Genomic DNA, 115,343 nt, shown 5'->3' with positions numbered 1-115,343 from the left:
TGGTTGCACAGCACCCAGGTGGCGGGGGCGCCGATCGGGGCGTGCTCGGCCAGCGTCTCGTCGATGGAGGCGCGCAGCCGGGCGGCGTCCCACGGGCAGGTCAGGAAGGAGAAGTTGAACGCGGTGTGCAGTTCGTCGGGGCGCAGGTAGCGGGCGAAGCGTTCGGTGTCGGGGAGCCAGACCTCGCCGACGAAGACGGCGCCGTACTCGTCGGCCACGGCCCGCCAGGCGCGGTAGACGTCGTGGAGTTCGTCGCGGTCGACATATGGGTGCGGGTCGCGGCCGGCGGTGAAGTCCGGCAGCTCGGGGTCCTTGACCAGCAGGGCCGCCGAGTCGATGCGGACGCCTGCCACGCCCCGCTCGAACCAGAAGCGCAGGATGTCCTCGTGCTCCTGGCGGACGGCGGGGTGCGCCCAGTTGAGGTCGGGCTGCTCGGGTGCGAACAGGTGCAGGTACCAGTCGCCGTCGGGCAGCCTGGTCCAGGCCGGGCCGCCGAACTCGGACTGCCAGTCGTTGGGCGGGAGTTCGCCGTGGGCGCCACGGCCGGGGCGGAAGTGGAACAGTTCCCGTTCGGGGCCGCCCGCCAGTGCCGCGCGGAACCAGGGGTGCTGGTCGGAGACGTGGTTGGGGACGATGTCGATGATGGTGCGGATGCCCAGTTCCCGTGCCTCGGCGATGAGCTTCTCCGCCTCGGCCAGGGTGCCGAAGGCGGGGTCGATCGCACGGTAGTCGGCGACGTCGTAGCCGCCGTCCTTCATCGGGGACTGGTACCAGGGGTTGAACCACAGCGCGTCGACGCCCAGTTCGGCGAGGTACGGCAGCCGGGCGCGGACGCCGGCCAGGTCGCCGGTGCCGTCGCCGTCACCGTCGGCGAAGCTGCGGACGTACACCTGGTAGATGACGGCGGAGCGCCACCAGGCGTCGGCGGTGGCAGGGGTGGGCTGTCCCACGTGGGTGCCTTTCTCTTCTGTGGACGGGGGTGCGGCGTCAGCCCTTGGTGCTGCCCGCGCTGATCCCGGCGATGATGTGCCGCTGGAAGACGAGGAACAGCGCGACCATGGGGATGCTGGCGATCACCATCGCGGCGATCAGCACGGTCAGCTGGATGTTCTGCGACAGCTGCACCAGGGCCACGCTGATGGGCTGCTTGTCGGTGTCGGAGAACACCATCAGCGGCCACAGGAAGTCCTGCCAGACGGCGACCAGCGCGAAGATCGACACCACGCCGAGCACGGGACGGGACATGGGCAGCACGATCGACCACAGGGTGCGCAGCTTGCCCGCGCCGTCGATCTCGGCGGCCTCCAGGACGTCCCTGGGCAGTTGGTCGAAGAACCGCTTGAGCAGATACAGGTTGAAGGCGTTGGCGACGGCCGGCAGCCAGATGGCGAGCGGGTCGTTGAGCAGGCCGAGGTCCGCGACGGTCAGGTACTTCGGCACCACCAGGGCCTGGGCGGGGACCATCAGCGTGGCGAGGATGCCACCGAGGATCAGGGTGCCGAAGGCCGGACGGAGCTTGGACAGCGCGTAGGCGGCGGCCGTGCAGAACACCAGCTGGAACACCCAGGCGCCGGCCGCCTGCACCACCGTGTTCCACAGGTGGGTGGGCAGCTGCATCAGCTCCCAGGCGTCGGAGTACCCGGCGGTGCTCCAGCTCTCGGGGACGAGGGTGGGAGGGGTGCGGGCCACCTCGTCCGGCGACTTCGTCGCGCCGGTCGCCATCCAGTACACGGGGAACAGGAACGCCAGCGCGAACAGCAGGACGACTCCGGTGAAGACGGTCCAGTAGACGGCCCTGCCGCGCGGGCGGGTCAGGACGGCCGGGGAGACCAGGGTGCGGGTGGCGCCGCTCATGCGGCCTCCTCTCCGGATCGGGTGAGGCGGAGGTAGACGGCGGAGAACGCGCCGAGCAGGACGAGCAGCATCACGCTGAGCGCGCAGGCGCCGCCGAAGTCGTTGTAGAGGAAGGCGTACTTGTAGATGAGGTAGAGGACGGTCACGGTGGCGTTCTCCGGGCCGCCTCCGGTGATCACGAACGGTTCGGTGAACACCTGCATGGTGGCGATGATCTGCAGCAGCATCAGCATGAGGATCACGAACCGGGTCTGCGGCACCGTGACGTGCCGGACACGCTGGAGCAGGTTCGCCCCGTCGAGTTCGGCGGCCTCGTACAGCTCGCCGGGGATGGACTGGAGTGCGGCGAGGTAGATCAGCACGGTGCCGCCCATGTTGGCCCAGGTGGCGACGATCACCAGGGACACCAGGGCCGTGTCGGCACCGTTGGACCAGTTCGAGGTGGGCAGGTGCAGGAAGCGCAGCGCCTCGTTGGCCAGGCCGGCGCCCGGGTCGTAGAACCACTTCCACAGCAGGGCGCTCACCACGGGCGGGATCATCACCGGCAGGTAGACGACGACCCGGAAGAACGCCTTGGCGTGGCGGAGTTCGTTGAGCACGAGGGCGAGCACGAAGGGGATCGCGAAGCCGATCAGCAGGGCGAGCGCGGTGAAGGTGAGCGTGTTGCGCCAGGCGGCGGCGAACTCGGGGTCCTGCCAGACCCGGGTGAAGTTGGCGGTGCCGACCCATTCGGGGTCGGAGCCGGGCGTGTACTTCTGGAAGGCGATCACGACGGCGCGGATCGCGGGGTACCAGGAGAACAGCGCGAAGCAGATCAGTCCGCCGAGGAGGAAGCCGTAGGCGCGCAGGTGGTCGGTGAGGCGGCGCCGTCTCCGGTCCCCTGCCGGGGACGGCGCCTTCACCGGCCGGACCCGCACGGCGGGCGGCCGTTCGACCGTCTTCGTCACCGGTCAGCTCCGTGCCAGGATGCCGTCGATCTTGCCGGAGGCGTCCTTCAGGAGCCGGTCGATGTCCGCGTCCTCCTTGGTGAGGACGGCGGAGACCACGCCGTCGAGGACGGAGTACAGCTGCTGGGCGTGCGGCGGCTCGATCTTCATTTCGAGCTTCTGGTTGCCGTCCAGGAAGGCCTGGTAGTTCTCCACCGGGACGTTGGCGTTGGCCTTCTTGGCCTGCTGGTCCCTGGCGTCGGCCGCGCCGGTGAACAGACGGGGTTCGGGCAGGCCGACGGGGGCGTCGTTCTGCTTGGCGCGGGCGTAGTCGCCGAGGAAGCCGTCACCGGGGGTGAGGAACATGTGGTCGAGCCACTTGAGGCCGGCCCTGATCTGCTCCGGGGTGGCCTTCTTGCTGAACATGTAGCCGTCGCCGCCGACGAGGGTGGCCTTGCCGCCGGGCATGGGGGCGATGGCGATGTCCTTGTACTCGGCGCCCTTCTCCTTGACGAGGATCGGGATGTTGTCAGGGGCGGCGAGGTACATGCCGAGCTTGCCGGAACCCATCATCTGCTGGGCGTCGTTGATGACGAGCAGTTGCTTGCTGCCCATCGACTCGTCCGTCCACCGCATGTCGTGGAGGGTCCGCAGGACGGCGCGGCCCTCGGGGGTGTCGACGGTGGCCTGGGTCCCGTCCTCGTTCACCACGTCACCGCCCTGGGAGTAGAGCTCGGCGGTGAAGTGCCAGCCGCCCTGGTTCTGGGCGCTGTAGTCGGCGTAGCCGACGGTGCCGTCGCCGAGCGCGGCGATCCTCTTCGCGGCGGCGCGGACCTCCTCCCAGGTGGCGGGCGGGTCGTCGGGGTCGAGGCCGGCCTTCTCGAACAGGGCGCGGTTGTAGATCAGGCCCATCGAGTAGCCGGTGCGCGGGATGCCGTAGATCTTGCCGTCGACGGTGTAGATGTCGCGCAGCTGCTGCTGGATGGTGCTGTAGCTCTTCAACTCCTTGACGTACGGCGTCAGATCGGCGGCCTGGTTGATGTCGACGACGTGCCGGGCGTCGGTGAAGTACGTGTAGAAGACGTCCTCCATCTGTCCGCCGGCGAGCTTGGCGTCGAAGGTCTTGGGGTCCTGGCAGGGGAACGCGTCGTGCGGGACGACGTCGATGTCCGGGTTCTTCTTCTCGAAGGCGGCGACGTCCTCCTCGAAGAACTGGCGGTCGACCTTGGCGCTCTTGGGCGGCATGCAGTTGACGGTGATGCGCGTCTTGCCGTCGGCGGCTTCGTCGCCGCCCGAGCCGCAGGCCGTCAGCGCGAGCGCGCCGACGCTCAGCGCGACGAGGGTACGGCGGATCCCGGTGCTTCTCATCGGTGGACCCCTTAAGGGACAGGAGCGAGTGAACCCCTCGGAACAGGAGCGGTGGGCGGGGCACACTCAAGCACCGACGACATCGGACCGCAATATGTCGCGCACAATTTGAAATTATTCGACAGCTGTACGGGGTTCAGCCGCGGGGCGCCTGGGCGGTCGAGCCGCGCACCACCAACTCCGGTTCGAACAGGAGCTCTTCGGGGGCCACCGTGCTGCCGCTGATCTGTGCGTTCAGCAGTTCCACCACCGCCCTGCCCATCGCCTCGATGGGCTGCCGGACCGTGGTCAGCGGGGGTTCGGTGCAGTTCATCAGCGCGGAGTCGTCGTAGCCGACGACGGAGATCTGCCCGGGCACGTCGAGCCCCTTGCGCCGCGCGGCGCGTACGACACCGAGGGCGAGGGGGTCGCTGGCGCAGATGAAGCCGGTGACGCCCCGGTCGATGAGCCGGGTGGCGGCGGCGTGGCCGCCCTCGATGGAGAACATGGCGCGGGCCACGTGCTCCTCGGGCACCTCGCCGGCCACCGCCCGCGCGGCCGCCAGCTTGCGCGCCGAGGGCACGTGGTCGCCGGGGCCGAGCACCAGGCCGATGCGCTCGTGCCCGAGCGAGGCGAGGTGGCGCCAGGCCTGTTCCACCGCGACGGCGTCGTCGCAGGACACGGCGGGGAAGCCGAGGTGCTCGATGGCCGCGTTGACGAGGACGACGGGGATGTTGCGCTCGGCGAGCTGCCGGTAGTGGTCGTGCGGCGCGTCGGCCTGGGCGTAGAGACCGCCGGCGAACACCACGCCGGACACCTGCTGTTGCAGCAACAGGGTCACGTAGTCCGCCTCGGAGACCCCGCCCCGGGTCTGGGTGCACAGCACCGGGGTGAGGCCGAGCTGGGCCAGCGCGCCGCCGATGACCTCGGCGAAGGCGGGGAAGATCGGGTTCTGCAGCTCGGGCAGCACCAGGCCGACCAGCCGGGCGCGCTCGCCGCGCAGCTGGGTCGGGCGCTCGTAGCCGAGCACGTCGAGGGCGGAGAGCACCGCCTGCCGGGTGGCCTCGGAGACTCCCGGCTTGCCGTTGAGCACCCGGCTGACCGTGGCCTCGCTGACCCCGACCTTCTTCGCCACCACAGCAAGTCGTCGCGTCATGGCCGCAAGCGTAGCGCAAGCAGCGCAAGCCGTTTGCATGGTGGTGCAAGAAGTGATGTCAGGGCGCTGCCCACAGTCCTCGGACATGCCCGAGGTGGCGGGTCATCACCTCCCGCACGGCCTCGGTGTCCCGGGTGAGCAGCGCGCCGAGCAGGTCGAGGTGCTCCTCCGCCGACGCCCGCAGCCGTCCCTGTTCCGCCAGCGCGGTCAGTCCGTAGAGCCGGGAGCGGTGGCGCAGGTCCCGGACCACCTCGACGAGGTGGCCGTTGCCGGCGAGAGCCAGCAGGCCGAAGTGGAAGCGCCGGTCGGCGTCGACGTACGCGATCAGGTCACCGGCCGTGGCGGCGGCGACGATCTCCTCGGCGACCGGCCGGAGTGCGCCGAGCGCGACCGGGTCGGCCGTTGCGGCCAGCGCGGCCGTCGTGGGGATCTCGACGAGGGCGCGCACGTGGGTGTACTCGTCCAGTTGCCGTTCGGAGACGGCGGTGACCCGGTATCCCTTGTTGGGCACCACGTCGACCAGCCCTTCCTTGGCGAGGTCGAGCAGCGCCTCGCGCACGGGGGTGGCGGAGACGCCGAAGCGGGCCGCGAGCCCCGGTGTCGAGTACACCTCGCCGGGCCGCAGTTCACCCGTGATCAGCGCGGCGCGCAGGGCGTCCGCGACCCGCTCGCGGTAGCTGGGCCCGCGTCCGCCCAGGGCGGGCAGGGCGGGGCCGCCGGCGGTCACAGGACGAACCCCGCCGGGAACGGGTCCCGCGGGTCCAGCAGGTACTGGGCGGTGCCGGTGATCCAGGCGCGTCCGGTGAAGCTCGGCAGCACGGCGGGGTGTCCGGCCACCTCGGTGGTGCCGAGCAGGCGGCCGGTGAAGCGGGTGCCGATGAAGGACTCGTTGACGAACTCGGTGTGCGGCGGGAGTTCCCCGCGGGCGTGCAGCTGGGCCATGCGGGCGCTGGTCCCGGTGCCGCACGGCGAGCGGTCGAACCAGCCGGGGTGGATCACCATGGCGTGCCGGGAGTGCCGGGCGGTGGAGCCGGGCGCGGTCACCTGGACGTGGTGGCAGCCGTGGATCGACGCGTCCTCCGGGTGGACGGGCTCCCCCTCGGCGTTGATCGCCTCCATGAGGGACAGCCCGGCCGCCAGGATCTCGTCCTTGCGGGACCGCTCGAAGGGCAGCCCGAACCGCTCCAGGGGCAGGATGGCGTAGAAGTTCCCGCCGTACGCCAGGTCGTACGTCACCGTCCGCCCGTCGGGCAGGGTGGCCTCACGGTCCAGGGAGACGGCGAACGACGGCACGTTGCGCAGGGTCACGGCGGTGGCGGAGCCGTCCTCGACCCGCACCTCGGCGACGACGAGCCCGGCGGGGGTGTCCAGGCGGATGGTGGTGACCGGCTCGACGACCTCGACCATGCCGGTCTCGACCAGGACGGTCGCCACGCCGATGGTGCCGTGGCCGCACATCGGGAGGTAGCCGGACACCTCGATGTAGAGGACGCCCCAGTCGCAGTCGGGGCGGGTCGGCGGCTGGAGGATCGCGCCGCTCATCGCCGCGTGCCCGCGCGGCTCGTTCATCAGCAACTTCGCGATGTTGTCGCGATGTTGACGGAACCACAGGCGCCGTTCGTTCATCGTCGCGCCCGGAACGGTGCCGATGCCTCCGGTGATCACCCGGGTCGGCATGCCCTCGGTGTGCGAGTCGACGGCGTGCAGGACGAGTGTGCTGCGCATGCCCGGCCCCTCCCCTACGCCAGACCGGCCGCGACGGCCTTCTCGGTGGCGGCGCGGACGGCCGCCTCCTGTTCCGGGTCCAGGCGGACGCGCGGGGGCCTGCAGGGGCCGCCGTGGCGGCCGGCCAGGTCCATGGACAGCTTGATGGCCTGCACGAACTCCACCCGGGAGTCCCAGCGCAGCAGGGGGTGCAGCTGCCGGTACAGCGGCAGGGCGGTGGCGAGGTCGCCGCTGGTGGCGGCGCGGTACAGCTCCGCGCAGGACCGGGGCAGGGCGTTCGGGTAGCCGGCCACCCAGCCCTTCGCCCCGGCGACCGCGAGCTCCAGCAGCACGTCGTCCGCCCCGGCCAGCAGGTCCAGGCCGGGCGCGAGTTCGGCGATCCGGTAGGCGCGGCGGACGTCCCGGAGAACTCCTTGACGGCCCTGATGTGTCCTTCGCCGTGCAGCCGGGCGAGCAGCTCCGGCACCAGGTCGACCTTGGTGTCGATCGGGTTGTTGTAGGCGACGACGGGCAGTCCGGCGCGGCCGACCTCGGCGTAGTGGGCGAGCACGGAACGCTCGTCGGCGCGGTAGGCGTTGGGCGGCAGCAGCATCACCGCCGGGCACCCGGCGTCGCCGGCCTGCTCGGCCCAGCGGCGCGCCTCGGCGGACCCGTAGGCGGCGACTCCGGGCATGACCCGCTCCCCTCCGACGGCGGCGACGGCGGTCTCGACGACGCGGGCGCGCTCCTCGGGGTGAGCACCTGGTATTCGCCGAGGGAGCCGTTCGGCACGACCCCGTCGCAGCCGTTGGCCACGAGCCAGGCGCAGTGTTCGGCGTACCGGTCGAGGTCGACGGACAGGTCGTCGCGCAACGGCAGCGCGGTGGCGACGAGGACTCCCCGCCAGGGGCGGCGGTGATCGGTCATGAGGATCCTTCCTCGGAGCGGGGACGAGGCCGGTCGTGCTGAGCCGCCAGGACGCCCAGGGGGACCGGGCGGGCGAAGGGGCGGCGGTACGGGGTCGGGGCGCACCCCGTGAGGGCCGCGACGGCAGGCGCGCACAGACGCCCCTGGCACCAGCCCATGCCGGCCCGGGTGAGCAGTCTGACCGTTCGCAGGTCGCCGGCGCCGAGGGGGAGGGCCTCGCGGACGGCGCCCGCCGGTACCTCCTCGCAGCGGCAGACCACCGTGTCGTCGGTGACGCCGTCGGCCCAGTGGGCGGGTGGGGTGTGCAGGGCGTCCAGGGCCCCGGCCGCGGCGCGCCCCTGGGCGCGGGCCCGGGCGGCGGGCGCCCAGGCGCGCGGGTCGGGCGTCCTGCCCCGCAGCCGGGCCGCGATCGAACGGCCGGCGATGTGTCCCTCCGCCAGCGCGAGGGCCGCCCCGCCGATGCCCGTGGCCTCTCCGGCCGCCCAGACGCCCGGCACGTCGGTGCGCTGCTCGGCGTCGACGGCCACGGCGGTCCCGTCGAGCCGGCAGCCGAGGCTCCCGGCGAGATCGGTGTGGGGCAGCATGCCGTGCCCCACCGCGAGGGCGTCGCAGGGCAGCAGGCGTTCGGTGCCGGGCCGCACGCGGCCGTGTGCGTCGAGGGCGGCGACGGTGACACCGGTCAGCCGGTCCTCCCCGTGGGCGCGGACCACAGTGTGCCGGGCCAGCACCGGTACGCGGTGGCGCAGCAGCCGCGCCGCGTACCCGGCGGCCTCGGGCAGCTTTCCCGCGAGGGCTCCGGCGTGCCGGGGCAGGCGTACGGGGTCCGTGGACTCCACCAGGGCGGCCACCCGGACGCCCGCGGCGGCGAGCCCGGTCGCCACGGGCAGCAGCAGCGGGCCGGTCCCGGCGACCACGGCGGTGGGGCCGGGGGTGACGATGCCGCCCTTGAGCATGGCCTGGGCGCCGCCCGCCGTGACGACACCCGGCAGCGTCCAGCCGGGGAAGGGAAGGACCGTCTCGTACCCGCCGGTGGCCAGGAGCACGGCGGTGGCGCGCACCTCGGCCGGCTCCCGCCCTTCCGGGCCGGTCAGCGCGTGCACCGTCAGCCCGTCGGACTCCCGCTCCACGCACCAGACCTGGTGGTCCGTCCGTACGTCCACGGGGCTCGCGGCGAGGGCGTCCCGCAGCCGGGTCCAGGTGCGCCGGCCGTTGCGCGGCACCTGGGCGTGTTCCGTGCGGAGCCCGGGTGCGGGCTGACGGAAGTACTGCCCGCCCGGCCGCGGCGCCGCGTCGATCAGGGTGACCCGGATGCCGCGCCGCGCCGCCGCGAGGGCCGCGGCGAGGCCCGCCGGGCCCGCGCCGATCACTGCGAGGTCAGTCCTCATGGCCCGTCCCCTCCTGGGTGCGGATGTCGTCGCCCGGGCGGGCGGGGAGCAGGCAGGCGCGCTGGTTGGGGCGGCCGTTCACGGTCACCAGGCAGTCGAAGCAGACGCCGATCCCGCAGAACACCCCGCGCGGGCGCCCTTCGTTGCGGGTGGTGCGCCAGGAGGTGACGCCGGCGGCCCACAGCACGGCGGCGATCGTCCGGCCGGGCAGGGCCTCGACCGTCCGCCCGTCGAAGGTCACGTCGAACGCGCGCCGTGCCCCGGCGCTCTTCTGGGGGTTCACCGGACGGCCTCCTTCGTGGGGCGGGGGAAGCGGTCGGGGCGGAAGGGGGCGAGGTCGAGGTCCGGCGTCGCCCCGGTCAGTGCCTGGGCGATCAGCAGTCCGGTGCCGGGCGCCAGCCCGATGCCCGCGCCCTCGTGTCCGCAGGCGTGGAACAGCCCGGGCACCCTCGGGTCGGGGCCGATCGCCGGAAGGTGGTCGGGCAGGTACGGGCGGAATCCCGCGTACGTCCGCAGGGCCTGTACGCCGGCCAGGAAGGGGAACAGCCGGGTCGCCCCCGCCGCCAGGGCCCGCACCGCCCGCAGCGACAGCGAGCGGTCGAACCCGACGCGTTCCCGGCTGGCGCCGATGAGGACCGGTCCGGCGGCCGTCCCCTCCACGACCGGGGAGGTCAGCAGGTCCGCCGTGTCGCCCGCGACGTCGGCGACGTAGTCGGCGGCGTACACCTTGTGCCGGATGCGGGGCGGCAGCGGTTCGGTGACGAGGACGAAGCCTCGTCGGGGCATGACGGGCAGGAACACGCCGGCCCGGTCGGCGAGTTCACCGCCCCAGGTGCCGGCCGCGTTGACGACGGCGGGTGCGTGCAGGTCGCCGCGCGGGGTGCGCACGCCGCGCACCGTGCCGTCGCGGGCGCGCAGCACCCGGGTCACCTCGTGGCCGGTGAGCAGGCGGGCACCGGAGGCGCGCAGCAGGTGGGCCGCCGCGAGGGCGGGCATCACCTGGGCGTCCTGCGGGTAACGCACCCCGCCCGGGAGCCCTGGCGCGAGGCGGGGTTCCAGGTCGTGGAGGCGGTCGGCGGGGACGGCCTCGGCGGTCACCCCGGCCGCTCGCTGTGCGTCCGCGAACGCCAGCAGCGCGTCGAGTGACTTCGCGGTCCCGGCGACGACCAGGCCGCCCTTGGCCTCGTACTCCGTCGCCGGGCCTGACTCCCTGGCCAGCTCGGCCCAGAGGCGGGTGGACAGCAGGGCCAGGTCCAGTTCGGGTCCGGGTGCCTTGTCGGAGACGAGGAGGTTGCCCTCCCCCGCGCCGGTCGTCCCCCCGGCCACCGGGCCCCGGTCGAGGACGGTGACGTCCAGTCCGGCGCGAGCCGCGTACAGGGCGCAGGCGGCGCCCGTCATCCCGGCGCCCACCACCACGACATCGCAGGTCAGCGACTCGCTCACGCCAGTACTATGTCACACATCACACTGCTCGGGAACAGGGCGGAAGCGGGCGGCGGTTGTGGGGGGATCAGTCGGCGGCGGGGACCACGCGCAGGTGGCCGGCGGCCCGGCGGGCCCTGCGGTCCCGGCCGGTGGCGCGCGGCGCCTCACGCAGGACGAACGTCAGTCGGCGGCACTCCATCTCCTCGAGGACGGAGGCGGTCTCCACGACGAGGCGGCAGTCCGTGGCACCCCAGCGCGGGTCGGGGTGCAGCAACGGCCGTACGGAGCCGTCGTGCCGGGCGGCCTTCTCGCCGACGGCGCGCAGCCAGTGCGGCACGCCCTGCCGGTAGGCGGCGTCCATGATCGGGTCCTGGGCGATGTCGCGCCGTACGGCGTGCAGCACGGGGTCATGGGGGTGGCGCTCGGCCGTCGCCGCGTGGTCTGCCAGCATGGGCAGGCACCAGCTCGCCTCGTGGTCACCCAGGATGGCCGCGGCGTCCGGGTGGAAGAGGACGAACCGCTGGAAGTTGACGCCGGGGTGGGCCGTCGGATGCGGCTCCACGCCTTGGAAAAGTGTCCGGAAAGCACCGTTGGTGAGCAGCACGTCCCAGCGGTGGTCCACCACCAGCGAGGGGAAGGGAACGGCGTCCAGCAGAACGGCGTAGTCCTGCAGATAGGCCTGGGCCTCGGACGTTCCGGGGCCGGGCCGCGGTGCCGGCCGCTGCCCTCCTGCCTGATATGCCATCGGGAGGTCACCCCTCTTGCCTGTGCGGCCCTGACGCGGCGCCCCGATCCTGCTGCGCCGGGACACGGCGTGTCAACTATCGTGGCATTCCACGACGGTTGACGGCCGAAATTGGCCACAGTTGTGGCGACACCTGGATGGGAGTTCGAAACACCGGCTAGTCTCCGTGAAGTTCACGGCAATCGCTTGTGAGAAGCCTGTGAGAGACGTAGGAGATCTTTCGGTGACGGGTGGCTTCGAGGGACCGGGCACCGCGCCGACGAACGCGCTGCCGGCCGTCGTCGCCCGCGTCACCGCACTCGCCGACCGGCTCGGCGTGGCGCACACCGAGGTCTTCGACGTGGACCGGCTGTCCGTCGCGTCCGGTGTGCCGGAGCCCGTGGTCAAGGCGCTGCTGAGCGGCAGGCCCGCGGGTGAGCCCGATGTGCAGGCGCGGTTCCTGCAGCGGCTGGACCTGCTGCGCCGCACCCGGCTGAAGCCGAACGGACGCAAGTACACGCAACAGGAGATCGCCGACGGTGCGGGCATGTCCCGGCAACAGGCCGGCGCGCTGATCAACGGCGACCGGCGGCCCACCATGGAGCACTGCGACGCCCTCCAGCGGTTCTTCCGGGTGCACGCCGGTTTTCTCACCGCCGAGGACCCGGAGGCGTTGGCGAACGCCCTCCAGCACACCGAGCAGGAGCTGCTGCAGAAGCTCGCCGAGCGGGAGTCCGCCGCGACGGCCGACGACCCGCTGGAGCGGCTGCTGCAGGACCACGGGGTGCGGGGCATTGCCTGGCGGGCCGCGCAGCTGCCCACCGACCAGCACCGCGACAAGGTCGCGGAATGGCTGGACATGCTCCTGGAGAGCGTCCAGCGGCCCAAGTCGTGACCCGGGGAGAACTGTGGGCATCGGTAGGAAAATGCGCCGCCTGTGCGGCGAGTTGGTCACGGAGCTGACGCTTCCCGTCCCGGCGCGGCCCGCCGATCTGTACGCAGCCCTGTGCGAGGCGATGAGCCGGCGGCGCGGGCGGCCCGTCCTGTTCCGCACCGCCGTCTTCCCGCCGGGGACCGCGAGCGGGCTGTGGCTCGACATGGCGGACCAGGACCTCGTGGTGGTCGAGGAACGCACGGCTCCGGGCCACCAGTTGGTGATCCTGGGTCATGAGCTGTGGCACATGAAGGCGGGCCACTGCGGCCACCATGTCGCGGGTGCCGAGGTCGCCACCCGTTTATGGGGTGAGGCCATGGACGACGAGGCCCTGCGGGCGACCGTGCTGAGGGTCGCCGCCCGCACCCGGTTCGATCAGGCCGACGAGAAGGAGGCCGAGGCGTTCGGTCTGCTGCTCGCCAGCAAGTGCCGTACGTGGCTGGACGGTTCCTCGCTGCGGGGGCCGGTGCAGCGGGATCACCTCGCGGGCGGATCGGGGCTTCGCTCGGTACCTGGGCCGCAGAACTGAGGTTCTCCGGACGGGTCGCGGGCGGGCGGGCGGCGGTGCCTGCGGTGCCTGCGTGCGGGGCAACGGAGCTACGGCTCGGGGTGATTGTCAGTGGTGGGCGGCAAGCTGGTGGTGCGCCCCTGTTTGTGCCGGGGCGTGGGGACCGACGACCACGACACGGGGAGAGCCGAGCGATGCCCACCGCCGTACTGACCGACCGCGAGCGCACCGCCGTCCAGGCCTATCTCAGACTGCTGCACACGGTGCGGGCCGCCTTCGACGAGGGCCGGCCCGCGCCGCCGGGGCCTGCGGTGCTGCCGGTCGTGCCGCCTTCCGTCCTCGCGGAGGCGGAGGTGGCGCTGGAACGGGCGGGGTGGGCGGGGAACGAGGAGTCGTTCTTCCGGATGGTGCGGGAGTGGTGTCCCGAGGGGTAGGCGCCGCCCTGGCGGCACGCTTTTTCGTGGGGCGGTGCGCCCGGGGTGGCCCTGGGGGCCGGGCGGGTGCGGGTGGTGGGGGTTGGGTGCGCAGTTCCCCGCGCACCTTGGGGGGTTCGTCCACACGGCGTGTGAGACGTGACCGGTGCGGGGCGGCCCTCGAAGGGCAGGGGTTGTCCGCGGCTGCGGGGCCGTGGGGGCTGGGCGCGCAGTTCCCCGCGCCCCTTGGGGTGTTCGTCCACACGGCGTGTGGCATGTGACCGGTGTGGGGCGGCCCTCGACGGGCGGAGGTTGTCCGCGGCTGCGGGGCCGTGGGGCTGGGCGCGCAGTTCCCCGCGCCCCTTTCGGGGCGCTGTGGGGCCGGTGGTCATGTGTGGGGGACGGGTACCGCCGTGGCCAGGAGGGAGGGCTGGGTGGTCCAGTGGCCGGTGAAGTGGGTCAGGCGGCGGCCTGAGACCACGGGGCCGGGGACCAGGAGCGCCGCGTGGAAGGTGCCGTCGAGGTGGATCGTGATGTCCGCCTCCGAGAAGTCCAGCCACTTGCCGGTGAGCGGGAACCACGCCTTGTAGACGGACTCCTTGGCGCTGAACAGCAGCCTGTCCCAGTGCACGTCCGGTCGCTGCGCGGTCAGGCGTGCGATTCGCTGCGCCTCCTGGGCAGGGACACCGTCGCCAGCACGCCCTCGGGCAGCGGGCCGTGGGCCTCCGCGTCGATGCCGACGGACGCCAGGTCGCCGGCGCGTACCAGCGCGGCGGCGCAGTAGCCCTCGCAGTGGGTCATGCTGCCGATCAGCCCGTCGGGCCAGACGGGTGCGCCCCGGTCACCGGAGACCACGGCCAGCGCCGGCACGCCGAGCTTCTCCATCGCGCGGCGGGCGCAGGACCGTACGGCGGTGAACTCGCTGCGGCGCTTGGGGACCGCCCGGGTGATCAGCGCCTCCTCCTCGGGGAACAGCGGGGCGTCGATGCCCTCGTCCCCGTAGGCCTCGACGACGGCCGCCGTCGGCGGGAGCAGTTCGTCGATCACCGGGCGCGCCCCCGTGGCAGGATCCGGCGCAGCCGCCCGGCGGCTCCTGCCGTTTGCGCCACTCACGCGGGTAGCCCACCGAGACCTCCTCGAAGCGGACGCCGTCCTGCGAGGTCGTCCGGGGGATGTGCAGATGGCCGTAGACGGCCGTGTGCACGGGGTACCTGCGGTGCCAGTCGTCGGTCAGCACGGTGCCGCACCACATGGCGAACTCCGGGTACCACAGCACCTCGGTCGGATGGCGGTGCAGCGGCCAGTGGGTGACGGGGATCAGGGGCAGACCGTCCGGGAGTTCCGCGAGCCGCCGTTCGGTCTCGGCGACCCGGGCCCGGCACCACTCCTCGCGGCTCGGGTACGGGTCGGGGTGCAGCAGGTGCTCGTCGGTGCAGACCACCCCGGTGCCGTGCGCGTACTCCAGCCCCTCCTCCTTGGTGGTGCACCCGGGCGGCAGGAACGTGTAGTCGTACAGCAGGAAGAGGGGGGCGACGGCCACCGGCCCGCCGGGCCCCTCCCACACCGGGTACGGGTCCTCGGGCGTGACGACCCCGAGCTCACGGCACTGCTGGACCAGATGGTCGTAGCGGGCGGCGCCGCGCAGCGTGACCGCGTCACTCGGGTGGGTCCACAACTCGTGGTTGCCGGGTGTCCAGATCACGCGGGCGAAGCGCCCGGCGAGGGTCTTGAGCGCCCAGCGGACGTCCTCGACGGTCTCCGCCACGTCACCGGCCACCAGCAGCCAGTCCTCGTCGGACCCGGGCCGCATCCCCTCGACCAGGTCGCGGTTCTCGGCATAGCCGATGTGCAGATCGCTGATGGCCCACACCTGTGCGCCGCCACCACCCGTCGCCATCACGTCGCCCTTTCAGCAGCCGCCGGACCTCGACCACGAGATCACATCCGCCCCGCCGGAACAACCGCGCACCGGCCGCCGTACGTGGTATCAGGACGCACCGTCCAGGTCGTATGATCTGCCCGACACCACCGCCATGGACACGTCCCTCGCGAACGGCGGTTCGGTGACCCTCCCTACGTCATGCCCGGGCACGGGCCGCTCCCCCCTGCCCGCACACCCCGAAAGGCGGCCCGCATGGTCTCTCGCGTACGCGTCTGGCTCAACCGCACGTACGCGGAGAACGTGTTCTTCATGGATCAGCTGCGGAGAAATCCCGACGACCGGGCCGTCGAGATCCATGCCACCCACGGTGACCCCGACTCCCCCGTGCTCGCCGCGGCCGACACCGCCGAGCTGGAGCCGGAGGGCCTGTCCCCGGCGGCGTACGTCGAGTACGCGCTCACCCAGTGCGAGCGGCGCGGCATCGACGTGTTCGTGCCCCGGCTGCATCAGGCGGCCGTCGTCGCGCACCGCGCCGAGTTCGAGGCGGCCGGCACGGCGCTGCTGGCACCGCCGCCCCAGGCGGTCGCCGTGTTCGAGGACAAGGTGGTCGCCTACCAGGCGGTCGAGGCGATCGGCGTGCCGGTGCCACCGTGGTGCCGGGTCCGTGACGCCGACGAACTCGTCGTTGCGGTGGAGGAGTTGGAGCGTCTCGGTTACCGGGCCTGCTTCAAGCCCGCGGCAGGCGCGGGCGGGGTCGGTTTCCGGGTGATCACCCGCGAGCCCTTCTCGCTCGCCCAGCTGAACGGCTTCCCCAGCCCCCAGGTGCCGCTCGACCTGGCGCTGGAGGCCCTGCGGCGGGCCGAGGAGCCGGTCGACTGGCTGGTGATGCCGCGCCTGGAGCAGCCCGAGGTGTCGGTGGACTGTCTGACCGGCCCGGACAACCGCGTCCGGCTGGCCGTCGGCCGCACCAAGAACGGGCGGCGCCGGGGCTTCACGCTGCACGAGCGGTGGCTGGAGCCGGCCCGGCGGATCGCGGAGGGCTTCGGGCTGCACCACCTGTCCAACATCCAGTTCCGGATGCTGGGTGACCGTCCGGTGCTGATGGACGTCAACACCCGTCCGGCGGGCGGCGTGCACCAGCTGTCCCTGTGCGGCGTGAACGTGCCCTGGGCGGCGGTGCGGCTGGCGCTCGGTGACGACCCGGGCGAGATCGCCCCGCCGTTCCTGGGCCACGACTACACGGTGGTGTCGGGTCCGCGTCCGCTGCTGTCCGTGACGGTGCCCCGGCAGCGGACCGGATCGTCCGCGGTCCCGGGCACACTGGACGCCCTGCCGGCCCCCGCGGCACCGGCAGAGCCGAGGACGGCGTCCGGCGCGCTGCCGTAGCCGGGCAGCGAGCGCGGGCGCGGGCGCTCCGGGAAGTTCCCCGAAAAATATCTCCGCCAGGGTGTATCAGGCCCCGGTCTGCGTGCTCTTGATGGTGAACGGCGACTGGGGAAGCCGCCGGGGGGAGCACGGGGGACCGGGGGGAGCTCGGGTCGGTCGGCCGCTGTCACGGGGGGCGACCGGCCGGCCCGAAGCCCGTCTCCCCCACGTCAGCCGAGGTAGGCGAGTCCCGGATGGACGGCGGTGTAGCCGTCGACGAGCCGGCGCGCCACGCTCACGGAATCCACCAGCGGATGCAGGGCGAACGCCTTGACCGCCGTGGCGCGGGACCCGGACCGGGCGGCCTCCAGCACCTCCCGTTCCACGGCCTTGACGGCGCACACCAGTCCGGTGGCGTGGTCGGGCAGCGGATCGACGGAGACGGGGTGCGCGCCGCCCGCGTCCACCAGGCAGGGCACCTCGATCACGGCCTCCGCGTCCAGCGGCGACAGCGTGCTTCCGTTGCGGACGTTGAGGATCAGGGTGGTGCGCTCGTCCCGGGCGATCGCCCGCATCAGCGCGAGCGCCACCTTCTCGTAGCCGCCGGACAGGTCGTCCGCCTCACGTTCGCCCGCGCCCGCGGCCTCCCGGTTCTCGCTCATGTAGGTGGCCTCGCGCTCGGCGCGGGTGCGGTCCCACAGGTCCAGGGCGGAGACGTCCGGATCGCCGGTCCCGGCGTAGAAGCTCTCCTGCTGGTCACGCAGGAAGGCGCCGCGGGTCCGACGCGCCTGCCGGTACGCCCGCACGGCCTCGCGGTTGAAGTAGTAGTAGTGCAGGTACTCGTTGGGGACGGCGCCCAGGGAGCGCAGCCAGTCGGCGCCGAAGAGCCGGCCTTCCTCGAACGAGCCGAGCAGGGCGGAGTCGCCGAGCAGGCGCGGCAGTTGGTCCCGGCCCGCCACTCGCAGACCGCGCACCCAGCCGAGGTGGTTGAGGCCGACGTAGTCGATCCACGCCTCCTGCGGACGCGCGCCGAGCACCCGGGCGATGCGGCGGCCGAGGCCGACGGGTGAGTCGCAGATGCCGATGACGCGGTCGCCGAGGTGACGGGACATGGCCTCGGTGACCAGACCCGCCGGGTTGGTGAAGTTGATGACCCAGGCGTCGGGGGCGAGGCGGGCCACCCGGCGGGCGATGTCGACGGCGACGGGGACCGTGCGCAGACCGTAGGCGATGCCGCCCGCGCCGACCGTCTCCTGTCCCAGCACCCCTTCGGCGAGGGCGACCCGTTCGTCGTGCGCCCTGCCCTCCAGGCCGCCCACGCGGATCGCGGAGAAGACGAAGTCCGCGCCGCGCAGGGCCTCGTCGAGGTCGGTGGTCGTGGTCACCTCGGGGGCGTCGGGCACGTCGGCCGCCTGCTCGGCCAGCACGCGGGCGATCGCGCGCAGCCGGCCGGCGTCCACGTCGTGCAGGACGACCCGGGTGACCCGGCCCTCGGCGTGGTCCGCGAGCAGCGCCCCGTACACCAGCGGTACACGGAAGCCACCGCCACCGAGAATCGTCAGCCTCACATCCACACCTTTCCGCAGCCCCGGTCCCTCCCGACCCTACGCGGGTCCCACCGACCCCTCGCGTCACGACAAGCGCGGCCCTCACCGCGGAGGAAACGCAGCACTCGTCGCCCAAAAGGGACGCGGGGAGCCGCGCACCCGGCCCCCACCACCCCACACCCGCGGGAAGACGCCCGCCGCCCCACCGCTCCCCGCCCGGAACTCCCGACCTCCCTCTCACCGGTGAGGGCGAGGGGCCCACCCCCTCGTGCTGCCGGGACGCCCCGCCCCGAGAGGCCGCCCGGGAGTTCGGCTCCCGGACACCACGCGTTGTACGCACCCGCGAGTTCGGCTCCCTGCCACCAGGGGGGCGCGCCGCCCGGCCCAGTTCCCCCATTCGCGCGCATTCGAGAGGTGAACTCCCGCACAGGGCACGCTCTTTTCGGGATACACCTCTTGACGCCGGAGAGGCCCCGGAGCACATTGGCGTGACCGTGAGAGCGCTCTCACAAGCGGTTCGGGGCGCTCGGAGCACGGACCCCCCACAGCACTCCGCACCGAGAGGTTCCCCCCATGACCGTCACCTCCGGCACCGCCCGGCCCCCCACAAACGCCGGCGTCTGCGCCGCACGCTGGTCGCCGTCGCCGGCGCGCTGGTGCTCGGGGCGGGCGCCGTCACCCTCACCGGTCCCTCCGCCGGCGCCTCCGTGCCGCCCCCGCCGTCGGGCTGGACCCAGGTCTTCGCCGACGACTTCGAGGGCCCCGAGGGCAGTGGCGTCGACACGGGCAACTGGCGGTACGCGACCGGCACCGGCTACCCGGGCGGCCCCGCCAACTGGGGCACCGGCGAGATCGAGACGATGACGTCCAGCCCGGACAACGTCTCGCTCGACGGCAGCGGCAACCTCCGCATCACCCCGCGCCGCGACGGCGCCGGCACCTGGACGTCGGGGCGCGTCGAGACCAACCGCGACGACTTCCAGCCCCCGGCCGGCGGCACGCTGCGGGTCGAGGCCCGCATCCAGGTGCCGAACGTCACCGGTGACGCCGCCAAGGGCTACTGGCCCGCGTTCTGGATGCTCGGCGCCCCCTACCGGGGCGACTACTGGAACTGGCCCGCCGTCGGAGAGCTGGACATCATGGAGAACACCCAGGGCATGAACACGGTGTTCGCCACGATGCACTGCGGCACCTCCCCGGGCGGCCCCTGCAACGAGACCAGCGGCATCGGCGGCGAGACCACCTGCCAGGGCACGACCTGTCAGGCCGGCTTCCACACCTACCGGATGGAGTGGGACCGCTCCTCGGACGTGGAGGAGATCCGCTTCTCCCTCGACGACGACACCTTCCACACCGTCCGGGAGGACCAGGTCGACGCCACGACCTGGTCGAACGCCACGGACCACGGCTTCTTCGTCATCCTCAACGTGGCCATGGGCGGCGGCTTCCCGGACGCGTTCGGCGGCGGCCCCGACGCGAACACCGAACCCGGCCACTCGATGCTCGTGGACTACGTGCGGGTGCTGACCTCCTCCTGACCCGCAGGCTCCACCCCCACACCCCGGCTCTCGCGGCCGGCCACGAGGGACCCACGCAACCTCGGGTTCTGACGGTCCTCGCGACACCCGCGATCCCTGGGAGTTGCGAGGACCGTGGGCGTTGAGCGGGACGTACGAGCGGCCGCGGGCCGCCGGTGGTGCGCGTCAGGAGGCGTCCCGGACGGTCGCGCACCGCGCGTCAGGCCGCCTGTTCGCAGATCCGTTCGGCGACCAGGCCCAGTGTCCGGGCCGCCGCGGTGCCCGCCTCTCCCAGCCCGTGACGATCCGCCAGCCACTGCGCCGAGGTGTACGTCATCCGCACGGCGCCCCGTTCGTCCTCCCACACCAGGATCTTGGACGGCAGATCGACGCCCGCCGTTCGCCGGTCCTGCATCAGCTCGGTGCCGACGTCGGGCTTCCCGAAGAGCACCAGGACGGTCGGGGGCAGGTCCATGCCCGCTTCGACGGCGTTCCCGGCATGATCGACCCGAGCGAACACGTGGTACCCCGCCGAGGTCACCCCGGCGCATACGCGCTCCACCGTGTCGTGGAAGGACCGGCTGCCCGGCACCGTGATCATTCCTGATGCGTCCCGCATGCGCTCACGGTAGGAGCCTCGGCCCGTTCGAGCACGTCGGGTCACGGCCCGCGGTCCCGTGGAAGACGCTCGGCCCCGCGGGTACGCGGGGACGGCCCCGCGCATCCCGACGCTCCGCGGCTCCCCCGTCCGCGGCTCCCCCCCGCTCAGCGGTGTTCCGCGCGGAACGCGGCCGGGGCGGTGTCCGTGTGCTGCTGGAAGAACTTGGAGAAGTTCGCCGGGTCCGGGAACCCGACGGCGGCCCCCACCCGCCCTATGGGCAGATCGGTGTGGGCGAGGAGCCGCTTGGCCTCCAGCACCACCCGCTTGTCGATGAACGCCTTGGGCGTCTCCCCCGTGGCGGCGCCCACCGCGCGTGCCAGGGTGCGCCGGGAGTAGCCGAGGGCGTCGGCGTACGCGCTGACGCTGTGGTTGGTGGCGAAGTCCCGCTCCACCGCCTCCCGGAACAGGGTGAAGGTGCTGTCGTCGGCCGGCCGGGCTGAGTCGCCCGTACCGGCGGTGAGATGGGCCAGCCGCAGCAGGAACGCGGTGAGGGAGTGGCGGAGCACGGCCGTGTGCAGACTCAGCGGCAGGGTGGCCGTGTCCTCGTACTCGCGGCGCAGTTGGTCCGACGCGGCCCTGAGCGCGGTGAACTGCGCCGGGCCGGGGCGCGTCAACGGCGGGCGGTCGTAGCGGTAGAGGCCGGTGGCCTCGACGGTGGCGCGGGGCAGGAAGCCGGGCTGCATGGTCAGGACGGTTCCGCGGTACTCGCTCTCCCGGGAGAAGCGGTGGACCTGCCCCGGGCGGATCCACAGCACATCGCCCGCCGTGGCCTCGTACTCGGTGAAGTCGATCATGTGCCGGAGCGGTCCGCCGTCGAGCAGCATCACGATGTGGAACTCGATGCGGTGCACCCGGTCCAGCGGCGCGTCGGCACGCCAGGTGCGGTCGGGGCCCATCGGGGCGATCTGCATGCCGACACCGCACACGCTCCGCTCGACCGGGAAGGGGAAGGTCCTGATTCCGCCGCCGTCGCCGACGTCCGCCTTCCGGGCGCCGCCGTCACTCCCCTGGGGGAATCTGCCCGCCATGTCTCCCATGTCCGTCACGCGTCCGTCGGGCACCCCTCGCGGACGTGCCCGGTGTCCCACTTTCACCACAGGCTGGCACACCGGAACCTTCTTGTGAATAAGTCAGACTTTTACTTTTGAACGCGCTGCAGAGTTCCTTACGCCCGGGACGAGGACCACGTGGAGACGAGCACGCGCACGACCGGCCGGCCCGGCCGGACCGCGGGGAATCACCGGCCGCCGTACGCGGTTGACGCGACCGCGAGAAAGAAGATGATCACTGTGAGCTGTGCGGCACGCGAAGAGGTGTTCGATGCGGGCGGCGGGTCCGCGGCCGGTGGGCCGCGGCCCCCGTGGGCGCCCACCGGGGTGAAGGACCCCGCGGACGAGGACACCCTGTATGGGAAGGACCACGTCGGGCCCGGCGGTCGCGCCCGGGCGCGGGTCGCCCCGTCCCGTTCGGGGCGGCCCGGCAGGGCGTACGACGAGGTGGTGCGGCAACTGGAGAACGAGGGCATCGCGAGGTTCGTGGGCGCCGGGCCCCAGCCGCTCGACGCGGTGACGGCGGCGTCCGACAGCAAGGGAGTTGACGCGGAATGACCGACGAGACCACCGAACCGGCGGTGGACGCCCCGGAGGCGGAGCACGGGGAGCGGGCGGACACCGTGGCCGCCCTCACCGCGCCCCCGCCCGGCTGGGCCAACCCGCTGCGCGACACCCGGGACCGCCGGCTGCCCCGGATCGCGGGCCCTTCCGGTCTGGTCATCTTCGGGGTGACCGGCGACCTGTCCCGCAGGAAGCTGATGCCGGCCGTGTACGACCTCGCCAACCGGGGGCTGCTGCCGCCCGGCTTCTCCCTGGTGGGTTTCGCCCGCCGTGACTGGGAGGACCAGGACTTCGCCGAGGTGGTGCACGACGCGGTCAAGGAGCACGCCCGCACCCCGTTCCGCGAAGAGGTCTGGCAGCAGCTGTCCGAGGGCATGCGCTTCGTCCCCGGCGACTTCGACGACGACCACGCCTTCGACCAGCTGCGCAAGGCGGTCGACGAGCTGGACACCTCCCGGGGCACCAGCGGCAACTACGCCTTCTACCTCTCCGTGCCGCCGAAGTTCTTCCCCAAGGTGGTCCAGCAGCTCAAGAAGCACGGACTCGCCGACGCCCCCGAGGGGTCCTGGCGGCGCGCGGTCATCGAGAAACCGTTCGGACACGACCTGCAGTCCGCCCAGGACCTGAACGCCATCGTCCACGAGGTGTTCGACCCGGAGCAGGTCTTCCGCATCGACCACTACCTGGGCAAGGAGACCGTCCAGAACATCCTGGCGCTGCGCTTCGCCAACCAGATGTTCGAGCCGATCTGGAACCGGTCCTTCGTGGACCACGTGCAGATCACCATGGCCGAGGACATCGGCATCGGCGGCCGGGCCGGCTACTACGACGGCATCGGCGCCGCCCGCGACGTCATCCAGAACCACCTGCTCCAGCTGCTGGCCCTCACCGCGATGGAGGAACCCGCCTCCTTCGACGCGGCGTCGCTGCTGACCGAGAAGCTGAAGGTGTTCCGGGCCGTGCGTCTCCCCGACGACCTGGGCCGGCACACCGTGCGCGGGCAGTACGCGGCCGCCTGGCAGGGCGGCGCCAAGGTCCGCGGCTACCTGGAGGAGGAAGGCATCGACCGCTCCTCCAAGACCGACACGTACGCGGCGATCAAGCTCGGGGTGGACAACCGCCGCTGGGCGGGCGTGCCCTTCTATCTGCGCACCGGCAAGCGCCTGGGCCGCCGGGTCACCGAGATCGCCGTGGTCTTCCAGCGGGCGCCGCACTCCCCCTTCGACACCTCGGCCACCGAGGAGCTCGGCCAGAACGCCATCGTGATCCGCGTCCAGCCGGACGAGGGCGTCACAGTGCGGTTCGGCTCCAAGGTGCCCGGCACGTCGATGGAGCTGCGGGACGTGACCATGGACTTCGCCTACGGCGAGTCGTTCACCGAGTCCAGCCCGGAGGCCTACGAACGGCTCATCCTGGACGTCCTCCTGGGGGACGCCAACCTGTTCCCCCGTCACCAGGAAGTGGAAGAGTCCTGGAAGATCCTCGATCCGATCGAGGAGTACTGGGCGTCGCACGGTCGGCCGGCGCAGTACACCTCGGGCAGCTGGGGACCCGCGGAAGCCGACGAGATGCTCGCACGAGACGGACGGAGCTGGCGCAGGCCATGAAGATCGACCTGACCGACACCACGGCAAGCAAGATCAACAAGGCGTTGGTGCAGGGCCGCCGCGCCATCGGCACACCGGCCGTGGGCATGGTCCTGACGATGGTGATCGTCACGGACGAGGAGAACGCCTACGACTCGATCAAGGCGGCCGAGGAGGCCTCGCACGAGCACCCCTCGCGCACCCTGGTCGTGATCAAGCGGCACGCCCGCAACCCGCGCGAGCGGACCCGGTCGCGGCTGGACGCCGAGGTCCGGGTGGGCTCGGAGGCCGGCACCGGTGAGACCGTGGTGCTGCGGACCTACGGCGAGGTGTCCGAGCACGCCGACTCGGTCGTGCTGCCGCTGCTGCTGCCCGACGCCCCGGTGGTGGTGTGGTGGCCGGCGGAAGCGCCGGACAACCCCTCCCAGGACCCGCTGGGCGCACTCGGCCAGCGCCGGATCACCGACCTGTACGCGGTGGAGAACCCGATGGAGGCGCTGCGCGCCCGGCAGCGCGCCTACGCGCCCGGCGACACCGACCTCGCCTGGACCCGGCTGACCCTGTGGCGCTCCATGCTGGCCGCCGCCCTCGACCAGGCCCGGACCGCCGTCACGTCGGCGACCGTCGAGGCCGAGGCCGACAACCCGGCCGCCGAGCTGCTGGCGCGCTGGCTGGAGGCCCGGCTGCGGGTCTCCGTCGACCGGGTGGTGACCGCTGGCCCGGTGGTCACGGCGGTCCGTCTGGGCACCGAGGGCGGCGAGATCGTCATCGACCGCCCCGAGGGCCCCCTGGCCACGCTCACCCTGCCCGGGCAGCCCGCGCGCCGGCTGGCGCTGAAGGTCCGTCCCACCTCCGAACTCATCGCCGAGGAGCTCAGGCGCCTCGACGCGGACGAGATGTACGCCGTCGCCCTGCGCGGCGAGGCCACCGAGGAGACCCCCGCCCATGTCTGACGTTCCCGAACCGACCCGTCGCCCCGAGTGGGCCGCCCTGGAGCAGCACCGCGCGGACGCGCTCCCGGGCCTGCGTGAACTGTTCGCCGACGACCCGTCCCGCGCGGAGCGGTACGTCGTGCGCGTGGGTGACCTGCGCATCGACTACTCCAAGCATCTGGTGACCGACGAGACGCTGCGGCTGCTGCGTGAACTGGCGGTGGCCACCGATGTGTCCGGGCTGCGGGACGCGATGTTCCGCGGGAGCGGATCAACACCACCGAGGACCGGGCGGTGCTGCACACGGCGCTGCGGGCGCCGCGGGACGCGGTGATCGAGGTCGACGGGGAGAACGTGGTCCCGGCCGTGCACGCGGTGCTGGACCGGATGGCCGGCTTCGCGGACCGGGTCCGTTCGGGCGAGTGGACCGGCCACACCGGCCGGCGTATCCGCAACGTCGTCAACATCGGCATCGGCGGCTCGGACCTCGGTCCCGCGATGGCGTACGAGGCGCTGCGCGCGTTCACCGCGCGGGAGCTGACGTTCCGGTTCGTCTCCAACGTGGACGGCGCGGACCTGCACGAGGCGGTCCGCGACCTGGACCCGGCGGAGACGCTGTTCGTCGTGGCGTCGAAGACGTTCACCACGATCGAGACGGTCACCAACGCCACCTCCGCCCGTGGCTGGCTGCTGGACGGTCTGGGCGGGGACGAGAAGGCGGTGGCGCGGCACTTCGTCGCCCTGTCGACGAACGCGGAGAAGGTCGCCGGGTTCGGGATCGACACGGCGAACATGTTCGAGTTCTGGGACTGGGTCGGCGGGCGGTACTCCTTCGACTCGGCGATCGGCCTGTCGTTGATGATCGCGATCGGTCCTGACCGGTTCCGGGAGATGCTGGACGGGTTCCGGATCGTCGACGAACACTTCCGCACCGCCCCCGCGGAGGCCAACGCACCTTTGATCCTCGGCCTGTTGGGGATCTGGTACAACAACTTCCACGACGCGCAGTCGCACGCGGTGCTGCCGTACTCGCACTACCTGTCGAAGTTCACCGCCTACCTCCAGCAGCTCGACATGGAGTCCAACGGCAAGTCGGTGGACCGCCAGGGCCGCCCGGTGGGCTGGCAGACGGGTCCGGTGGTGTGGGGCACGCCCGGCACCAACGGGCAGCACGCCTACTACCAGTTGATCCACCAGGGCACCAAGCTGATCCCCGCCGACCTGATCGGCTTCGTCCGCCCGGTCGCCGAGCTCAGCGACGGGCTCAAGGCGCAGCACGACCTGCTGATGGCCAACCTGTTCGCCCAGGGACAGGCGCTCGCGTTCGGCAAGACCGCCGAGGAGGTGAGGGCGGAGGGCGTTCCGGAGGAGCAGGTGCCGCACCGTACCTTCCGGGGCAACCACCCCACCACCACGATCCTGGCGACCGAGCTGACCCCCTCGGTGCTGGGCCAGCTGATCGCGCTGTACGAGCACAAGGTGTTCGTGCAGGGCGCCGTGTGGAACATCGACTCCTTCGACCAGTGGGGCGTCGAACTCGGCAAGGTGCTCGCCAAGCGCGTCGAGCCCGCCCTCAGCGAGGGCGCCGACGTCCCCGGCCTCGACCCGTCCACGGCCGCGCTGGTGGCCGCCTACCGCGAACGCAGGAAGTGAACTGACATGCAGATCGGTCTTGTTGGTCTGGGCAAGATGGGCGGCAACATGCGCGAGCGGCTGCGCCGCGCGGGCCACACCGTCGTCGGGTTCGACGCCAACCCCGACGTGTCCGACGTACCGCACCTGTCCGACCTGGTCGACCAGCTCGAAGGGCCGCGCGCGGTCTGGGTGATGGTCCCCGCGGGTGGCCCCACCCAGGATGTCGTCGACCGGCTGGCGAGCCTCCTCAAGCACGACGACATCGTGGTGGACGGCGGCAACTCCCGCTGGACCGACGACGAGAAGCACGCCAAGGAGCTGGCCGCCCGGGGCATCGGCTTCGTCGACGCCGGCGTCTCCGGCGGCGTGTGGGGCCTGGAACACGGCTACGCCCTCATGGTCGGCGGCGAGAAGGAGCACGTGGAGCGGCTCGAGCCGATCTTCGAGGCCCTCAAGCCGGACGGCCCGTACGGCTACGTGCACGCGGGCAAGGTCGGCGCCGGGCACTTCGCGAAGATGGTCCACAACGGCATCGAGTACGCCATGATGCAGGCCTACGCCGAGGGCTGGGAGCTGCTGGAGAAGGTCCAGTCGGTGGACAACGTCCGGGAGGTCTTCCGCTCCTGGCAGGACGGCACCGTCATCCGTTCCTGGCTGCTCGACCTGGCGGTCAACGCCCTCGACGACGACGAGCACCTCCAGCGGCTGCGCGGCTACGCGCAGGACTCCGGCGAGGGCCGCTGGACGGTGGAGGCGGCCATCGACAACGCCGTGCCGCTGCCCGCGATCACCGCGTCGCTGTTCGCGCGGTTCGCCTCCCGCCAGGAGGACTCGCCGCAGATGAAGATGGTCGCGGCGCTGCGCAACCAGTTCGGCGGCCACGCCGTCGAGTCGGCGAAGAAGGCGTAGGCCCCATGGGGGATCTGCTGCTTGCCCGGCACGGTGAGACGGAGTGGAGCAGGTCGGGCCGCCACACCGGCGGCACCGACCTGCCGCTGACTCCGGCCGGTGAGGCACAGGCCAGGTCGCTGGCGCCGCTGCTGGCGGACCGGTCCTTCGCCCTGGTCCTCACCAGCCCGCTGGCCCGCGCCCGCCGCACCGCCGAGCTGGCGGGCCTCACCGGCGCCCTGCCGGAGCCGGACCTGCGCGAATGGGACTACGGCGGGTACGAGGGCGTGACCACCGCGGACATCCACACCACCCGGCCCGGCTGGGACCTGTGGACCGACGGGGTGCCGCCCGGCCGGGAGTTCCCCGGCGAGTCGCCGGAACAGGTCGGTGCCCGCGCCGACCGGGTGCTGGCCCGGGTGGCCGGCGCCCTGGAGGAGGGGGACGTGATGCTGGTCGCCCACGGCCATCTGCTGCGGGTCCTCACGGCCCGCCGCCTGGGCCTGCCCCCCGCCGACGGCCGCCTCTTCCGCCTGGAGACGGGCACCCTGAGCCGGCTGTCCCTGGAGCACGGCTCCCCGGTGGTCGCGGAGTGGAACACCCGGCCGCCGGAGCCGGCACAGGGGTGATCGCGGGAGTTCCGCAGGGGTGACCGGGGCGCTGCCCCCTCGCCCGGGCGCGTCACGGTGGCCGGAGACGGCCGGTGTGACGCGCCCCTCGCGTGTCCGGACGCCTGTTCCCCGGGCCTCGTCGCGACGGCGCGTCGGAGGACGATCAGGAATCGAGAAGCACGGGCGGGGGTCGCCCGCCTAGTCTGTCGGTGGCGCGTGACGCCCGGGGCGGGCATGCCGGCCGGGCGGGCTGTGGACCGCAGCGGTGAGCGCGCCGCCACAGGCCGGCCGGACGCACCCGCAGGACCGGTCGGACGGAGCCGGGGAACGCCGGCGGGACCCGCGACGGCGGCCCCGCCCGACGGATGGAGAACGACGACCATGGTCACGAGCACGGGCCCGCAGCCTGACGGACAGCACGTCGCCGACAGCCACGACCTGATCCGCGTGCACGGAGCGCGCGAGAACAACCTCAAGGACGTCAGCGTAGAGCTGCCCAAGCGCCGCCTGACCGTGTTCACCGGTGTGTCCGGCTCGGGCAAGAGCTCGCTGGTCTTCGACACCATCGCCGCCGAGTCGCAGCGGATGATCAACGAGACGTACAGCGCCTTCCTGCAGGGGTTCATGCCCACGCTCGCGCGTCCCGAGGTCGACGTGCTGGAGGGCCTGACCACCGCGATCACCGTCGACCAGCAGCGGATGGGGTCCGACCCGCGGTCCACGGTCGGCACCGCCACCGACGCCAACGCGATGCTGCGCATCCTCTTCAGCCGCCTCGGCAAGCCGTACTTCGGCCCGCCCGGCGCCTTCTCCTTCAACGTCGCCTCGGTGCAGGCGAGCGGCGGCTTCACCGTCGACCGCGGCGCCGAGAAGACCAAGACCGAGAAGGTGACGTTCTCCCGCACCGGGGGCATGTGCACCCGCTGCGAGGGCCGCGGCACGGTCTCCGACATCGACCTCACCCAGCTCTACGACGACTCCAAGTCGCTCTCGCAGGACCCCTTCACCATCCCCACCTACACCGGCGGCGGCTGGGTGGTGCGGGTCATCACCGAGTCCGGATTCTTCGACCCGGACAAGCCGATCCGCGAGTACACCAAGAAGGAGCGCCAGGACTTCCTGTACCGCGAGCCCACCAAGGTGAAGATCGGCGGGGCCAACCTCACGTACGAGGGGCTGATCCCCAAGCTGCAGAAGTCGATGCTGAGCAAGGACCGCGAGGCGATGCAGCCGCACATCCGGGCCTTCGTGGACCGGGCGGTCACCTTCACCACCTGCCCAGAGTGCGACGGCACCCGGCTCACCGCGGGCGCCCGGTCCTCGAAGATCAAGGGCATCAGCATCGCCGACGCCTGCTCCATCGAGATCAGGGACCTCGCCGAGTGGGTCCGTGGGGTCGACGAGCCGTCCGTGGCGCCGCTGCTGACCGCCCTGCAGCACACCCTCGACTCGTTCGTGGAGATCGGCCTCGGCTATCTCTCCCTCGACCGGGCGTCGGGCACCCTGTCGGGCGGTGAGGCGCAGCGCGTCAAGATGATCCGCCACCTGGGTTCCTCACTGACCGACGTCACCTACGTCTTCGACGAGCCCACGATCGGCCTGCACCCGCACGACATCCAGCGGATGAACGACCTGCTGCTGCGGCTGCGCGACAAGGGCAACACGGTGCTGGTCGTGGAGCACAAGCCGGAGGCGATCGCCATCGCCGACCATGTCGTCGACCTGGGTCCCGGCGCCGGCACCGAGGGCGGCACCGTCTGCTTCGAGGGCACCGTCGAAGGGCTCCGGGCCAGCGGCACCATCACCGGCCGCCACCTCGACGACCGCGCCACGGTCAAGGACACGGTCCGCACCCCCACCGGCATCCTCCCGATCCGCGGCGCCACGGCGAACAACCTCCAGAACGTCGACGTCGACATCCCTCTCGGCGTCCTCACCGTCGTCACCGGCGTGGCCGGCTCCGGCAAGAGCTCCCTGGTGCACGGGTCGGTCCCCTCCGACCAGGGGGTGGTCGCGGTCGACCAGACGCCTATCCGCGGCTCCCGGCGCAGCAACCCCGCGACCTACACGGGGCTGCTCGAACCGATCCGGAAGGCGTTCGCCAAGGCCAACGGCGTGAAGCCGGCGCTGTTCAGCGCCAACTCGGAGGGCGCCTGCCCCACGTGCAACGGCGCCGGGGTCGTCTTCACCGACCTGGGCATGATGGCCGGAGTCTCCACCACCTGCGAGGACTGCGGCGGCAAGCGGTTCGACGGCTCGGTGCTCGAGTACCGCTTCGGCGGCCGCGACATCAGCGAGGTGCTCGGGATGTCGGTGACCGAGGCGGAGGAGTTCTTCCGGGAGGGCGAGGCGCGGCTGCCGGCCGCGCACAAGATCGTGCAGCGGATGGCGGACGTCGGTCTCGGCTACCTCACCCTGGGCCAGCCGCTCACCACCCTGTCCGGCGGTGAACGGCAGCGCCTGAAGCTGGCCACCCACATGGGCGACAAGGGCGGCGTCTACGTGCTGGACGAGCCGACCACCGGTCTGCACCTCGCCGACGTCGAGCAGCTGCTCGGGCTGCTGGACCGCCTCGTCGACTCCGGCAAGTCCGTGATCGTCATCGAGCACCACCAGGCCGTCATGGCGCACGCCGACTGGATCATCGACCTGGGCCCCGGTGCCGGCCACGACGGCGGACGGATCGTCTTCGAGGGCACCCCGGCCGACCTGGTCGCCGCACGCTCCACGCTCACGGGCGAGCATCTGGCGCAGTACGTCGGCGCCTGACGCCAATAGGACGGCCGGCCCGGCGGCGGCCGGGACCGGCGCCGGGGTGTTCGCCACGGCCCGGCGCCGGGTCGCCCCGTCATGCCCGGCACCGGGGTCGCTCCGTCAGGCCCGGCGCGGGGTCGCCCCGTCGGGCCCCGCGCGGGCGGGGGTCGCCCCGTCGGACCCGGCGCCGGAAGTCGCCCCGTCGGGCCGGGCGCCGGGGGCTGGCTAGGCCTCGGCGGCGCGACGCGGGATACCGTACGCACGTTCGACGCGCAGCCGCAGCACCAGCCGGCGGTCGCGGACCATGGCCGCCCGGTACTCCTCCCAGTCCTCGTGCTCGCCGTTGATGTCCCGGTAGAGCCGGATCAGCTCCTCCACCGTCTCGTCGTACGGCTGCCCGGCGACCGGCGTCAGGTCGGCGGTCCCCTCCGCCACGGTGTACGCCCACCGGTCGGCGGTGGTCACGTGGTACGAGGCCCGCGGGTCGCGCCGCAGGTTGCGGGTCTTGGCCCGGTCCTCGGTGAGGGAGACGCGGATGACCCGCTCGTCGGGGTAGTAGGCGTGCATGACGTTGGACAGCTGGGGCCGTCCGTCGCGTTTCAGCGTGACGAGCACTCCGCCGTGGGCCTCGGAGAGCAGGGCGAGCAGTGCGTTCTGTTCTGCGTCCTGGGTCATGCTTCGATCAACGGCCCGCACCGGGCCGGCGTTCCCCGGAGGTGTGCGATGACCGTGTTGCGGCAGGAGGCCGACCCCGGCGAGGCAGGGCTGGACGCGAAGGCGCTGGAGCGCCTGGACGGGGAGCTCACCCGCCGGGTCGACGCGGGCGAGCTCCCCGGGTTCCTGGTGGCCGTCGCCCGCGCGGGGCGTGTCGCGCACCTGACGACGTACGGGGCGCGGGACCTGGCGGCCGGCCTGCCGGTGGGACCCGACACCCTGTGGCGGATCTACTCCATGACCAAGCCGGTGACCACCGTCGGCGCGCTGATGCTGGTGGAGGACGGGCTGCTGTCCCTGGACGACGAGGTGGGCCGCCACCTCCCCGCGTTCGCGGAGCCGCGCGTGTACGTGGACGGCTCGGGGGACCGGGTACGGACGCGGCCGGCGTCCGGCCCGCTGCTGGTGCGGCACCTGATGACGCACACCGCCGGGCTGACGTTCGCCTTCTACCACGCCCATCCGGTCGACGCCCTCTACCGCGCGGCCGGCCTCGAGTCGTCGGTGGCGCCGGGCACGGACCTCGCCGGGACGACGGACGTGTACGCGAGCCTGCCGCTGCGGTTCGACCCGGGCACGCGGTGGAACTACTCGGTCGCCACGAACGTCCTCGGCCGCATCGTCGAGGTCGTCTCCGGCCGCCCCCTCGACGTCTTCCTCGCCGAGCGCGTGTTCCGGCCGCTCGGGATGACGGACGCCGGGTTCGAGGTGACCGACGCTCAGGCGGAACGGCTCGCGGAGCTGTACGGCGAGACGGACGACGGGGGCATCGAGCCGATCCCCGGAACGCCGCTGCGGGGCCGCCCCCGCTTCCTGTCCGGCAGCGGCGGCATGGTGGCCTCCGCGCACGACATGCACCGCTTCATGGAAGTGCTGCGCCGGCACGGCGAACTCGACGGCACGCGGCTGCTCCGTCCCGGGACGGTGCGTCTGATGACCCAAAACCACCTCCCGGGCGGCGCCGATCTGCGCTCCGCCGGTGTCCCCCCGCACGACGACCCCGGCAACGAGGGCGTCGGGTTCGGCCTCGGCGTCTCCGTCGTCGTCGACCCCTCCCGCACCCGGGAGCCGTCCGGCCTGGGCAGTTACGGCTGGAGCGGGGTGGCCACCACCACCTTCTGGGTCGACCCCGGCCGCGACCTGACCGTGCAGTTCTACACGCAGGTGCGGCCCAGGTCCTCCCACACCGTCTACCGCGACCTCAAACGGCTGGTGCACGAGGCACTCACCGACTGACCTCCCGCGGCGACGTCCCGCCCCCCGGCCGGACGTCAGGACAGGTGCGCGACCGCGTCCAGGTGCGGCAGGTGGTGGTCGAGCCGCTCCCGCTTGGTGCGCAGATAGGTGATGTTGCTCTCGCACGGCTGGATCAGCAGCGGCACCTGCTCGTCGACCTCCACGCCGTGCCGGACGAGCGCCTCACGCTTGCGCGGGTTGTTGGACATCAGCCGCACCGACCGCACGCCCAGGTCCTTCAGCATCCCGGCGGCGACGCCGTAGTCGCGGGCGTCGACGGGCAGCCCGAGCGCCAGGTTCGCCTCGACCGTGTCCAGTCCCTCCGCCTGCAGCGCCATCGCGCGCAGCTTGGCGAGCAGACCGATGCCGCGTCCCTCGTGTCCCTTCAAGTAGACGACCACACCCGCCCCTTCGGCCACGACCGCGCGCAGCGCCGCCGCCAGCTGGTCGCCGCACTCGCAGTGCTGGGACCCGAAGGCGTCGCCCGTGAGGCATTCCGAGTGCAGCCGGGTGAGCACCCGGTCCGAGCCGAGGTCGCCGTACACCAGGGCGACTTGTTCGTCACCGCGGTCGTGGTCCAGGTATCCGATCGCCTGGAACTTTCCGTACACGGTGGGCAGCGGCGCATTCACGACGCGTTCCACACCGGTCCGCCGCTGAGGCTGCTTGCCGAGTACGCCTATTTTTTCTGTCATGATTCTCGAGTTCCTAAGCAGAGACGAAAGGCCGTGACGGATATGGGTGGTTCACACGAGCGGTCGGCGGCATACGGCCCGGTGCACGGTCTGTTGCCGGCGGATACTACTGAGGATGTACGGACGCGGGGAGCCGGCGTCTCACGCCGGATCGCGGTACTTCCGGTCGGCAGTTTCGAACAGCACGGTCCCTTCCTGCCGTTGGCGACGGACACGCTGGTCGCCTGCGCGATCGCACGCGCCGTCGCGGACGCCTACCCCGTGCACCTCCTTCCCCCGGTGACGATCTCCTGCTCGCACGAGCACGCGGCCTGGCCGGGCACCGTGTCCATCTCCTCCGTGACGCTGCACGCGGTGGTCCGGGACGTCGCCGACTCGCTGCGCCGCTCCGGCGTCGACACCCTGGTCCTGGTCAACGGGCACGGCGGCAACTACGTGCTGGGCAACGTCGTCCAGGAGTCCTCCGCGCGCGGTGAGCGGATGGCGCTGTTCCCGGCGCCGGAGGACTGGGAAACGGCGCGGCAGCGTGCCGGTGTCGCCACGTCGCTGCTGACCGACATGCACGCGGGCGAAATCGAGACGTCCATTCTTCTCCACACTTCTCCCGAGGTTCTCCGGCCCGGATACGAGACGTCGGACCATGTTTCGGACGACCGACGTCATCTGCTCACCACCGGAATGTCCGCCTATACGGATTCCGGCGTCATCGGCCGGCCTTCGCTCGGAACGGCGGAAAAGGGCAAGGAACTCCTGGCGGCTCTCGCGGATTCCTTCGACGCGTATTTCTCGCTCCTGACCTCCGGCAGCTGACGGGGAATCCGGACGACCGGCCCCGGCCCGTCCGACGCGGGCGGACCGGCCGGGAGTTCCGACGTGCGTGGGCGGGGCCGCGGGGCTTCCGGTGCGGCGGGAGCGGAGCTTCGCGCACGGTCCCGGCTCCCCGCGTACCACCGGGCCACCGGCACCACCGCCCCCGGCAGGCTCGCCACCAGACTGAGCACGCCGTACACCACGGCGACCGTCAGCCCCCGCCCCGCGCCCAGCCCGGCCGCGCCGAACGCCCACGCGGCCACGCCCTCCCGCGGGCCCCAACCGCCCACGTTCAGCGGCAGACTCATCGCCAGCAGCGCCAGCAGGGCGAGCGGCAGCAGCTCCGCCACCGACGCTCCCACCCCGGCGACGTCGGCGGCGAGGACGAACATGGCGACGTACCCGGCGAGGACGACCACCGACGAGAGCAGGACACCCGGCCCGGCGGCCCGGGACAACAGCCCCTGCCGCGCCTCGGCGAGCATCGCCCGCACGGCCGTCGGTTTCCGCCCGGACGGCGCCCCGTTCATCCGCAGGGCCAGCACCACCGCGCAGGCCCCCAGCAGGCCGAGGGCGGCCGGCGGGGCCGCGTGCCGCACCTGGTCGCGGACCGGGGAGGGCATGGTCAGCAGGACCGCTCCCCCGGCGGCGAACAGCGCGAGCTGTCCGGCGGTGCGTTCCAGCACCACCGCCCGTACGCCCCGTCCGAGGTCGCCGGCGTCCTTGCCGTGCCGTACCGCCCGGTGCACGTCGCCCAGAATCCCTCCGGGCAGCGCCGCGTTGAGGAACAGCGCCCGGTAGTAGTCCGCGACGGCGGGGACGAGCGGCAGCCGGATGCCGATCCCGCGCGCCACCAGCGCCCAGCGCCAGGCACTGAACGCGGTGGTGACCAGCCCGATGCCGAGGGCGGCGGCCAGCGTCGGCCCGTCGATGCGCCGCAGCCCGTCCAGGAACGCGCCGGTGCCGAGCCGCCAGAACAGTACGCCGAGGATGATCACCCCGGCGAGGGTGCACAGCCGGGTGCGCACGGCGGGGCCGCCGAGCCGTCGGAGCAGGCGGCGGGCGCCGCCCCCGTCCGCCGGGGAGGACACCTCCGTCGTGTCCGTCGCGGCCGCCTCCGCCGTGTCGGTGTTCATGCGGAGCCGTCCACCGGGCGGCTCAGGGCGAGCAGATCGGTGTGGTGGACGACTACCCGCAACTCCCCCGCCGCGCAGGCGGCGAGCCGCTCGGCCAGGTAGGCGTCGGCGCGCCGGGCCAGGTCCGGCCGCTCCTCCACCGCCGCCCCGACCCAGCCCCGCAGCCACTGCTCGGTCAGCGCGGCCTGCTCCGGGCCCAGCCGCCACGGGCTGGGGTTCAGCCGTACGGTCGCGCCGTGCTCGGAGAAGGCCTCCGCGGCGACGGTCACGGCGTCCGGCCCGAGCAGTCCGCCGCGGCGCTGATGGGCGTTGAACGCCTCCGTGATCTCCTCGTCCATCGGGTGCGGCGCGGTCAGTTCCACGCGTCCCGCCACCGACAGGGTGAGCAGCGCCGGGCAGCCGGCTCCCGCGCAGGCGGCGGCCAGGGCGACGACCTCCTCCCGGGTGAGGACGTCGAGCAGCGCGGACGCCGTCACCAGGGAGGCGCCGGCGAGCGCGTCCGAGGTGAGCCGGGCGACGTCACCGCGCCGGGTCTCGACGGTGACATGGCTGCCGTCGGCGGCGGAGCGCGGTGAGGCGACGGCGGCGAAGTGCAGCAGGTAGGGGTCCCGGTCGTGCAGCACCCAGTGCTGGGTGCCGTCGAGGCGGGGCGCGAGCCAGCGGCCCATGGATCCGGTGCCGCAGCCGATGTCATGGACGACGAGGCCGCCGCCGGCCCGCCCGGGGAGGTTGGCGAGCCGGATGCGCAGCGGGTCGAGCAGCTCGTAGGAGCGGGCGTCGGCGTCGGCCGGTTCACGCAGTTGAAGCCACTCGGGTGCGTACCGGGGCGGTTCGTCCTCGCCGGTGTCCCGCAGCCGTACGGTGTCCCGCTCACCGGGGCGGGGAGCGGCGGGCCCGGCGCCGGGGATGACCGTGGAGCCGTCCGTGCCGCTCTCGGGTGCCATGTCGTCCCTCACTGGTCCGGGCGCCGCGTCGGTGACGTCCCGGGGACCGGGCTGGGCCGGGATCGCCGCGGCGGGCTGGGTGGTGGTCGCCGGCTTCGTCATGCCGCCCTCCCGGACGTGGTGGGGAGCCGGCGCAGGACTCCGGCCAGGCTCTGCGCGGTGCTCGCCCAGCCGCCGAGCGCGGCCCGCCGGCCGCGGGCGGCCGCCCTCAGCCGGCGGCGTACGTCGGCCTCCTCGAACCAGCCGCGCAGTTCGGCGGCGATCGCGGCGGGGTTCTCCGGCGGGACGAGGATGCCGGGCACCCCGCCGTCGGGGGCGCGGCCGACGGCCTCGGGCAGTCCGCCGACGTCGGTCGCCAGCACCGGGATACCCCGGGCCAGGGCCTCGGTGACGGCCATGCCGTAGGTCTCGGCGTAGGAGGTGAGGACCATCAGGTCGGCGGCGGCGTAGCTGGCGTCGAGTGCGGTGCCGGACTGCGGCCCGGTCAACTCCAGCCGGTCCTCGAGGCCGTGTGCGCGGATGAGGACGCGCAGGTGGGCGACGTACTCGGGGTCGTGCCCGAGGCCGCCGACCAGGGAACAGGTCCACGGCAGGTCGGTCACCGTCGCCAGCGCCTCCACCAGCCGGTGCTGGCCCTTGCGCGGGGTCACCGCGGCGACGCACACCAGGTGCGACATGCCGTCGGTGCCGGGCGCGAGGGGCGCGATGTCGGCGCCGGGGGCGGCGACATGGACCCGTTCGGGGGCGAGTCCGTGGTGGGCCACGAGCCGGCGCACCGCCCAGTCGCTGGTGGCGACCACGGCGGGCACGGCCCGCAGCACCGCGCGTTCCCGGGCGTCGAGTTCGGCGGCGACGGCCGGGTCCAGGCCCGTCTCGTCCCCGAGCGGCAGGTGGACGAGCACGGCCATGTGCAGCCGTCCCTCCTCCGCCTCGGGGACGATGATCTCGGGCACCCCGCAGGCGACCAGCCCGTCGAGCAGGACGACCGCGCCGTCGGGCAGTTCCCGCAGGGTGCGGGCGAGTTCCGCACGGGCGGCGGCGTCGGGGCGGGGCCAGTCGCCGGCCACGGGGTGCCGGTGCGCCTGCCAGCCGAAGCCGGGCAGGTCCAGGCACACGCGCCGGTCGTAGGCGTTGCCGCCGCTCGGGGCGGAGGGGTCGTCGACCCCGCCCGGCATCACGAAGTGCACGGAGCGCAGGGACATGGGGATGATCCCGCCGTTCCTCCGGAAGGACGCCTGCACGGGCACGTAGTCCAGGCGGCCCGTGCCGCTGCGGCCTGCCGTCCTGGTGGTCGTGTCGCGCGTCCTGTCGGTCGTCGTCTCGGTCGTGTCGATGCTCGTGTCGGTCACAGCGCACGCTCGTAACTCGCCCAGGCGATGTGCGACTCGTGCAGCGTGACGGCGATCCCCGCGATGCCCTTGGCGCCCTCGCCCAGCGCTCCCTTGTGGATGCGCTCGGCGAGCCGGTCGGCGATGACCTTCGCCAGGTACTCCGTGGACGTGTTGACCCCGGCGAAGTCGGGTTCGTTGTCGAGGTTGCGGTAGTTCAGCTCGCCGACGACGGCCCCGAGTTCCTGTGTGGCCAGGCCGATGTCCACGACGATGTTGTCCTCGTCCAGCTGTTCGCGCCGGAAGGTGGCGTCCACGAGGAACGTGGCCCCGTGCAGGCGCTGGGCCGGTCCGAAGACCTCGCCGTGGAAGCTGTGGGCGATCATGATGTGATCGCGGACGGTGATGCTGAACAACGGACGACCCTCCAGGTGCGGCGCGTCTGTTCCCCGCCGGTCTGAGAGGCGGGGATGTCGAGTAGTACGGCTGGCTTCCTTCCCGTGTTCACCGTCGGTCACGTCTTTTCTCAGGTCAGGCGTGTGCGCCGTGGTCCGGGTCGTCGTAGCGCACCCGGTGGCACAGCGCGGGGATGTCGCCGGAGGCGAGGCGGGGCATGACGTCGGGCAGTTCCTCGAAGGGCGACTCGCCGGTGACGAGCGCGTCGAGGGCGGGGTCGGTGAGCAGGTCGAGGGCGAGGGCGAGCCGGTCCCCGTAACCGCGGTGGGCGCGGGCCGGGGAGACGGTGCCGACCTGGCTGCCCCGGACGGTCAGCCGCCGGGAGTGGAACGCCTCACCGAGCGGGACGCTCACCTTCCGGTCGCCGTACCAGCTGAGTTCGACGACGGTTCCTTCGGGGCGGAGCAGTTCCAGGGCCCGGCCGAGTCCCTGTTCGGTGGCGCTGGCGTGCACCACCAGGTCGCACTCGCCCTCCGCGTCGGCGGGCAGGGCGAAGCCGACGCCGAGGGCCTCGGCGGTCTTCGCCCGCGCGGGGTCGGCGTCGACCAGCTGGACGCGTACGCCGGGGAAACGGGCGAGCAGGGCCGCCACCGAGCTGCCGACCATCCCGCCGCCGACGACGGCGATCCGGTCACCGAGCAGGGGTGCCGCGTCCCAGAGGGCGTTGACGGCGGTCTCCACGGTGCCGGCGAGCACCGCCCGCCCGGCGGGCACCCCCTCGGGCACGGGGGTCACGGCCGCCGCAGGCACGACGTACCGGGTCTGGTGCGGGTAGAGGCAGAACACCGTCCGGCCGGTGAGCGTCCCGGGCCCTTCCTCCACCACACCGACGCTGAGGTAGCCGTACTTCACGGGCCCCGGGAAGTCGCCCTCCTGGAACGGTGCCCGCATCGCTGTGTGCTGGCTCTCCGGCACGCCTCCGCGGAACACGAGTGTCTCGGTGCCCCGGCTCACTCCCGAGTAGAGGGCGCGTACCACCACCTCGTCCGCGCCGGGCTCCGGCAGCTCCACCTCGCGGATCTCCCCCCGGCCAGGCGAGCCGAGCCAGAACGCACGTGCGGTGCGGTTCATCGAAGTCCTCCTGAACGATCGGGATCCTGCGCGCGTACCGAGTGGTGCACAGGCCGCGCACAAGGTAGCGGCGTTGATCGACTCTGTCACACGGCCGGAGGGTGTTCGGTGGCCCTGAACAACACTTACGACGCGAGGCTCGTACAGCAGGAGACCGCCCTGGGGGCGGGCGTGCAGATCCTGTTGCTGGCCCTGATCGGTACCGCGATCGGCATGGGCCCCGCGGGCTGGCTGACGGGCCTCGCGTTCGCGATCGCCACCTGGGCGGTGCTGTCCCGGGCCCTGTACCGGGCCGGGTCGCGCTCCTTCGGGCCGGCGAACCGGGTCACCCTCGGCCGGGCCACCCTCGTCGGCGGGGTGACCGCACTGGTCGCCGACTCGTTCCAGGACTCGCCTCCTGTCTCCCTGTTCGTCGGCCTGACCGCCGTGGCGCTGATCCTCGACGGTGTCGACGGCAAGGTCGCCCGCAGGACCGGTACCTCGACCGCGCTGGGCGCCCGCTTCGACATGGAGGTGGACGCCTTCCTGATCCTGGTGCTGAGTGTGTACGTGTCGATGGCGATGGGTCCGTGGGTGCTGCTGATCGGCGCGATGCGCTACGTGTTCGTCGCCGCCGCCCGGGTGTGGCCCTGGCTGACCGCCCCGCTGCCGCCGAGCACGGCCCGCAAGACGGTGGCCGCGCTGCAGGGTGTGCTGCTGCTGGTCGCGGCCTCCACCCTGCTCCCGCGCGCGGTCAACGTGGGGATCGTGATGCTGGCCCTCGGCCTGCTGGTGTGGTCGTTCGGCCGTGACGTGCTGTGGCTGTACCGGGCCTCCCGCGCGCGGACGGTCCCGTCGGCCGGGCGGGCGCCGCGACCGGAACTCGTGACGAGCTGACGTCTTCGAGGGGGCGTCACCTCGCCGGGGTCACCCAGCCGGCGTCCGTAAAGGGCGTGGTGCCGTTCGTGCCACGGCGCCCCCGGTCCCCTACTCGATCCCCGTGGCGTCGAGCAGCCGCACCAGGTCCTTGCGTCCGTACCCGAGCAGTCTGGACCGGTGCGCCGCCATCAGCACCAGATGCGCCACCACCTCGGCCGCGTAGCCGTTCCTGGTGCCGGCGTCGCACCACTCGCCGGGTTTCTCGACCCCCAGGCTGTTCATCACCACTCCGTGGTCGCGGCGGACCTCCGCGACGGTGCCGGCGACGGCGTCCAGCAGCGTCTTCCCCGGCCGCTCGCACTCCAGCGCGAAGTGCCCGTGGTCGGCGGGCACACACCCCTCGGGCGGCCTCGCCCTCAGCCCCGCGTAGGGCTCCTCCTCCACACCGCAGCCCAGGTCCTCCTCGTGCACCAGACAGAAGCGATGGTGTCCCGGCGTGACCGGGGCCGGCGGGGGCGTGTACTCCCAGCCGGCGTCCTCGTACAGCTGCCGCTTCACCTCCTCCTCTTCGGCATGTGTCACGGTGAAGCCGTTGGCGTCGTTGCGTCCGGTGGTCGTGCCGTCGTCATTGCGGTGGAAGTGCAGTCCCATGAGGTGCTCCTGGCGTCGCTGGTGAGAGGCGCGGGCCGTGGCCCTCGTCCTCCCTCGTGGCGGGAGACGACCGCCGTCCCCGTCACCAGCTCGAACGGCCCGCACGACCGCCGCGTGCCCTGTTCGCCCGTTATCACCTGATCGCGTGAAACAGGCGGTCGTGGGAACTCTTCCGCGGGCTCCCACCTGCGGTTGTTAGGCTCCGCGGGTGAGGATTCCGGGACCAGAAGAGATCCGCGCGCTGCACGAGAGGCACGCGCCGACGGCCGAGGCGTTCGCCTCCGTCCACCGCCACTGCGAGGTCGTCTGGAGCATCGCCGAGCAGCTGCTGGCCTCGCCGCGCCTCGCCCATGTCGACGCCGAACTGGTCCGGGCGGGCTGTCTCCTCCACGACATCGGCGTCTACCGTCTCTACGGCGACGACGGCCGGCTGGACCACAAGAACTACATCCGGCACGGCCTGCTCGGCCAGGAGATCCTGGAGGGCGAGGACTTCCCGGAGACGCTGTGCCGCTTCTGCTCGCACCACACCGGGGTCGGACTCACCCGGCACGACGTCGAGAGCCAGAACCTCCCCGTCCCGCCCGCCGACTACCTGGCCGAGACGGCGGAGGAGCGCCTGGTGATGTACGCCGACAAGTTCCACTCCAAGTCGCGGCCGTCGCAGTTCCTCTCCGCCGACGCCTATGCCGCCCACGTCCGCCGCTTCGGCGAGGACAAGGTGACCGCGTTCCAGGCCCTGCGCGCGGAGTTCGGCGATCCGGACCTCGCCTGCCTGACGCCCTGCGCGGAGGTACCGCCCGCGTGACTGAGGCGCGAGGTCCGGACCCGCTCGCAGGTGACTGAGGCGCGGGCTTCGAACCCGCCCGCCGGTGGCTGAGGCGCGAACGTGCGAACCACCGACGGTGACTGAAGCACGAAGGCGCGAGCCGTCCGACGGTGACTGAAGCACGAAGGCGCGAGCCGTCCGACGGTGACTGAAGCACGAAGGCGCGAACCGCCCGACGGCGACCGAAGCACAGAGGTCCGAACCGTCCGACGGTGACTGAGAGCGCGAGTTCAGGCCCCCCGCCGCTCACTCCTCCGGCAGGTGGGCGTCGGGCGCGTCCGGCCGGTGGTCGGGGAGGTTGGAGCGGGTGGACGCCTCGTGCCGTACCCGCAGGAACTCCAGGTGGCGCTCGTACTGGTCGAGGCTGTCGGCGATGAGCTGCTCCTTGGTGTAACCCATCACGTCGTAGTCCTGGTTGCCCTCGGCGAGCCGGACCTCGAACCGTACATAGGTGTCGGCACCGCCGACCGAACGCATCGCGAACGCGGGGGTGGGCATCTCGACGGGCCAGACCTCGTAGACGAACTCGTCGCCCTCGCCGACCGGGACGCGCAGGCCGACGTGGGTGAGGCCGTTCTCCTCGACGGTCCCTTCCGGCACCTCCGCCTCCGCTCCCTGCTGCCGCAGTTCGTCCGCCACTTCCTGGAACGCGGGGCGGCACACATGGTCGACGAACCGCGCGGCCGCCCGCCGGCCGGGGAACGACATCGCCCGCGCCAGCCGGTGCCGCCAGTTCGGCGCGCCCGGCAGACCGTGCTGCACCGTGCGCCCGGAGAGCGACCCGGGCAGCGTGGTGACACGGGCCTCGACCTTCATCCGTTCGGTTCTCAGGGCCAGGAAGAGCCCCGCCATGATCAAGAACATGACGAAGGAGAACGGCAGTCCCATGATGATGGTGGCGTTGGTGAGGGCCTGCACACCGCCCACGATGAGCATCGCCAGTGTGAGCAGACCGGTCGCCACCGCCCAGAAGATGCGCAGGTAGGTGGGCGCGTCGGTCATCGGGGTGGGCAGGTCCGCGCTGAGGTTGCCCATCACCAGGGCACCGGAGTCGGCGGAGGTGACGTACAGCAGCAGGCCGACGAACGTGGCGAGTCCGGCGCTGAACATGAAGCCGGGGAACTGTTCGAGCAAGGTGTAGAAGCCCTGCTCGGGGATGTTCATCGCGGTTTCGCCGAACTCCTTGTTGCCGTCGCGCACCAGGAACAGGGCGCTGTTCCCGAAGATCGCCAGAAAGAGCCCGGTGAAGAGGAAGGGGATGACCAGCGTCGCCGCGACGAACTCGCGCAGGGTGCGGCCGCGGGAGATGCGTGCCAGGAACAGGCCGACGAACGGCGCCCAGGCGACCCACCAGGCCCAGAAGAACAGCGTCCACGCGTCGAGCCACTCGGTGGGCTGGTCGTAGGCGAAGGTGTTCAGGGTCATCGACGGGAAGCCGCTGACGTAGTCACCGACGTTCTGGACGATGGCGTTGAGCAGCCGGAACGGGTGGCCCACGACGAGGATGTAGAACATCAGCAGCGCGGCGAGCAGGATGTTGAGCTGCGACAGCCGGCGGATGCCCTTGTCGACGCCGGACACCGCGGACACGGTGGCCATGCCGACCGCGACGACGATGAGGGCGATCTGCGCGGTGAGCCCTTCGGGAATGCCGAAGAGCGCCTTCAGGCCGTAGTTGAGCTGCACCACGCCGATGCCGAGCGTCACGCCGATGCCGAACACGGTGCCGATGATGGCGGCGAGGTCGACGGTGTCACCGATCCGCCCGTGGATGCGGCGGCCGATGATCGGGTAGAGGGCGGAGCGAATGGCGAGGGGCAGCCGGTAGCGGAACGAGAAGTAGCCGAGGGCCATGCCCATCAGCGCGTACATGCCCCAGCCGGTGATGCCGTAGTGGAACAGCGTCCACACGACCGCCTGCCGGGCGGCCGCCAGCGTCTCCGGGTCGCCCTCCGGCGGCGCGAGGTAGTGGCTGACGGGACCGGAGACCGAGAAGAACATCAGGTCGATGCCGATGCCCGCGGCGAACAGCATCGAACCCCAGGTGAAGAGGCCGTAGTCGGGCTTGGAGTGCTTGGGGCCGAGCTTGATGGTGCCGTACTTGGACGCGGCGATGAAGATGACGAACAGCAGGTAGAGGGTCGCGGCGAGGAAGTAGTACCAGCCGAACCACTGCGAGATCTTGCCGACCACCACACCGATGGCGTCCTCCGCGCCCGTCGGGGTGATGATCGCCCACAGGGAGATCGCGAGGACGAAGAGGGCCGACCCGAAGAAGACCACGGGCTTGATCCGCACCGGGCCCGCGGGCTCGTCCTCCGTCGGCACCTCGTCCGGCGTTGCGGGGCCCTTCTCACCAACCGTCGACACGTCACTTTCCTCCTCGGCCTCGGCTGCCGTCCGCCGCTCCGGCTGTCCGGTCCACGGCGTGGGCGCCCGGAACGCGTCCGGTCGCCGGGGCGCATATGCCCGGCAGGCCCGGAGTCGTCGCGGTCACCGTGTCGCCGCCCCGTCGCCCGGTCCCGGCGGCCGGTGATGAGGTCGGCGGCGCGTTCGGCGGCGAGCAGCACCGTCACCATGGGGTTGATGGTGGGCATCGTCGGGAACACCGACGCGTCGACGATGCGCACGCCCTCGGCGCCGCGCAGCCGCATCTCCGGATCGCAGACCGCCAGGGGATCGTCCGCCGCGCCCATCCGGCAGGTGCCCGCCGGGTGGTAGACGGTGTGTGCCACGCGTCGCCCGTACTCCGACAGGTCGGCGTCGGAGGTGACGGACGGTCCGGGCGCGACCTCACGGACGAGCCAGTCCTTCAGCGGATCGGTCGCCGCGACCTCCCGCGCCAGCTTGAGCCCTCGACGATGGTGCGCTCGTCGTGGCCCTCGGGTCGGTGAAGTAGCGGAAGTCCAGGGCGGGATGCTCGGTCGGGTTCGAACTGCGCAGGTACATGCGGCCGGTGGACCGGGCCCGGGGCACGTTCGGCGTCATGCACACCCCGTGCTCGGGCACCGGGTAGCCGAGCCGTTCGGTGTTGACGGTGAACGGCACCTGGTAGAAGTGGAACATCAGGTCGGGGCGCGGCTGTCCCTTGTCCATACGCAGGAACAGACCGGCGTCGGAGTCCATCGCGGAGTTGGGCGGCAGCGGGCCGCGGGTCTCCCAGACGATCACCGACTCGGGGTGGTCCAGCAGGTTCTCGCCCACACCCGGCAGGTCGACGGTGGCGTCGATGCCGAGCCGGCGCAGGTCGTCTGCGGGGCCGATGCCGGACAGCATCAGCAGGCGCGGGGTGTCGATCGCCCCGGCGCACAGCAGCAGTTCACGGTTGGCTCGTACGGCGGCGGGCTCTCCGTCGGCGCCGCGCACGGCGACCCGGGTGAGCCGTCCCGCCTCGTCGGTGAGCAGCCGGTGCGCCCAGGTCTCCAGCAGCAGCGTGAGGTTGGGACGGTCCAGAACCGGGTGCAGGTAGGCGACGGAGGCGGAGGAGCGCAGGTTGCCCTCCGGTTCGTAGGCGAGGGAGAAGAAGCCGGTGCCGTCGGCGAACGGCTCGGCGTTGAAGTCGTCGACGACGGGAACGCCGGTGGCGCGGGCGGCGGCGGTGACGAAGTCCTTGGCGATGGGGTTCCGGTCCGCCTCCGCCACCGGGACGATGTGGGTCTGGAGCCGGCCGCGGTACGGCAGGATCGTCCCCGGGTCCCAGCCGGTGCAGCCGGCGGCCACCCAGTCGTCGAGGTCCTGCGGCAGCGGCAGGAAGCTGATCAGGGTGTTGTGGGAGGAGCAGCCGCCGAGGACGCGGGCCCGTGAGTGCAGGATGTGGGAGTTGCCGCGCGGCTGCTCGACGGTGGTGTAGCCGTAGTCGAACTCCGAGCCGAGCAGGTTGATCCAGTTGCGCAGCCGCAGGATGCGGTCGTCGCCCACGTCGCTGGGTCCGCCCTCGATGACGCAGACCCGGCAGTCGGGGTCCTCGCTGAGTCGGGCGGCGAGCACACATCCGGCGGTGCCGCCGCCGACGATGACGTAGTCGTAGTCCGACTCCGCGCCGTGAGGGGTGGTGGAGGCCATGGGCTGCCTTTCTTCGGGACCGTCGGGTGAGGGGGACGGGGTGGCGCGCTGCCGACCGGGGGGTCAGGGAGCCGGTGGCCGGGCTCAGTTGCCGCCGCTCCCGCCCTTGAACCAGCCGGAGGGCCCCGGGTTCAGGTTCTGGTAGATGTGCTTGGCCTCCTGGTACTCGCGCAGGCCCGTGGGCCCGAGCTCGCGCCCGACACCGGAGCGGCCGAAGCCGCCCCACTCGGCCTGCGGGACGTAAGGGTGGAAGTCGTTGATCCACACGGTGCCGTGCCGCAGCCGCTGCGCGACGCGCTGCGCGCGGCTGGCCTCGGAGGTCCAGACACCGCCGGCCAGGCCGTAGCGGGTGTCGTTGGCGAGTTCCACGGCCTCGTCCTCGGTGCGGAACCGCTCGACGGTGACCACGGGTCCGAACACCTCCTCCTGCACGATGCGCATGGAGCGGTCGCAGTCGGCGAAGACCGTCGGCAGCAGGAAGTAGCCGCGGCTCAGGGCGGGGTCGTCGGGGCGGGTGCCGCCGGTGACGAGCCGGGCGCCCTCCTCCTTGCCGAGGGCGATGTAGCCCTCGACCTTCTCGCGGTGTTCGGCGGAGCTGAGCGGCCCGCTCTCGGTGCCCTCTTCCAGGCCGTTGCCGAGCCGGATCTGGCGGGCGCGTGCGGCGAAGGCCTCGACGAAGCGGTCATGCAGCGAGTTCTCCACCAGCAGGCGGGACCCGGCGGAGCAGACTTGCCCGGCGTGCAGGAAGGAGGCGTCGAGGGCGTAGTCGACGGCGGCGTCGAAGTCGGCGTCCGCGAAGACGATGTTGGGGTTCTTGCCGCCGAGTTCCAGGGCGATGTTCTTCGGTCCCTCGGCGGCGGCCGCCATGATGGCGCGCCCGGTCGACAGTCCGCCGGTGAAGGACACCAGGTCGACCTCGGGGTGGGAGGTCATGGCCGCGCCGACGGTCGCGCCGGAGCCGAGCACCAGGTTGGCGACACCGCGCGGGGCGCCGGCCTCCTCGATCAGCCGGAACAGGGCGATGGTGGTGAGCGGGGTGGTCTCGCTGGGCTTGAGGACGATGGTGTTGCCGGCCGCCAGCGCGGGCGCGACCTTCCAGGACGCCTGGAGCAGCGGGTAGTTCCAGGGAGCGATGAGCGCGCACACGCCGACGGGCTGGTAGACGACGCGGCTGAGGACGTCGGGGCCGACGTCCACGACCCTCCCGCCGTCCTTGCCGGCCAGCTCCGCGAAGTAGCGGAAGGCGTTGGCCACGTCCTCCACGTCGAATCGGCCCTCGGTCAGCGTCTTGCCGGTGTCGAGGGTCTCGGTGCGGGCGATCTCGTCGATGTCGCGCAGCAGCAGGTCGTGCACCCGCATCAGCAGGTCGACACGGCGGCGGGTGGGGGCGTTCGCCCACTCTTCCTCGTCGAAGGCGCGCCGGGCGGCCCGCACCGCCCGGTCCACGTCGGAGGCGTCCGCCTCGTCGACGGTGGTGACGACGGAGGCGTCGTACGGATTGATCACATCCCGCCGCCCTCCGCCGGCGGCGTTCGTCCACTGCCCGTCGATGTACAGCTCACCCATGGCGGGCGCCTCCTTCGCATCCGACCGGTACCGGTTCGGGCTGCCGGCCGGCAGCACGGCCCATGGTGCGGCGCGGCGCGGCGGCACGCGCGGTGATCGTCGCGGACGGGTGGCGGGGTGGGCCGGGTGGGTTACGGAGGGGCGTGGCTGTCTACAGCGGTGGTTCCCGCTGCACGACAAGTACCACGCGGGCCACGACCTGGTGCCGGCCTGGGTGAATCCGGCCCTGGCCGCGCTTCCCGCCGTGGCGCTCCTGAGCTCGGGCTACGCAGTACGGCCGGCCGTCGGGGCGGCCCGCGAGCGGGCGCAGCGCCGCGAGGAGAGCCAGAAGCGGCAGAACAACGTGCGCAAGCATCGCAAGTCCCGGCAGCGCAGGAGGAGCGGGGGCTGATCGGCGACGCGGACGGCGGCGAAGAACAGCCCGCTGAGCCACGCCCGTTGTCAGAGGCAAGCGTTATTCTCGCTAGGCGCTTGTGACACGTGTGTCGTACGACAACGGGGGGTGTCCATGCACGGCCGGGATCAGATGTTCCCTCAGGACTGCCCGGGAGGTCACTCGGGCATGTCCACCGGGGCGGGGATCGACGTCCAGCGGCAACTGGAGTCGCTGATCCAGGACTTCAGGGCCGGCGACCCTCCGATGCCGGTGATCGTGCTGCACGCGGAGGACGCCGCCGACGACGACCGCGTGACGGAACTCTTCGACGAACTGCGCGAGGGCCAGCAGCAGCACGGTACGCGTTTGGCCGTCGCTCCTACCGAACCGCAGCCGGACGAGCTGGATCCCACCGCCCAGGCGGTGCGGCTGCTGCGCGACCTCGGCGACAGCCGGAAATGGGGCGACCGTTCCGCCGCCTACCGGCCCTACTCGTTCCCCCGTCTGGGACTCGTGCGCGCCCTTCAGGACGCCACCGACGATCCGGACATGTGTGAGCACTGGCCGACCGCGCCGGCGGGCACCCCGGACGGCAACGCCCAGCGGGAGCAGGCACAGGCGCAACTGCTGCGCATCCTGGCCCGGCAGCGCTGGCGTCCCCGCCGGCCCGCGCGCCCGAACCGGCAGGTGCTGCTCACCGACGTGCAGCAGTTCCTGCCCATGGGTGTGCTGGGCGCGCTCACCTCCCTGCTCACCCGTCCCGAGTGGTACGTCGCCGTGCTGGCCGGCATCGGGCTGATGATCCTGCTCGCCGCTCTGAACCACGTGCCCGGGCGGGCGCCCCTGTTCCTGTGGCTGCGCAGGGAGAGCCGGTGGTTCCTGACCACGACGTTCCTCCAGTCCGCCGCGCGCCGCCAGTCGACCAGCGTGCGGCTGCTGCGGCCCGTCCGTTCCTGGCGGGCCATCGCGGCCCGCGCCCACGACGTGGCCGAGGCCATGCGGGAGGGCGGCCCGTTCCCCCTCCAGCTGTACGTGCTGGCGCTGTTCGAGGACCTGCGGGACAACCACCGGCGTGCGAGCTGGGACTTGCGCGGCCTGAAGCGGACCCGGCCGCCGGTGCTGTTCCTGCGCCGCGTGGGCCAGGAGAACGGGGGCATCGAGCTGATCAGGGCGGTCAGCGACGTGCGCAGCCGGCGCAGTGAACTGGACCCGCTGCTGATCGTGGCGGGAGTGGCGGCGGAGGACGCGGCGCTGCTCGACCGGGGCACGGACACCGGACCGCCGGCCAACCGGCCGGAGCCCCTGTCCCGGCCCGCGCGGCTGCAGCAACGGCTGCGGCACTGGTACGACGAGTGGGCCGGGAACCTCCGGGCCGACCAGTCGCCGAGCAGGACCAACGCGCTGCCATGGGTCCTGAGGATCCCGCTCCCCCGTGACGAGCTCGTCCAGCTCCGTCAGACGGACTGGCGGTGCGTGAAGGCTCGGCACCGGCCGCCCGTGGCCCGGGTCGTGTGGTCGGCGTACAGCCTGGCCCTGGTCCTGGTCCTCGCCGCCACCGTCGGCGTCGTGCACGCCCGCGACCTGCACCGGACGTACTGTTCCGCGGGCCTGCTGACCGCCGACCGGAACACCGAGCTGCGTCCCGCGCCGGGTGGCGGCACGGAGTGCGTCGGCATAGCGACCGGGGACGTACGGTTCGCCGCCCATCTCGTGGGCGGGTCCGACTCGGAGGGCGGGCGGCTGCGCGACCTGGAGAGGCTGGTGCGCGCGGAGAACGCCGAGGTGCTCCGCGACCATCCCGACGCGTACGTCACGGTGGTGTACGCGGGCCCTCTGAGCTCGGCGGCGGTGGATCCGTCCCTGGTCAAGGGCGCCGAGGAGCTGGCCGGTGTCCATCTCGCCCAGCGTGTCGTCAACGAGAACTACCGGGTGAAGATACGGGTGCTGCTCGCCAACGGAGGCGCGGACATGGGGCACCAGAGTGTCACCGCCGACGCGATCGCCCGGTACGCCGAGCACGACCCGACCGTCGTCGGCGTCGTCGGCTTCGGCCGTGACCTGCAGAGCAGCCCGGACGTGGCGCGGCGGCTCCATGCGGCGGGGCTTCCCGTCGTCTCCGGCACCAACTCGGCGACGTATCTGCCGAAGGAGTTCTCCAACTGGTTCAGCCTCGCGGCTCCCGACGAGCACCAGGCGAAGGCGCTGGGCCTCGTGGCGCGGCAGCTGCGTGGCCGGAGCGCGGCCCCGCACGCTCTGGTGCTGGCCCGCGACACGAAGGAGTCGCAGGACCGCTACACCAGCGAACAGGCCCTGTACGGCGGGGAGATGCTGCGGCGTGAGGGCTTCCGGCTGCTGCCTTCGCGGACCTACCGGGTGACGAACGGCAAGCCCGAACTCCGGCTGCACGCGGAGAGCGTCTGCCGCGGGGCGGACGTCCCGTCGGTGATCTACTTCGCCGGACGGGTCGAGGACATCGGCCCGCTGATGACCCAGCTGGGCGTCGAACCCGGCTGCGCGAACCGGGACATGTCCATCCTCACCGGCGACGATCTGAGCAAGGCCAAGTTCTCCGGTGCGGGCGGCCGGGACGGCGTGGCCCCGCGCATCACGCTCTACCACGCGGCCCTGGCCGAGCTGCGGGAGGCGGCGGCGGGCACCGCCTTCTACCAGGACGCGGTCGAGCATCTCCCCTGGCTGCAGGAGGGCGAGGCGACGTACGACGCCCCGGACTTCGCCAGCGGCCAGACGGCCCTCGCTCACGACGCCACCCGCGCGCTGTACTGGGCGGCCAGCCTCGGAGACGTACGCCAGAGCCGCGCGGCGACCTGGGTCAACCTCAGGGGAGTCAAGCTCGACGGGATGGCCACGGGCACGATCGACTTCACCGACGCCCCGCTGTACGGCGAACGCCACGGCCACAGCATCGCCCTCACCCGGGTCCGCAGAACGCCGGAGGGGGTCTCGAAGGCGGAGGTCCTGTGCAGCAGGCCGGCAGGGGCGGTGGAACCGCCGCTCGATGTGAAGCAGTGCTCGATCGGGTGAGGGCGGGGGAGGCACGTCTTGCGTGGGCGTGAGACGGGCCCGGTTGCCCGGCCTCCTGTCCGCCCGCCGGCCCGACCCCACCGAAGTCCCGAACGTCCGACCGCCGTTCCGAACCCACCGAGAAGACCGCACTGTCCGCCCGCCTTCCCTGCTCCGGAAGTCCGCCCATGCCCGCCACACTGCGAAGGAAGCCGTTGCGATGACTGCCTCCCCCACTCCCCCGTCGTCTCCGCCCTCCGTTCCGTCTGTCCCGGTTCCCGGTCGCCGGGGCTCCTCCGGGTGGATGGTGCCGGTGGTGGCGGCCGTCGTCGGCGTCGTCGCCGGCGCGGGCATCGGCTGGCTCCTGTGGTCCGGCCCGGACAGCGCGGCCTCAGGCACCGGCGTCGACGACGCGGCGGCCGATGCGGCGGGCGCCTGCCAGGCGTGGCAGCGCGTACCGGAGTTCGGCGCACTGCACAGCGGCGGCAAGGAGGACACCGCCTGGATCCACTTCAACCGCGCCCTGAGCGCCGCGTATCTGGCCCGTACGGCTGCCGAGCTGGACGACGGTTACCAGGATCTGAGCGAGGTGCTCCAGGAGATCGAGATGCGCCTGAAGACCTTCGACATCAAGGGCACCGAAGCGAAGGCCGCCCACGAGAAGGTGAGCAGCCTCTGCGCGGGCCTGGACGGCTGAGCCCGAACGGCATCCCAGGCGCCCCGCCCCGGCCTCCCGCCCGTGCACTCGCTGTGCCCGTGCTCAGGCGGGGACGACGGCCTTGGCCAGGCTGACCACGCCCTCCTCCTGTGCGTCGGGGAGTGCGACGTAGCCCTGCTGCCGGTAGAGGGCGAGGTTGCGGTGGCTGGCGGCGCCGGTGAAGAGGACGACGCGCCGGCACCCCTCCGCCGCCGACTCGGCCCGGCGCAGCAGCCACCGGCCCACGCCGAGCCCCCGCAGGTCGGGTGCGACGGCGAGTCGCCCGATGTGCAGGTCGCCGCCGGCACGACGGGTACGGACCATCCCCAGCAGCCGTCCGTCCCGCCACAGTCCCGTCGTGTCCCAGTCGGCCAGCCAGGTACGCACGTCCTCGGGGGTCTCGTGCAGCGCGGGGATGGCGAGGGTGTCGTTGGCCAGCGCCTCCTCCGTCCAGCAGCAGCGCTGCAGCACCGTCACCTCGCCGGCGTCGTCCGGATCGAGAGGCCGGGCGTACGAACCGGGGAGCGGGCCCTCCACGGCGTCGGCGCGTTCGCGCTCACGCAGGGGGGTCAGGGCCTGCGCGACCCGCACCAGTTCTGCCAGCAGCCCTTCGGCTGCGTCGGCGTGGCGCGCCTCAGGGAGGAAGCGGTCCTCCCGCATCGCGTCCGCGATCCGTATCGCGACGGTCGAGCCGAGCGGGACCAGGCGCAAGGTGGTCACGACCTGCTTGGCGTGCTGGACGGCGCGGGTGCCGGCCGACGTGTGCCCGTAGCTGACGAAGCCGGCCGGCTTCCAGGCCCACTCCGGGCCGAGGTAGTCGAGCGCGTTCTTCAGGGTGGCCGGCATGCCGTAGTTGTACTCCGGCGTCACGAAGACGAAGCCGTCCGCGTCGTCGACGATCCGGCTCCACCGGCGGGTGTGCTCGTGGTGGTGGACGCCGGTCGACGGGTGCTCCTCCTCGTCCAGGAAGGGCAGGTCCAGGTCGCCGATGGCCACGGGCACGAGGTCCACGTCGAGCCCCTTGGCGACCGGGGTGAGGGTTTCGGTCAGCCATCCGCCGACGGCGGGGCCGAGCGCGCCGGGCCGGGTGCTGCACGTCAGGACGAGGATACGAAGACGCTTCGTTGTCATGGAAACGAAATTAGCCGCTAGATTAATTACATGTCAACGAACAAGAAGGACGCCGAGGTCCACTGGCTCACGGCCGAGGAGGAACGCGCCTGGCGGGCGTACCGCCGCATGGTGATCGCCGTGCAGTCGCGCACCGTGCAGGACCTCGCCACGCACGGCCTGTCCGACCCGGACTACGAGGTGCTCAGCACGTTGTCCGAACGCACCGACGGCACCAGCACGTTGCGCGAGCAGGCCGCGAAGATGTGCTGGTCACGCAGCCGGCTGTCCCGGCACGCCACCCGCATGGAGGCGCGCGACCTCATCCGCCGCGCACCGGACCCCACCGACGGCAGGGGCTGCATCCTGGTCCTCACCGAGACGGGCTGGGACACCCTCCGCGAGGCGGCACCGACCCACCTCGCCTCTGTACGACGACACTTCGTCGACCGACTCACCCCCGAGGAACTGACGGCGCTCGGCCGCATCGCGGAGAAGATCGCCGGCGACGGGCCGTGAGGGCACGTCAGCCTCTCTCCCTGCGAACGGGCCCCCTGTCGTGGACGCATCAACTGAGGCATCCTGGTCGCCGTCCGTGTCCGCTGACATCGCCGCGCGACGCACGTCGCAGTTCGGAGACAGCATTGCGATCGATACGCATGGCCCTGGTCGGCCTCGTCGCGCTCATGGGCAGTCTGCTCGTGACGACACCCGCGCAGGCGGCGCCGGTGTTCAAGGCGCCCTTCGCGTGCGGCCAGAGATGGACGTACAGCCACCACTCGGCCGAGGTCCGGCAGGCGCTCGACTTCGTGCGCAGTGACGGCGGGGCGACCAGCGGCGCCCCGGTGCTCGCGTCCGCGGCGGGCACGGCCACCCGGCACTACGAGGCGAACGGCGCCGGCAACTACATCGTGATCGACCACGGCGGCGGCTGGAAGACGTATTACTTCCACCTGAACGCCTTCTCCGTCGCCGGCGGCGCCTACGTCGGCCAGGGACAGCAGATCGGCACCACCGGCAGCACCGGCAACAGCTCCGGCGCCCACATCCACTACGAACAGCTCCTCAACGGCGTCGGCCAGAGGATCACCATCAACGGGTCGGCCCTCACCTACCCCGGCTCGTACGGCAGTTACCACCTGACGAGCGACAACGGCTGCGGTACCGGCCGGTACTGGGTCGACACGTTCGCCAACGCCACGGGCTACGCCCAGCCGAACACCGCCGACGCGCAGGGCGTGCTGAACGCGGGCACCAACTACGTGTACTGCAAGGTGTGGGGCCAGGAGATCCGCGGCGCGAACGGCACCTACAACCACTGGTGGCTGCGCACGGACCTCGACGTCACCTACGCGGGCAAGAACGGCCGCGGGGCGTACGTCTCGGCGTACTACTTGTCCCGCTGGGGGAACGACGAGGCGCGCGACAACGGCGGGGCGGTCATCCCGAACTGCTGACTTGCCGCCCTGCGGCTTCGGGCAGGCCCCTGTCCCTCACGCGAGGACCACGGGCACGTGTGACTCTCGTCACCTTAGCTGCGGGCCGATGCCCCGTTCCTCCCTCCCTGTCCCCAACTCCGTGCCCCCTCATGACGACGCCACAGCTGCGCAAGGACGCCGCCCGCAACTGGGAGCGGATCGTCGCCGTCGCCCGCGATCTGTTCGACCAGGGCACCGCACTGCAGCTCAAAGACGGCGCACGCCGGGCCCGGCCTCGGGGTGCCACGGCGTATCGGCACTTCGCCACCCCCGAGGCCTTGCTGGAGACCGTCGCCACTCCCCTGCCTGGAAGGCCTGGCCGCACACGGCGAGCAGGCACTGGCGGACACCGGCCCCTGGCGGGCGCTGACGGGCTTCCCGTCTCGCATGGTCGAAGCTCAACTCACCTGCCCGGTCGCCGCCGCGTCCGCGGTCGAGGACGCCCTACCGCGCACCACGCCGCTCAAGAAGCCACTCGGGACCGCCGGCACCACGCTCCTGGACCGGGATCGTGACGCCGGAGCCGTCCGTCCCGACCTGGCTGCTGCCGACCTGGTCCCGCTCATGTGCGGCATCGGCCCCGCCGCGCACGTCCACGGCGAACGGATCGACACCGGCCACCGCTACCTCACCACCCTGCCAGAAGGCATGTGCCCCGTACCGCCACGCGCCTGAGACCGGGCGGAGAAGTACGTGAACGCGGGTCGTTCGGGTCAGTTCGTGCCAGGGACGTCGACAACCTTGCCGTCCTCGTCGAGGGTGTGGGCGTCCCCGTACAGGTCCCACTCGTCGTCGAACTGCCGCGGCACCTTGCCCTGCGGGTACTTCACGAACCCCGCCGGGGGCCCTCCTTGCTCGAGACACAGATGGAACCGGTCCCGCGCACGGAAAGGGCCGGGTACTCGTCGGCGCCACAGACGTCCTCCTGGCACTCGAAACCGCCGCATCCGGTCACTGCTACGACGGCGACCTGGAGGGGCGTTGGGAATGGCCGAACGGGCTCTGCCCACGGCTCCCGGGCATCAACGAGACCTGGGATCCGACGATCGGAAGGCCGGAACCCCTCGGGATGAAACGCCGCCTTCCCCAGATACAGGCACACCGTGCCGTGATCGACGGCCACAGGGCCGGCCGGCTCCGTCGCCCCACCCGGAAGGACCGCTACGCGCAACCGACCACGAGGCATACCGGCGGCTGCGGGTCCCGTCCCTATCGTCGGCGTTCTCTGCTGCCTGGATGTCGACTGATCAAGGCCGGCCGGCTCAGGACCCCGGACAACACCGTGCTTTGCGCGGGCCTCGATCGTGCCGTTCTCGCCTCGGACCTGAAGGTTGATCACGGCCAGATCCGATGGTCCCGCGATCCGCCGGACACGACCTGACCGAAGGGGGCAGAGTGCCGGGCGGTTCAACCGTTGCGCGGACGGGGCCCCTTCCGGCATCCCTTCTGTCCGGGACCCCACCGCTTCGGCGGACCGCCGGTTCCCTGGGTCGTCACACCCCGGGGCCGACGGCCCCGTACAGGTCGATTCCGGCCTGCACGGTGCGCAGCGTCCAATACGCGGCCGTCATGACACCCGCCACGATGACGCAGCCCGCGCGGAACGTACGCCACCCCTTCTTCTCGCTCATATGCGGCTTCTCCTCTCGACGTTCCTGGCAGAGGGCCAGGGGCCTCGTCCCTCATCTCAGGACCCGGGTACTCGAGATGGGGGGAACGCCGAAGGGCCGTGCCATAGTGATATCTATGAGAGCACACGGGGAGTAATGCCCGAAATGGCGTAACGGTGTCGGGTAGATAATCATAAAAGCTGGTGCATTCGTGACGTACGGTCAGGCCTGAATCACCGCAAGCCGGAGGCGCACAGACGCCCGCGGATATCTCTGCCCTTCGTCCTTTTTCCGCAGCTCATGGCGCACCCCCACTGGAATTCCCGGAGCGGAACGCAAAGAGCCTCCCTCGATAACCGGTCGCAGCCGATTGTGATCGCCGGGCTGTGCTGTGTCCCTGTCGCCGCCAAGCCCATGTAGCCATAAGGCCTTGGCAGGAACGACCTTGCGACGGAAAGATCCGGTCAAGGGTCTTCACCTGTCCGCCGGAACCACATACGACGCTGTTCTCGATGTCTGCCGGTCCGCCACCGAGCACCAGACCCGGCCGCCGCAGGACCACCGTGCAGTGATCGGCACCCGCCGGGGGCGACGCGCGCTGGGCTGCTTCCGTCAGGCCGTGCCAGGGGGACGGCTCCGCCTGGAGGGCTCGGCGGCCGGCGACGAGACTGGCGTCGACAAATGCGTGGCCCCCGCGACCGGCCCGTTCACGGCTGAAGACTGGAAGCAGTGACGTCGGTGATGCCGAGCTCCTCTGCCGGTCACGGGCGGGACGAGCCCGCACAGCTCATCCGACACCGGGCGCCTGGCTCTCCGGCGGCAGTACAGGCGGTACACATCTCAGCCACAGCGGAAGGCCGCACGCGTCCTCAGTCGGCCTCCCGCACTCGTGCCGCGGCCCGCTCGGCCAGCTCGCGCACGCGCTTGGCCGCGTTGTCCGAGAGCTCGCCCAGTACGGCATCGACGGCGGTGAGGAGGGCACGGGCCTCCTCAAGGCGGCCCGCGTCGGCCAGGGCGAGGGTGAGCCGGTAGTGCTCCTCGGCGATGAAGCGGCCGAGGTTGACCCGGTGCCAGTGGCGCAGTGAGTCGTCGCCCGGGGTGGTCAGTGCCTCGCACACGGCGGCCACGCTGTCCACCGCCTGCGGCAGTCGGCCCGCCTCCCGCTCCAGGCGGGCGAGGGTGCGCCAGGCCGAGGCCCGGTCCTATGCCCTTTCCTGGGGAGCGGCGTACAGGCGCTGGGCGCGCAGCGCCTGGGGGAGGTCGCCAAGTTCCTCGAAGTCCTGGGCGAGCCTTCTCAGCGGAACCGTGGCCAGGGCGCGGGGCGCCACGGGGCGGCGGAGTCTGCTCTGGTCCATGATGATGCCGTCGAGTTCACGGATCAGCGTCACCCGCGCGAGCTCCGTCATCCCCTGGTCCCGCGCCAGGTCGGTCCATGTGGAGACCGGCTCGTCCGACGGGTCCGTCCCGAACATCGACTCGTCGAGCTCCCGCACCCACCGTCGCAACTCGACCGCGCTCGCCCCCGGTTCCGGCATACCGCCTAGGCCGCACGCCGTGCCGAAGTCCGTGTCCCGGACCTCGCTCAGCAGCGGCAGATCCCCGGTGTCCCCGTGGAGCCCCACCAGCACGACCGCGAGCCGCAGTTCCTCCGTCATCGAGGACCGTGTCTCATGCCGTAGCAGGTGCCGCAGCAGCTCCAGGTCCCCCTCGGCCCGGTCGAACTGCGCGGCCCGCAGGGTGAGCCGGCGCCGGACCGGATCCTCGGCGACTCCACGCCACGCCGTGTGGTCACCCTCCCGCAGGCGGGTAAGATCGGCGCGGCCCGCCGCGAGCACTGGCTCCCACAGCGGGGGACCGGCCGGACCCAGCCGGTCGTAGGCGCACCCCTCGTCCGCGTTGAGCAGGACGAAGTCCGGCTCCGTACGCAGCAGCGCGGCACGCAGTCTGCCCACCAGCTCGACCGGGGAGCGTTCCGGGAATCCCAGCGCCGCACGGAGCTCGGCCCGCTCCTCGTCGATCCCGTAGTACTCGCGGATCTCGTCCTCGGTCTCCGTGACTCGCGCCAGGATCTTCTCCTCGCCGTCGTCCGGCGACAGGTGGATGTAGTCGCGCCAGCCGGGCAGGCCGATCACCAGTTCCAGGGCCTCGTCGGCGCTGGAGCCGATGATCCCCGTCGTGCCCTCCGACTCGGCGTAGAGCACCGAACCGTCCGCGCACACGAAGTACGTGCCGCCGGTGTCGTCGCCGGCCACCGCATCCAGCGGCCCGCCCGAGGCGAGGCGGACCTCCTCGACACGGCAGTGGGCGGCGCGGTCGAGGTCGAAGTCGAAGGGGTGGGCGACCAGTTCGGCCAGGCGGTGGTCCTGCTGCAGCAGCCGTAGCGCGCGATCGGACATGCGACGGAACGTAACACCGCCCGCTGACCGCCGACTGGCGGCCCCAGCTGCGAAGGCCATGCGCCACGAAGGCGCTCGGGTACATGCGGTTGATCACCTACACGCCTGAAGGCGAGTCGGGTGCGCGCAACGCCGTCACCCTGCGAAGGCGTCCACGCCGGTCAGCTCCGCCGACAGGGCCCACAGCCGGGCCGCCTGCTCAGGGTCGGTCGCCCAGTCCTTCACCCCGACGCGCTGGCCGTCGGCCGGGGCCGGCTCGGCGACGTCGCAGTCCTCCAGGTACAGGCCGCCCAGGCCCGACAGCTGGGGGGAGGTCGCCGCCCACACCTGCGTCGCGGCGCCCTGCTCGGGCGTCTTGAAGCCAGGCTGGGGGATCTCGTTGCCCTCCTCGTCGATCCAGCCGTTGGCGATCATCTCCTCGCGGGGCAGATGGCGTTGAAGAGGCGTGAGGATGCCACCAGGGTGCAGCGAGAAGGCCCGGACACCGCGGTCGGCCGCGAGCCGGTCGAGCTGAACGGCGAACAGGGCGTTCGCGGTCTTGGCCTGCCCGTAGGCATGCCACTTGTCGTAGCCCTGGCGCCACTGGACGTCGTCCCAGCGGATGCCGGAGTAGTGGTGGGCGCGCGAGGACACCGACACCACCCGGGCGCCACCGGGCTCGATCGCCGGCCAGAGCCTGTTGACCATGGCGAAGTGCCCCAGGTGGTTGGTGGCGAACTGGGCCTCCCAGCCGGGTCCGACCCGGGTCTCCGGGCAGGCCATGATGCCGGCGCTGTCGATCACGATGTCGATGGTCCGGCCGCCGGCCAGGAACCGTTCGGCGAAGCCGCGGACGCTGTCCTGGTCCGCCAGGTCGAGCTCGTCCACCTCGACGCCGCTCAGACCGGCCAGCGCCTCGTCGGCGGTGGACCGGCGGCGGGCGGGGACGACGACGTGGGCGCCGGCCCGTGTGAGGGCCCGGGTGGTCTCCAGGCCGATCCCGGAGTAGCCGCCCGTGACGATCGCGAGCTTCCCGGTGAGATCGATGCCCGCCAGGACCTCGTCCGCGGTGCTGGTCGCTCCGAAACCGGAGCCGATCTTGTGCTGTCCTGTACTCATGTCCAAAACGCTACGAATTGGAGTGCTCTCGAAGTCAAGCGGACGGGGGCGGTGCGTCCGGACAGGGAAGAGCCCAGGCCGGATGGGGGATGCCGGTCGGGGCGTCAAGGGTGGGTGCGCATGGCGGTCGAGGGCAGCTGCGACGAACCCAACCGGAAGTGCAATCTGGACGGTGCTCAGGTGACCTCGCCCGGAGGGATACGGCTGATGTGCCGGATGGCCCTCGACGGACGGTTGCGTCGGCTTCCTTGACGCCACACGACGGCACCCAGACATGTACAGCCCCCTCCCGTACAGGCGCACCTGCTGGTAACACGCCGATCACCGGCCCCACTCTGACGGCATGCACAGCACTTCCTCCGCTGAGACAGGCGTGCCGGTGGCTTCCGGCGCTGACTCTTCCGCCGAGCTCGCCATGGCGTTGACCTCCACCCCGCGCGGCGCCTGCTTGGCCCGGCTCTTCGTGGCTCAGTGCCTTCACTCCTGGGGCCACCCCTACGACAGCCCCGTCAACGAGACGCTCACCCTGATCACCGCGGAACTGTGCGCCAATGCCGTGCTGCACGGACGCGTCCCGGGTGGGTCTTCCATGTGAGGCTGGCCGCCGAGGCCGGGGGCGGACGGCTACGCGTGGAAGTCTCCGACACCCGCGCCGAACGGTGGCTGTCCGTCCCCGCCCTCTCCACCATGGACACCGAGTCCGAGTCCGGCCGCGGTCTCCTCCTCGTCGCCTCCCTGGCCGACGACTGGGGCGTCACCGACCGCCTGGGCGGTCCCGGCAAGACCGTGTGGGCGTCCGTCGACGTGCCCGGTTCCGCCGAGCCGGACCCGCGCCTCCCACAGCGGCAGGGCGCCAACGGTGGAACAGCAGCCCGACGCGGCTCCGATCGCCCCCCGAGACGCTAAAGTTGCGCCTTATGGGGAGGACGTCGCGCGGCTGATGAGCCGCGCTCGACGAAGCTTCACGCGGAGACGGCAGCCGGGGCACGCGTCCCGTCGGCCCGGCCGACCGCGGAAATGTCTGGGGGGAACGCGCCATGAAAGATGCGCCGACGCACGCTGCCGACATCGACGCCGACATTGACGTGGACGGTGTCGACGAGACCGCCGACCGGAAGGTCGTGGAAGAGGAACAGGCCCAGATCAAGGACTTCGTCAAGGGCCTGAGCGGGGACGACATCAAGTCGGGCAACTGGTTCACCAAGCTCGCCGCCCACGCGATGAACGCGTACACCGAGAAGGTCGACTGGCAGTACTTCCAGGACCGGTACGCGGGCGTGCCCGCGGACGTCGTCGTGGACCAGCGGATCAAGATGGCGGCCCGCTACGCCGCGCTCGAAGGCGGGCTCTCCGCCGGCGCGTACACTGCAACTGTCGCCGCGACCATCGGCACTGCCGGGGGTGCCTCCCCCGCAACCGTCCCCGCGGCCTTGACGACTGTGATGGCCGACGTCGCGTTCATCTCCCAGCTTCAGCTCCGCCTAACCTACGACATCTCCGTCCTCTACCGGGTGCCGATCAATGTGCATGACCCCGAGGACCTATGGAAGCTCATCCGCGTGGCCTTCACCATCAAGAGCGGGGAAGCGGCCAACAAAACCGTGACCAAAGCGATCCCGGTCATGGTGCGACCGTTGGTCAAGCGCTTCTACTCAGGATCGGTGCTCACCGCCGGGAGGGCGCTCCCCGTCGTCGGGAAGCACCTCCTCCAACGCAACGTCATCAAGATCGGCATCCCCCTGGTCGGCGTCCCCCTTGCCGTCCTGCTCAACCGCTACACCACGCTCGTGGCCGGCCGGCACGCACGGGCCGTGTTCAGGAACGAGGCGCGGATCATCGAACTGGCCGAGGGGCTGAGCGAGCGCAGCCTGCACCCGGAGCTGATGCTCTGGGTCGCCTGGCTCGTCCTCCGGGCGAACGCCAAGGCCAAGATCGCCGACGACGAGGCACTGCTGATGCGGCATCTCGTGAGGGCCGTCCGTGAGCGGCACGGCGTGGCCGACGAACGACTCGCCCAGGTCGTCGACATCGACCCGGCGGACGTGTGGAAGCGGGTGGCCGACGAGACGGGAGACCTCGGCGACGTGCTCGACGCCGCCGAGCGCGTGGCCGGCGTGGACGGTGACCTCGACTCCCGCGAGGAGGCGATTCTGGCGGAGCTCCGGGAGCGGTGTCGCCGAAGCTGACCTCTTCGCCCGGCGGGGGCACCGCGCCACTCCTCCGCCGTGCCCCGGCAGCGCGCAAGCGCGGCCGTGCAAGCGTCGTCGCTGGTGACACGCCCGCCCCATGCTCACAGCGGGCTTCAGGCTCCCGGCCCTACGGGGCCCCCGCTCGTCAGTAGCACGGTGAACCTGGTCAATGACCGGGCGGACAACCCCCCTCTAAGGACCGGCGTGCACCTGGCAGGACTTCTGGGTCTGGACCGCGGCAGCTGTCTCGAAAGGCATGGTCGGCCCCGTCTTCCACAGCAGCAGCGCGCCGACCGGATAGCCGCGGTAGAGGGAGTCGAACAGATCACGCACGTCAGGTCGCATCCACACGAAGTCTCGGTGGACGGACGGGATGACGATGTGACCGTGCAACAGGTTCTCGACCTTGGAGATGATCTTTTCGTTCGCCAGTCCCGTGCCACCCCCAACACGCTAGTGGTGATCTGCACCACTCACGATATCCATCGTCAGCAGCCACACACGCAAATCGGCCAACGGCCGCAAAGCAGATGCGGATCCGCAGCGCAGCACGACGGACGGAGCCGTGCAGCACTTCGAAGACCTGACAACACTCAAGTCCCCTTGCACCTGGTTGTGTTCAAACTATTGACACGTGAATTACATGGGCTTTACGTTCCGGCCATCTGAGAGCGCTCTCAGAGCCTCCCCCTGTCACGACTTGAGGTGACGCATGCCATCCCCACGCACCAGACCGGCCACCGTTCTGCTGCTGGCCTCGGCCCTCGCCGCCGTCGGCCTGGCCGGCCCGGCCGCCGCCCCCGCAGCCGCCGCCACCATCCCCGTAGGCTCCGGCAGTTACTCCGACACCCGGCCGGCCGGCACGTCCGGCCCCACCACCAACACGGGAACGCCGGTCACGCCCAAGGTGACCGCCACCGCCAGGAACCGGCCCGTGCCGACCAACGACTGGTGGTCCTCCCTCGCCTTCCAGCGCTACGGCGACAACCCGTACTCGACCCCCATGTACGGGCACCCCCTCACCTACCAGGCCACCGCCGGCGGACTGGACGTCGGTTACCCGACGTCGCCCACGATCACCGGCGACGGCCGCCAGTACGAGTACGCCCACAAGCGCGACCTCACCATCGGGCTGACCGGCCTCAACTCCCCCGACACCAAGGCCGACGCCTGGTCCGACTGGACGGTCACCCCCTACTGGTCCGACGGCGCCCGCACCCTGCGCACCACCATCGGACACGGCTCCCCGTTCGTGTACGCCAAGGGAACCGGCGGCAACGCGCAGATCACCACCGCCGGCGCGCCCAGCGTCTTCGCCGACCAGGGCAACGTCCTCGGCATCACCGTCGCCGGCCACCACTACGCCCTCTTCGCACCCACCGGCAGCGACTGGAACGTGTCCGGCTCCACCGTCAGCGCCGGTCTGGGCGGCAAGGACTACTTCTCCGTCGCCGTGCTGCCGTCCACCGGCGCGCTGGCGACGTTCAAGAAGTACGCGTACAGCTTCGTCACCGACTCCAAGGTGACCTGGAACTACTCCGGGGGCACCGTCAGGGCGACGTACACGCTCACCACCGAGGCGCAGGAGGGCACCGAGCGCGGCACGCTCCAGGCCCTCTACCGCCACCAGTGGCTGCACACCACGGACCCCCTCACCTCGTACACGTACGTCTCGCCGCGCGGCACCATGAAGGTGCGCGAGGCGGCTTCCTTCACCACCACCCAGAAGGCGGCGGCGGTGCTGCCCGCGCTGCCGAAGTCGAACGGCGTGGACGCCGCCCGGCTGCGCGGCTACCTGAACGACGTGGTGAACGCCTCCGACCCCTTCTCCGGGGCCGTCGACACCTACTGGACCGGCAAGGCGCTGGGCCGTCTCGCCCAACTGGTACCCGTGGCCGAGCAGATCGGTGAGACCGGCATCCGCGACCGGATGCTGAACCTGATGAAGGGCCGGCTCCAGGACTGGTTCACGGCCGGCGGCGCGAACGAGTTCAGCTACGACAAGGACTGGAAGACGCTCACCGGTTACCCGGCCTCCTACGGCAGTGACGCCGAGCTGAACGACCACCACTTCCACTACGGTTACTACGTCTACGCGGCGGCTATCGTGGCCCAGTACGACCCGTCCTGGGCCGCAGACTCCGCCTGGGGCGGTATGGTCAAGACCCTCGTCCGGGACACCGCCAACCCCAACCGCACGGACTCCGCGTTCCCCTTCCTGCGCGGCTTCGACGTGTACGCGGGTCACGGCTGGGCCTCCGGCCACCAGGGTTTCGCGGCGGGCAACAACCAGGAGTCCTCGTCGGAGTCCACCAACCTGAGCGCGGCCCTCGTCCTCTGGGGCTCCGCGACCGGTGACACGTCGCTGCGCGACCTAGGCACGTTCCTGCTGACCACGGAGTCGGAGTCGATCGCCCAGTACTGGTTCGACGCCGACGAGCAGGTCTTCCCGTCCTCGTTCGGGCACGACACGGCCGGCATGGTGTGGGGCAGCGGCGCCGCCTACTCCACCTGGTGGACCGCCAACCCCGAGGAGATCCACGGCATCAACGTCCTGCCCGTGACCGGCGGTTCGCTGCACCTCGGCGGTGAGAAGGCCGCGATCCGGCGCAACCTCGCCGAGATGGAACGGGAGAACGGCGGCCCCGCCGTCGAATGGCGCGACCTGCTCTGGGAGTTCGAGTCGTTCGCCGACCCTGCCTCGGCGAAGGCCAAGTGGGACGCGGGCAACGGCGGCTACACACCGGAAGAGGGTGAGTCGAAGGCACACACCTACCACTGGATCAACAGCCTCGCCGCTCTCGGTGCCCCGGACGCGACGGTGACGGGTGACATCCCGACCTCCGCCGTGTTCACCAAGGGCACGACCCGGACCTACGCGGCCCACAACCACGGTTCGACCGCCCGCACGGTGACCTTCTCCGACGGCAAGACGCTGTCCGTGCCGGCCCGTTCGACGGCGACCGGCACGGGGACCGGCTCCACGGACCCCGACCCGGATCCGGACCCGGAGCCGCCGACCGGCAACACCTTCCAGCTGCGCGCCGGCGGTGTCCTGACCACGGCGACCGGCGGGACGGCGGGCAGCGACACGATCGCCTCCGCCAACGGCGCCAACCACGACGGCACGCCGTACCAGCCTCTGGTCTACGAGGTGCGGGGCGTCAACGGCACGCTCTCCTCCGGCGGGCAGACCGCCTTCCGCCTCCAGATCGACGCGGGCACGACGGTCGGTCTCGGTCAACAGGCCCGGGTGAGCTACGACTTCACCGGTGACGGCAGCTTCGACCGGACGGAGACGTACCACTACTTCGCGACCGACCCGGTGACGGGCTGGGAGGAGTACACCCAGGCTCGCGGCCTCAAGTCCGCCACAGGCACCCTGAGCAACCTCAGGGGCGGCACGGTGCGCCTCGAGGTGTGGAGCGCCATCGGCAACGGCACCTCGAAGCTGCAGACGGGCACGGACAAGTCGGTACTGGTCATTCCGTACAGCTGAGCCGCTGAGAGCGGTGGGTGGGGGCCGGCCCCGCGGGACCGGTCCCCACCCACCGGACCATCCCGGTGCGGCCGTGCGCGGTTGTGCGGCGGCCGGTTGTGCCTTCGACGCTGTGGTTGCCAAGGCCCCGAGGTAGTGCCGTGAGGGCTCCGGCCGCGGAGCACCCGGGGAGCTTTCCTCGCACTGCTGTGCTGTGTAAGTTCACGTGCGTATACGGGTGTTGACGATGTGCGCGTGACGGGGGTTGCGGGATGGTGGGTCACCGGCCGAGTGATTGGCATGTCCTTGATCTGGACAGGGATCCGACGCCCGGTGACCCGGAGCGGGTGCGCAAGCTCGCGAGGTTCCTGCACGACTTCGCCGACGACGTCTCCGAGGCGTTGCGTCTGGTGAAGGGGATGGCCGGTGAGGGGACGCTGGCGGAGTGGGCGGGGAAGTCGGCGGAGGTGTTCAAGGAGGAGTTCTCCGGCGTTCCGAAGAACTTGAAGAAGCTGGAGAAGTCGTACGCGCTGTGCGGGGACGCGCTGGCGGACTACTGGCCGAAGCTGGAGCGGGCGCAGGCGCTGGCGGACAAGGCGCTGGCGAAGGCGCGTGAGGCGCAGGCGGATCTGACGTCGGCGAAGTCGAAGCTGGCGTCGGCGGATTCGTGGGTGGGGCGGGCGACGAAGGAGGCCGACAAGTACAAGGACGACCCGACGGGGTCGAAGTCGGACACGGACAAGCCCGACGAGGCGAAGGTGCGGGCCGCGACCCGGGACGTGCAGAGCGCCAAGAGCGCGCACACGAAGGCGCAGTCGGACGTCACGTCCGCGCAGAACGCTTTGGACGCGGCGAAGAAGATGGCCGCGGACGCGCGGAAGATGCGTGAGGAGGCGGCGCGGACGCGAAGTCGAAGATCGACGAGGCCTCCGACGCGGGATCCAGAACCGGTCGTGGTGGGAGGAGATCGGCGACTGGTTCACCGACAACTGGGACAACATCGTCGCCGCCTGCAAGATCGTGGTGGCGGTCGTCGGCATCGTCGCGATGATCATCGGCGGCCGATCCTCGGCGCGATCGTCCTGATCGCCGCCCTCGTCGTCCTCGCCGACACGCTCTACAAATACTCAAAGGGCAAGCGTCCCTCTGGGACGTCGGACTGGCCGCGCTGGACTGCATACCCGGCATGAAGGGCCTCACCACCCTCGGCGGACTCGCCAAAGGGCTGAAGACCCTCGGCAAAACCGGCCTCAAAGGCATGACGAGGGCGTTGGGGCGGGGTCTGCGCAAGGGCGGCGACGACGCGATCGCCAACAGCAAGCCGGCCAAGGGACGGTGCAAGAACGGCGACCCGATCGACATGGTCTCCGGCGAGATGCTCATCGAGCAGACCGACGTGGGCCTGCCAGGCGTCCTGCCCGCGATCCTTCGCCGGACACATCTCTCCACGTACCACTGGGGCAACTGGTTCGGCGAAACGTGGGCCTCCACCTTCGACGAGCGCCTGGAGCTCGACGACGACGGCGTCCTCTTCGCCACCGAGGACGGCATGATCCTCTGCTACCCGGTGCCCGGGGCGGACCGTCCCGTCTTCCCGGTGGCCGGACCTCGTTGGCCTCTCGTCTGGGACGACACCCGGGAGGGGGCGCTGCGGGTCACCGATCCTCGCACGGGTGTGTCACGGCATTTCGCCCCGGTGCTGAAGGGCAGCCGCCGAACGGCCGCCTTCACCATGCCGCTGGCGGCGATATCCGATCGCAACGGCAACCGCGTCGACTTCGACCGAGCTCCCGACGGGACCCCCCTCGCGGTACGTCACTCCGGGGGGTACCACGTCGACGTCGACACCGCGGGGAACCGCGTCGTCGGTCTGCGGCTGCGCGACCCGCAGGCGGGCCCCGAGGGCGCGGTCATCCTGCGTTACGTCTACGACGAGGCCGGAGACCTCACCGAACTGCACGACTCGACCGGATCGCCCTACAGGTTCCGGTACGACCTGGCCGGCCGGATCGAGTCATGGACCGATCGCATCGGCTCCTGGTTTCGCTTCACCTACGACGACCGTGACCGGGTCGTCCGGGGCGACGGGGTGGACGGAATCCTCTCCTGTGCCATCGACTACGACGAAGAGAACCACTGCACGCGCTACACCGACTCCCTCGGCCGCACCACGACGTACCGGCACAACACCCGGATGCAACTCGTCTCCACGACCGACGCGCTGGGCCAGACGACCCGCAATCGGTGGGACGACCAGGATCGGCTCGTGGAGCGTACGGACGCGCTGGGAAACACCTACCGCTACAGCTACGACGAGGCCGGCAATCTGACGCGGGTCGTACGCCCGGACGGTTCGGTCCTGTCCGCCGCCTACAACGATCTGCACCTGCCGGTCACCGTCACGGAGTCGGACGGTGTCGCGTGGCACCACTCCTACGACGAGCGCGGCAATCGGATCGCCACCCGCGACCCTCTGGGCTCGGTGACCAGCTACACCTACGACAGCGTCGGGTTCCTCACCGGTGTGACGGACGCCCTGGGCCATCGCCGGACCGCCGTGGGGAGCGCCGTCGGGCTGCCGGTCGAACTGACCGACGCGCTCGGCGGTGTCACCACCGTCGAACACGATGCCTTCGGCCGTACCGTCTCGGTGACCGACCCGCTCGGCCGTACCACAAAGATCGGATGGACCCCGGAGGGCCGGGTGTCGTGGCGCCGGGCCGGGGACGGGCCCGCCGAGCGGTTCGAGTGGGACGCCGCGGGCAACCTGGTGCGGTACACCGACCAGGCGGGCCATGTCAGCGAGTACACTCCCACGCACTTCCACCTGGCAGCCGCCAGGGTCCGGGCCGACGGCGCGCGGTACACCTTCGACTACGACACCGAGCTCAACCTCGTCAGCGTGACGCATCCCGAGGGCGCCTGCTGGACCTACACGTACGACGAGGCCAACCGGGTGGTCGCCGAGACCGACTTCAACGGCCGCACCGTCACCTATGACGTCGACGCGGCCGGTGGTCTGCGGGCGCTGACCAACGGAGCCGGCCAGGTCATCGGGTTCGGACGGGACGCCCTGGGACGGACCACGTCGGTGGTCCACGACGGATACACGACCGAACTCCGGTACGACACGATGGGCAACCTGGTCGAGCAGGTGAGCCCGGACGTGCGGGTGGACAGCAGCTACGACGCCATGGGGCGGCTGCTGGCCGAAGCCGTCAACGGGCACGTCACGACCTACCGCTACGACGCGCTCGGCCGACGCGTCGAGAGGCGGACTCCCAGCGGCGTGGTCTCCACATGGTCCTACGACGCGGCCGGGCGGCCCGAACGACTGGAGGCCACAGGCCACCGGATGGACTTCCGGTTCGACGCCGGCGGACGGGAGACGGCTCGTACTCTGCCGCACGGCGTCACCCTCGGACAGGCCTGGGACGACGCCGACCGGCTCACGGCACAAACACTGTCCAGAGACCCGCAGGACGCCGAGGCGGCACTGCTCCAGCACCGCACCTACTCCTACCGGCCTGACGGCCACCTCCTCGAACTGGCAGAACTGACCACCGGCACACGACGTTTCGATCTGGACCCGGCAGGCCGGGTCACCACCGTCCACGCACGGGACTGGACCGAGACGTACGCCTACGACGGGCTCGGCAACGTGAGTGCGGCCACCACGCCGACGACCCCTCCGGAGGACGCACGACGGGAGTTCACAGGGACCCTGCTGCACCGGTGCGGCAGGACCCGCTACCAGCGCGACGGGGAGGGACGGATCGTCCGCACCGTACGCCGCCTGCTCAGCGGCCAGAAGCGTGTGCGCACCTTCCACTGGGACAGCCAGAACAGACTGGTGGAGACCGTCACCCCGAACGGCAGCCGGTGGCGCTACTCCTACGATCCGTCCGGCCGCCGGCTGGCCAAGCGACGTCACACGGACGACGGAGCGGTCGCGGAGGAGGTCCTCTTCGTCTGGGACGGCGCACGCATCGCCGAGCAGATCACGTCGGACGGGAAGAGCACCACGTGGGACTACGCACCCGGTTCCCATCTGCCGTTGACACAGGTCGACGGGCGGGCAGGTGACCCGGGAGCAGGAACCCGCTTCCACGCGGTGGTCACGGACCTGTCAGGCGCACCGGCCGAGCTCATAGCCGAGGACGGCGAACTGGCGTGGCAGCGACGCACCACCCTGTGGGGCTCGATGCTGCCCGCCGGGACGACACCGACCGCGGAATCGAGAACCGAGTGTCCTCTGCGCTTCCCCGGGCAGTACGCCGACGCGGAGACCGGCTGGCACTACAACCACCACCGCTACTACGACCCCGAGACCGGCCACTACGCGACCCCTGACCCGTTCGGCCTCTTCCCCGCACCCAACGACACCGCCTATGTGCCGAACCCGTACCGCTGGATCGACCCACTGGGGCTTTACCGCGATACGGGCAACGGCAGGTACGCAAGGGATCCCGACGCTCCTGAGACGAAGCACAACCGGAAGAGCGAGTACCCATCGAGCTACAGGGAGTCGACTCACGACGAGATGACGAAGAACTGGACCCTGGAGGGAGCACACCAGGGCCAGCGGCCTCTCGACAAGCACGGCAACAAGATCCCGAGGGACCAACTGACGTGGTTCGACTCCAACGGTGACATCATCTGGGACCCGACCAATCCCGGCTCCAAGCCGTTCCACGAGACGGTGACGTACGAGCACAAGGAGGCGGTCGTGGACCACTGGAACCGTGAGGGGCGAAACACCGACCGGGCCGCCCGCAACGATTTCTACAACGACCCGGCCAACATGGAAGCCATGGACAAGGCCAAGAACTCGAGCGGGGGCGCGATGATGGAGGCGCGGTACAGCCAGGAGACCGGGCCGAACTACTCCTGCTCCTGAGCTACGCCCGGGTCGCGCCCGGACTCGTCGATCACGTCACCTCGGAAGGAACCATGGACCTCCAGACCACCCTCGCCGGCTTCCCCAACGCCGCCCCGCTCGACGGTCTCGACCAAGCCTGGAAGTGGAGCCTCGGCCCGGTGCTCCACTTCGCGGGCGTTCCGAGCAAGGACGGCACGCGTCTGATGCAGACCAACCAGCGCGGCAGGCACGACGAGGAACTGGCACGGGGCGTGCTGGCCTTCGCCCGGGAGCACGAGCAGGCTCTCATCGGGACCGACCGGCCCATCGCAGCCGTCCCAGGCTTCTCAGCGGAGAGTTACGCCTTCGACGCGGTGGCCGCAACGGCTCCCGAGGTACACGGCCACCACAGGGCGCAGAACCCTGACCTCACCGCTGTCACGTACATCGTGTTCCCCGCCTTCGCGACGGAGGTGTCCGGGCGGGAGTCCCTGGAGGAAGCGCAGGCCCGGTACCAGAAGATGCTGAGCCCTGCCGAGATCGGCCGGGAAGCGGTGCCCTTCCTGAAGATGAGCTTCGACAACCCGCGCACGAGCGGCGGCAGCACCAACCCCGGACGAGCGCTGACCTACCCCCGGATGCTGCGCCAGGAGATCCCGCAGTTGGAGGGAGCTCCCGGCGGCTTCGTCGAGTGGGAGAACCGGACCGGTGACGTGTGGCGGGTCGCGTGGGACGGCGAATGGGTGCTGTCCGGAGCGGAAGGCGAGCGGCGGGGCATGAACCTCGACGAGGTCCTGGAGTTCAGCGACGAGACCCTACGGGCCTGAGCCGCGGAGGGAACTCGACGGGGCGGTGGCGGGAAGGCGCTCCTTCAGCGCACCGCCGCCCTCCGGGCCCGGAGCTCCGTCCGGTAGTGCATGCCGAGGAAGAGCAGTGCCGCGGTCAGGGCCAGTACGGCCCACGTCCAGTTCATCCACAGCAGGTCGGGATCGCCGACGTAGACGCTTCCGTCCTCCCGTACGCAGTCGAAGCGGAGGGGAAGGTAGGAGGCGCGGTGGTGGGTCAGGCCTTTGATGATCTCCGGGGCGAAGCCCATGCGGCAGGCAGGGGCGGGGGTCGAGTCGGCGCCGTCACCGACCTCCGCCTCCGACCACGCGACACCGGCCAGGCCCAGGGCGTACACAGCGCCTGCGGCCCAGCCGAGCGTTGCCGCCGCCCGACGCACCAGGTGTTCGCACCAGGGCTGGGGCCGCCCCGGAAGCGCCATCGCGGCGGCCCGTGCGGCGGAGATGAGTACCGCGACCGCACAGACCAGAGACAGAGCGAACGCCAGTAGTGCGAGCAACGGTTTCTTCGCCTCCCCTCCGAACGGGGCGAGACCGTCGTACGCGCCGTCACCCCGACTCTAGTCCTGCGGGACGTCCCTCACGTACACGACCCTGTCGATGCGGGGCAGGGGCTGCTCTGCAACTTCTTGCGGTACTACGGCCCGGCCGCCGCCACCGGAGCCGGGCACCGAGCGCGCGCCATTCGCGGCGCGCTGCGCCGGGACCACGCTCCATCGGACAACAGGTCGAGAAGGAACGAGCGGGAGAACGGCCAGGTTCGGGAGCGGTCTGGACGGCGTAGGACGACAGACTTCTTCCGTCCCGTCGACCGGGAGATGAAAGGTGGCACGATGACCGAAACGCCGGAGACGAGCCCGGCGGTGTACCGGCTGCTGCCGAAGCTGACCGAGTACCAGCAGCTGACCCCGGACGGAGGGGACCTTCGCCGGCGCTCAAACGCTGGCAGCGGCTGGGCGCGGAGGAGGACCGGCCCGTCCGGTTCCGGACCGAATGGGCCGGAGAGCGGAAGTGGTCCAGGGGAGATTCTCCTTCGGGTTGTCCCGGTGCTCCGATCCTGAGCCGGCGCCTCGTCAACCGGTTCGGACCTGATGCGCTGCGGACGGCGGGCAGCCTGATGCCGGTCGAGATCGGCGACGCGACGAAGGACGAGTACTGCCTGCTCCTGGTCGACCAGGTGATCGACTGCCTGGATCTACGGAGGTCCTCGAAACCGAAAAAGCTGAACGGGGAGGTCACCAAGGCGGTGTACCGCGCGGACGCCCTCCCCTCGCACCTCCCGGCATTCCGCCTGCCGCAGTTCCCCGGGGCTGTGCAGTGGAACGGCTGGGCAGCCGAACGGCTGGTCGAACTCACAGGCGACCAGATCGAAGCGCGCCTGTGCTGGTCCGGCGATCCGACGGCGGTCCCGCACCCCGACCCGTGGGGCTTCTAGCCGTGGTACGCATCACCCTGATGCCGGAGGTCTCAGGGCACCGCCGGCATCCGGGCGCACGGCTCCGTCCGGTGGCGCACGCCGGTCGCCAGCGGTGCAGCGGTCAGGGCAAGGGCGGCTGACCCGCATGGTCAACTCCCCTGCAGCGGGCGGACGATGCCACGCGGGCTGCCGCGCTGGACGCCTGTCTGCGTGAGCGCGAGTAGGGCCGCGGGGTGTCCAGTCAGCCCTTCACACCCAGCGCGCCCAGCAACATCGGCAGCGAGGCGTGAAGTTCACGCTCCCAGTACCGCCAGGTGTGGGTGCCGGGACCGTAGAAGTTCGTAGTCAGATGCTTGGCGCCGACGCGCTGCAACTCGGCGGCCAGGGCATGGTTCTGGCGGTTGAAGTCCGCCTCGAGGGCGCTGGAGGCACCCGGTGCGTCCAGGGGGCCCGCCGTGCCGTCTCCGCAGGAGAGGTACACGGGCAGGGACTTGAGGCGCTTCGCCAGGTGGACGGGGTCGTGAGCCTGCCAGATGCGGCGCTGGGCCACGGGGTCGCCCCACACGCGGAGGGGGTCGTTGCCCTGACCGGCGAAGAGACCCAGGATGCGGTCGACCGACTCGTCGTTGAGCAGCGGGTGCGCGGAACCCGAGTACGCGGCCGTCGCCTTGAACATACCGGGGTGGCGTGCCGCGTACAGGAGAGCGCCCTGGCCGCCCATCGACAGGCCGGCGACGACACGGTCGCGGCCCGCGCCCCAGTCGCGTTCGAGGAGGTGGCGCAGCTCCACCGTGTGGAAGGTCTCCCAGGCGGGGTCGCCGCCCTCGCCGTAGTTCCACCAGTCGCTGTACCAGCCGTTCCAGCCGGCCTCCGGCATGACCACGAGCACATTACGGAGGCTGGCGGTCTGCGCGACGTCCGTCAGCGAGGTCCAGGACGTGTAGTCGCCGCAGCAGCCGTGCAGCAGCCAGAAGGTGGGCCAGTGTTGCCGCCGGTCGGACGGATCCCAGCCGTCCGGGGTCAGCAGGCGGACCTTGACGGTGCGGCCGCCCAGTGCCGTCGAGCGGACCGACAGGTCGACCTGCCGGTCCGCGACCTGCGTCACCGCCACGACTTCGGCACCACGCCGTCCCGCCTCACCCCGCACCGGGGCGCGCTCCTCGGAAGCGTCCGCGGGAGTCGGGGCGACGAGCGTCGGTGTGGCCGGCACCAGGGCGAGGATCAGGACGGCCAGGACGAGACGGACACGTGCTCGAAAGGTGACGTCGGCGGTCACGGCGGCTCCCTGCGGTGCTGTTCGTCGCTGCATCAACGGTCGGCGGTACGTATTCCACTCGCTCTCGGGCCACGGCTGCTGCGGTCCGACGACCGGGCAGCCACGCCTCACCCGGATCCCCGGGGCGTCCGACGGGCACCGTCCTGCCCGCATGTCACCGCCTTCGCGGCAGGATCAGCAGGGCGTCCCCCACCGGGCGTTCACCCGCCGCGTCGGACGGAACGTTGACGACCTGGCCCTTGGCCACCATCGTCGTGGAACCGCCGCCGTCGAGGTTAACAGCGTCCCGCAGGCCCAGGGAGCGGGCCACCGTCGCGCTCTCGGTGATGCTCAGGCCGAGGGAGTCCGTGCTGCGGCCGTCTGCGGTGACCAGGACCGTGCGGCCGGACGCGTCGGTGCCGGCGAGGGTGCGCGGATTGCGCTTGTGGACCCAGCCGTAGTACCAGCTGGGGTCGCCCGGGTGCACCATGCCGTCGGTGGCCGGGGTGACGTGGAGGCGTCCGCCGCGGACCAGTTCGGGCCCCGCGTTGACGATGTCCGTGCCGGGTCCCGGCGTCACGCGCCGGCCTCGGTCGTCGCGGAGGCCCGTGTCGATGCGCAGGCGCTCACCGGGGCGGGCCAGGGCTGTCAGCGCGGCCACGTGTCGGCCGGTCGCCTGGATCGAGCTGCCGCCGGGCGGGAGCGAGCCGCCGCGGACGGAGCGCAGCTCCCGCACACGGCCCCCGCTGTCCAGCACGGCTTCCACGCCCTCACCCTGCGGTGTGCTCGCGCCGTACTCCGGTGTGAACGCGACCAGTTGGTCGGGGTTGGTGCATGTCACGTCGTGCAGGGGCAGCGCGGTGGGGCTGTCGCCCTCGCTGCCGCCGCAGTTCCTGATCAGGCCGGGGACCCGGTTGACGCCGTCGAGGGTCAGGGAGGTGCCGCGCGCCGAGACCTTCCCCTCCCAGGTGAGCCGGGTGATCTGCGTACGCCGGCCGTTGTCCTGGACGACGAACCCGGGCCGTCCGCTGACCGGTTCGCTCAGCAGGCGCCCGTCGTACAGGCCGACGCCCGCCAGGTCGCCCGGTGCGCCTGAACGAGGGTCGAGGACGAAGAAGCCCGCGTTGACCGCCGCCACGGCGTCGGCGTCGTCCGCGAGGGCGCTGACGGTCTCGCGGTCCTCGATGTCGGGGCCGTGGGTGGCGTCGAGGGTGCCCCGGAAGGTACGCGGGTCGATGGTGAGGACGTCGAGGCGCCACGGCCCGCGGTCCGTCGTCGCGCCGTCCCAGCCCGTGTAGGTGACCGAGCCGGTGTAACCGGCCCTGGTCATCCGGGTGCGTTCCGCTGCCGCTGCGGACTGGGAGGGGAAGCCGCCGACGCGCACGCGCCAGCCGAGCGTGCCACCCGCGTAGTCGGCCGTGCTCGGCGTCGTGACCTGCTCGGACCGCGCGTCGAAGCCGTCACCGCGCAGGTCGGCGGCGAGCTCGTCGGCGCTGGCACGGTCCTTGAGGGTGGTCGGCGGGGCGTCCGGGTCGGGCGAGGTGTCACCGCCGGGGATGGTCGCCTCGACGGTCCAGTGGTGCGCTGGGTCCACGGCGCCGCGCACGATGCGGGTCAGGGTCAGGCCTGGCTGCAAGGTCCGCGTGGTACGGGTCTCCGCGAGGTCGGACGAGCCCAGGGGAAGGGTGGCGCGGGTGCCGCCGGGGCGGGTGTCGGCGGACGCCTGGCCGGGCAGTCCGGTCGCGGCCAGGGCGACGCCGAGGGCGGCGGCCGCCCCGCACAGTCTTCTCTTCATCCTTGACCGACCTCTCGCGCGTCGAGCCTGCCCGCGTCGCTCGTCGAGCGACGACCCGGTGGGAACATGCGTCACTTTCTCGCCCTGTGCTGACGGCGTCACGAACAGTCACTTAACGCACGCTGGACAAGTATCGACCTGTGGGAACGCACGTCAAGAAGGCGAGTCGGACGAACAGTTGGTCGGACGCTCGGCCGATCGGCCTACGCCGGGAGGGGCGGCCCCGGGCGGTCTCCCCCGCTTGTCCACAGCCCCGGGCCGTTGTCAGTGGCCGTCGATAGATTTCCTCACGTCCCGCCGATCCGGCGAGGACATCCCCTTTCGCATGCATGGGAGATGGTGCGTTGTCGGTCTGGGAGAGGTCGAGCACAGTGCGGGTGGTGCCGTCCGCACGGCCGCGGAAGCTGGCCAAGGTGCCGTTCGTCGAGCTGGCGGACGGGCGGTTGCAGGGGGTGGTGTCCAGCGGCTCCGACATCGGACGGGTGTACGTGTCGTCGGTGGAGGCGGGGACGTACGCCTTCTCGTGCAGCACCAACAACAACCGGCCCTGTGGCGGGGCGCGCGGAGCGTTCTGCAACCACATACGGGCGCTGATCGGCGAGGCCGTGCTGCAGTACGGCCCGGAGCGCGTCGCCCGGTACCTGAAGGTGGAGGTCCCCGGTGAGGAGGCCGACGCGCACGCCCTCACCGTCGCCATGACGTCCACGCGCCCCGCCCAGGGCGACAAGTCGGCCGCGGCTCAGGTGTTCAGCCGCTTCCTGCGCCATCTGGCCTATCTGGAGTTCACGCCGACGACCGCTCCCGTGCCCGAGATGCACTGGTTCCCGGCGACCGGGGCGGTGGCGTGATGCGTGTGGACCTGCTGACCGACGTGGTCGACGGGCTGGACGAGTCCCTGGCCGCCGTGGACGGATTCGACCAGGTGCTCGTCGGCGGGCTGCTCCGTCCGCAGCCGGCCCGGGCCGCCGGTCTGGCCGGGCTCGCGGACGCCGTCGCCGGGTCCCCCCTGGCCGGGCGGGTCGCCGAGGCGGCCGAGAAGTCCGCGGCGGGCGCCGCGGACGAGGACCACTTCATGGCACTCGCCGCCGCGCGCACCGCGCTGCTGGGCTCCGTGCACGACGCGCTCGTCGAGCGGGTCGAGGAGGCGGTCGGGCGTGCGCGCGACGAAGCGGCGTCCGCCCCGGCCGCGGGCGCGGAGCGCCCGGTGAACCTGCTGACGGCGGCGCGCGGCTGGCTGTGCGACCTGGCGCGGGCAGGCTGGCAGGGCATCGACCACGAACTGGTCGGCGGTGCCGCTCCCGTCGTGAGCGCGATGCTGCCCGAGCCGTCGCTGCGGCGGCCGGCCACGCTGCTCGACGGCTTCGCCGCGGAACTCGCCGCCTCGTGCCCCGGCGCCACTCTGGAGCGGGTGCCGGTGCGCCGGTGGGCCGACCTGTGGTCGCGGGCGATGCTGCTGACGCTGCCGGGTGCGGACCAGGCGACAGCCGTCACGGAGGTCACCGGCCGTCTGCTGCCACTCGGTGTCGACCTGCACGAACACGCCACCGCCGTGCAGGCGCAGGTGCACGCGGTGTTCGAGCCGGCGGACGGCACGACGCCGCGGCTGGTGCGGGCCGGCGTGTCCGCACCCAAGCCGGACACCGTCGTCGGAGCCGGACTGTGGCAGCTGCTGCGGCCGCACATGTCCCTGCTGGCCGCCGTGAGCGAGGGACGTGCCATGGAACTCGACGCCATGCCCGTCACCGCGGAGGGCGACCTGATCTGGGACGACGCCCGCGCCACCCAGGGCGAGCCCGCCGACGTCTTCGCCACCGCCCGGGTGGCGCTGCCCACCGCGACCGCCGCCCCCGTGGCGCCGGTGGACCGGCACCCGGCGCGGATCGCCGTACCCGTGCTGATGGAGGGGTACGCCGTCGAGGAGGAGGACGACGGGGTCACCTTCCGGTTCGCCGGGGGACGTCTCACCGTCGACACCGCTCGGGTGCCCGCCGCCGGGCCGCTGACCGCGGAGGCCGTGGCCACGTCCGGCGCGTGCCTCGGGCTGCTGCGCTGGGACGCCGGGGAGTTCCTGCTCCAGCCGCTGGCCGTGGAACGGACGGTGCGGAAGAAGCCCGTCGCCGTGCACGCGGGGGCGTGGGCCGGAGGCACCGCCGACAAGGCGGGCGTACGGGCCGAGAAGGCGGCCACCGACGCCGTCAACGTGCTGCGCGAGCGCGCGGGAAGGCTGCTGCGGAAATGAGCGAGGTGACCCTCGGCGGCGAAGGGACTGAGGGAGCCCCGGGTGGCCCCGGCTCCGTCCCCACTGACGCCCCCGGCCCCGGCTCCGCCCCCATTCACACCCCCGGCGCCGGCTCCGCCCCAGCTCCCGCCCCCGACCCGGACGAGAACCGACGGCAAATCCTGTACTGGCGGCTGCTGGCCCGCCTCTTCGACCCGGAGGAGCAGGCGTCCCTGGAGTCGGCGAGTGTCGCCGTGGTCGAGGACATCGGTCTCCCGGCGGCGCTGCTCGACCCGGAGGCTTCCGTCGACTCGATGGTGCAGCGGCACCCGGATCTGGCGGCCGAGTTCGACGGACTGATGACGCCCGAGCCGGACGCGGACGGTGCCCGTGACCGGGCCGCCGAGGTGCGGCGGGCGGCGCTGGCGTCGAAGGTGCTGCTCAACGTCTTCGCGACCGGCAACGGCACGGTCACCGCCGAACAGCTGGCCCGTTGGCAGTCCGACGCCGGCTGGCTGGAGCGGGCGCTGGGCTGCCGGCCCGGTGACCTGCGCGGTGGCGGCCGGGGCGGGCGCAACCGTGCGGGCGCCGGCGGGGGCGTCAGCCCGACGGGCACCGGTGCCGGCATGCCCGCGCCCGACCTGAGCAGGCTGATCCCGGAGATCGGTCCGGAGCTGGGCTCGATCGAGGCCGGACTCGTGCGGCGCATGCATCTGCGGGAGGTGCTGGCCGACCCCGCGCTCGCCTCACGGCTGACGCCGAGCATGTCGCTCATCGAGCAGCTGCTGCGGGACAAGAACAACCTCGCCGGGGTCGCCCTCGCCAACGCCAAGGCGCTGATCAGGCGCTACGTCGACGAGGTCACCGAGGTGCTGCGCACACAGGTGGAGAAGGCCACGGTCGGTGAGCTCGACCGGTCCGTGCCGCCCAAGCGGGTCTTCCGCAACCTCGACATGGACCGCACGATCTGGAAGAACCTCACCAACTGGGACCCGGAGGAGCAGCGGCTCTACGTCGACCGCCTCTACTACCGGCACACCAGCCGCAAGACGACCCCACAGCGGCTCATCGTCGTGGTGGACCAGTCGGGGTCCATGGTGGACTCGATGGTCAACTGCACCATCCTGGCCTCGATCTTCGCCGGCCTGCCGAAGGTGGACGTCCACCTGATCGCGTACGACACACAGGCGCTGGACCTGACGCCCTGGGCGCACGACCCGTTCGAGACGCTGCTGCGCACCCAGCTCGGCGGCGGCACCGACGGCACCGTCGCCATGACGCTCGCCCAGCCGAAGATCGCCGAGCCGCGCAACACCGTCGTGGTGTGGATCTCCGACTTCTACGAATGGCGCACGGACGAGCTGTTCGAGAGCATGGCCGCCATCCACCGCTCCGGGGCGAAGTTCATCCCGGTGGGGTCCGTGACCAGCTCCGGCCGCGGCAGCGTCAACCCCTGGTTCCGGGAGAAATTCAAGGACCTCGGTACGCCGGTGATATCCGGGCACATCAAGAAGCTCGTGCACGAGCTGAAGACGTTCCTCACCTGACCGTCGGCTTCTCGACGTCCCGGCGCTTCGATTTCTCACCCTGTCGACTTCTCGACTTTCCCATACCTCGAAAGGCTCATTCCTCATGTCCGAACTGCTGCGCGCTCCCGCCGAGATCAAGTACGCCGAGGAGCTCGACTGGCTGGAGTCGGTCGACGACAGCCCCAAGCCGTTCTCGTGGCGTCTGTCGCCCAAGATGGTGCGGCTGTTCATCCTCGGCTCCGAGCGGGCCGACGGACTGGACCGTGAGATCTCGCAGAAGTGGTTCGGTGACCGCAGCTTCGTGGAGCGGTCGATCGTCACCCTCGCCTCCGACCGCGGGCTGCTGCTCATCGGCGACCCGGGCACCGGCAAGAGCTGGCTGGCCGAGCTGCTGTCGGCGGCGATCTGCCGCAACTCGACCCTGGTCGTCCAGGGCACGGCCGGCACCACCGAGGACCACATCAAGTACTCGTGGAACGTGTCGATGGTGATCGCCAAGGGCCAGTCGCGTGAGTCGATGATCCCGTCGCCGATCATGACCGCGATGGAGGCCGGCGCCATCGGCCGCTTCGAGGAGCTGACGCGTTCCACCAGTGACGTGCAGGACGCGCTGATCTCGATCCTCTCCGAGAAGTACATCTCCGTTCCCGAACTGGAGAGCGGTGGCGGCGATGACAACATCGTGTTCGCCAAGCCCGGTTTCTCGATCATCGCCACCGCCAACAGCCGCGACCGGGGTGTCAACGACCTGTCGTCCGCGCTGAAGCGCCGTTTCAACTTCGTCCGCATCCCGGTGGTGACGAACAAGAAGAGCGAGGCGGAGATCGTCCGCTTCCGCACCGAGGAACTGCTGCGCCGCCACTCGATCGACCTGGACGTGCCGCCGACGCTGCTGGACGTGCTGCTGCAGAGCTTCGCCGATCTGCGGGCCTCCGCCGCGTCGGCCGGCAGCGACGACGAGAAGCTGGAGTCCGCGCTGTCGACGGCCGAGCAGATCGGTGTGCTGGAGGACGCGGTCCTGCACAGCAACTTCTTCGGCGAGCGCGCCCTCACCGCCCGCACCCTGGCATCCTCGCTGGTCGGGTCGCTGACCCGGCGCGAGCCGGAGGACCTGGCCATACTCAACAAGTACCTGCATGGGGTCGTCGAGCCCCGCAGCAAGGACGAGGGCGGGGCCTGGCCGGAGTTCCTCGAGGGCGGCCGCGACGCGATCGCCACCCTGTCGTGAGCGGGCCCCAGGGAAGCGGTGTGTTCACCGCGCTGCGTACACAACTGCAGGAGGCGGCGGCCGAGTTCGCCGGCGGACCCGACGCCCTGGAGGGCATCCTCCTGGGCCTGGTGGACGACGTCGACCGGGCGGTGCGTGAGCCGCTGGAGATCTTCCCCGTCTGCCACCACTCCCCCGCCTCCGCCCTGGCCATGGCCCGCCGGCTGCGGGAGAAGCAGCCCAAGGTCGTGTACCTGGAGCTGTGCGAGGACATGGCGCCGCTGCTGTCCGAGCTGCGCAACTGCCGGCTGCCGGTGGCGGTCCAGGCGTTCGCGGGCGAGATCGACGGCTTCCCCCAGGAGTGGGCCCCGCTGTCGGTCGTCGCACCGATCACCGAGGCGTCCGCCGAGTACCAGGCCATCGCCTACGCCCTGGACACCCCGGGCGTGGAACTGGTCCTGGTCGACCGCTCCTCCGACCACGTCTTCCAGTGGGACCGCGCCGACACCGCGGACACCGGGGGCACTTCAGAGGAGGAGGACACTCCCCAGGCCGAGGAGGCCGCGCTGCACGGCGAGGCGGTCGGCGTCGAGATCGGCGACCTGCGCCCCCGGTTCGCGGAGCTGGAGGAGCATCTGCTCCGCCACGGCAAGGTGCGGCACTGGTCGGAGTGGTGGCACCAGTACGTCGAGGTGCCGCTCGGGGACAGCGACCACGACACCTACCGCCAGGTGATGTTCCTCATCGGCAGCCTGTTCCGGCGGCTGGCGCCGGGCGACGGCGACCGCGTCCGGGTGGACGAGGACCGCGAGCGGTACATGTGGACGCGGATGCGCGAGCACCTGACGACGACGGGCGCGGACCCGGAGGACTGCCTGTACGTGTGCGGGGCGTTCCACGCGGCCAGCAGGGTGGAGGAGTTCGGCGTGCACGGCCGCTCGGGCGCGTTCACGATCTCCCCGCGCACGGCGACCACCTGGCAGTACGGCCTGATCCCGTCGAGTCACGCGGCGATCGAGGCGCAGTTCGGCCTGGCGGCCGGCTCGGTGTCGATAGCGGCGGCCCAGTGGCAGAAGAGTCTCAAGCGGACGAAGGTGCGGCCGTACCGGCTGGAGGGCCAGGCGGGGGCGCGGGCGTCCCGCGCGAAGAAGGCGCTGCCCGCCGCCACGTCCACTGCCGAAGCGCCGGCCACGGACCGGCTGTCCGGGTTCCTCCACCAGCCCCCCGTCCTGGACGGTCTGGACGAGGCGGAGTTGCTCGGCTGGTCCGTGGACATCGTGCGGGCGGCCCGGCGCAACGGGTACCTCGCCTCCACCGCCGACGCCATCGCCGTCTTCGAGACGTCGATCCTCCTCGCGGGCATGCGGGACCGGGCGAGGCCGACGCCGTACGACTTCCAGGACGCGGCGGTCACCTGCATCGAGAAGGACAGGGTGCCCGGGCGGCGGGACGTGCGCCGGCTCGTCGAGATCATGATGGGCGGCGACCGGATCGGGCAGGTGGGCTACGAGGCGCTGCCGCCGCTCGCCCGGGACGTGTACGACCGGCTGAAGCCGCTCGGGCTGAAGCTGCAACAGCGCGGTGTGCAGCGGGCGTTGCTGGACATCGCGGGCCGTCCGGAGCTCGAGGCGTGTTCCGACGTGCTGTGGATGCTGCGGCGGCTGATGCCGCAGGGCGCGGCCCGGCCGATCATGGGTGAGCGGCGACTGGGTGAGCGGTCGATCCAGGAGTCCTGGGACCTGGCCCTCGGTACCCATCAGCGGGCGCTCATCGAACTCGGCTACGAGGGCGTCAGCCTGGAACAGGTGCTGGAGCAGCGGCTGCGGCGCGAGGCGTACGGGCCGCGGGCGACGACGGCGGGGGTGCTGGCGGCCGTCGAGGACACCCTGCTGTACCTGCGCAGCGGGCGACTGGCGGACGAGCTGGGCACGCACGCGTTGAAGGTGCTGGCGGCGGAGCGCAGTGTCGACGGGGCGCCGGAGGTGCTGCGCCGGGCCCGGGCGCTGCTGGCGTACTACCGGACGAGCCGGCCGACGCTGCCCGCGTGGATCGAGTCGTTCGTCAAGACGGGGTACGCCCACTACTGCACGCTGCTGCCGACCGCGTTCCGGGACGAGGACGCGACGGTGGGGCAGGTCGCGGCGATGCTGGGCTTCCTGTTCAGCATGGAGAGCCTCGCGCTGTCGCTGGGCTGCGACCGTACGCAACTGGAGCTGGCGGTCGCCCAGTCCCACCCGGACGACCCGTCGAAGACGGCACTGCTATGGGCGGCACAGGTGCAGCTCGGCACCCTGTCGCGTACCGAACTGCGGTCCCGGTGCGACGCGTTGCTGGACAATCCGCTGGTGGTGCCCGCCTACCCGCGCTACCTCAACGGCTTCGTGCACGCGCTGGAGCCGGTGCCGGGGCTGGCGGACGTGGTGGTGGAGGCGGTGTCGAACGCCTTCGGGCGCCTGCCGGACACGGTGCTGCTCCCGTGGCTGCCGCTGCTGATCACCACCCTGCGCAAGGGCGCGGCGGACCTCGCCCCGCTGCTGATCCGCGAGGCGGGCCGGATCTTCCCGGGCCGGCTGCCGGCACTGGACGCGTGGGTGCCGCCGTGGCGGACGCCGCAGGAGGACCCGTTCGCGGCCTCCCGGGCCCGGCACGCGGCCACGGCACCCCGGGGAGCCACGCTGCTCGCCGCGCATCCGTCGGCGTGCGACGCGGTGGCGGGGCTGCTGGGGTGCGAGGAGGGCTGGGCGCCGACCGGCGACGCCGGTGCACCGGGCGCGGTGTTGACGGTCACGTATCCCGTCACGGCCGAGGCCATCGAGGCACTACTGGCCAGTGGCTGACATCGGAGGCTGGGCACCTGCACAACGGTGTCCAGCCTCGGGTGCACAAAGGTCCCCAGGTTCCTCCCGCGGGAACGCCGGATCGCTGCTCGGTATCCGTCCGAGGATTGCGCATGCGCCGCGCGGTTCGGCCAGGGAGACGGCACGCCAGGGACGCTGGAACTTCCCCCCAGGCAGCACGAAGTGACTCGTGCGGGTGGGGGCATGTCCTTTGTGACTCCACCGACTGGAGCGGAAGCCCGTCGGGCCGCGTTGACGATGTGGACGAGGTTACCCGGCAACAGGGAGAAGGGTGAGGTGGGCCGGCACAGGTCACGACGCCCGGACGTGCCGGAGCACCCCCGGTCGACCGGCCCCCTCACGCCCCGGACTCGACCACGTCCTGTGTGCCGAGGACCGCGAGCAGATCGAGGAGGTCCGCGCTGTCGGTGCCCAGGGCGGGGGTGAACCACAGCAGGCGCTGTCGGCCGTCCTCGCTGAACAGGTTCAGGCAGTTGACCTCCACGACCCCGAGGGCGGGGTGCCGGATCCGCTTGCGGTCGTCGCGGCGGAACGCCACGTCGTGGTCGGCCCAGAGGACGGCGAACTCCGGCGAGGCGTGCAGCAGGGTGCGGATCATCGAGGCGGCCTCGGTGTCCTTGGCGTCCCTGCGGGCGGCGGCCGCGCGGAGGTCGGCGACGAACGCCCGCGACTGGGTCGCGTGGTCGGCCTCCGGGTAGAGCAGGCGTGCGTCGGGCTCGGTGAACCAACGGTGGACGAAGCTCGCGCGCGGTCCGCGGAAGCCCGACTGGTCGCCGAGCAGTGCCACCGCGAGCCGGTTCTGCACGAGGGTGACGTGGAGGTCGGTGATGACCTGCGCGGGAGTGGACGGCATCCGCTGGAGCAGGTCGAGCATGCCGGGGTGGACGTGCGCGGTCACGCCGCCCGAGGCGGGCACGGGACGGTCCGCCAGCCGGTAGAGGTAGTCACGCTCGTCGGCGGTCAGCCGCAGCGCCCGGGCCAGGGCGGCGATCATCTGTTCCGACGGCTGGGAGCCGGCTCCGCGCTCGAGTTCGTTGTAGTAGTCCACCGATGCCCCGGCGAGCTGGGCGATCTCCTCCCGGCGCAGACCGGGCACCCGGCGCCGCGGGCCGGCGGGGAGACCCACGTCGGCCGGGCGGATGCGGTCCCGGCGCGACCGCAGGAACGCCCCGAGCTCGGTGTACTTCGCAGAACCCATGTGCACCATTCTGTGCCCGGCCGGGGCGCCGACCCAGGGGATGGCATCCCCTGGTTGCGCGGGCCGGGACCGCGCACCGTGGAGGCATGACTACGAATGACAGCCTTCGCACACCGGACCCCGGGCGGGTCGCCGTCGTCACCGGCGGTTCGCGCGGCATCGGCCACGCGGTGTCGCTCCAACTGGCCCGCGACGGTCTGGCGGTGGTGGTGAACTACGCCAGGGACGCGGCCTCGGCCGAGGAGACCGTGATGGCGATCACCGCCGACGGCGGGAGGGCGATCGCCGTGCGGGCGGACGTGGCGGACGAGCACGCGGTCGCCGCGCTGTTCGACCGGGCGGAGCAGGAGTTCGGCGGCGTGGACGTCGTGGTGAACGCCGCCGGCCGCCTCGTCCTGTCGCCCGTCGCCGACCTCGATCTGGCCGCCCTCGACGCGATGCACCGCACCAACATCCGCGGCGCCTTCGTGGTGGCCCAGCAGGCCGCGCGGCGGCTGCGGCCCGGCGGCTCCTTCCTGGGCGTGTCGACCTCCGTGGTCGGAGCACAGTTCCCCGCTTACGGCGCGTACGTGGCGAGCAAGGCCGCCGTCGAGTCGATCACCCTGATCCTCGCCCGCGAGCTGCGCGGCCGGGACATCACGGTGAACACCGTAGCCCCCGGCCCCACGGCCACCGACCTGTTCCTCGACGGCAAGACGCCGGAGGAGATCGACCGGCTCGCGAAGACCCCGCCGCTGGAGCGGCTGGGCACGCCCGAGGACATCGCCCGGGTCGCCGCCTTCCTCACCGGCCCGGCAGGGCACTGGGTGAACGGGCAGGTCGTGCGGGCCAACGGCGGAATGGTGTGAGCACCCGGCCGGCCGCCGGGCCGGCCATCCAAGACCCGCAGGCCGCCGGGGACCGACCGGCCACCCCAGCCCCGTCGGCCATCCAGGACCCTCCGGCGCCCCCTGAGAGCGTCCGTGCGGCGCCCGTACCGCGTTCGCAGCCTCCCCCAGAGCTACCAAGGAGTACCACTCATGCCTTTCGCCCACTTCAAGGTCCCCGCCGACACCCTCGGCCCCGACGACAAGAGGAAGATCGTCGAGCGCACCACCGACCTGTACGCCGAGATCTACGGTGAACGCGCCCGCGCCACCACCGTAGTGCTCGTCGACGAGGTCGCCGACGGAGGCTGGGGCGTAGGCGGTCACGTCCTCACGGCCGCCCTGCTCAACGGCGACGCCTGACCCGCGGCCGCCGGCGGGCACGGACCCTGCCCGCGCCCACCGGCGCCACAGCCTCACGCCGCCTTCCGCACCCGCTCCCCGTGCCCCCGGACGATGTCCGCGTACCGGTGTCCGGAGCCCTTGATCGTGCGGGCCTGGGTGGCGTAGTCGACGTGGACCAGGCCGAAGCGCTTGTCGTAGCCGTACGCCCACTCGAAGTTGTCCAGCAGGGACCAGGCGAAGTAGCCGGCCAGCGGGGCGCCCTTGCGGGCGGCGGAGGCACAGGCGGCCACATGCCGGGTGAGGTAGTCCTGGCGCTCGGGGTCGTCGACGGTGCCGTCGGGGCGGACGACGTCCGGGAAGGCGGAGCCGTTCTCGGTGACGTAGAGCTTGCGGGCGCCGTACTCCTCGGTGAGCCGCAGGAGCAGGGCCTCGATGCCGTTCGCGTCGATCTCCCAGTCCATGCCGGTGCGGGGCACGCCGTCGCGGCGCACGAAGGCGGCGCGGGGGGCCGGGCCGTCAGGGTCGTCGGCGACCACCTGTGGGAAGTAGTAGTTGAGGCCGAGCCAGTCGAGCGGGGCCGCGATGGTCTCCAGGTCGCCGGGGCGTTCGGGGAGGTCGACGCCGTAGACCTCGCGCATGTCCTCGGGGAAGCCGCGGCCGTGGACCGGGTCGAGCCACCAGCGGTTGGTGTGGCCGTCCATGCGGACGGCGGCGGCGCGGTCCTCGGGGCTGTCGCTCGCCGCGTGGATGGTGGAGAGGTTGTTGACGATGCCGACCTGGGCGCCGGGGGCCGCGGCGCGGATGGCGCGGGCGGCCAGGCCGTGGCCGAGCAGCAGGTGGTAGGAGGCGCGGACGGCGGCCGTCAGGTCGGTCCAGCCGGGGGCCATCTTGCCCTCGAGGTGGCCGATCCAGGCGGAGCACAGGGGTTCGTTGAGGGTGGCCCAGTGGTGGACGCGGTCGCCGAGGCGTTCGGCGACGGCGGAGGCGTACGCGGCGAAGTGCTCGGCGGTGTCGCGTTCGGGCCAGCCGCCGCGGTCCTGGAGGACCTGGGGCAGGTCCCAGTGGTAGAGGGTGACCGACGGGGTGATGCCGGCGTCGAGCAGGCCGTCGACCAGCCGGTCGTAGAAGGCGAGGCCCTTGGCGTTGACCGGGCCGTCGCCGCCGGGCACCACGCGCGGCCAGGCGACGGACAGCCGGTAGGCGTTGGTGCCGAGGCGGCGCATCAGGCCGATGTCCTCGCGCCAGCGGTGGTAGTGGTCGCAGGCGGTGTCGCCGTGGTCGTCGTTGTCGATGCGGCCGGGGGTGTGCGAGAAGGTGTCCCAGATCGACGGAGAACGGCCGTCCTCCGCCACGGCGCCCTCGATCTGGTAGGCCGAGGTGGCCGTGCCCCACAGGAAGTCGTCGGGGAGGGCGGCGTAGTCGATGGTCACGACAGTCCTTTCGGGGTGGGTCACTTGACGGCTCCCGCCGTGAGGCCGGCGACGAGGTAGCGCTGCAGGAGGAGGAATCCGGCGACCACGGGGACGCTCACCACGAGGGAGGCGGCCATGATCTGGTTCCAGTACACGTCGTTGAGGGTGGAGTAGCCCTGGAGGCCGACCGCCAGGGTGCGGGTGGTGTCGTTGGTCATCACGGACGCGAAGAGGACCTCGCCCCAGGCGGTCATGAAGGCGTAGACGGCGACCGCGACGATGCCGGGCACGGCCGCCGGGACGACGACGCGGAACAGCGCGCCGAGCGGGCCGCAGCCGTCCACGAGCGCCGCCTCGTCCAGGTCGCGCGGCACCGAGTCGAAGTAGCCGATCAGCATCCAGATGGAGAACGGCAGGGAGAAGGTCAGGTACGTCAGGATCAGGCCGCCGCGGGAGCCGAACAGGGCGATGCCGGTGGCGTTGCCGATGTTGACGTAGATGAGGAACAGCGGGAGCAGGAACAGGATCCCGGGGAACATCTGCGTCGACAGCACGGTCACCGTGAAGACCCGCTTGCCGCGGAAGGAGTAGCGGCTGACGGCGTACGCGGAGAACACCGCGATCACCACCGAGCACACGGTCGCCGCGCCCGCCACGATCAGCGAGTTCACGAAGTAGCGGCCGAGCGGGACGGTGGACCAGATGTCGATGTACGGGCGGACGGTCAGCTCGGTCGGCAGCCAGCGGAATGCGCCGGTGACGTCGGCGAGCGGCTTCAGCGAGCTGGACACCATGACGTACACCGGGACCAGCACGAAGCCGGTGAGCAGGGTGAGGAAGATCCGCCGTGACCAGAGGAACGAGCGGGGCGGGGCCATCGGGGACCGGGGCAGGCTCATGAGGCGGTCCTCCGTCCGCGTGAGGTGAGGGCGAGGTAGACGCCCGTGACGACGAGCAGGAACAGCAGGAGCAGCACGGACATCGCGGATCCGGCGCCGAAGTTCCAGGTGACGAAGGACGCCTGGTAGATGTGCACGGAGATGAGGTCGGCGGCCTCGGGCGCGCTCCTGCCGAAGAGGACGTACGGGGTGTTGAAGTCGTTGAACGTCCACAGGAACAGGACGAGCACCAGGACCTGGTTGACCGGGCGGAGCGACGGCAGGGTGATGCGGCGGATCTGCTGGATCATGCCGGCGCCGTCGAGGGCGGCTGCCTCGTACAGCTCGCGCGGGATGTTCTGCAGTCCGGCCATCACGATGAGGAAGGCGAACGGCCAGCCCTTCCACACCGACACGGTCAGCAGCGCGACGAAGCTGTTGTCGCCGATCAGCCAGAAGGAGGGCTTGTCGGTGATGCCGAGCTGGTCGTGCAGGACGTGGTTCACCAGGCCGTTGTCGTGCTGGAACATGAACACCCAGGTGATGACGGCCGCGTAGACCGGCAGGGCGTACGGCACCAGGAACAGGGCGCGCAGCAGGCCGCGGCCGCGGAAGGTGTCCTGCATGTAGACGGCGGCGGCCGTGCCGATCAGCCAGCACAGGCCGACGGACAGCAGGGTGAAGGCGATCGTGACGAGGAACGAGTGGAGCAGGGCCTTGCCGACGGGGGCGTCGAAGTCGACCGACACCGCGTAGTTGTCGAGGCCCGCCCAGGGGGCGGTGCTCCAGTCGCGGATGTAGAACTGGGTGAGTTCCTTGAAGCTCATCACGATGCCGATGACCATCGGCACCAGGTGAACGAGGAGTTCGAGGAGCAGGGCGGGCAGGAGCAGCAGGTAGGGCAGTCCGATGCGGCGGAGCCGCCCGGTGCGGCGGCGGGGGCCGCGCGCCGCACCGGGGGGACTCTTGCGCACGGCGGCCTGAGCTGCGGGGGCAGTGGCAGTCATGGCGGTGTCGGGGCTCACTTCGTGGGCATCTGCTGCTGCGCCTTGGTGAGCGCGGCCTTCACCGAGTCGGTGGTCACGGGCCGGCCGGCGGCGGCGTCGGCGAACAGTTCCTTGACGGCGGTGCCGACGGCGGTTTCGAACTGGGACTCGTCGGGCACCTGCGGCAGGGCGACGGCGCTCTTGGCGAGGGTGTCCTTGAGGACGGAGTTGGACGGGGAGTTGAAGGCGGGGTCCTCCTGGGCGGCCTTGACCGGCGGGATGGAGCTGTAGGCGGTGTTGAGGATCTTCTGCTCGGCGTCGCTGGTCATGAACTTCACGAACTCACTGGCGCCGTCGAGGTTGTCGGTGTTCTTGAAGACGGCGAGGTTGATGCCGGCGACCATGGAGTTGACCTGCTTGCCGGCGCCGGGGGTGCCGGACTGCACGGGCACCGGGGCGATGCCGTAGGCGTCCTCGCTCATGCCCTGGGACTTCAGGTTGGCGGAGGCGGACTGCCACAGCAGCATGCCCGTCTTGCCCTTGGCGAAGTCACTGACCGACTGGTTCTGCGCGTACTCGGCGTTGCCCGGGGCGATGATCTTGTCCTTCGCCATGAGGTCGACGTACTGCTTGACCGCTGCGACCGCGCCGTCGCTCGTGAAGTCGGGCTTGCCGTCGGCGGTGAAGAAGCCGGCGCCGTGCTGCTTGGCGAAGACGAAGGCGTGGTGGATGTTCTCGGAGGGGTTGGAGCCCTCCATGCCTATGCCCCACTTGCCGTCCTTGGACAGCTTCTTGCCGGCGGCGACCAGTTCGTCCCAGGTGGCGGGCGGGGCGTCGATGCCCGCGTCGGCGAACATCTGCTTGTTGTAGTAGAGGGCGTAGGCCATGGAGTAGAGCGGGACGGCGGCCGGATCCTGCCCCTCGGCGCCGGTGGAGCCGAGCGCGGAGTCGACGAAACGGTCCTTGCCGCCGATCTTGTCGAACTGCGCCTTGTCCCAGGGCAGGAGGGCGCCGGTCGCCTGGAGCGAGGCGGACCAGGTGTTGCCGATGTTCAGCACGTCCGGGCCCTGGCCGGAGGTGGTGGCGGTGAGGATGCGGTTCAGCAGGTCGGACCAGGGCACGACCTCCAGCTTGACCTTGATGCCGGTCTGCTTCTCGAACTTGTCGAGTTCGGGCTGAAGGACCTTCTTGTCGACCTCGATGCTGGCGCCCTGGTTGGAGGCCCAGTAGGTGAGTTCCTTCGGCGAGTCGTTGGACCCGCCGCCCGTGCTCGAACCGCCTCCGCAGGCCGAGGCGGCGAGTGCGAGAGACAGCATGACGGCGCCTGTGGCCGCGGCTCGGATACTGCGCATGGCTCCAGTTGTCCCTTTCCGGGGGCGTGAGGCGGCGCGTTTCTCTACGCGCACGGCACCGCCTCACGGCTTAATTTAGGACGTGAGTTAAACCTTCCGCGGGCGCCGCGTCAAGGGTTTGGACAGCGCGCGGTACGGGCAGGCGCCCTCGCTTCCGTCGTCCGCCGCCGGCGGCCCCTCCCCGCCGGGACGACGGGGAGGGGCCGCCGCGCACGCGCGCTACCGAGAGCTACCGCGCGGTGGCGGGCGCCGGCGCCGGCGCGTAGCCGGTGGGCCGGCTGGTGAAGGTGCCGCGGCCCTGGGTGCGGCTGCGCAACCGCGTCGCGTAGCCGAAGAGTTCGGCCAGCGGCACGGTCGCGGTGACGACCGCCGCGCCCGCGCGGGTGACCGAGCCGCCGACCCGGCCGCGGCGCGCGGCCAGGTCACCGAGCACGGAGCCCACCGCGTCCTGCGGAACGGTGACCGTGACCTCGGCGACCGGCTCCAGCAGCACCATCGCGCACGCCCGCAGGGCGTCCCGCAGTCCGAGCCGGCCCGCGGTGCGGAAGGCGGTGTCCGAGGAGTCCTTGACGTGCGTCGACCCGTCGGTGAGCGTGACCCGCAGACCCGTCACCGGGTGACCGCCCAACGGCCCCTCGGTCAGCGCGTCCCGGCAGCCGGCCTCGACGGCGCGGACGTACTCCTGCGGCACCCGGCCGCCGATGACCGTCGAACGGAACTCGAAGCCACGCTCCGCGTCGTCCAGCGGCTCGACGTCGAGCACGACGTGCGCGAACTGGCCCGCGCCGCCGTCCTGTTTGACGTGCCGGTACACGAACCCCGACACACCGCGGCCCACGGTCTCCCGGTGGCTGACGCGGGGCCGGCCGACGGCGACACCCAGTCCGTGGTCGCTCCGCAGGCGCTCGACCGCGACCTCCAGGTGCAGTTCGCCCATGCCGGACAGCACCGTCTGTCCCGTCTCGGCGTCGGTACGCACGACCAGCGAGGGGTCCTCCTCGGCGAGCCGGGCCAGCGCCTGCGTCAGACGGCCGGTGTCGGTGCTCCGCAGCGCCTCGACCGCGACCGAGACGACGGGTTCGGCGACACCGGGCGGCTCCAGCACCAGCGGGGCGTCCGGCGAGCACAGCGTGGCACCGGCGCGGGCGCACTTCAGTCCGACCACGGCGACGATGTCACCGGCGACGGCACGGTCCAGCCGCGCGTGCCGGTCGGCCCGGACGCGCAGGATGCGGCCGACGCGCTCGGTGCGGCCGGTGGTGGCGTCCCGCACGGTGTCCCCCTTTTCGACGGTGCCGGAATAGACGCGCAGGTAGGTGAGCCGTCCGGTGGCGGTCGCGTTCACCTTGAACGCGAGCGCGGCCAGCGGCGCCTCCGGGTCGGCGGCCCGCTCCTGCTCGGTGCCGTCGTGCGTGCCGCGTACCGCCGGCACGTCCAGCGGTGACGGCAGATAGGCGAGGACGGCGTCCAGCAGCGGTTCGACCCCGCGGTTGCGGTAGGCCGAGCCGCACAGCACGACCACGGCCTCACCGCGGGCCGTCAGGTCCCGCAGGGCCGCCGTGAGCGTCCCGGTGCCGAGCGCGCCCGTGTCGCAGAACTCCTCCAGCGCGGCCGGGTGCAGCTCCGCCACGGCCTCCTCCAGCAGTCGGCGCCTGCGCTGCGCCTCCTCGCGCAGTGCGTCCGGCACCGGCTCCGGGTCGCGGGCCTCGCCGTCGTCGGTCCAGGTCAGGGTGCGCATGCCGAGCAGGTCGACGACCCCGGTGAAGGCGTCCTCGGCCCCGACCGGCAGCTGTACGGCCAGCGGCACCGGGTGCAGCCGGTCCCGGATGGAGGCGACGGCTGCGTCGAGATCGGCGCCGGCCCGGTCCATCTTGTTGACGAACGCGATGCGCGGGACGCCGTGCCGGTCCGCCTGCCGCCACACCGACTCGCTCTGCGGCTCCACGCCGGCGACCGCGTCGAACACGGCGACGGCGCCGTCGAGGACGCGCAGGGAGCGCTCCACCTCGTCGGCGAAGTCGACGTGGCCCGGGGTGTCGATGAGGTTGATCCGGTGACCGTTCCAGGAGCAGCTCACGGCGGCGGAGAAGATGGTGATGCCGCGGTCGCGCTCCTGCGGGTCGAAGTCGGTGACGGTGGTGCCGTCGTGCACCTCGCCGCGCTTGTGGGTGGTGCCGGTGGCGTAGAGGATCCGCTCGGTGACGGTGGTCTTGCCGGCGTCGACGTGGGCGAGGATGCCGAGGTTGCGGACGACGGCGAGTGGGTCGGTGGTGCGCATGGCCCGTGGCCTTTCGGAGGGAACCGGAGAAGGGCAGCGCGATCTCCCCCGGCGCACGGCGCGGGGCACCCCTCGTCGGAGGGGTCGGGGCGGACGTGCGTCAGGGCATCCGGTACCGGCCGCGCAGCGGGCACCGGGCGGCCGGAGACACCAGGATCACCACGGTCCGGCGGGACCGGGAACGGGGAGCGGCGGCAGCGGTGTGGTCACGCATGGCCCTGACTCCCCTCCCTGGTCGGTGCGCGCGGCCCGGAAGCGGGCGGCGCCTGCCCGCCGAGTGTAGGGAGACGGGATCCCGCGGCGCCACGTATTTTCCGCGCCCAGGTCAGACCGTATTCGTCTCACATCCTGGTACGTCGTTCCTGAGGCATGAGACTTCTGTCAGGGTGGAGTGATCGTTCCCCGTGGAAAGACCGTGAAATGCCCGCACCAACCACCAGTCCGGCCCCGGCTCCCGTCAACTCGCGTTCGCGCGTACTCATCGCCAGCCTCATCGGCACGACGATCGAGTTCTACGACTTCTACATCTACGCGACCGCCGCCGTTCTGGTCTTCCCCACGCTCTTCTTCCCCAGCAGCGACCCCACCACCGCGCTGCTGTCGTCGTTCGCCGTGTTCGGTGCCGCGATGGTCGCCCGCCCGATCGGCGCGGTGGTCTTCGGACACCTCGGTGACCGGCTCGGGCGCAAGGGAACGCTCGTGGCGTCCCTCCTCACCATGGGCATCGCCACGTTCCTCATCGGTGTCCTGCCCACCTACGCGCAGGCCGGCTGGGTCGCGACCGCGCTGCTGGTGCTGATGCGGCTGGCGCAGGGCTTCGCGCTCGGCGGCGAGTGGAGCGGCGCGGCCCTGGTCGCCACCGAGAACGCCCCGAAGGGCAAGCGCGCCCTGTACGGCACGTTCCCGCAACTGGGCGCCCCGCTGGGGTTCATCATCGGCAACGGCCTGTTCCTCGCCATCGGCGCACTGCTGCCGTCCGCGGCCGGCGCCGACCCCTCCAAGCCGTCCGAGGCCTTCCTGAACTGGGGCTGGCGCATCCCGTTCCTGTTCTCCGCGGTGATGGTCGCGATCGGCCTGTGGGTGCGGATGCGCCTGGTCGAAGCGCCGGTGTTCGCCAAGACGCGCGAGGCGGGGCTGGTGCGCAAGCTGCCGCTGGCGACGGTCTTCCGCAACCACTGGAAGCAGCTGGTCCTCGGCACGTTCTTCATGCTGGCGACGTACGTGCTCTTCTACCTGATGACGACGTTCTCGCTGAGCTACGGCCGTACGGCGGAGGACGCCGACGTGCCGGGGCTGGGCTACGACTACACGACGTTCGTGCTGATGATGATCTTCGGTGTGCTGTTCTTCGCCGTGTTCACCCTGATCTCCGGCCCGCTCGCCGACCGGTACGGCCGGCGCGCCACGCTGATCGCGGTCACCGCCGGGATCCTGGTGTTCGGGCTGGTCTGGGTGCCGCTGATCGGCCTGGGCACGGTGGGCGTGGTGCTGTGGCTGGTGTTCGGCTTCACGCTGATGGGCATGACCTTCGGCCCGATGGGCGCGCTGCTGCCGGAACTGTTCCCGACGAGCGTGCGCTACACGGGCTCCGGCATCTCCTACAACGTCAGCTCGATCCTCGGCGCGGCCGTCGCCCCCTTCATAGCGGTGGCCCTGTGGGAGACCGGCGACGGCTCGCCCTGGCTGGTCGGCGTCTACCTGTCCTCGATGGCGCTGCTGACGCTGGTGGCGCTGGTGCTCGGACGGGAGACGAAGGACGTGGGTCTGGACGAGGGCGAGGCGGCCGAGACAACGGCCCGTGAGGAGGCCGCTGTTACCGCGGCTCCCTGAGGTTGCCTGAACCGCAGCGCTGAGGCCCTCCGCGTCCGACGACCGGACGCGGAGGGCTTCTGCGTACCGTTCACCTGCGGCGCGTCGGCATCAGGAACGTCAGCAGTGACCCGACAGGCCGGAGTCCCCTGGCCGCCACTCCGACACCGTGATGATCGGCCACCTCTGAGCGCACCTCACCCGCCCACCCGGCCGGCCCGTTCCTCACACCGGTATGGCGTGCAGTGCGGTGCCGTGGAGGGCGAAGACGCGCTCGCCGTCGGTGGCCGCCAGCCATGCGTGGTGGTCACCGCTGCCGTCGTTGAACGTCCAGCGCACGTCACCGGTCTTCGCGTCCATGGCGATGATGCCGCCCTTCGTGTCCAGGTCCGTGGCACCGAAGAGGGTGTCCCCCACCTTGACGTACTGGCGCGGCACCTGGAGTCCCGCGTCGGCGAGGGACGTCGACCGCCAGAGGATCTTGCCCGTTCGCGGGTCGACGGCCCGCAACGTCCGTGCGCCGTCGGCGACGTAGAGAACGTCCTCCAGCACGGCCGGCTCCTTGAAGGGGTCGAACTCCGAGGATTTCAGGCTCCACTTCTCCGTGCCGTCGGAGAGGCCGAAGGCCTGAAGGACGTTCCCTTGCGGGACGACGACCAGGTCCTCGTGCACGGCGAAGAAGCCGTAGTTCGTCTTCGCCGTCTTCCGTGTCCACACCTGGCCGCCGGTGGCGGTGTCGCGGACGGTGAGGTTCTTCCTGAAGTCGGTGTAGACGAGGTGGCGGCCGCGGACGGCGGCGTGGATGCCGTTCTGCACGGTGCCCAGGTCGCGCTGTTCCTTCCAGGCGATCCTGCCGGTGGTGCTGTCGAGGGCCGCGATGACGTTCGTCTTCGACGAGCCGTCGTCCTCGAGGATCTCGGCGATGACGTACACCTGCGTCCCGTCCACCGCGATGGGCCGCGGCTGCCGGTAGCCCTGCCCCAGACGGCTGCGCCAGGTCTCCTTGCCCGAGGCGGGGTCGTATCCGGTGACGGTGCCGTCGTACCGACTGCCGGCCAGGTACAGCGTGTCGTTGCCGAGCAGCAGGGGTGCGCCGGGGACCACGCCGCCCGGCAGGGACCACTTCTGCCTGCCGGTCGCGGTGTCGAGGGCCACCAGCGGGCTGCCGCTGGCGAGCACCACCCCGCCGGCGACCACGAGTTCGTCGTTGTCGCCGTACGTCTCCGCGGACGTCGTCCTCGTCCACAGCGGCTTCGGTGCCGTGCCGTCCCCGCTCGTGGCCCCGTCGCGGGGCTTCTTCTCGTCGCCCTTCGGCTGCTCGCCGCCGGCGCTTCCGGGGTCCTCGGCCTCCACCGCGCCGTCGTCGCAACCGACCGTACCGGCGGTCAGGGCGGCCAGTGTGAGACCTCCGGCGGCCAACCGCAGCAGACGCCGGCGTGAGGAGAACCCCGGCTCCCCCGACGTGTCGTCGCCCGTTGTGCTGTTTCGCTCGGCCATTCGCCGTACCCCCGTGAAGCGTCAGGAACATGAACGGGCCGGGCACGCCGTACCGAACACATGGACGTGCGCCCCGGTGACCTGGAACGTTAGCCCGGCTCCAGCGACGCCCCCACCGCAAGATCCCGACCGGGACAGCACCGTGAAGCAATCGAGACGTGCCAGGCACACCCCCCGAGCCGCGGAAACCGCAGCTCGGCCCGGTTGTCAGTGCCCCTCCCTAAGGTGAAGCCATCATCTGGACGGACCAGGATCCATCCGGGGGCTCACGCCTCGGACGGGCACGTCCGCCTGCGGAAAAGGGCGTTGGGGAGCTCCCCGGCGGCTGAGGGGGAAAGGGATGGACGCGATGAGCGCCACGGTGAAGGACCGGCTCAAGAAGCACTTCGTGAACCACGTCGCTCTCGTCATCGACAAGTCCGGTTCGATGCGAGGCCACTCCGAACAACTCGTGCGTGTGGTCGACGAGTTCGTGAAGGGGCTGGCGGAGGAGTCCGACCGGCTCGGCCACGAGACCCGGATCAGCCTCTACGCCTTCGACCACCTGGTGGAGAACCTGGTGTGGGACATGGATGTCAAGCACCTGCCGTCCATGCGGGGCCTGTACACCGTCGAGAACGGCGCGACGGCACTGATCCAGGCGTCGGTGAAGGCGCTCGACGACCTCGGTCACATCTGGGAGGAGTACGGCGAGCACAGCTTCCTCCAGGTCGTCGTCACCGACGGCGAGGAGAACGCCTCCGGCGCCGACACGACCGGCGCGCGCCACGACCTCCTGCCCGACGGCCGCGCCGTCCTGGACGAGTGGCGCGGCCGCATCGCGGACAAGATGAACACCCTGCCGGACCACTGGACCTCGGCCATCATGGTGCCGAACTCGCTGGCCAAGCGCACCGCCCAGCAGTACGGCTTCCCGACGGGCAACATCTCGATCTGGGACGCCGACTCCGACCAGGGTGTCGAGGAGGCCATCGGTGCCGTCAAGTCGGCCGCCACGAGGTTCCTGCGGGACCGCGAGCAGGGCGTGCGCGGCACCAGGAACCTGTTCGCGATGGGCCAGGACCTCAGCGCGGCGGACGTGAAGTCCAGCCTCCAGGCCCTGGGCGCCGGCAAGTACGTGCTGATCCCGGTGGACCGGCCGACGTCGATCCGCGACTTCGTCACCAGCGCCGGGCATCCGTACAGGACCGGCTGCGCCTTCTACGAGCTGTCCAAGCGGGAGAAGATCCAGGCCCGCAAGCAGATAGCGGTGGCGGAGAAGGACCCGGCCACCGGCCGCACGACCGGGAAGGTGTTCACCGGTCCCGCCGCCCGTCAGCTCCTCGGCCTGCCGTCGACGGAGGTCACGGTGACACCGGGGAGCAACGAGGCCTACACGGTGTTCGTCCAGTCGACCTCGGTCAACCGCAAGCTGGTCTCGGGGACCAAGCTGCTCGTCCTGCTGTAGCCGTCACCATCCCTCATACTTCGGAGACCTCCCTTGTCCTCGCTCCATGACCTCACCACCTGGCAGCCCCTGCTGCGCCTACTGCACGCCGCGCACGCGGACACGCTCGCCGCGCCCGGCGGGCACGTGTCGGGGCAGATCAGCCCCGGTGCCTGGAGTGTTCCCCTCCCATACCGGCCCCCGCAGCCGGGGCATGCCTCACTGGTCTCGGACAACCAGGACGAGTTCGACGCCGTGGGCCTGATCACCGAGGCGCTCATGAAGGACGGGAGCGACGGGGTCTCCTTCGTCGTGGAGGCCTCCTCCACACCCGGAGGTCTCCGGCTGCACCTGATCGAACCGAGCACCTCCGCCGAGCCGGGCATCGCGACCGCCCACCCGGGCACGCTCCTGCTCGTGGACGGGGCACTGCCCGAGCCGGTGCGCCGCCTGCCCGATCCGGTACCGGACGCGGTGCCGGCCGCGTCCGCGGACGTGGAACTGCTGCAGCGCACTCTCCGTGAACGGCTCCCGCACGCGGTGGGCGCCACCGAGGAGGAGATCGCGGCGGCCGAGCTGCGTCTGGGCGTGCCGCTGCCGCCCGAACTGAGGGCTCTCTACCAGGTCGTCCGGGGCCGGCACGAGGACTGGGACGACCTCCGGGACCCGTACGACATCATCGGCTGCGAGCTGTTCCCCCTCGGCGAGCTGTACGTCGCCGACGCGGCGTCCCGGGAGGTGATGTGGCAGTTCGGCGCCATGGAGGCGGTCGAGACGGGCCCTGAGGATTCCGTGCAGCAGCTCGTCGGTTCGCCGGGCTGGATCGTCTTCGGTGACAACGGGGGCGGGGACCGTATCGCCGTCGACCTCACACCGGGGCCGGACGGGCATGTGGGACAGGTGATCATCATCGGCCACGAGGGCAACGTCGGTGCCGGGCTGGTCGCGGACTCCCTCACCGACATGGTCGTCCACCGTCACTTCGGCGGCAGGCCGGTGCCGAGGGTCGAACGGCCCCCGCTCGTCGCCCACGTCAATCATGTCTCCGTTCCCGGCGTCGAGGCCGCCGCCCACCCCGGTCTGGAGGTCCTCAGCATCGGGGTGTGGAAGAAGGAGCCCCTCAGCCTCGCCCCCGTGTTGGGCCTGCCGCGTCTGCGGACCCTCTGTGCGTACGAGGGGACTCTCGCCGATCCGTGCGAGATATCCCGTCTCACCCACCTCGAGTATCTGCGCCTCCCGCCCGCGGAGTGGCGCGTCCTCCTCGATGCGGGAGCGGTGCCCGCCGGGCTCCTCGCCGCGGGCATCGAGGCCCGTCGGCAGGACAACCCGCTGCGGATCATCGCCCTCGCCGACGAGATCCTCGCCCTCCACGGCCGGCCCCCGCTCACCGGGTCACGGTGCTGGAGGTCGCGGCCTCTTGAGGGCCCGACCGGTGGGGGACGGCCTGGGGCCTACAGGATCTCGACGGCGCCCGGCGGGACCGGGCCCTCACCCGCGTAGGTGTCACCTCGTGGTGCGGTCGGGGCGTCGTCCTCCGCGACGGTCAGGGTGGGCCAGGGCCCGGCCAGGGTCGCGTCGTCCAGGGTGAGGCCGAGGTGGTCGAGGACGAGGGACACCACGGGGGCCATTCCGGAGCCCTCACGCTCGGCCAGGGCTTCCCGAACCCTGTCCCACCAAGGGCCGGGAGGTGCGGACGGGGGCTGGTCCAGGCCGGGTTCGAAGTTCTCCAGGCACCGGCCGTCGCGCCAGTGCTGGAAGACGGCCAGGCCCTCGACGGACAGAACGCTGTAGGTCTCGGTGCCCGGGACAGCGCGGCGAGGAGTTCGGGCCAAGAGCCGATGACACCGTCCTCCTCGACGCAGAACGTCCAGTCGCCGAGCCTCCCGGACCGCAGGAGCGACACCGCCCCGGCAGCGAACTGGCCGGTGGGGAGGTCTGACGCGGCGTCCGCGTCGAGCATGCGGGAACGGGCCGGGTCGGCGCCGTAGCGGGTGAACACCTCGGCGGGGTCCAGGTCCCGGGTGAAGGTGACGCACATCTGGTCACCCGCCCAGTCGAACGCGTCCGTCGTCATGTTCTGCCTCCGTTCTGTGTACCGGCGCCGTATGCCGGATCGTGACTGCCGGGCCCCCGCGCGGCACAACGCGGGGGCCCGGTTCATCGTGCCCTGTTCAGGCGGTGAACTCGATGCGGAACGGGTCGTCCGTCACCAGGCGCTGGTACTTGCGCAGGGAGCCGAGGACACCGCCGGCGGAGCTGTTGGCGCGCTGGGTTATGTGCAGCCGCAGACAGGTCTCCGTGCCGGTGGCCGGTCGGTTGGCCCAGGTCGCGGGTGCGGACCACACGTTGTTGACGACCTGCGGGGTCAGTTCGGCACAGAGGGTGCCGTCCTGACCGCCCTCCTTGGTGCTGGCCGGCGGGAACTCGTCGCAGCTGTCCGCTCCTCGGGTGCTGGGGTACAGGTTGGTGAACGGGGTGCAGGTGGCGTTGCGGTTGACTGTCGCCTGGGCCAGGTCGACGGCGTGCAGGATGTCGGTACCGCGGCGCCGCATGATCTCCTCGTAGATCGGGACGACGATCCCGTACTTCTCGTGCGCGCGCGAATAGCTGAGGACGGGCAGGTCGTTCGTGGGGATGACGCACCCGCGCAGCCGGGGCTGCTCGGCGTCACAGCGGATCTCCCCGCCCGCGGGGCTGGACCAGGTGGCACTGGAGTCGACCGGAGTGGCGCCCGGCATCGTCACGTACATCGCGTAGTTGGTCCGGAAGGAGACGCGGGTCTTGCCCGTGGCGAAGGGGTCGCCGCGGTACTTGGTCTTTCCGGTGACCTCCTGGTCGTACCCCAGCGTGGTGGCGTACCAGGGCTGCTTGGTCACCGGCGTGCAGCCGGTGCCGCAGCCGACCTGCATGCGCAGGGTGAGACTCTGCACGTCGCCGGTGACGCGGATCACCTTGGCGGTGATCGTCTCGGTGACGTCCAGGGATTTGTAGGACGTGCTGAGGGTCGAGTTGACGGCTATCAGGCCGCTCCCGATCTCCGCGCCCCTCGAGTCGAGGAGCTTGTACGTGACCTCGGCGCCGTTCAGGCACATGCCGCCGGTGCGGCTCCACGTCCAGGTGCCGGGGTTGGTGACCTGGCAGGTGGCGGCCGGAGGTTCGGGGTCGTCGGCGTCGGGTTCGAACTCGGTGCCGAGGCCGTCGCCGGCCGGGTCGTCGGCGTCGTCCGCCGCGGCGGCCAGGCTCCGGGCGCCCGCGGTGCCCTCGTCGGCGTGCGTGGTCGGGGAACCCGCGGGGGCGACGGCGTCCCGCCCGGCCGGGGCGGACGTCGCCCGGGTGCGGGGCACGGTGCCCGCTTCGGTGGTGCCGCTCTTCACGCTCACGCATGCCGTGGCGGCCTCGGGCGCCGCCGGGTGCGTACCGCCCAGAACCGAGGCGCAGGACTCCCCCGCGGTGAAGGGTGCGGTCTGCAAGGTCGCCGCGGGGGCCGCCGGATCGACCGGAGCAGGGACGACGGCGGGACTCGCGGAGCCGGACGCGTCGCGGTCCGGGGCTTCGCTGGCGTTCGCCGTGCCGACGGCCGTGAGGCTCAGCGTGAGGGAGAGCGCGAGGACGGGCAGTACACGTCTGGTACGTCGTGAGGACATGTCTTCTCTCTGGTGTCGGTGGATTCCGGGCAGGGGCAACGGCCACCGCCGGCTCGTGGAGGGACCCGTACCGTTCGCCGCTCCGCCGCCGGGGCGAACGCGGGTTCGCGCTAAGGGAGTTCCTGGCGGACGACTACCGCAGGTCCCGGTGCGGCCCCGACCGCATGGCGTCGGCAGCCGATGCGGGCCTGCTCGAAGCGGGCACGCCGAAGACGCTTACGGGACCATTTCGATGTGGGGGTGGGACGGGTCGGCCGGGCAGACATGGAGCTGCAGGTTGTAGCCGCCGACGATGTCGATCAGGGTGTAGCGACCGTCCCGGGCTCCCAGGGGAGGCGGGGACGTGTCCGCCGGGTCCTCCTCGGCGATCCAGGTACCGCTGCCGCCGTCCCACTCCGAGGAGGCGAGGGTGAGAAGCGGGACCTGCTCGGTTCCGCATGCGGGGCAGGGGCGGGGCTTGGGATCGGTGAGGCTCCAGCGGGTCCAGCCGCCGGTCTTCCAGCCGGGGGCGGTGGAGAGGTTGTTCAGGTACAGCTCGCCCGGGTCGTCCGCGTACGTGGTGTACAGCTCGGGGTCGATCGACTCCCAACGGCTCTCGTCCTCCAGTTGGTCCTGCAGTTCCTCGTCCAGCTCCGAGGGGTTGGGGTACTCGGTGACCTGCTCCGGTGAGAACAGGCACGGCTCCGGGAGGTAGCAGTCCCGTTGGACGACGGGCGGCTCGGGCGGTGCGTCGAGAACGTGGGTGACGGTGGCGGAGGAGCGCCAGAAGAGGGCCGTCCGGGGGTGGGCCGTCTCGTGGTCGAAGGGGCACCAGAGCACCTGAAGGAGGTCCGCCTCAGGCGGGCGCGGGAAGGGGACGTCGCGGGCGTAGAGCTGGGCGACGGGGAGGAGAGGGATCGGGCCGTCGAACCACGGGCGGTTCGCGAGCCGCTCCCAGGTGGCCCGTTCCTCGGGAGTCCACTGGGGTGCCTCGGGGTCGAGGCGCCGCCGCTCGGCAGCCGCGGCGCGGTCGCGACGGAGGAGCCGGACGTCGTCCGGTGTGTGGACCACCGGCTCCGCGCGGCTGTCGTGCGGTTCGTCGCAGTACGGCCACGGCTCGTCGGCGGGCCACAGCAGCGGCCCGCCGACGGAACTGTCGTGCACGGTCGGCGACCCCGGCCGCGGGTGCAGCCGGGTCGCCATGCGCGCCAACGGGGCCAGCTGGGGGAAGAGCGCGGTGATGTCGAACGGCCGCGGTGGGGTGGTGAAGCTCATGCCGGCTCCCGTTGGCGAGAACTGAGTGGGGGTCAGTTACCGAGGTTGTACAACCCGGTGTTCGCGTAGGTGTTGGTGACGTAGACGCTGGGGAACAGTTCCTCGCTCGACCCGTTCGCCCGCTGGATGGTAGCGCTCATCGTGACGCCCACCGGGATGGTGCTGTTCGCGTCCTTGTAGACGGGAGTCACCTGGTAGAAGATCGCGTCGCTCGTTCCGAGAACCCGACGGGGATCGTTGCCCTTGACCAGGTCCTCCGCCATCTTTTCGTAGGTTCGCATGCTGGGCGAGCCCGTGTTCATCCCGACCTGCCAGCAAGGGACGAGGTTGAACCGGGTGCGCTTGCTCGTGCCCTTCCCGCCGAGGACCTTCGGGACGAGATGACACCGGGCCTGGTCGTAGGGGAGATTGTTCGCCTTCGCATACTCCACCGCGTCCTTCATGCCGGTGACGGGGTTGCTGGTGTCGGTACCCTCCTTGATGTTGAGCCCGATGCATGCCAGCGCCCGGGTCGTCCTGAATCCGCTGCCGCCCGCCGGGTCACTCTTGTTGACAAGGGGAACCGGCTCTTTGGCCATGGAGAACCAGCCGTCGCCGTTGGGCAGCGAGTCGCCCGGCGTCGGGTCGTTCAGGCAGTCGGCATGCGGGCCGGTGTCCGGCAACGAGAACGTCAGCTCGAACTGGTCGGCGTCGATCACCCGCTGGTCCCTGAAACCGTCCGCGAGCTGGGCGTCGGCGAACTGCTTCTCAGCGGGCGTGACATGGGCCTGCACGCACGGTGAGGCCGGGTCCAGGACGTGGGCGTCGTTCAGGACGTAGGTGTCCCATTCGCCGTTGCCGAGGTTGGGGATCACCTGGACGCACTTGTCGCCCGGGGCACCGCCCTCCTTCGCCTCCCCGAAGGGGAAGTCGGCGCAGGAGTCGGCGTCGACGAGTTCCGGCTCGGCCGTGAAGCCGCCGCAGGTGGCGGCGGTCCGGTTGGCCACGCCGCTCGTCGACCGGGTCAGCGGGCTGCCCTTCTTCCCCCAGGCTCCGCTGAGGTTCTTCTGGGCCCACGCGTAGGAGGCGACGGCGCCACCCGCGTCCGAGGCCGTCGCCTTCATCGACAGCTCGGGCAGGACCGACGGAACCGCGCAGCCCGCCAACGAGCTGCCCCCGACCGCGTCGTCGCAGCGGATGGTGCGCGGGTTGTCCCACGAGGCGTTCGGGTCCACGGCGGTGGCGCCGGGGGACGTCACGTACATCTTGTATCCCGTGGTGAACGACACGGCGGTACCCGCCGCCGGGGACGAGCTGTACTTGACGGCTCCGCTCAGGTTCCCGCCGACGACGATGTCGCTCTTGTACCACGGGGCTGTCGTGGTGGCCCTGCAGCCGGCTGTGCATGAGGCACGGAACTTGGCGTCGAGGGCCGGCACCGCGGGGCTGCCACTGATCATGGTGACGTCGACCTGCTCGCTCCAGGTCGTGGCCTGGGCGGACAGCGTGGCGCTGGTGGAGACCTGCAGGACGCCGCGGCCCAGTTCCGCGCCGTTGGTGTCGCGGAGGATGTAGGTGACGTGGATGCCGGTCACGCAGTACGAGAAGCGCCCGTAGCTGTAGGTGCCGGGGCTGGTGATGTCGCAGCTGCCCACCGGGGCGGCCGCGAGGGAGGAGGCGGGACCGGTGCGGGTCCTCGCCGTCGCGGGGGCGGTGACGGGGGCGGGGGTGACCGTCACGCAGGACTCGACGGCACCCGCGCGGCGTTCCTTGGAGCCGGGCGCGGTGGCGGCGCACTCCTCACCGGAGCCGGCCGCGAACCCACTGGTTTGGGTGGTCTTCGCGCCGGGCGCGGGGGACTTGGTGGTGGTCGGGGCCTTCACCGTCGCCGGCGGCTCGGCCGCCCGGCTCGTCGCGGCCGTGGGAAGGACGAGGGCCAGGGCGGTGAGGAAGGTCAGGGCCGTCGAGCGGGCGCGTCTTCGGGGGACGCGCCCTCGGCGTATTCCGTGCATAGGGCAGGAACTCTCCGTGAAAGGGGGGAAGGGGGGCGCCGCCTGATCGCGGCGCCCCCGGGGAAGCGGAAGGGGATCAGGCCGCCAGGTCGTAGAGCTTGCTGAGGCCCTTGGTGATGGGCGAGACCAGGTCCTCGCCGACCTCCGTGATCTTGCCCACGACGGGCTTGACGAGAGCGCCACCGAGCGCCTTGTCGGCCGCGCCCACCCACTTGTAGGCGCCGAACGTGACCAGGCTCAGGCCGGTGCCGACGGCGGACTCCCAGAAGGCGCCGCTGGTGAAGCCGTGCTCGATGCCGGTGAAGAGGGTGCCGAGGGCGCCCGCGCCCGCGGAGACCGCGGCGAAGAAGCCGGCCGCGGCGAGGGCCGGCGGGAAGACGAAGGCGGCGAGGCCGCAGCCTGCCGCGAGCAGACCGGCGCCGATGCTGATCACGTCGGCGGCGTCCGCGTAGAACTGCGCGTCGTTCCACCACTCGTCGGCGTCGCCGTCCCCGGTGCCGTGCGGATTGACCTGGTCGTTCTTGCCGTTGTCGGCCGGGTTCTGCTTGTTCGCGCGCTGTTCCTCGGCTATGCGGGCGCGCTCCTTGGCTTCGGCGATCTCCTCGGCGCGCTTCTTGTCGGCGGCGATCCTCTTGGCCTGGGCGTACGCCTGGGCGGCGGCCTTCGCGTCGGCGGAGGCGGCGAGTTCGGCGGCGCGGGCCGCAGCGGCGGAGCGCTGGGCGGCGGCGGAGGACGCGACGGCCGCGCGCGCGGAGTCGACGGCCTTGTTGGCGGAGTAGTTGGCCGAACGGGCAGCGGTGCGGGCCTTGGCGGCGGCGTTCTTGGCGGTGTTGGCGGAGGCCTGGGCGGCGGCGGCCGACTGGTCGGCCGCCGCGGCGTGGTCCCGGGCCTGCTGGGCGTAGTCCTCGGCCTTGGCCGCGGAGTCGAGTGCCTTCTGCGCCCACTGCTGGGCCTCGGCGGCGGCCTTCCGTGCGTCGGCGGCGGCCTTCGAGGCGAGGGCCGCGTTCTCCTGCGCCTTCTCCGCGATCTTCGCGGCGGCGGAAATGGCTCCGCGGATCGCCGCCACGTGGGTGGCGGTGTCGTGGTCGAGCTGGGCCGTGCGGTACTGGATGACGGTGATGAAGTTGCGCAGCATCCACGCCGGTCCCTCGAGCGCGACCTCCGCGTACGCCTTGGTGTAGGGGCCCGCGGTGGTGATGAGCTGGTTGGCCCGGACCTTGTCGTCCTGCTTCTGCGCGCGCGGGTAGGCCTCGTCGAAGAAGTAGTTGAGCGACTCGGTGGTGTTCTCGTCGAGCGCGATGTTGGCGGCCTCGGTGACGGCCCTGCCCGCGCCCTCGGCGAGGATCTTGTTGATGGCGACGCGCAGATCCTCGTTGGATGCCCGCTTCATGCCGATGGTGAGGAAGTCGCCGACGGCCTTGGACTCGTTGCTCTCCAGCGCGGCAGCGGCGGCGGCGGCGACCTTCGGGCCGGCGATCGCCGCCACGTGGAGGGTGGTCTCGCGGTCGTCCTGTTCCTGGGCGAGGGCCCGGTCGAGGTCGATCCAGGCGTAGACGTCGTCGTCGGAACCGGCGAGGGCGTGCTGGGCGGCCTGCCGGGTGTGGGCCCCGCGGGAGTCGATCAGGACGACCGCGGCCTTGCGGCCCAGGGTGGCCGCCAATGCCATGTCCCCGGAGTACAGGGCTTGTTCGGCCTTCGCGATCGTGTCCAGGGTGTCCTGGGCGGTGCGCTCCGACATGAGCCGCTTGTCGCGGACGTCGGACAGCTCGTTCGCCTCGATGACGGCGAGCTGCTGGGCCTCCTCGATGGCCTGCTGCTTGTCCTGCTCCAGAGTCTGCGCCTCGGCGGCGCGCGCGTTCTTCTCCACCTCGAGGGCGTCGGCGACGGCCTGGGAGGCGATGTTGGCGGCCTTCACGGCCGCGTCGGCGTGGGCGGTCGACTTGTTGGCGTAGTCGATGGCCTTGCCCGCGTTGAGGACGGCTTCCTCGGCCGCGGCGGCGGCCTTGTCCGCGTGCTCCGCGGCGGAGTTCGCGGCGTCCCGCGCGGTGCGTGCCGCCTTGGCCGCGGCGCTCGCCAGCGCCTGGGCGGAGGAGGCGGCATTGGTGGCACGGTTGGCGGCGCTGTTGGCGATGGCGGCCTGACGCTTGGCCTCGTCGGCCTCGGCCTTGGCGACACCGGCCGACACCGCGGCCTGGGCCGCGGCCGCGGCGGCCGCGGCCGAGTTGCGGGCGGCGGAAGCGGCGGAAGCACCCGCCGAGCTGGCCGCCTCGCCGGCGATGGCGGCCTTGTCGGCCGCGGCGGCGGCGCTGCGGGCCTTGGCGGCGGCGTTCTTGGCGGCGACCGCCGCGTTCTTGGCGGCCTCCGCCTTCGTCGCGTCCTTGGACGCGGCTATCGCGGCGTTGTAGGCGGCGGTCGCGGCGCTGCCCGCCTTGGAGGCGGCCTGCGCGGCACCGGCGGCCGCCCAGGAGGCACGACGGGACGCCTGCACCGCCGCGTTGGAGGCGTTGATGGCGTTGCGGGCGGCGTCCGCCGCGCCCTTCGCCGCGCTCGCCGCCTTGCGGGCGGCGGCCCCTGCCTTCTGCACGTCGTTCTGGGCGGCGGAGGCCTCGGCGGCGGCCTTCTCCGCGGCCTCCTTGGCCTTGGCGGCGGCGGTCTCGGCGCGGGCCCCGGCCTCCACCGCCAGGTTGGTCTCCTTCTCGGCGCGCTTGCCCTCACGCTCGACGACGGCCACCAGTTCCTCGATGGTCGCCGCTTCCTGGTCACGGGCTCGGGCGATGTGCTGACCGGTTTCGATGAACCACTCGATGTCGGCCGCGGTACCGCTCAGCGCGCGGTCCGCGTACTTCTGCACCTCCGGACCACCGGTCATCAGCATGGTGCTGACCTGTACCCGGGTGTCCTCCAGCCGCGCGTCGTACTGCTTGTCGGTGAGGAAGGTGACGAGCGCCGCTTCGGTGCCGGCGTCCAGGGCGGCACTGGCCTCCCGGTTCACGCCCCTGCCGCCGGTGGACGCGACGATGTTGGTGGCGACCTTGAAGTCCTCCCGCATGGCGGGCCGGAAACCGTTGGTCAGGAACGCGGCGATCGCTTCGTCGCCGGACTCCAGGGCGGCGACGGCCTCACGGCGCAGGCCCTTGCCCGCGCGGTCCAAGCTGCTGATGATCGCGACCCGGTTGTCCTGCACGGTCTGCTTCGGCAGCGTCTCGGCGAGGAAGGTCGAGATCTCGGTGTCCGAGCCGTAGAGGGCCGTGGCGGCGGCGGCCTTGACCCCCCTGCCACCGGTCAGCCACGCGCGGACGACCTTGGCCCGGTCGGTGTCCGGCAGCGGCACCGGCTCGGGCGCGGTGCCCTCGGCGGCCGCGGCGGTGGCCGGCCGCAGGACCGAAGGGGTGGCGGCGACGGCGGTCGCGGCCGCGAGCGCGCCGAGTACGCGGCGTCTGCTCCAGAACATTGTCTGCATGGGGAATTCCTCGCGAAAGCTGGATGAGGCCCACAGCGATCCTGCGGGCCGGGCTGACCACGGAATGCGGCGGATAGTCGTCACTGGATTGCGCCGACCTTAGCAACTCACTGAATCGTCGGCCGAGTTATTAACCGCCCGTTGGACCCGACTGCAATGCAAACCTTTATTCATCAGTGTCCGGACAATTCACCCCAGTCACCGTGCGTCGCTCACGGAATCTTCACAAATGAGGTGCTGGATCATCCCCCCGGTTCGTGTTGACTTGACGAGGTCCACGGGGTTGATCACCCGTCACACCCATGGCTCACGGCGGTAGATGAGCCATTTCAAGCCACCGGAACACCCCCTCGGATGCGGGGCCTGTTTCGCATGCCCGTGATGCCGTTTCGGACTGAGGAAGCGATGAGGAGAAACAGCACAATGACCCTGCGGAAGCGCAGAAATCGGCTTGCGGCGAGGATTCTCGGCGCTGCGGCGGCCGGCACCCTCGCGATCCTCGCGGTAACCACCGGTCTCCCTGAATCGTCCACCCAGGGGGCGTCCCCGGAACTTGTCGTGGACGAAGCCCCCGGCTATGCCGTTGAGGATTTCAACTACCCGTTTGCAGACGAGATTCTGGCTGAAAAGAACATTGTCCTGAAGCGCGGCGACGGCCACATCACCCTGGCCGACTGCGCGGTCGGCACCGGTCAGATCGAGATCTCGACCCGGATCAGCGAAGACAACCTCTGCTTCGACACCGTCGGCGACGAGGGCTGGCTGACCTTGGAGATCCCCGCCGTCTACTCCATCAAGGGCAACGACTACTCCACCACCGTCGACATGACCGTCGGCACCGAGGAGAAGACCGTCGAGGTCCGCAAGAACGCCTGGACCCCGGTGGGCGAGTCCGCGGACCCGCAGGGGCGCGACCACATGCTCGTTGAGATCCGGACGGTCAAGTAGCCGAGTCCAGGACGCCGTCCCGGTCCGGACCCGCTCCCCCGACCACCCTGCTCAGCCTTGTGATTGAGGTAACCACTCCCATGCATCCCAGCAGACTCTCCCGCGTCGCCGCGCTCGGTGCCGTCCTGGCCGCCGGGTCGCTGGCGCTGTCCGCGGTGCCCGCGGCCGCCGTCACCGGCGGAACCCCGGTCGCCGACGCGGACACCACCTACGCCTACACCGCCCAGATCATCGTCGGCGGGCACGACCGCGGCTGTTCCGCGGTCCTCGTGGACACCGAATGGCTGCTCACGGCCGCCAGCTGCTTCGCCGCAGACCCGGCCGTCTCGCTCGCGGTCACTCCCGGCGCCCCGTCGAAGGCGGTCACCGCCGTCATCGGACGCAGCGACCTCTCCAACTCCCAGGGCGCCGAGCGCCGTGTCGTCGAGCTCGTGCCGCGCACGGACCGTGACGTGGTCCTGGCCAGGCTGAACCGGCCGGTCACCGACGTGGCGCCCGCCGCCCTCGCGACCACCGCGCCCGCGGCCGGCCAGCAAGTGAAGTTCGCCGGGTACGGCCGTACCGCCGACGAGTGGGCCCCGCTCCGTCTGCACACCGGGGCGTACACCGTCGACTCGGTCGCCGCCACCTCCGCGAACGTGACCGGCGTGAACGGCGCGGCCGCCTGCATGGGCGACGCCGGAGGCCCGGTCGTCGTCGCGGGCACGCTCGTCGGCCTCAGCAGCCAGTCGCACCAGGGCGGTTGCTACGGCACGGACGCCGCGCAGACCGGGACCGGCGGTGTGATCTCCCGGGTGGACGACCTGGCCTCCTGGGTGAGCTCCAAGGTCCGCGCCCCCCGCATCACCGACTTCAACGGTGACGGGATCGAGGACATCGCCATCGCCGACCCGGCGGCCACGGTCGGCGGTGACACCAACGCGGGTCTCGTGCGGATCGTGTACGGCGGCGGCAAGGGGACCGCCGAGATCAACCAGGACCTCGACTGGGTGGCCGGCGCGGCCGAGCAGGGCGACTGGTTCGGTGACGCGATCGACACCGTCGACTACAACGAGGACGGCTACACCGACCTCGTCGTCGGCAGCACCCTGGAGGACGTCGGCAGTGCCGCCGACGCGGGTTTCGTCGACGTGCTCTACGGTGCCTCCGGCGGCCTCGGCGCCGGGCCGCTGAAGAACACCCACCTCGAACAGGGCGCGGGCACCGGCGCGATCAAGGCGTCGGCCCCCGGGGCCGGTGAACGGATGGGCGACTCCGTCGCCGCGGGCACCACCGCCGAGGGCGAGCCCTACCTCCTGATCGGTGTGCCTGGTGAGACCGTGAACGGGAAGGCCAAGGCAGGTATGGCCTTCTACCTGCGCGGCGGCACCAATGTGGCCATCCACCAGGACACGACCGACGTGCCCGGTGCCGTCGAGGCCGATGACGGGTTCGGCGCGGCCGTGGCCGGCGACGCCAACCACATCGCCGTCGGCGCGCCCAACGAGAACATCGGCGGTGACGACGCGGCCGGCAACCTGGCCGTCTTCTCCCACACCCTCCACGCCGAAGGTCACCCCAAGCCGCTGTTCGGCCTCGACCAGGACCTCGACAACGTCTCCGGGGGTGCCGAAGCCGGCGACGAATTCGGCTACGCGCTGACCCTTACCGATTACCGGCCTTCCGGGGCCGCGACGGCCAACGAGTCGATGCTCGCGATCGGTTCACCCGGTGAGGCCATGACCGTCGGCACCGCCTCCAAGGCGGCTGCCGGCCGTGTGGTCGTCGGCCGTGTCACCGCCGCCGGCACCTGGCAGGAGTCCCGCGAGTTGTGGCAGGGCACCGCCGACGACGACGTCTCCGGCACCGCCGAGGCCGGCGACCGTATGGGCGAGAGCCTGACCGCGGTGAACACCGACCCGCGCGCCGTCTCCACGACGGCCACCATGCGCCTCGCCGTCGGTGTCCCCGGTGAGGCCCTCGGCACCACCGCCAACGCGGGTGCCGTTCACACCTTCTCCCTGGTCGCCGCAGCCGGCGCCAACGACAGGTGGATCGAAGCCGGTGACGGCGACGGTATCCCCGGTCCCCCCGGCGCCAACCAGTACCTGGGCCGCAACATCCACTACACCGGCACCCACCTGTACGTGGGCATGCCGTACGGCCCCGGCCTCGGCGCTCTGTACGCCCTGCCCATGTCGAACACCGTCGTCGGCGGCGCCGTCGCCCCGGTGACCGCCTACAAGCCCGGCACGGGCGGTCTGCCCAACGTCGGCACGCGATTCGGCGCGCAGGCACGGTAGGCGTCGCACGCGACACCCATCGGCCGGAACAAGGGCGGAGCCCCGAGAACCGAAAGGGTTCTCGGGGCTCCGCCCTTGTTCCGTGGCGTGTCCGGATCCACCGGCACCCCCGGGAACGGCTCGAGGGCCCCGACCGTGTGGTCGGAGCCCTCGAGGGAGCACGTGTCCGAGGGGGGACTTGAACCCCCACGCCCGATAAAGGGCACTAGCACCTCAAGCTAGCGCGTCTGCCATTCCGCCACCCGGACAAGGTGTCTGTCGCATGCGGGGTGGCCCCCCGCGGCGACAAGGACAACCATACCAAGGTTTCGCAGTGCCTTTCACCTGCGTTTCCTTCGCCCGGGAGGCGGTGCGGACAGCAGCGTGCGCGGCCGGGCCGCGACGGGCTCAGGGCGTCAGCCGGTGGTCCGGGAAGTTGCCCGGCAGCCTCTCCCCCGCCGGGCCCCGGGTCACCGCCCGGACGAGGAGCTCGCCGCCGACGAAGGCGCCGCGCCAGGACGCCCCGAAGCCGCCGAACAGCTCGTCCCGGTCACCGCGGGAGCGGGGCACCCCGTGGCCGATCTTGAAGGCGCGGATGTGCGGGGCCAGCCGGTCGAAGGTGGACCGCTCGTCCGTGGAGAGGGTGGCCACCAGGGCGCCGTTGGACGCGTTCATGGCGGCCAGCAGTTCTGCCTCCGTGTCGACCAGGACGATCGTGTCGACCGGGCCGAACGGCTCCGCGTGGTGCAGCGGGGAGGAGCGCGGCGGGTTGAGCAGCGTGACGGGCCGGACGTACGCCGACGTGTCCTGCCCGGGCAGGAAGCGGGCGCCGGCCGGCGTGCCCCGGTGCAGCGGGACGGCGCCCCGGTCGATGGCCTCGGCGACCTGGTCGTGGAGCTCCTTCGCCTTCGCCGCGTTGATCACCGGACCGAGGTCGAGCGCCGGGTACGGGTCGCCGGGGTGCTCGACGGCGAGGGGGTGGCCGATCCGCAGGGTGCGCACGGCCGGGAGGTAGGCGGCGAGGAACTCGTCGAAGAGGCTGCGCTGGACGACGAAGCGCGGGTAGGCCGTGCAGCGCTGCTTGCCGTAGTCGAACAGCTTGGGGATCACCGCGCCCAGGGTGTCCCAGTCGGAGTAGTTCCAGATGCCCCAGGTGTTCAGTCCCTCCTGTTCGAGGATGTGGCGTTTGCCCAGGTCGGCGACTGCCGTGGCGACCGCCGCACCGGTGTCGCGTCCGCCGACGAAGGAGACGCAGCCGATCTCCGGCGCCCGCACCAGTGCCTCGGACAGCTCGCCCCCGCTGCCGCTGACGAGGGTGACCGGGATGCCCTCGCGGGCGGCGAGCGCCGTGGCCAGGGTGAGGCAGGCGACGCCGCCGTCGGTCGGGGTCTTGGCGACGACCGCGTTGCCGGCCAGCGCCTGCACCAGCAGGGCGTGGACCAGCACGCTCATCGGGTAGTTCCAGCTCGCGATGTTGGAGACGGGGCCGTCGAGCGGGGTGCGGCCGTCGAGCATGGCGTCGATGCCGTCGACGTACCAGCGGACGCCGTCGATGGCCCGGTCTACGTCGGCGCGGGCCAGTCGCCAGGGCTTGCCGATCTCCCAGACGAGCAGCAGGGCGAGCAGGTCGCGGTGCTCGGCGAGCGCGTCCAGGGTGGCGGCGACGCGGGCCCGGCGTTCCGGCAGCGGGACGTGCCGCCAGGCGCGGTGCTGGTCCAGGGCCGCCCGCACGGCCTGCCGGGCGGTGGCCCGGTCCAGGCGGGGCGGGCCCGCGACGGGGCCGCCGTCCACGGGGCTGACGGCGGGCAGGGACCGTCCGTCCGCCTGCCACGTGGCGTTCCAGAGGTTCAGGACGCGGTCGTCCCGGAAGGCTTCCGGGGCGACGGTCAGGCAGCGCTGCCAGGCGTCGGCCCAGGCGGTGCCGGACTTGAGGGTGAGGGTGGGTGTCATACGGTTCGCTCCGCTCTCGGTGCACGGTCGAGAGATCAGGGGTGGCCCCGGGGGTCCGGGCGAGGAACAGGTACGGCTGCCCGGCCCCGCGAGGGTTCAGCTGCCGGCGTCCAGGACGGCCAGGACCTGCCGGGCCGTCTCCGTGGGCGTGCGGCCGACCCGCACGCCGGCCGCCTCCAGTGCCTGCTGCTTCGCCCGCGCCGTACCGGAGGATCCGGAGACGATCGCGCCTGCGTGGCCCATGGTGCGGCCCTCGGGGGCGGTGAAGCCGGCGATGTAGCCGACGACGGGCTTGGTGACGTGGTCGCGGATGTAGGCCGCCGCGCGTTCCTCCGCGTCGCCGCCGATCTCGCCGATGAGCACGATCAGGTCGGTGTCGGGGTCGTCCTGGAAGGCGGCCAGGCAGTCGATGTGGGTGGTTCCGACGACGGGGTCGCCGCCGATGCCGACGCAGGTGGAGAAGCCGATGTCCCGCAGTTCGTACATGAGCTGGTAGGTGAGGGTGCCGGACTTGGAGACCAGGCCGATGCGGCCGGGCTTGGTGATGTCGGCGGGGATGATGCCCGCGTTGGACTGGCCGGGGCTGATCAGGCCGGGGCAGTTGGGGCCGATGACGCGGGTACCCCGCCGGCGGGCGTGGGCGAGGAAGGCGACTGAGTCGTGGACGGGGACACCCTCGGTGATGACCACCGCGAGCCCGATGCCGGCGTCGGCGGCCTCGGTCACCGCCGCCCTGGTGAAGGCGGGCGGCACGAAGACCACGGTGACATCGGCTCCCGTCGCGTCCATGCCCTCGGCGACGGAGCCGAAGACGGGGACGGAACTGGGGGCACCTCCCAGGCCGTCCGGGCCCGGGGGGACCTCGAAGTCGACGGTGCGGCCGGCCTTGCGCGGGTTGACGCCGCCGACGACGTTCGTGCCGGCGGCGAGCATCCGCCGGGTGTGCTTCATGCCCTCGCCGCCGGTCATGCCCTGGACGAGGATCTTGCTCTCCTTGGTGAGGTGGATCGCCATGTCGTCCGGTCTCCTCAGGGTGTGGTGGCGAGGTGGGCGGCCCGGCTCGCGGCGCCGTCCATGGTGGTGACCTGTTCGACGAGCGGATGCGCGCGCTCCCCGAGAAGGGCCCGTCCGCGTTCCGCGTTGTTGCCGTCCAGACGCACGACGAGCGGCTTGGTGAGCCGTACGGTGTCCAGCGCGCGGACGATGCCGTCGGCGACCGCGTCGCAGGCGGTGATGCCGCCGAAGACGTTGACGAAGACGGACTTCACCGACGGGTCGGAGAGGACGACGGACAGTCCGTCGGCCATGACCTGGGCGGAGGCACCGCCGCCGATGTCGAGGAAGTTGGCGGGGCGGGCGCCGCAGCCGGCGACCACGTCGAGGGTGGACATGACGAGTCCGGCGCCGTTGCCGATGACGCCGACCTCGCCGTCGAGCTTGACGTAGTTGAGGCCCTTGGCGGCCGCCGCCGCTTCCAGCGGGTCGTGGCCCGTGTCCGCCTCGTCACCCCAACGCGCTTGCCGGAAACGGGCGTTGTCGTCGAGGGTGACCTTGCCGTCGAGCGCCATGATCTGTCCGTCGCGGGTGCGGACCAGCGGGTTGACCTCCACGAGGAGGGCGTCCTCACCGACCAGGACGTCCCACAGGCGCACCAGGACGTCGACGGTGCGCGCGGGCAGCCCCGCGGCGTCGGCGATGCGGGCCGCGACCGCCGGAGTGACGCCCTCGGCCGGGTCGACGGGTACGCGCGCCACGGCGTCGGGGCGGGTGGCGGCGACCTCCTCGATGTCCATGCCCCCTTCGGCGGAGGCGATGGCGAGGAAGCGGCCGGCGGCGCGGTCCAGGACGTAGGAGACGTAGAACTCGCTCTCGATGTCGACGGGTTGGGCCAGCATCACGGTGCCGACCGTGTGGCCCTTGATGTCCATGCCGAGGATCTGGCGTGCGGTGAGTTCGGCGGCGGCGGGGTCGGCGGCGAGTTTGACGCCGCCCGCCTTGCCGCGTCCGCCGGTCTTCACCTGGGCCTTGACGACCACGCGGCCGCCGAGCCTGCGGGCGATCTCGCGGGCCCGCTTGGGCGAGCCGGTGACCTCGGCCCGCGGCACCACGATGCCGTGGTCTGCGAAGAGTTCCCTTGCCTGGTGTTCGTACAGGTCCATCTCGGCTCCTGTCTGCGAAGTCGCCGGAGGGTCCGGTGGGGGCCGGGGACCGGCGACCGAAAAGTGCCGCGCACCCCCTGGACACCACCCATCGGATGCGGGATAACAAGCTTCATACAGTATTCGTCGACTGTATGCAATGTACCGCGACAGCGTTCCCCGCCCCCTAGGAAAGGGACAGGACCTCGCCATGCCCGACGACACCCAGGACGTCATCTCCGGCGGTCATCTCGTTGCCAAGGCCCTCAAGGCCGAGGGCGTCGACCGCATCTACACACTGTGCGGCGGCCACATCATCGACATCTACGACGGCTGCGTCGACGAGGGCATCGAGGTCGTCGACGTACGGCACGAGCAGGTCGCCGCGCACGCCGCCGACGGCTACGCGCGCATCACAGGGAAACCCGGCTGCGCGGTGGTCACGGCGGGACCGGGCACCACCGACGCGGTCACCGGGGTCGCCAACGCCTTCCGCGCGGAGTCGCCGATGCTGCTGATCGGCGGCCAAGGGGCTCTGACCCAGCACAAGATGGGGTCGCTGCAGGACCTGCCGCACGTCGACATGATGAACCCCGTCACCAAGTTCGCGGCGACCGTGCCGGACACGGCGCGCGCCGCGGACATGGTGTCGATGGCCTTCCGCGAGTGCTACCACGGCGCGCCCGGGCCCTCCTTCCTGGAGATCCCGCGCGACGTGCTGGACGCGAAGGTGCCCGCCGACAAGGCGCGGGTGCCCCGGGAGGGCGCCTACCGGGCCTCCACCCGCTCGCCCGGCGACCCGGAGGCGGTCGAGAAGCTGGCCGACCTGCTGGTGCACGCCGAGAAGCCGGCGATCCTGCTGGGCAGCCAGGTGTGGACGACCCGGGGCACCGAGGCCGCCGTCGAGCTGGTCCGCACCCTCAACGTCCCCGCGTACATGAACGGGGCGGGGCGCGGCACCCTGCCGCCCGGGGACCCGCACCACTTCCAGCTGTCGCGCCGGTACGCGTTCTCCAACGCCGACGTCATCGTCATCGTCGGCACGCCCTTCGACTTCCGCATGGGCTACGGCAAGCGGCTCTCCCCCGCCGCGACGGTCGTGCAGATCGACCTCGACTACCGCACGGTGGGCAAGAACCGCGACATCGACCTCGGCATCGTCGGGGACGCGGGGCTGGTGCTGAAGGCGGTGACCGAGGCGGCCTCGGGGCGGGTCAACGGCGGTGCGTCCAGGCGCAAGGAGTGGCTGGACGAGCTGCGGGCCGCCGAGCAGACCGCGCTCGACAAGCGGCTGCCGCAGCTGCGCTCGGACGCCTCCCCCATCCACCCGTACCGGCTGGTGAGCGAGATCAACGACTTCCTCACCGAGGACTCGATCTACATCGGCGACGGCGGCGACATCGTCACCTTCTCCGGGCAGGTCGTGCAGCCCAAGTCGCCCGGTCACTGGATGGACCCGGGGCCACTCGGGACGCTCGGTGTCGGCGTGCCGTTCGTGCTGGCCGCCAAGCAGGCCCGGCCGGACAAGGAGGTCGTCGCGCTGTTCGGCGACGGCGCGTTCT

At 71.6% G+C, this 115,343-nt stretch carries 88 protein-coding genes, 1 tRNA gene and 8 pseudogenes (2 of these 97 only partly in view); 43 read left to right on the top strand and 54 right to left on the bottom strand.

All coding sequences use genetic code 11. The annotated features are described in order from the left end of the window. The 12 genes and pseudogenes from F3L20_RS14690 to F3L20_RS14635 form a co-directional block, all read right to left on the bottom strand. Window positions 1-950: the 5' portion of a glycoside hydrolase family 13 protein gene (locus F3L20_RS14690; protein WP_150154766.1), read on the bottom strand. Its footprint begins 628 nt before the window's first position; 950 of the gene's 1,578 nt are visible here — the first part of the coding sequence; the start codon lies at window positions 948-950; the stop codon falls past the left edge of the window. Window positions 951-987: 37 nt separating this feature from the next. Then, window positions 988-1,854 carry a carbohydrate ABC transporter permease gene (locus tag F3L20_RS14685; RefSeq protein WP_150154765.1) on the bottom strand — a complete coding sequence of 289 codons (867 nt, stop codon included), beginning with the start codon at window positions 1,852-1,854 and terminating at the stop codon, window positions 988-990. Further along, window positions 1,851-2,801 (bottom strand): carbohydrate ABC transporter permease, encoded by a 951-nt coding sequence (locus F3L20_RS14680; RefSeq protein ID WP_150154764.1) that lies wholly within the window; start codon window positions 2,799-2,801, stop codon window positions 1,851-1,853. The genes F3L20_RS14685 and F3L20_RS14680 overlap by 4 nt, the downstream gene beginning before the upstream one ends. 3 nt (window positions 2,802-2,804) lie before the next feature. Next, the gene (locus F3L20_RS14675) at window positions 2,805-4,148 is read right to left on the bottom strand and encodes an ABC transporter substrate-binding protein (RefSeq protein ID WP_150154763.1); all 1,344 of its coding nucleotides are present in this window, start codon (window positions 4,146-4,148) and stop codon (window positions 2,805-2,807) included. A 136-nt stretch (window positions 4,149-4,284) separates the two neighbouring features. Beyond that, window positions 4,285-5,283: a LacI family DNA-binding transcriptional regulator gene (locus F3L20_RS14670; protein ID WP_206338897.1), complete on the bottom strand. Its 999-nt coding sequence runs from the start codon at window positions 5,281-5,283 to the stop codon at window positions 4,285-4,287. Between the two features lie 58 nt (window positions 5,284-5,341). Next, the gene (locus F3L20_RS14665; RefSeq protein WP_150154762.1) at window positions 5,342-6,010 is read right to left on the bottom strand and encodes a GntR family transcriptional regulator; all 669 of its coding nucleotides are present in this window, start codon (window positions 6,008-6,010) and stop codon (window positions 5,342-5,344) included. Then, entirely contained in the window at window positions 6,007-7,008 is a 1,002-nt protein-coding gene (locus F3L20_RS14660; protein WP_150154761.1) for a proline racemase family protein, read from the bottom strand. Before F3L20_RS14660 ends, F3L20_RS14665 begins: the two co-directional genes overlap by 4 nt. Window positions 7,009-7,022: 14 nt before the next feature. Further along, window positions 7,023-7,914: pseudogene (locus tag F3L20_RS14655) on the bottom strand (dihydrodipicolinate synthase family protein). Further along, the gene (locus F3L20_RS14650; protein ID WP_150154760.1) at window positions 7,911-9,299 is read right to left on the bottom strand and encodes an NAD(P)/FAD-dependent oxidoreductase; all 1,389 of its coding nucleotides are present in this window, start codon (window positions 9,297-9,299) and stop codon (window positions 7,911-7,913) included. Before F3L20_RS14650 ends, F3L20_RS14655 begins: the two are co-directional and overlap by 4 nt. Further along, window positions 9,289-9,582 carry a (2Fe-2S)-binding protein gene (locus tag F3L20_RS14645; RefSeq protein WP_150154759.1) on the bottom strand — a complete coding sequence of 98 codons (294 nt, stop codon included), beginning with the start codon at window positions 9,580-9,582 and terminating at the stop codon, window positions 9,289-9,291. Before F3L20_RS14645 ends, F3L20_RS14650 begins: the two co-directional genes overlap by 11 nt. Continuing rightward, the gene (locus F3L20_RS14640) at window positions 9,579-10,742 is read right to left on the bottom strand and encodes an NAD(P)/FAD-dependent oxidoreductase (RefSeq protein WP_150154758.1); all 1,164 of its coding nucleotides are present in this window, start codon (window positions 10,740-10,742) and stop codon (window positions 9,579-9,581) included. Before F3L20_RS14640 ends, F3L20_RS14645 begins: the two co-directional genes overlap by 4 nt. Window positions 10,743-10,809: 67 nt before the next feature. Then, the gene (locus tag F3L20_RS14635) at window positions 10,810-11,469 is read right to left on the bottom strand and encodes a hypothetical protein (protein WP_150154757.1); all 660 of its coding nucleotides are present in this window, start codon (window positions 11,467-11,469) and stop codon (window positions 10,810-10,812) included. A gap of 223 nt (window positions 11,470-11,692) precedes the next feature. Between F3L20_RS14635 and F3L20_RS14630 the strand changes: the two genes are divergently transcribed. The 3 genes from F3L20_RS14630 to F3L20_RS14620 all read left to right on the top strand — a co-directional run bounded on the left by F3L20_RS14630 (window position 11,693) and on the right by F3L20_RS14620 (window position 13,324). After that, on the top strand, window positions 11,693-12,343 hold the full coding sequence (locus F3L20_RS14630; RefSeq protein WP_150154756.1) for a helix-turn-helix domain-containing protein: 651 nt from the start codon (window positions 11,693-11,695) through the stop codon (window positions 12,341-12,343). A gap of 31 nt (window positions 12,344-12,374) precedes the next feature. Then, window positions 12,375-12,911 (top strand): toxin-antitoxin system, toxin component, encoded by a 537-nt coding sequence (locus tag F3L20_RS14625; RefSeq protein ID WP_150154755.1) that lies wholly within the window; start codon window positions 12,375-12,377, stop codon window positions 12,909-12,911. Window positions 12,912-13,084: 173 nt separating this feature from the next. After that, window positions 13,085-13,324, top strand: a complete 240-nt coding sequence (locus F3L20_RS14620) for a hypothetical protein (RefSeq protein WP_145826254.1) — start codon at window positions 13,085-13,087, stop codon at window positions 13,322-13,324. A 367-nt stretch (window positions 13,325-13,691) separates the two neighbouring features. On the opposite strand, the pseudogene F3L20_RS35605 reads toward F3L20_RS14620, so the two are convergent. Next, window positions 13,692-14,350 (bottom strand): annotated as a pseudogene (locus F3L20_RS35605) (4'-phosphopantetheinyl transferase family protein). A gap of 11 nt (window positions 14,351-14,361) precedes the next feature. Beyond that, window positions 14,362-15,200, bottom strand: a pseudogene (locus F3L20_RS14610) (metallophosphoesterase family protein); the annotation flags it as partial. A gap of 237 nt (window positions 15,201-15,437) precedes the next feature. On the opposite strand from F3L20_RS14610, the gene F3L20_RS14605 reads away from it, so the two are divergent. Then, window positions 15,438-16,571, top strand: coding sequence for an ATP-grasp domain-containing protein (locus F3L20_RS14605; protein ID WP_150154754.1), 1,134 nt, complete (start codon window positions 15,438-15,440; stop codon window positions 16,569-16,571). 209 nt (window positions 16,572-16,780) lie between these two features. Here F3L20_RS14605 and F3L20_RS14600 read toward each other — a convergent pair whose 3' ends face one another. Continuing rightward, entirely contained in the window at window positions 16,781-18,118 is a 1,338-nt protein-coding gene (locus F3L20_RS14600) for a 6-phospho-beta-glucosidase (RefSeq protein WP_150154753.1), read from the bottom strand. A 552-nt stretch (window positions 18,119-18,670) separates the two neighbouring features. Between F3L20_RS14600 and F3L20_RS14595 the strand changes: the two are divergent. Further along, a pseudogene (locus F3L20_RS14595) lies at window positions 18,671-19,632 on the top strand (glycoside hydrolase family 16 protein); the annotation flags it as partial. Window positions 19,633-19,834: 202 nt separating this feature from the next. Here F3L20_RS14595 and F3L20_RS14590 read toward each other — a convergent pair. Together F3L20_RS14590 and F3L20_RS14585 are read right to left on the bottom strand one after the other, a co-directional pair. After that, a complete protein-coding gene (locus F3L20_RS14590) occupies window positions 19,835-20,233 on the bottom strand; it encodes a DUF302 domain-containing protein (protein WP_150154752.1) in 399 nt (132 codons plus the stop codon). Between the two features lie 146 nt (window positions 20,234-20,379). Beyond that, window positions 20,380-21,303 (bottom strand): helix-turn-helix domain-containing protein, encoded by a 924-nt coding sequence (locus tag F3L20_RS14585; RefSeq protein WP_150154751.1) that lies wholly within the window; start codon window positions 21,301-21,303, stop codon window positions 20,380-20,382. A gap of 252 nt (window positions 21,304-21,555) precedes the next feature. On the opposite strand from F3L20_RS14585, the gene F3L20_RS14580 reads away from it, so the two are divergent. The 7 genes and pseudogenes from F3L20_RS14580 to F3L20_RS14550 all read left to right on the top strand — a co-directional run bounded on the left by F3L20_RS14580 (window position 21,556) and on the right by F3L20_RS14550 (window position 30,309). Then, a complete protein-coding gene (locus F3L20_RS14580) occupies window positions 21,556-21,882 on the top strand; it encodes a hypothetical protein (protein WP_150154750.1) in 327 nt (108 codons plus the stop codon). Further along, window positions 21,879-23,495: a glucose-6-phosphate dehydrogenase gene (gene zwf / locus F3L20_RS14575; protein ID WP_150154749.1), complete on the top strand. Its 1,617-nt coding sequence runs from the start codon at window positions 21,879-21,881 to the stop codon at window positions 23,493-23,495. Before F3L20_RS14580 ends, zwf begins: the two co-directional genes overlap by 4 nt. Beyond that, window positions 23,492-24,427, top strand: coding sequence for a glucose-6-phosphate dehydrogenase assembly protein OpcA (opcA, locus tag F3L20_RS14570; protein WP_150154748.1), 936 nt, complete (start codon window positions 23,492-23,494; stop codon window positions 24,425-24,427). The genes zwf and opcA overlap by 4 nt, the downstream gene beginning before the upstream one ends. Then, a pseudogene (gene pgi / locus F3L20_RS14565) lies at window positions 24,420-26,059 on the top strand (glucose-6-phosphate isomerase). The gene opcA and the pseudogene pgi overlap by 8 nt, the downstream one beginning before the upstream one ends. Before the next feature lie 6 nt (window positions 26,060-26,065). Continuing rightward, complete coding sequence (gene gnd / locus F3L20_RS14560; RefSeq protein ID WP_145826264.1) at window positions 26,066-26,950, top strand: phosphogluconate dehydrogenase (NAD(+)-dependent, decarboxylating); 885 nt, start codon at window positions 26,066-26,068, stop codon at window positions 26,948-26,950. A 5-nt stretch (window positions 26,951-26,955) separates the two neighbouring features. Further along, window positions 26,956-27,558 carry a histidine phosphatase family protein gene (locus F3L20_RS14555; protein WP_145826265.1) on the top strand — a complete coding sequence of 201 codons (603 nt, stop codon included), beginning with the start codon at window positions 26,956-26,958 and terminating at the stop codon, window positions 27,556-27,558. A 363-nt stretch (window positions 27,559-27,921) separates the two neighbouring features. After that, a complete protein-coding gene (locus F3L20_RS14550; RefSeq protein ID WP_150154747.1) occupies window positions 27,922-30,309 on the top strand; it encodes an ATP-binding cassette domain-containing protein in 2,388 nt (795 codons plus the stop codon). Window positions 30,310-30,519: 210 nt separating this feature from the next. On the opposite strand, the gene F3L20_RS14545 is transcribed toward F3L20_RS14550, so the two are convergent. Beyond that, a complete protein-coding gene (locus tag F3L20_RS14545) occupies window positions 30,520-30,969 on the bottom strand; it encodes a PPOX class F420-dependent oxidoreductase (protein WP_150154746.1) in 450 nt (149 codons plus the stop codon). Between the two features lie 48 nt (window positions 30,970-31,017). Between F3L20_RS14545 and F3L20_RS14540 the strand changes: the two genes are divergently transcribed. Then, window positions 31,018-32,244 carry a serine hydrolase domain-containing protein gene (locus F3L20_RS14540; protein WP_150154745.1) on the top strand — a complete coding sequence of 409 codons (1,227 nt, stop codon included), beginning with the start codon at window positions 31,018-31,020 and terminating at the stop codon, window positions 32,242-32,244. A gap of 35 nt (window positions 32,245-32,279) precedes the next feature. On the opposite strand, the gene ribA is transcribed toward F3L20_RS14540, so the two are convergent. Further along, a complete protein-coding gene (ribA, locus tag F3L20_RS14535) occupies window positions 32,280-32,939 on the bottom strand; it encodes a GTP cyclohydrolase II (RefSeq protein WP_145826269.1) in 660 nt (219 codons plus the stop codon). 42 nt (window positions 32,940-32,981) lie between these two features. Here ribA and F3L20_RS14530 point away from each other — a divergent pair. Further along, window positions 32,982-33,653: pseudogene (locus F3L20_RS14530) on the top strand (creatininase family protein); the annotation flags it as partial. Here the strand turns inward: F3L20_RS14530 and F3L20_RS34585 are convergent. The 5 genes from F3L20_RS34585 to F3L20_RS14505 all read right to left on the bottom strand — a co-directional run bounded on the left by F3L20_RS34585 (window position 33,626) and on the right by F3L20_RS14505 (window position 38,684). After that, complete coding sequence (locus F3L20_RS34585; protein ID WP_150154744.1) at window positions 33,626-34,885, bottom strand: lysylphosphatidylglycerol synthase transmembrane domain-containing protein; 1,260 nt, start codon at window positions 34,883-34,885, stop codon at window positions 33,626-33,628. The pseudogene F3L20_RS14530 and the gene F3L20_RS34585 overlap by 28 nt on opposite strands. Then, complete coding sequence (locus F3L20_RS14520; protein ID WP_382683790.1) at window positions 34,882-35,829, bottom strand: class I SAM-dependent methyltransferase; 948 nt, start codon at window positions 35,827-35,829, stop codon at window positions 34,882-34,884. The genes F3L20_RS34585 and F3L20_RS14520 overlap by 4 nt, the downstream gene beginning before the upstream one ends. Window positions 35,830-35,927: 98 nt before the next feature. Next, complete coding sequence (locus F3L20_RS14515; RefSeq protein ID WP_150154742.1) at window positions 35,928-37,178, bottom strand: glycosyltransferase family 4 protein; 1,251 nt, start codon at window positions 37,176-37,178, stop codon at window positions 35,928-35,930. Next, entirely contained in the window at window positions 37,175-37,573 is a 399-nt protein-coding gene (locus F3L20_RS14510; protein ID WP_024888232.1) for a 6-pyruvoyl trahydropterin synthase family protein, read from the bottom strand. Before F3L20_RS14510 ends, F3L20_RS14515 begins: the two co-directional genes overlap by 4 nt. Before the next feature lie 115 nt (window positions 37,574-37,688). Then, window positions 37,689-38,684 (bottom strand): zinc-dependent alcohol dehydrogenase, encoded by a 996-nt coding sequence (locus F3L20_RS14505; protein WP_150154741.1) that lies wholly within the window; start codon window positions 38,682-38,684, stop codon window positions 37,689-37,691. 108 nt (window positions 38,685-38,792) lie between these two features. On the opposite strand from F3L20_RS14505, the gene F3L20_RS14500 reads away from it, so the two are divergent. Further along, window positions 38,793-39,560 carry a CDP-alcohol phosphatidyltransferase family protein gene (locus F3L20_RS14500; protein ID WP_150154740.1) on the top strand — a complete coding sequence of 256 codons (768 nt, stop codon included), beginning with the start codon at window positions 38,793-38,795 and terminating at the stop codon, window positions 39,558-39,560. A gap of 90 nt (window positions 39,561-39,650) precedes the next feature. Here F3L20_RS14500 and F3L20_RS14495 read toward each other — a convergent pair whose 3' ends face one another. Beyond that, window positions 39,651-40,193, bottom strand: coding sequence for a hypothetical protein (locus tag F3L20_RS14495; RefSeq protein ID WP_150154739.1), 543 nt, complete (start codon window positions 40,191-40,193; stop codon window positions 39,651-39,653). A 208-nt stretch (window positions 40,194-40,401) separates the two neighbouring features. Here F3L20_RS14495 and F3L20_RS14490 point away from each other — a divergent pair, with 208 nt between their 5' ends. Beyond that, window positions 40,402-41,001, top strand: a complete 600-nt coding sequence (locus F3L20_RS14490; RefSeq protein WP_150154738.1) for an HD domain-containing protein — start codon at window positions 40,402-40,404, stop codon at window positions 40,999-41,001. A 267-nt stretch (window positions 41,002-41,268) separates the two neighbouring features. Here F3L20_RS14490 and betT read toward each other — a convergent pair whose 3' ends face one another. From betT to F3L20_RS14475, 3 genes and pseudogenes are all read right to left on the bottom strand, one after another. Next, window positions 41,269-43,392 (bottom strand): choline BCCT transporter BetT, encoded by a 2,124-nt coding sequence (betT, locus tag F3L20_RS14485; protein WP_276615864.1) that lies wholly within the window; start codon window positions 43,390-43,392, stop codon window positions 41,269-41,271. 155 nt (window positions 43,393-43,547) lie between these two features. Next, window positions 43,548-45,084 (bottom strand): annotated as a pseudogene (locus tag F3L20_RS14480) (GMC family oxidoreductase); the annotation flags it as partial. An 84-nt stretch (window positions 45,085-45,168) separates the two neighbouring features. Further along, window positions 45,169-46,650, bottom strand: coding sequence for an aldehyde dehydrogenase family protein (locus tag F3L20_RS14475; protein WP_150154737.1), 1,482 nt, complete (start codon window positions 46,648-46,650; stop codon window positions 45,169-45,171). On the opposite strand from F3L20_RS14475, the gene F3L20_RS14470 reads away from it, so the two are divergent. The 3 genes from F3L20_RS14470 (at window position 46,634) to F3L20_RS14460 (ending at window position 50,744) form a co-directional block, all read left to right on the top strand. Continuing rightward, window positions 46,634-47,041, top strand: a complete 408-nt coding sequence (locus tag F3L20_RS14470; protein WP_150154736.1) for a hypothetical protein — start codon at window positions 46,634-46,636, stop codon at window positions 47,039-47,041. The genes F3L20_RS14475 and F3L20_RS14470 overlap by 17 nt on opposite strands. 171 nt (window positions 47,042-47,212) lie before the next feature. Beyond that, window positions 47,213-50,068 carry an ABC transporter substrate-binding protein gene (locus F3L20_RS14465; RefSeq protein ID WP_150154735.1) on the top strand — a complete coding sequence of 952 codons (2,856 nt, stop codon included), beginning with the start codon at window positions 47,213-47,215 and terminating at the stop codon, window positions 50,066-50,068. Between the two features lie 295 nt (window positions 50,069-50,363). Beyond that, entirely contained in the window at window positions 50,364-50,744 is a 381-nt protein-coding gene (locus tag F3L20_RS14460) for a hypothetical protein (RefSeq protein WP_150154734.1), read from the top strand. 63 nt (window positions 50,745-50,807) lie between these two features. Here the strand turns inward: F3L20_RS14460 and F3L20_RS14455 are convergent, their stop codons facing one another. Then, window positions 50,808-51,875: a bifunctional NAD(P)H-dependent oxidoreductase/GNAT family N-acetyltransferase gene (locus tag F3L20_RS14455; RefSeq protein WP_150154733.1), complete on the bottom strand. Its 1,068-nt coding sequence runs from the start codon at window positions 51,873-51,875 to the stop codon at window positions 50,808-50,810. A 30-nt stretch (window positions 51,876-51,905) separates the two neighbouring features. Here F3L20_RS14455 and F3L20_RS14450 point away from each other — a divergent pair, with 30 nt between their 5' ends. The 3 genes from F3L20_RS14450 to F3L20_RS34580 all read left to right on the top strand — a co-directional run bounded on the left by F3L20_RS14450 (window position 51,906) and on the right by F3L20_RS34580 (window position 54,007). Next, a complete protein-coding gene (locus tag F3L20_RS14450; protein WP_150154732.1) occupies window positions 51,906-52,373 on the top strand; it encodes a MarR family winged helix-turn-helix transcriptional regulator in 468 nt (155 codons plus the stop codon). Between the two features lie 140 nt (window positions 52,374-52,513). Further along, window positions 52,514-53,311 carry a M23 family metallopeptidase gene (locus tag F3L20_RS14445; RefSeq protein WP_382683786.1) on the top strand — a complete coding sequence of 266 codons (798 nt, stop codon included), beginning with the start codon at window positions 52,514-52,516 and terminating at the stop codon, window positions 53,309-53,311. A 408-nt stretch (window positions 53,312-53,719) separates the two neighbouring features. Continuing rightward, window positions 53,720-54,007 carry a hypothetical protein gene (locus F3L20_RS34580; RefSeq protein ID WP_240810908.1) on the top strand — a complete coding sequence of 96 codons (288 nt, stop codon included), beginning with the start codon at window positions 53,720-53,722 and terminating at the stop codon, window positions 54,005-54,007. Window positions 54,008-54,825: 818 nt separating this feature from the next. Here F3L20_RS34580 and F3L20_RS33980 read toward each other — a convergent pair. From F3L20_RS33980 to F3L20_RS14425, 4 genes are all read right to left on the bottom strand, one after another. After that, window positions 54,826-54,963, bottom strand: a complete 138-nt coding sequence (locus F3L20_RS33980) for a hypothetical protein (RefSeq protein ID WP_167534527.1) — start codon at window positions 54,961-54,963, stop codon at window positions 54,826-54,828. Between the two features lie 848 nt (window positions 54,964-55,811). Beyond that, window positions 55,812-56,060 (bottom strand): hypothetical protein, encoded by a 249-nt coding sequence (locus F3L20_RS34575; protein ID WP_240810907.1) that lies wholly within the window; start codon window positions 56,058-56,060, stop codon window positions 55,812-55,814. Window positions 56,061-56,144: 84 nt separating this feature from the next. Then, the gene (locus F3L20_RS14430; protein WP_240810906.1) at window positions 56,145-57,338 is read right to left on the bottom strand and encodes a hypothetical protein; all 1,194 of its coding nucleotides are present in this window, start codon (window positions 57,336-57,338) and stop codon (window positions 56,145-56,147) included. A 135-nt stretch (window positions 57,339-57,473) separates the two neighbouring features. After that, window positions 57,474-58,436 carry an SDR family NAD(P)-dependent oxidoreductase gene (locus F3L20_RS14425; protein WP_150154730.1) on the bottom strand — a complete coding sequence of 321 codons (963 nt, stop codon included), beginning with the start codon at window positions 58,434-58,436 and terminating at the stop codon, window positions 57,474-57,476. Window positions 58,437-58,779: 343 nt separating this feature from the next. Between F3L20_RS14425 and F3L20_RS35400 the strand changes: the two genes are divergently transcribed. The 3 genes from F3L20_RS35400 (at window position 58,780) to F3L20_RS34570 (ending at window position 60,622) form a co-directional block, all read left to right on the top strand. Beyond that, window positions 58,780-59,031: a hypothetical protein gene (locus F3L20_RS35400; RefSeq protein WP_346768103.1), complete on the top strand. Its 252-nt coding sequence runs from the start codon at window positions 58,780-58,782 to the stop codon at window positions 59,029-59,031. Between the two features lie 35 nt (window positions 59,032-59,066). Then, window positions 59,067-59,342 carry an ATP-binding protein gene (locus F3L20_RS35395; RefSeq protein ID WP_346768102.1) on the top strand — a complete coding sequence of 92 codons (276 nt, stop codon included), beginning with the start codon at window positions 59,067-59,069 and terminating at the stop codon, window positions 59,340-59,342. A gap of 131 nt (window positions 59,343-59,473) precedes the next feature. Further along, complete coding sequence (locus F3L20_RS34570) at window positions 59,474-60,622, top strand: EcsC family protein (RefSeq protein WP_240810905.1); 1,149 nt, start codon at window positions 59,474-59,476, stop codon at window positions 60,620-60,622. Window positions 60,623-60,817: 195 nt separating this feature from the next. On the opposite strand, the gene F3L20_RS34565 is transcribed toward F3L20_RS34570, so the two are convergent. Beyond that, window positions 60,818-61,018: a DUF262 domain-containing protein gene (locus F3L20_RS34565; protein ID WP_276615863.1), complete on the bottom strand. Its 201-nt coding sequence runs from the start codon at window positions 61,016-61,018 to the stop codon at window positions 60,818-60,820. 319 nt (window positions 61,019-61,337) lie between these two features. Here F3L20_RS34565 and F3L20_RS14405 point away from each other — a divergent pair, with 319 nt between their 5' ends. The 4 genes from F3L20_RS14405 to F3L20_RS14395 all read left to right on the top strand — a co-directional run bounded on the left by F3L20_RS14405 (window position 61,338) and on the right by F3L20_RS14395 (window position 69,791). Then, window positions 61,338-64,124, top strand: a complete 2,787-nt coding sequence (locus tag F3L20_RS14405) for a glycosyl hydrolase (RefSeq protein WP_150154729.1) — start codon at window positions 61,338-61,340, stop codon at window positions 64,122-64,124. Between the two features lie 326 nt (window positions 64,125-64,450). After that, a complete protein-coding gene (locus tag F3L20_RS34560; protein WP_240810903.1) occupies window positions 64,451-65,293 on the top strand; it encodes a hypothetical protein in 843 nt (280 codons plus the stop codon). After that, entirely contained in the window at window positions 65,290-69,003 is a 3,714-nt protein-coding gene (locus F3L20_RS14400; protein ID WP_240810902.1) for an RHS repeat-associated core domain-containing protein, read from the top strand. The genes F3L20_RS34560 and F3L20_RS14400 overlap by 4 nt, the downstream gene beginning before the upstream one ends. A gap of 53 nt (window positions 69,004-69,056) precedes the next feature. After that, complete coding sequence (locus F3L20_RS14395; protein ID WP_150154728.1) at window positions 69,057-69,791, top strand: hypothetical protein; 735 nt, start codon at window positions 69,057-69,059, stop codon at window positions 69,789-69,791. A 44-nt stretch (window positions 69,792-69,835) separates the two neighbouring features. Here the strand turns inward: F3L20_RS14395 and F3L20_RS14390 are convergent, their stop codons facing one another. After that, on the bottom strand, window positions 69,836-70,309 hold the full coding sequence (locus tag F3L20_RS14390) for a hypothetical protein (RefSeq protein WP_150154727.1): 474 nt from the start codon (window positions 70,307-70,309) through the stop codon (window positions 69,836-69,838). A gap of 617 nt (window positions 70,310-70,926) precedes the next feature. Between F3L20_RS14390 and F3L20_RS34555 the strand changes: the two genes are divergently transcribed. Further along, window positions 70,927-71,244 (top strand): hypothetical protein, encoded by a 318-nt coding sequence (locus F3L20_RS34555; RefSeq protein WP_240810901.1) that lies wholly within the window; start codon window positions 70,927-70,929, stop codon window positions 71,242-71,244. A gap of 223 nt (window positions 71,245-71,467) precedes the next feature. On the opposite strand, the gene F3L20_RS14380 is transcribed toward F3L20_RS34555, so the two are convergent. Further along, the gene (locus F3L20_RS14380; RefSeq protein ID WP_150154726.1) at window positions 71,468-72,535 is read right to left on the bottom strand and encodes an alpha/beta hydrolase; all 1,068 of its coding nucleotides are present in this window, start codon (window positions 72,533-72,535) and stop codon (window positions 71,468-71,470) included. A 121-nt stretch (window positions 72,536-72,656) separates the two neighbouring features. Continuing rightward, complete coding sequence (locus tag F3L20_RS14375) at window positions 72,657-74,276, bottom strand: phosphodiester glycosidase family protein (protein ID WP_150154725.1); 1,620 nt, start codon at window positions 74,274-74,276, stop codon at window positions 72,657-72,659. A 329-nt stretch (window positions 74,277-74,605) separates the two neighbouring features. On the opposite strand from F3L20_RS14375, the gene F3L20_RS14370 reads away from it, so the two are divergent. The 5 genes from F3L20_RS14370 to F3L20_RS14350 all read left to right on the top strand — a co-directional run bounded on the left by F3L20_RS14370 (window position 74,606) and on the right by F3L20_RS14350 (window position 82,067). Next, the gene (locus tag F3L20_RS14370; RefSeq protein ID WP_206338896.1) at window positions 74,606-75,124 is read left to right on the top strand and encodes a hypothetical protein; all 519 of its coding nucleotides are present in this window, start codon (window positions 74,606-74,608) and stop codon (window positions 75,122-75,124) included. Further along, on the top strand, window positions 75,124-76,515 hold the full coding sequence (locus tag F3L20_RS14365) for a hypothetical protein (RefSeq protein ID WP_150157335.1): 1,392 nt from the start codon (window positions 75,124-75,126) through the stop codon (window positions 76,513-76,515). The genes F3L20_RS14370 and F3L20_RS14365 overlap by 1 nt, the downstream gene beginning before the upstream one ends. Next, the gene (locus F3L20_RS14360; RefSeq protein ID WP_240810899.1) at window positions 76,512-78,041 is read left to right on the top strand and encodes a vWA domain-containing protein; all 1,530 of its coding nucleotides are present in this window, start codon (window positions 76,512-76,514) and stop codon (window positions 78,039-78,041) included. Before F3L20_RS14365 ends, F3L20_RS14360 begins: the two co-directional genes overlap by 4 nt. Window positions 78,042-78,126: 85 nt before the next feature. After that, window positions 78,127-79,251 carry an ATP-binding protein gene (locus F3L20_RS14355; protein ID WP_150154724.1) on the top strand — a complete coding sequence of 375 codons (1,125 nt, stop codon included), beginning with the start codon at window positions 78,127-78,129 and terminating at the stop codon, window positions 79,249-79,251. Further along, window positions 79,248-82,067: a DUF5682 family protein gene (locus F3L20_RS14350; RefSeq protein ID WP_150154723.1), complete on the top strand. Its 2,820-nt coding sequence runs from the start codon at window positions 79,248-79,250 to the stop codon at window positions 82,065-82,067. The genes F3L20_RS14355 and F3L20_RS14350 overlap by 4 nt, the downstream gene beginning before the upstream one ends. 358 nt (window positions 82,068-82,425) lie before the next feature. Here F3L20_RS14350 and F3L20_RS14345 read toward each other — a convergent pair whose 3' ends face one another. Further along, entirely contained in the window at window positions 82,426-83,286 is an 861-nt protein-coding gene (locus F3L20_RS14345; protein WP_150154722.1) for a helix-turn-helix transcriptional regulator, read from the bottom strand. Between the two features lie 86 nt (window positions 83,287-83,372). On the opposite strand from F3L20_RS14345, the gene F3L20_RS14340 reads away from it, so the two are divergent. Continuing rightward, the gene (locus F3L20_RS14340) at window positions 83,373-84,134 is read left to right on the top strand and encodes an SDR family oxidoreductase (protein WP_150154721.1); all 762 of its coding nucleotides are present in this window, start codon (window positions 83,373-83,375) and stop codon (window positions 84,132-84,134) included. A gap of 171 nt (window positions 84,135-84,305) precedes the next feature. Continuing rightward, on the top strand, window positions 84,306-84,515 hold the full coding sequence (locus tag F3L20_RS14335) for a tautomerase family protein (protein WP_150154720.1): 210 nt from the start codon (window positions 84,306-84,308) through the stop codon (window positions 84,513-84,515). Between the two features lie 53 nt (window positions 84,516-84,568). Here F3L20_RS14335 and F3L20_RS14330 read toward each other — a convergent pair whose 3' ends face one another. From F3L20_RS14330 to fusA, 5 genes are all read right to left on the bottom strand, one after another. After that, complete coding sequence (locus tag F3L20_RS14330; protein WP_206338895.1) at window positions 84,569-85,927, bottom strand: GH1 family beta-glucosidase; 1,359 nt, start codon at window positions 85,925-85,927, stop codon at window positions 84,569-84,571. A gap of 20 nt (window positions 85,928-85,947) precedes the next feature. Beyond that, entirely contained in the window at window positions 85,948-86,787 is an 840-nt protein-coding gene (locus F3L20_RS14325) for a carbohydrate ABC transporter permease (protein ID WP_150157333.1), read from the bottom strand. A 17-nt stretch (window positions 86,788-86,804) separates the two neighbouring features. Further along, window positions 86,805-87,794 carry a carbohydrate ABC transporter permease gene (locus F3L20_RS14320; RefSeq protein ID WP_145826300.1) on the bottom strand — a complete coding sequence of 330 codons (990 nt, stop codon included), beginning with the start codon at window positions 87,792-87,794 and terminating at the stop codon, window positions 86,805-86,807. A 14-nt stretch (window positions 87,795-87,808) separates the two neighbouring features. Then, complete coding sequence (locus F3L20_RS14315; RefSeq protein WP_150154718.1) at window positions 87,809-89,125, bottom strand: ABC transporter substrate-binding protein; 1,317 nt, start codon at window positions 89,123-89,125, stop codon at window positions 87,809-87,811. A 229-nt stretch (window positions 89,126-89,354) separates the two neighbouring features. Then, window positions 89,355-91,403, bottom strand: a complete 2,049-nt coding sequence (gene fusA, locus F3L20_RS14310; protein ID WP_150154717.1) for an elongation factor G — start codon at window positions 91,401-91,403, stop codon at window positions 89,355-89,357. A gap of 420 nt (window positions 91,404-91,823) precedes the next feature. Here fusA and F3L20_RS14305 point away from each other — a divergent pair, with 420 nt between their 5' ends. Further along, window positions 91,824-93,233, top strand: a complete 1,410-nt coding sequence (locus tag F3L20_RS14305) for an MFS transporter (protein ID WP_150154716.1) — start codon at window positions 91,824-91,826, stop codon at window positions 93,231-93,233. A 204-nt stretch (window positions 93,234-93,437) separates the two neighbouring features. Here F3L20_RS14305 and F3L20_RS14300 read toward each other — a convergent pair whose 3' ends face one another. After that, window positions 93,438-94,709 (bottom strand): PQQ-binding-like beta-propeller repeat protein, encoded by a 1,272-nt coding sequence (locus tag F3L20_RS14300; protein WP_150154715.1) that lies wholly within the window; start codon window positions 94,707-94,709, stop codon window positions 93,438-93,440. A 340-nt stretch (window positions 94,710-95,049) separates the two neighbouring features. Here F3L20_RS14300 and F3L20_RS14295 point away from each other — a divergent pair, with 340 nt between their 5' ends. Together F3L20_RS14295 and F3L20_RS14290 are read left to right on the top strand one after the other, a co-directional pair. Further along, window positions 95,050-96,156 carry a vWA domain-containing protein gene (locus F3L20_RS14295; protein ID WP_150154714.1) on the top strand — a complete coding sequence of 369 codons (1,107 nt, stop codon included), beginning with the start codon at window positions 95,050-95,052 and terminating at the stop codon, window positions 96,154-96,156. A 33-nt stretch (window positions 96,157-96,189) separates the two neighbouring features. Further along, a complete protein-coding gene (locus F3L20_RS14290) occupies window positions 96,190-97,635 on the top strand; it encodes an SMI1/KNR4 family protein (protein WP_240810898.1) in 1,446 nt (481 codons plus the stop codon). Here the strand turns inward: F3L20_RS14290 and F3L20_RS34550 are convergent. The 6 genes and pseudogenes from F3L20_RS34550 to F3L20_RS14265 form a co-directional block, all read right to left on the bottom strand. Next, complete coding sequence (locus tag F3L20_RS34550) at window positions 97,587-97,967, bottom strand: hypothetical protein (RefSeq protein WP_240810982.1); 381 nt, start codon at window positions 97,965-97,967, stop codon at window positions 97,587-97,589. The two genes, F3L20_RS14290 and F3L20_RS34550, sit on opposite strands and share 49 nt — an antisense overlap. Before the next feature lie 26 nt (window positions 97,968-97,993). Continuing rightward, window positions 97,994-98,173: pseudogene (locus F3L20_RS34545) on the bottom strand (DUF6461 domain-containing protein); the annotation flags it as partial. Window positions 98,174-98,306: 133 nt separating this feature from the next. Then, entirely contained in the window at window positions 98,307-99,779 is a 1,473-nt protein-coding gene (locus tag F3L20_RS14280; RefSeq protein WP_240810897.1) for a NucA/NucB deoxyribonuclease domain-containing protein, read from the bottom strand. Between the two features lie 216 nt (window positions 99,780-99,995). Continuing rightward, the gene (locus tag F3L20_RS14275; RefSeq protein ID WP_150154713.1) at window positions 99,996-101,033 is read right to left on the bottom strand and encodes a hypothetical protein; all 1,038 of its coding nucleotides are present in this window, start codon (window positions 101,031-101,033) and stop codon (window positions 99,996-99,998) included. 32 nt (window positions 101,034-101,065) lie between these two features. Further along, the gene (locus F3L20_RS14270; RefSeq protein WP_150154712.1) at window positions 101,066-103,024 is read right to left on the bottom strand and encodes a DNA/RNA non-specific endonuclease; all 1,959 of its coding nucleotides are present in this window, start codon (window positions 103,022-103,024) and stop codon (window positions 101,066-101,068) included. Window positions 103,025-103,100: 76 nt separating this feature from the next. Next, window positions 103,101-106,484, bottom strand: a complete 3,384-nt coding sequence (locus tag F3L20_RS14265) for an ALF repeat-containing protein (RefSeq protein WP_206338894.1) — start codon at window positions 106,482-106,484, stop codon at window positions 103,101-103,103. Between the two features lie 423 nt (window positions 106,485-106,907). Here F3L20_RS14265 and F3L20_RS14260 point away from each other — a divergent pair, with 423 nt between their 5' ends. Together F3L20_RS14260 and F3L20_RS14255 are read left to right on the top strand one after the other, a co-directional pair. After that, window positions 106,908-107,432: a hypothetical protein gene (locus F3L20_RS14260; protein WP_240810896.1), complete on the top strand. Its 525-nt coding sequence runs from the start codon at window positions 106,908-106,910 to the stop codon at window positions 107,430-107,432. An 80-nt stretch (window positions 107,433-107,512) separates the two neighbouring features. Next, window positions 107,513-109,714, top strand: coding sequence for a trypsin-like serine protease (locus F3L20_RS14255; RefSeq protein WP_150154711.1), 2,202 nt, complete (start codon window positions 107,513-107,515; stop codon window positions 109,712-109,714). Window positions 109,715-109,877: 163 nt separating this feature from the next. On the opposite strand, the gene F3L20_RS14250 is transcribed toward F3L20_RS14255, so the two are convergent. From F3L20_RS14250 to sucC, 4 genes are all read right to left on the bottom strand, one after another. Further along, window positions 109,878-109,962: transfer RNA gene (locus tag F3L20_RS14250), tRNA-Leu, on the bottom strand. Window positions 109,963-110,101: 139 nt separating this feature from the next. Next, window positions 110,102-111,643, bottom strand: a complete 1,542-nt coding sequence (locus F3L20_RS14245) for an aldehyde dehydrogenase family protein (protein ID WP_150154710.1) — start codon at window positions 111,641-111,643, stop codon at window positions 110,102-110,104. A gap of 96 nt (window positions 111,644-111,739) precedes the next feature. Beyond that, window positions 111,740-112,657 carry a succinate--CoA ligase subunit alpha gene (gene sucD / locus F3L20_RS14240; RefSeq protein ID WP_145826311.1) on the bottom strand — a complete coding sequence of 306 codons (918 nt, stop codon included), beginning with the start codon at window positions 112,655-112,657 and terminating at the stop codon, window positions 111,740-111,742. A 14-nt stretch (window positions 112,658-112,671) separates the two neighbouring features. After that, window positions 112,672-113,802 (bottom strand): ADP-forming succinate--CoA ligase subunit beta, encoded by a 1,131-nt coding sequence (gene sucC / locus F3L20_RS14235; RefSeq protein ID WP_150154709.1) that lies wholly within the window; start codon window positions 113,800-113,802, stop codon window positions 112,672-112,674. A 190-nt stretch (window positions 113,803-113,992) separates the two neighbouring features. Here sucC and F3L20_RS14230 point away from each other — a divergent pair, with 190 nt between their 5' ends. Next, on the top strand, window positions 113,993-115,343 hold the 5' portion of the coding sequence (locus F3L20_RS14230) for a thiamine pyrophosphate-binding protein (protein WP_150154708.1). 332 nt of this gene lie beyond the right edge of the window; only the first 1,351 of its 1,683 coding nucleotides appear in the window; its start codon is at window positions 113,993-113,995; the stop codon falls past the right edge of the window.

This window comes from Streptomyces tendae, assembly GCF_008632955.1.
Lineage (GTDB): Bacteria > Actinomycetota > Actinomycetes > Streptomycetales > Streptomycetaceae > Streptomyces.
Note: the sequence above shows the minus strand (reverse complement) of the source record. Positions and strands in the feature narration are given on the sequence as shown.

Bases quoted from the DNA above. Each gene is read 5' to 3' on its own strand.
- F3L20_RS14685 (WP_150154765.1), bottom strand. From the start codon at position 1,854: ATGAGCGGCGCCACCCGCACCCTGGTCTCCCCGGCCGTCCTGACCCGC.
- F3L20_RS14675 (WP_150154763.1), bottom strand. From the start codon at position 4,148: ATGAGAAGCACCGGGATCCGCCGTACCCTCGTCGCGCTGAGCGTCGGC.
- F3L20_RS14670 (WP_206338897.1), bottom strand. From the start codon at position 5,283: ATGACGCGACGACTTGCTGTGGTGGCGAAGAAGGTCGGGGTCAGCGAG.
- F3L20_RS14660 (WP_150154761.1), bottom strand. From the start codon at position 7,008: ATGCGCAGCACACTCGTCCTGCACGCCGTCGACTCGCACACCGAGGGC.
- F3L20_RS14650 (WP_150154760.1), bottom strand. From the start codon at position 9,299: ATGAGGACTGACCTCGCAGTGATCGGCGCGGGCCCGGCGGGCCTCGCC.
- F3L20_RS14635 (WP_150154757.1), bottom strand. From the start codon at position 11,469: ATGGCATATCAGGCAGGAGGGCAGCGGCCGGCACCGCGGCCCGGCCCC.
- F3L20_RS14625 (WP_150154755.1), top strand. From the start codon at position 12,375: ATGCGCCGCCTGTGCGGCGAGTTGGTCACGGAGCTGACGCTTCCCGTC.
- F3L20_RS14620 (WP_145826254.1), top strand. From the start codon at position 13,085: ATGCCCACCGCCGTACTGACCGACCGCGAGCGCACCGCCGTCCAGGCC.
- F3L20_RS14605 (WP_150154754.1), top strand. From the start codon at position 15,438: ATGGTCTCTCGCGTACGCGTCTGGCTCAACCGCACGTACGCGGAGAAC.
- F3L20_RS14590 (WP_150154752.1), bottom strand. From the start codon at position 20,233: ATGCGGGACGCATCAGGAATGATCACGGTGCCGGGCAGCCGGTCCTTC.
- F3L20_RS14585 (WP_150154751.1), bottom strand. From the start codon at position 21,303: ATGGCGGGCAGATTCCCCCAGGGGAGTGACGGCGGCGCCCGGAAGGCG.
- F3L20_RS14580 (WP_150154750.1), top strand. From the start codon at position 21,556: ATGATCACTGTGAGCTGTGCGGCACGCGAAGAGGTGTTCGATGCGGGC.
- zwf (WP_150154749.1), top strand. From the start codon at position 21,879: ATGACCGACGAGACCACCGAACCGGCGGTGGACGCCCCGGAGGCGGAG.
- opcA (WP_150154748.1), top strand. From the start codon at position 23,492: ATGAAGATCGACCTGACCGACACCACGGCAAGCAAGATCAACAAGGCG.
- gnd (WP_145826264.1), top strand. From the start codon at position 26,066: ATGCAGATCGGTCTTGTTGGTCTGGGCAAGATGGGCGGCAACATGCGC.
- F3L20_RS14555 (WP_145826265.1), top strand. From the start codon at position 26,956: ATGGGGGATCTGCTGCTTGCCCGGCACGGTGAGACGGAGTGGAGCAGG.
- F3L20_RS14550 (WP_150154747.1), top strand. From the start codon at position 27,922: ATGGTCACGAGCACGGGCCCGCAGCCTGACGGACAGCACGTCGCCGAC.
- F3L20_RS14545 (WP_150154746.1), bottom strand. From the start codon at position 30,969: ATGACCCAGGACGCAGAACAGAACGCACTGCTCGCCCTGCTCTCCGAG.
- F3L20_RS14540 (WP_150154745.1), top strand. From the start codon at position 31,018: ATGACCGTGTTGCGGCAGGAGGCCGACCCCGGCGAGGCAGGGCTGGAC.
- ribA (WP_145826269.1), bottom strand. From the start codon at position 32,939: ATGACAGAAAAAATAGGCGTACTCGGCAAGCAGCCTCAGCGGCGGACC.
- F3L20_RS34585 (WP_150154744.1), bottom strand. From the start codon at position 34,885: ATGAACACCGACACGGCGGAGGCGGCCGCGACGGACACGACGGAGGTG.
- F3L20_RS14520 (WP_382683790.1), bottom strand. From the start codon at position 35,829: ATGGCACCCGAGAGCGGCACGGACGGCTCCACGGTCATCCCCGGCGCC.
- F3L20_RS14505 (WP_150154741.1), bottom strand. From the start codon at position 38,684: ATGAACCGCACCGCACGTGCGTTCTGGCTCGGCTCGCCTGGCCGGGGG.
- F3L20_RS14495 (WP_150154739.1), bottom strand. From the start codon at position 40,193: ATGGGACTGCACTTCCACCGCAATGACGACGGCACGACCACCGGACGC.
- F3L20_RS14470 (WP_150154736.1), top strand. From the start codon at position 46,634: ATGTACAGCTCACCCATGGCGGGCGCCTCCTTCGCATCCGACCGGTAC.
- F3L20_RS14475 (WP_150154737.1), bottom strand. From the start codon at position 46,650: ATGGGTGAGCTGTACATCGACGGGCAGTGGACGAACGCCGCCGGCGGA.
- F3L20_RS14465 (WP_150154735.1), top strand. From the start codon at position 47,213: ATGTCCACCGGGGCGGGGATCGACGTCCAGCGGCAACTGGAGTCGCTG.
- F3L20_RS14455 (WP_150154733.1), bottom strand. From the start codon at position 51,875: ATGACAACGAAGCGTCTTCGTATCCTCGTCCTGACGTGCAGCACCCGG.
- F3L20_RS14450 (WP_150154732.1), top strand. From the start codon at position 51,906: ATGTCAACGAACAAGAAGGACGCCGAGGTCCACTGGCTCACGGCCGAG.
- F3L20_RS14445 (WP_382683786.1), top strand. From the start codon at position 52,514: ATGGCCCTGGTCGGCCTCGTCGCGCTCATGGGCAGTCTGCTCGTGACG.
- F3L20_RS34580 (WP_240810908.1), top strand. From the start codon at position 53,720: ATGGTCGAAGCTCAACTCACCTGCCCGGTCGCCGCCGCGTCCGCGGTC.
- F3L20_RS33980 (WP_167534527.1), bottom strand. From the start codon at position 54,963: ATGAGCGAGAAGAAGGGGTGGCGTACGTTCCGCGCGGGCTGCGTCATC.
- F3L20_RS14430 (WP_240810906.1), bottom strand. From the start codon at position 57,338: ATGTCCGATCGCGCGCTACGGCTGCTGCAGCAGGACCACCGCCTGGCC.
- F3L20_RS14425 (WP_150154730.1), bottom strand. From the start codon at position 58,436: ATGAGTACAGGACAGCACAAGATCGGCTCCGGTTTCGGAGCGACCAGC.
- F3L20_RS35400 (WP_346768103.1), top strand. From the start codon at position 58,780: ATGCACAGCACTTCCTCCGCTGAGACAGGCGTGCCGGTGGCTTCCGGC.
- F3L20_RS34570 (WP_240810905.1), top strand. From the start codon at position 59,474: ATGAAAGATGCGCCGACGCACGCTGCCGACATCGACGCCGACATTGAC.
- F3L20_RS14405 (WP_150154729.1), top strand. From the start codon at position 61,338: ATGCCATCCCCACGCACCAGACCGGCCACCGTTCTGCTGCTGGCCTCG.
- F3L20_RS14400 (WP_240810902.1), top strand. From the start codon at position 65,290: ATGAAGGGCCTCACCACCCTCGGCGGACTCGCCAAAGGGCTGAAGACC.
- F3L20_RS14395 (WP_150154728.1), top strand. From the start codon at position 69,057: ATGGACCTCCAGACCACCCTCGCCGGCTTCCCCAACGCCGCCCCGCTC.
- F3L20_RS34555 (WP_240810901.1), top strand. From the start codon at position 70,927: ATGCCGGTCGAGATCGGCGACGCGACGAAGGACGAGTACTGCCTGCTC.
- F3L20_RS14380 (WP_150154726.1), bottom strand. From the start codon at position 72,535: ATGCAGCGACGAACAGCACCGCAGGGAGCCGCCGTGACCGCCGACGTC.
- F3L20_RS14375 (WP_150154725.1), bottom strand. From the start codon at position 74,276: ATGAAGAGAAGACTGTGCGGGGCGGCCGCCGCCCTCGGCGTCGCCCTG.
- F3L20_RS14370 (WP_206338896.1), top strand. From the start codon at position 74,606: ATGGGAGATGGTGCGTTGTCGGTCTGGGAGAGGTCGAGCACAGTGCGG.
- F3L20_RS14365 (WP_150157335.1), top strand. From the start codon at position 75,124: ATGCGTGTGGACCTGCTGACCGACGTGGTCGACGGGCTGGACGAGTCC.
- F3L20_RS14360 (WP_240810899.1), top strand. From the start codon at position 76,512: ATGAGCGAGGTGACCCTCGGCGGCGAAGGGACTGAGGGAGCCCCGGGT.
- F3L20_RS14355 (WP_150154724.1), top strand. From the start codon at position 78,127: ATGTCCGAACTGCTGCGCGCTCCCGCCGAGATCAAGTACGCCGAGGAG.
- F3L20_RS14345 (WP_150154722.1), bottom strand. From the start codon at position 83,286: ATGGGTTCTGCGAAGTACACCGAGCTCGGGGCGTTCCTGCGGTCGCGC.
- F3L20_RS14340 (WP_150154721.1), top strand. From the start codon at position 83,373: ATGACTACGAATGACAGCCTTCGCACACCGGACCCCGGGCGGGTCGCC.
- F3L20_RS14335 (WP_150154720.1), top strand. From the start codon at position 84,306: ATGCCTTTCGCCCACTTCAAGGTCCCCGCCGACACCCTCGGCCCCGAC.
- F3L20_RS14325 (WP_150157333.1), bottom strand. From the start codon at position 86,787: ATGGCCCCGCCCCGCTCGTTCCTCTGGTCACGGCGGATCTTCCTCACC.
- F3L20_RS14320 (WP_145826300.1), bottom strand. From the start codon at position 87,794: ATGACTGCCACTGCCCCCGCAGCTCAGGCCGCCGTGCGCAAGAGTCCC.
- F3L20_RS14315 (WP_150154718.1), bottom strand. From the start codon at position 89,125: ATGCGCAGTATCCGAGCCGCGGCCACAGGCGCCGTCATGCTGTCTCTC.
- fusA (WP_150154717.1), bottom strand. From the start codon at position 91,403: ATGCGCACCACCGACCCACTCGCCGTCGTCCGCAACCTCGGCATCCTC.
- F3L20_RS14305 (WP_150154716.1), top strand. From the start codon at position 91,824: ATGCCCGCACCAACCACCAGTCCGGCCCCGGCTCCCGTCAACTCGCGT.
- F3L20_RS14300 (WP_150154715.1), bottom strand. From the start codon at position 94,709: ATGGCCGAGCGAAACAGCACAACGGGCGACGACACGTCGGGGGAGCCG.
- F3L20_RS14295 (WP_150154714.1), top strand. From the start codon at position 95,050: ATGGACGCGATGAGCGCCACGGTGAAGGACCGGCTCAAGAAGCACTTC.
- F3L20_RS14280 (WP_240810897.1), bottom strand. From the start codon at position 99,779: ATGTCCTCACGACGTACCAGACGTGTACTGCCCGTCCTCGCGCTCTCC.
- F3L20_RS14275 (WP_150154713.1), bottom strand. From the start codon at position 101,033: ATGAGCTTCACCACCCCACCGCGGCCGTTCGACATCACCGCGCTCTTC.
- F3L20_RS14270 (WP_150154712.1), bottom strand. From the start codon at position 103,024: ATGCACGGAATACGCCGAGGGCGCGTCCCCCGAAGACGCGCCCGCTCG.
- F3L20_RS14265 (WP_206338894.1), bottom strand. From the start codon at position 106,484: ATGCAGACAATGTTCTGGAGCAGACGCCGCGTACTCGGCGCGCTCGCG.
- F3L20_RS14260 (WP_240810896.1), top strand. From the start codon at position 106,908: ATGACCCTGCGGAAGCGCAGAAATCGGCTTGCGGCGAGGATTCTCGGC.
- F3L20_RS14255 (WP_150154711.1), top strand. From the start codon at position 107,513: ATGCATCCCAGCAGACTCTCCCGCGTCGCCGCGCTCGGTGCCGTCCTG.
- F3L20_RS14245 (WP_150154710.1), bottom strand. From the start codon at position 111,643: ATGACACCCACCCTCACCCTCAAGTCCGGCACCGCCTGGGCCGACGCC.
- sucD (WP_145826311.1), bottom strand. From the start codon at position 112,657: ATGGCGATCCACCTCACCAAGGAGAGCAAGATCCTCGTCCAGGGCATG.
- sucC (WP_150154709.1), bottom strand. From the start codon at position 113,802: ATGGACCTGTACGAACACCAGGCAAGGGAACTCTTCGCAGACCACGGC.